The sequence below is a fragment of the Streptomyces fructofermentans genome (genome assembly GCF_014651055.1).
Lineage (GTDB): Bacteria > Actinomycetota > Actinomycetes > Streptomycetales > Streptomycetaceae > Streptomyces > Streptomyces fructofermentans.
Map to the genome: position 1 here is coordinate 56,625 of NZ_BMWD01000022.1, position 106,907 is coordinate 163,531.

Annotated in this window: 84 protein-coding genes and 3 pseudogenes; 48 read left to right on the forward strand and 39 right to left on the reverse strand. The window is 72.3% G+C overall.

Annotated features, from left to right (window positions below; genetic code table 11):
* The first annotated feature begins 140 nt into the window (after positions 1-140).
* On the forward strand, positions 141-1,271 hold the full coding sequence (locus IE265_RS26760; RefSeq protein WP_190038255.1) for a fatty acid desaturase family protein: 1,131 nt from the start codon (positions 141-143) through the stop codon (positions 1,269-1,271).
* Between the two features lie 100 nt (positions 1,272-1,371).
* On the opposite strand, the gene mraY is transcribed toward IE265_RS26760, so the two are convergent.
* From mraY to IE265_RS26795, 7 genes are all read right to left on the reverse strand, one after another.
* Positions 1,372-2,439 carry a phospho-N-acetylmuramoyl-pentapeptide-transferase gene (gene mraY, locus IE265_RS26765; protein ID WP_190038335.1) on the reverse strand — a complete coding sequence of 356 codons (1,068 nt, stop codon included), beginning with the start codon at positions 2,437-2,439 and terminating at the stop codon, positions 1,372-1,374.
* 228 nt (positions 2,440-2,667) lie between these two features.
* Positions 2,668-2,937 (reverse strand): hypothetical protein, encoded by a 270-nt coding sequence (locus tag IE265_RS26770; protein WP_190038256.1) that lies wholly within the window; start codon positions 2,935-2,937, stop codon positions 2,668-2,670.
* Between the two features lie 303 nt (positions 2,938-3,240).
* A complete protein-coding gene (locus IE265_RS26775) occupies positions 3,241-3,903 on the reverse strand; it encodes a GOLPH3/VPS74 family protein (RefSeq protein ID WP_190038257.1) in 663 nt (220 codons plus the stop codon).
* Positions 3,904-4,130: 227 nt separating this feature from the next.
* Entirely contained in the window at positions 4,131-5,405 is a 1,275-nt protein-coding gene (locus tag IE265_RS26780; protein ID WP_190038258.1) for an IS701 family transposase, read from the reverse strand.
* A gap of 52 nt (positions 5,406-5,457) precedes the next feature.
* On the reverse strand, positions 5,458-7,119 hold the full coding sequence (locus IE265_RS26785) for a PASTA domain-containing protein (RefSeq protein WP_190038259.1): 1,662 nt from the start codon (positions 7,117-7,119) through the stop codon (positions 5,458-5,460).
* A 73-nt stretch (positions 7,120-7,192) separates the two neighbouring features.
* A complete protein-coding gene (locus IE265_RS26790; protein WP_190038260.1) occupies positions 7,193-8,353 on the reverse strand; it encodes a HEAT repeat domain-containing protein in 1,161 nt (386 codons plus the stop codon).
* 183 nt (positions 8,354-8,536) lie between these two features.
* Positions 8,537-11,749: an alpha-L-rhamnosidase gene (locus tag IE265_RS26795; protein ID WP_190038261.1), complete on the reverse strand. Its 3,213-nt coding sequence runs from the start codon at positions 11,747-11,749 to the stop codon at positions 8,537-8,539.
* A gap of 480 nt (positions 11,750-12,229) precedes the next feature.
* Between IE265_RS26795 and IE265_RS26800 the strand changes: the two genes are divergently transcribed.
* On the forward strand, positions 12,230-13,024 hold the full coding sequence (locus IE265_RS26800; RefSeq protein WP_190038262.1) for an SDR family NAD(P)-dependent oxidoreductase: 795 nt from the start codon (positions 12,230-12,232) through the stop codon (positions 13,022-13,024).
* A gap of 603 nt (positions 13,025-13,627) precedes the next feature.
* Here IE265_RS26800 and sigJ read toward each other — a convergent pair.
* The 4 genes and pseudogenes from sigJ to IE265_RS26820 all read right to left on the reverse strand — a co-directional run.
* Positions 13,628-14,536 (reverse strand): annotated as a pseudogene (sigJ, locus tag IE265_RS38590) (RNA polymerase sigma factor SigJ); the annotation flags it as partial.
* A 176-nt stretch (positions 14,537-14,712) separates the two neighbouring features.
* Entirely contained in the window at positions 14,713-16,050 is a 1,338-nt protein-coding gene (locus IE265_RS26810; RefSeq protein WP_190038264.1) for an NAD(P)/FAD-dependent oxidoreductase, read from the reverse strand.
* 294 nt (positions 16,051-16,344) lie between these two features.
* Positions 16,345-19,944, reverse strand: a complete 3,600-nt coding sequence (locus IE265_RS26815) for a substrate-binding domain-containing protein (RefSeq protein ID WP_190038265.1) — start codon at positions 19,942-19,944, stop codon at positions 16,345-16,347.
* A 143-nt stretch (positions 19,945-20,087) separates the two neighbouring features.
* Entirely contained in the window at positions 20,088-21,059 is a 972-nt protein-coding gene (locus tag IE265_RS26820; RefSeq protein WP_190038266.1) for a pectate lyase family protein, read from the reverse strand.
* Positions 21,060-21,530: 471 nt separating this feature from the next.
* On the opposite strand from IE265_RS26820, the gene IE265_RS26825 reads away from it, so the two are divergent.
* The 3 genes from IE265_RS26825 (at position 21,531) to IE265_RS26835 (ending at position 23,306) form a co-directional block, all read left to right on the forward strand.
* Positions 21,531-21,887 (forward strand): carboxymuconolactone decarboxylase family protein, encoded by a 357-nt coding sequence (locus IE265_RS26825; protein ID WP_190038267.1) that lies wholly within the window; start codon positions 21,531-21,533, stop codon positions 21,885-21,887.
* Between the two features lie 185 nt (positions 21,888-22,072).
* The gene (locus tag IE265_RS26830) at positions 22,073-22,558 is read left to right on the forward strand and encodes a DUF1269 domain-containing protein (protein WP_190038268.1); all 486 of its coding nucleotides are present in this window, start codon (positions 22,073-22,075) and stop codon (positions 22,556-22,558) included.
* 76 nt (positions 22,559-22,634) lie between these two features.
* Positions 22,635-23,306: a CPBP family intramembrane glutamic endopeptidase gene (locus IE265_RS26835; RefSeq protein WP_190038269.1), complete on the forward strand. Its 672-nt coding sequence runs from the start codon at positions 22,635-22,637 to the stop codon at positions 23,304-23,306.
* A gap of 163 nt (positions 23,307-23,469) precedes the next feature.
* Here the strand turns inward: IE265_RS26835 and IE265_RS26840 are convergent, their stop codons facing one another.
* Entirely contained in the window at positions 23,470-25,395 is a 1,926-nt protein-coding gene (locus IE265_RS26840) for an alpha/beta hydrolase (RefSeq protein ID WP_229916562.1), read from the reverse strand.
* Positions 25,396-25,756: 361 nt separating this feature from the next.
* Between IE265_RS26840 and IE265_RS26845 the strand changes: the two genes are divergently transcribed.
* On the forward strand, positions 25,757-27,097 hold the full coding sequence (locus IE265_RS26845; RefSeq protein ID WP_190038270.1) for a diacylglycerol/lipid kinase family protein: 1,341 nt from the start codon (positions 25,757-25,759) through the stop codon (positions 27,095-27,097).
* A gap of 227 nt (positions 27,098-27,324) precedes the next feature.
* Here IE265_RS26845 and IE265_RS26850 read toward each other — a convergent pair whose 3' ends face one another.
* Positions 27,325-28,836, reverse strand: a complete 1,512-nt coding sequence (locus IE265_RS26850) for a hypothetical protein (protein ID WP_190038337.1) — start codon at positions 28,834-28,836, stop codon at positions 27,325-27,327.
* Positions 28,837-29,141: 305 nt separating this feature from the next.
* On the opposite strand from IE265_RS26850, the pseudogene IE265_RS39365 reads away from it, so the two are divergent.
* Positions 29,142-29,678, forward strand: a pseudogene (locus IE265_RS39365) (ABC transporter permease); the annotation flags it as partial.
* A gap of 140 nt (positions 29,679-29,818) precedes the next feature.
* Here the strand turns inward: IE265_RS39365 and IE265_RS39000 are convergent.
* Positions 29,819-29,944, reverse strand: a complete 126-nt coding sequence (locus IE265_RS39000) for a hypothetical protein (protein WP_268255844.1) — start codon at positions 29,942-29,944, stop codon at positions 29,819-29,821.
* A gap of 47 nt (positions 29,945-29,991) precedes the next feature.
* On the opposite strand from IE265_RS39000, the gene IE265_RS38600 reads away from it, so the two are divergent.
* From IE265_RS38600 to IE265_RS26865, 3 genes are all read left to right on the forward strand, one after another.
* The gene (locus IE265_RS38600) at positions 29,992-30,231 is read left to right on the forward strand and encodes an ABC transporter permease (RefSeq protein ID WP_229916566.1); all 240 of its coding nucleotides are present in this window, start codon (positions 29,992-29,994) and stop codon (positions 30,229-30,231) included.
* Positions 30,232-30,484: 253 nt separating this feature from the next.
* On the forward strand, positions 30,485-30,850 hold the full coding sequence (locus tag IE265_RS26860; RefSeq protein ID WP_190038271.1) for a cupin domain-containing protein: 366 nt from the start codon (positions 30,485-30,487) through the stop codon (positions 30,848-30,850).
* Between the two features lie 125 nt (positions 30,851-30,975).
* A complete protein-coding gene (locus IE265_RS26865; protein WP_190038272.1) occupies positions 30,976-31,362 on the forward strand; it encodes a VOC family protein in 387 nt (128 codons plus the stop codon).
* Between the two features lie 52 nt (positions 31,363-31,414).
* On the opposite strand, the gene IE265_RS26870 is transcribed toward IE265_RS26865, so the two are convergent.
* Together IE265_RS26870 and IE265_RS26875 are read right to left on the reverse strand one after the other, a co-directional pair.
* Positions 31,415-32,017 carry an HAD-IA family hydrolase gene (locus tag IE265_RS26870; RefSeq protein ID WP_190038273.1) on the reverse strand — a complete coding sequence of 201 codons (603 nt, stop codon included), beginning with the start codon at positions 32,015-32,017 and terminating at the stop codon, positions 31,415-31,417.
* 5 nt (positions 32,018-32,022) lie between these two features.
* Positions 32,023-32,781 (reverse strand): DeoR/GlpR family DNA-binding transcription regulator, encoded by a 759-nt coding sequence (locus IE265_RS26875; RefSeq protein WP_190038274.1) that lies wholly within the window; start codon positions 32,779-32,781, stop codon positions 32,023-32,025.
* Between the two features lie 72 nt (positions 32,782-32,853).
* Here IE265_RS26875 and IE265_RS26880 point away from each other — a divergent pair, with 72 nt between their 5' ends.
* The 3 genes from IE265_RS26880 to IE265_RS26890 all read left to right on the forward strand — a co-directional run bounded on the left by IE265_RS26880 (position 32,854) and on the right by IE265_RS26890 (position 35,722).
* On the forward strand, positions 32,854-34,056 hold the full coding sequence (locus IE265_RS26880; RefSeq protein WP_229916567.1) for an MFS transporter: 1,203 nt from the start codon (positions 32,854-32,856) through the stop codon (positions 34,054-34,056).
* A 505-nt stretch (positions 34,057-34,561) separates the two neighbouring features.
* Positions 34,562-34,963: a hypothetical protein gene (locus tag IE265_RS26885; protein WP_190038276.1), complete on the forward strand. Its 402-nt coding sequence runs from the start codon at positions 34,562-34,564 to the stop codon at positions 34,961-34,963.
* A gap of 186 nt (positions 34,964-35,149) precedes the next feature.
* Complete coding sequence (locus IE265_RS26890) at positions 35,150-35,722, forward strand: hypothetical protein (RefSeq protein ID WP_190038277.1); 573 nt, start codon at positions 35,150-35,152, stop codon at positions 35,720-35,722.
* Between the two features lie 186 nt (positions 35,723-35,908).
* On the opposite strand, the gene IE265_RS26895 is transcribed toward IE265_RS26890, so the two are convergent.
* A complete protein-coding gene (locus tag IE265_RS26895) occupies positions 35,909-36,583 on the reverse strand; it encodes a hypothetical protein (RefSeq protein ID WP_229916569.1) in 675 nt (224 codons plus the stop codon).
* Positions 36,584-37,254: 671 nt separating this feature from the next.
* Here IE265_RS26895 and IE265_RS26900 point away from each other — a divergent pair.
* Entirely contained in the window at positions 37,255-37,746 is a 492-nt protein-coding gene (locus IE265_RS26900) for a peptidylprolyl isomerase (protein ID WP_190038279.1), read from the forward strand.
* A gap of 247 nt (positions 37,747-37,993) precedes the next feature.
* On the opposite strand, the gene IE265_RS26905 is transcribed toward IE265_RS26900, so the two are convergent.
* The 3 genes from IE265_RS26905 to IE265_RS26915 form a co-directional block, all read right to left on the reverse strand.
* Complete coding sequence (locus IE265_RS26905; RefSeq protein WP_190038338.1) at positions 37,994-40,738, reverse strand: cation-translocating P-type ATPase; 2,745 nt, start codon at positions 40,736-40,738, stop codon at positions 37,994-37,996.
* Positions 40,739-40,904: 166 nt separating this feature from the next.
* Positions 40,905-41,885, reverse strand: a complete 981-nt coding sequence (locus IE265_RS26910; protein ID WP_190038280.1) for a polyphosphate kinase 2 family protein — start codon at positions 41,883-41,885, stop codon at positions 40,905-40,907.
* Between the two features lie 55 nt (positions 41,886-41,940).
* Positions 41,941-42,540 (reverse strand): three-helix bundle dimerization domain-containing protein, encoded by a 600-nt coding sequence (locus IE265_RS26915; protein ID WP_190038281.1) that lies wholly within the window; start codon positions 42,538-42,540, stop codon positions 41,941-41,943.
* 362 nt (positions 42,541-42,902) lie between these two features.
* Here IE265_RS26915 and IE265_RS26920 point away from each other — a divergent pair, with 362 nt between their 5' ends.
* Positions 42,903-43,802, forward strand: coding sequence for a chitosanase (locus IE265_RS26920; protein ID WP_190038282.1), 900 nt, complete (start codon positions 42,903-42,905; stop codon positions 43,800-43,802).
* Between the two features lie 146 nt (positions 43,803-43,948).
* Here the strand turns inward: IE265_RS26920 and IE265_RS26925 are convergent, their stop codons facing one another.
* The 7 genes from IE265_RS26925 to IE265_RS26955 all read right to left on the reverse strand — a co-directional run bounded on the left by IE265_RS26925 (position 43,949) and on the right by IE265_RS26955 (position 50,952).
* On the reverse strand, positions 43,949-44,263 hold the full coding sequence (locus IE265_RS26925; protein WP_190038283.1) for an SCO5918 family protein: 315 nt from the start codon (positions 44,261-44,263) through the stop codon (positions 43,949-43,951).
* 49 nt (positions 44,264-44,312) lie between these two features.
* The gene (locus IE265_RS26930) at positions 44,313-44,657 is read right to left on the reverse strand and encodes a CBS domain-containing protein (protein WP_373303023.1); all 345 of its coding nucleotides are present in this window, start codon (positions 44,655-44,657) and stop codon (positions 44,313-44,315) included.
* Between the two features lie 127 nt (positions 44,658-44,784).
* Complete coding sequence (locus IE265_RS26935; RefSeq protein WP_190038284.1) at positions 44,785-46,341, reverse strand: DEAD/DEAH box helicase; 1,557 nt, start codon at positions 46,339-46,341, stop codon at positions 44,785-44,787.
* Between the two features lie 367 nt (positions 46,342-46,708).
* Complete coding sequence (locus tag IE265_RS26940) at positions 46,709-46,912, reverse strand: cold-shock protein (RefSeq protein ID WP_018529187.1); 204 nt, start codon at positions 46,910-46,912, stop codon at positions 46,709-46,711.
* Positions 46,913-48,185: 1,273 nt separating this feature from the next.
* Positions 48,186-48,803: a DinB family protein gene (locus IE265_RS26945; protein WP_229916570.1), complete on the reverse strand. Its 618-nt coding sequence runs from the start codon at positions 48,801-48,803 to the stop codon at positions 48,186-48,188.
* Positions 48,804-48,911: 108 nt separating this feature from the next.
* Positions 48,912-49,280, reverse strand: a complete 369-nt coding sequence (locus IE265_RS26950; protein ID WP_190038285.1) for a DUF4259 domain-containing protein — start codon at positions 49,278-49,280, stop codon at positions 48,912-48,914.
* 223 nt (positions 49,281-49,503) lie between these two features.
* Positions 49,504-50,952 (reverse strand): lipase family protein, encoded by a 1,449-nt coding sequence (locus IE265_RS26955; protein ID WP_190038286.1) that lies wholly within the window; start codon positions 50,950-50,952, stop codon positions 49,504-49,506.
* 506 nt (positions 50,953-51,458) lie between these two features.
* Between IE265_RS26955 and IE265_RS26960 the strand changes: the two genes are divergently transcribed.
* From IE265_RS26960 to IE265_RS26970, 3 genes are all read left to right on the forward strand, one after another.
* The gene (locus IE265_RS26960) at positions 51,459-52,106 is read left to right on the forward strand and encodes a TetR/AcrR family transcriptional regulator (protein WP_190038287.1); all 648 of its coding nucleotides are present in this window, start codon (positions 51,459-51,461) and stop codon (positions 52,104-52,106) included.
* A 118-nt stretch (positions 52,107-52,224) separates the two neighbouring features.
* Entirely contained in the window at positions 52,225-53,022 is a 798-nt protein-coding gene (locus tag IE265_RS26965) for a maleylpyruvate isomerase family mycothiol-dependent enzyme (protein WP_190038288.1), read from the forward strand.
* Positions 53,023-53,307: 285 nt separating this feature from the next.
* Positions 53,308-53,949 carry a uridine kinase family protein gene (locus tag IE265_RS26970; protein ID WP_190038289.1) on the forward strand — a complete coding sequence of 214 codons (642 nt, stop codon included), beginning with the start codon at positions 53,308-53,310 and terminating at the stop codon, positions 53,947-53,949.
* 91 nt (positions 53,950-54,040) lie between these two features.
* Here the strand turns inward: IE265_RS26970 and IE265_RS26975 are convergent, their stop codons facing one another.
* Positions 54,041-55,663 carry an MFS transporter gene (locus IE265_RS26975; protein WP_190038290.1) on the reverse strand — a complete coding sequence of 541 codons (1,623 nt, stop codon included), beginning with the start codon at positions 55,661-55,663 and terminating at the stop codon, positions 54,041-54,043.
* Between the two features lie 278 nt (positions 55,664-55,941).
* Between IE265_RS26975 and IE265_RS26980 the strand changes: the two are divergent.
* Positions 55,942-56,952 (forward strand): annotated as a pseudogene (locus tag IE265_RS26980) (endonuclease/exonuclease/phosphatase family protein); the annotation flags it as partial.
* Positions 56,953-57,205: 253 nt separating this feature from the next.
* Entirely contained in the window at positions 57,206-57,670 is a 465-nt protein-coding gene (locus IE265_RS26985) for an SRPBCC family protein (protein WP_190038292.1), read from the forward strand.
* A gap of 232 nt (positions 57,671-57,902) precedes the next feature.
* Here the strand turns inward: IE265_RS26985 and IE265_RS26990 are convergent, their stop codons facing one another.
* On the reverse strand, positions 57,903-59,171 hold the full coding sequence (locus IE265_RS26990) for a hypothetical protein (protein ID WP_190038293.1): 1,269 nt from the start codon (positions 59,169-59,171) through the stop codon (positions 57,903-57,905).
* Positions 59,172-59,475: 304 nt separating this feature from the next.
* Here IE265_RS26990 and IE265_RS26995 point away from each other — a divergent pair, with 304 nt between their 5' ends.
* From IE265_RS26995 to IE265_RS27015, 5 genes are all read left to right on the forward strand, one after another.
* Positions 59,476-60,516 carry a beta-ketoacyl-ACP synthase III gene (locus tag IE265_RS26995; RefSeq protein WP_190038294.1) on the forward strand — a complete coding sequence of 347 codons (1,041 nt, stop codon included), beginning with the start codon at positions 59,476-59,478 and terminating at the stop codon, positions 60,514-60,516.
* Positions 60,517-60,553: 37 nt separating this feature from the next.
* Positions 60,554-60,787 carry an acyl carrier protein gene (locus IE265_RS27000; protein ID WP_190038295.1) on the forward strand — a complete coding sequence of 78 codons (234 nt, stop codon included), beginning with the start codon at positions 60,554-60,556 and terminating at the stop codon, positions 60,785-60,787.
* A complete protein-coding gene (locus IE265_RS27005) occupies positions 60,787-61,797 on the forward strand; it encodes an alpha/beta fold hydrolase (RefSeq protein ID WP_190038296.1) in 1,011 nt (336 codons plus the stop codon). Before IE265_RS27000 ends, IE265_RS27005 begins: the two co-directional genes overlap by 1 nt.
* A gap of 466 nt (positions 61,798-62,263) precedes the next feature.
* Positions 62,264-62,638, forward strand: coding sequence for a hypothetical protein (locus IE265_RS27010; protein ID WP_190038297.1), 375 nt, complete (start codon positions 62,264-62,266; stop codon positions 62,636-62,638).
* Positions 62,639-62,837: 199 nt separating this feature from the next.
* On the forward strand, positions 62,838-63,203 hold the full coding sequence (locus IE265_RS27015) for an ArsR/SmtB family transcription factor (RefSeq protein ID WP_190038298.1): 366 nt from the start codon (positions 62,838-62,840) through the stop codon (positions 63,201-63,203).
* Positions 63,204-63,244: 41 nt separating this feature from the next.
* Here the strand turns inward: IE265_RS27015 and IE265_RS27020 are convergent, their stop codons facing one another.
* The 4 genes from IE265_RS27020 to IE265_RS27035 form a co-directional block, all read right to left on the reverse strand.
* On the reverse strand, positions 63,245-64,081 hold the full coding sequence (locus tag IE265_RS27020) for a carbohydrate ABC transporter permease (RefSeq protein ID WP_190038299.1): 837 nt from the start codon (positions 64,079-64,081) through the stop codon (positions 63,245-63,247).
* Positions 64,078-65,082, reverse strand: a complete 1,005-nt coding sequence (locus IE265_RS27025; protein ID WP_229916571.1) for a carbohydrate ABC transporter permease — start codon at positions 65,080-65,082, stop codon at positions 64,078-64,080. Before IE265_RS27025 ends, IE265_RS27020 begins: the two co-directional genes overlap by 4 nt.
* A 2-nt stretch (positions 65,083-65,084) precedes the next feature.
* Positions 65,085-66,389 (reverse strand): ABC transporter substrate-binding protein, encoded by a 1,305-nt coding sequence (locus IE265_RS27030; protein ID WP_190038300.1) that lies wholly within the window; start codon positions 66,387-66,389, stop codon positions 65,085-65,087.
* Between the two features lie 105 nt (positions 66,390-66,494).
* Positions 66,495-67,718 (reverse strand): aminotransferase class V-fold PLP-dependent enzyme, encoded by a 1,224-nt coding sequence (locus tag IE265_RS27035; protein ID WP_190038301.1) that lies wholly within the window; start codon positions 67,716-67,718, stop codon positions 66,495-66,497.
* 221 nt (positions 67,719-67,939) lie between these two features.
* Between IE265_RS27035 and IE265_RS27040 the strand changes: the two genes are divergently transcribed.
* The gene (locus IE265_RS27040) at positions 67,940-68,656 is read left to right on the forward strand and encodes a FadR/GntR family transcriptional regulator (protein WP_190038302.1); all 717 of its coding nucleotides are present in this window, start codon (positions 67,940-67,942) and stop codon (positions 68,654-68,656) included.
* A 270-nt stretch (positions 68,657-68,926) separates the two neighbouring features.
* The gene (locus IE265_RS27045) at positions 68,927-69,292 is read left to right on the forward strand and encodes a VOC family protein (RefSeq protein WP_190038303.1); all 366 of its coding nucleotides are present in this window, start codon (positions 68,927-68,929) and stop codon (positions 69,290-69,292) included.
* A gap of 100 nt (positions 69,293-69,392) precedes the next feature.
* Here the strand turns inward: IE265_RS27045 and IE265_RS27050 are convergent, their stop codons facing one another.
* Positions 69,393-69,848 carry an ATP-binding protein gene (locus tag IE265_RS27050; protein WP_190038304.1) on the reverse strand — a complete coding sequence of 152 codons (456 nt, stop codon included), beginning with the start codon at positions 69,846-69,848 and terminating at the stop codon, positions 69,393-69,395.
* 251 nt (positions 69,849-70,099) lie between these two features.
* On the opposite strand from IE265_RS27050, the gene IE265_RS27055 reads away from it, so the two are divergent.
* Entirely contained in the window at positions 70,100-70,762 is a 663-nt protein-coding gene (locus IE265_RS27055) for a hypothetical protein (RefSeq protein ID WP_190038305.1), read from the forward strand.
* A gap of 397 nt (positions 70,763-71,159) precedes the next feature.
* Here the strand turns inward: IE265_RS27055 and hemC are convergent, their stop codons facing one another.
* Complete coding sequence (hemC, locus tag IE265_RS27060; protein WP_190038306.1) at positions 71,160-72,095, reverse strand: hydroxymethylbilane synthase; 936 nt, start codon at positions 72,093-72,095, stop codon at positions 71,160-71,162.
* Between the two features lie 397 nt (positions 72,096-72,492).
* On the opposite strand from hemC, the gene IE265_RS27065 reads away from it, so the two are divergent.
* Positions 72,493-73,416 (forward strand): MerR family transcriptional regulator, encoded by a 924-nt coding sequence (locus tag IE265_RS27065; RefSeq protein WP_190038307.1) that lies wholly within the window; start codon positions 72,493-72,495, stop codon positions 73,414-73,416.
* On the opposite strand, the gene IE265_RS27070 is transcribed toward IE265_RS27065, so the two are convergent.
* A complete protein-coding gene (locus IE265_RS27070) occupies positions 73,413-74,825 on the reverse strand; it encodes an FG-GAP-like repeat-containing protein (RefSeq protein ID WP_190038308.1) in 1,413 nt (470 codons plus the stop codon). The genes IE265_RS27065 and IE265_RS27070 overlap by 4 nt on opposite strands.
* Positions 74,826-75,410: 585 nt before the next feature.
* On the opposite strand from IE265_RS27070, the gene IE265_RS27075 reads away from it, so the two are divergent.
* The 7 genes from IE265_RS27075 to IE265_RS27105 all read left to right on the forward strand — a co-directional run bounded on the left by IE265_RS27075 (position 75,411) and on the right by IE265_RS27105 (position 83,758).
* Positions 75,411-75,836: an SRPBCC family protein gene (locus IE265_RS27075; protein ID WP_190038309.1), complete on the forward strand. Its 426-nt coding sequence runs from the start codon at positions 75,411-75,413 to the stop codon at positions 75,834-75,836.
* Between the two features lie 122 nt (positions 75,837-75,958).
* Positions 75,959-76,909 (forward strand): class I SAM-dependent methyltransferase, encoded by a 951-nt coding sequence (locus IE265_RS27080; RefSeq protein ID WP_190038310.1) that lies wholly within the window; start codon positions 75,959-75,961, stop codon positions 76,907-76,909.
* Between the two features lie 119 nt (positions 76,910-77,028).
* On the forward strand, positions 77,029-77,568 hold the full coding sequence (locus IE265_RS27085; protein WP_190038311.1) for an HAD domain-containing protein: 540 nt from the start codon (positions 77,029-77,031) through the stop codon (positions 77,566-77,568).
* Between the two features lie 146 nt (positions 77,569-77,714).
* The gene (locus IE265_RS27090) at positions 77,715-79,214 is read left to right on the forward strand and encodes a HEAT repeat domain-containing protein (protein WP_190038312.1); all 1,500 of its coding nucleotides are present in this window, start codon (positions 77,715-77,717) and stop codon (positions 79,212-79,214) included.
* Positions 79,215-79,475: 261 nt separating this feature from the next.
* Entirely contained in the window at positions 79,476-81,017 is a 1,542-nt protein-coding gene (locus tag IE265_RS38610) for a hypothetical protein (RefSeq protein WP_373303024.1), read from the forward strand.
* 219 nt (positions 81,018-81,236) lie between these two features.
* Entirely contained in the window at positions 81,237-82,499 is a 1,263-nt protein-coding gene (locus tag IE265_RS27100) for an AAA family ATPase (protein ID WP_190038313.1), read from the forward strand.
* A complete protein-coding gene (locus IE265_RS27105; protein ID WP_190038314.1) occupies positions 82,496-83,758 on the forward strand; it encodes a vWA domain-containing protein in 1,263 nt (420 codons plus the stop codon). Before IE265_RS27100 ends, IE265_RS27105 begins: the two co-directional genes overlap by 4 nt.
* 134 nt (positions 83,759-83,892) lie before the next feature.
* On the opposite strand, the gene IE265_RS27110 is transcribed toward IE265_RS27105, so the two are convergent.
* The gene (locus IE265_RS27110; RefSeq protein ID WP_190038315.1) at positions 83,893-84,690 is read right to left on the reverse strand and encodes an 8-oxoguanine DNA glycosylase OGG fold protein; all 798 of its coding nucleotides are present in this window, start codon (positions 84,688-84,690) and stop codon (positions 83,893-83,895) included.
* A 308-nt stretch (positions 84,691-84,998) separates the two neighbouring features.
* On the opposite strand from IE265_RS27110, the gene IE265_RS27115 reads away from it, so the two are divergent.
* The 5 genes from IE265_RS27115 to IE265_RS27135 all read left to right on the forward strand — a co-directional run bounded on the left by IE265_RS27115 (position 84,999) and on the right by IE265_RS27135 (position 97,863).
* The gene (locus IE265_RS27115; protein ID WP_190038316.1) at positions 84,999-85,853 is read left to right on the forward strand and encodes a DUF4132 domain-containing protein; all 855 of its coding nucleotides are present in this window, start codon (positions 84,999-85,001) and stop codon (positions 85,851-85,853) included.
* Complete coding sequence (locus IE265_RS27120) at positions 85,850-90,901, forward strand: hypothetical protein (RefSeq protein WP_190038317.1); 5,052 nt, start codon at positions 85,850-85,852, stop codon at positions 90,899-90,901. The genes IE265_RS27115 and IE265_RS27120 overlap by 4 nt, the downstream gene beginning before the upstream one ends.
* A 142-nt stretch (positions 90,902-91,043) precedes the next feature.
* Complete coding sequence (locus IE265_RS27125) at positions 91,044-92,213, forward strand: ATP-binding protein (protein ID WP_190038318.1); 1,170 nt, start codon at positions 91,044-91,046, stop codon at positions 92,211-92,213.
* Positions 92,214-92,218: 5 nt separating this feature from the next.
* Positions 92,219-95,947 carry a vWA domain-containing protein gene (locus IE265_RS27130; RefSeq protein ID WP_308434819.1) on the forward strand — a complete coding sequence of 1,243 codons (3,729 nt, stop codon included), beginning with the start codon at positions 92,219-92,221 and terminating at the stop codon, positions 95,945-95,947.
* Positions 95,944-97,863 (forward strand): hypothetical protein, encoded by a 1,920-nt coding sequence (locus tag IE265_RS27135; RefSeq protein ID WP_190038319.1) that lies wholly within the window; start codon positions 95,944-95,946, stop codon positions 97,861-97,863. The genes IE265_RS27130 and IE265_RS27135 overlap by 4 nt, the downstream gene beginning before the upstream one ends.
* A 398-nt stretch (positions 97,864-98,261) precedes the next feature.
* Here the strand turns inward: IE265_RS27135 and IE265_RS27140 are convergent, their stop codons facing one another.
* Positions 98,262-99,290 (reverse strand): DUF6745 domain-containing protein, encoded by a 1,029-nt coding sequence (locus IE265_RS27140; protein WP_190038320.1) that lies wholly within the window; start codon positions 99,288-99,290, stop codon positions 98,262-98,264.
* Positions 99,291-99,452: 162 nt separating this feature from the next.
* Entirely contained in the window at positions 99,453-99,779 is a 327-nt protein-coding gene (locus IE265_RS27145; protein WP_190038321.1) for a DUF8820 family protein, read from the reverse strand.
* 387 nt (positions 99,780-100,166) lie between these two features.
* Here IE265_RS27145 and IE265_RS27150 point away from each other — a divergent pair, with 387 nt between their 5' ends.
* From IE265_RS27150 to IE265_RS27180, 7 genes are all read left to right on the forward strand, one after another.
* Positions 100,167-101,135, forward strand: a complete 969-nt coding sequence (locus tag IE265_RS27150; protein ID WP_190038322.1) for an STM4015 family protein — start codon at positions 100,167-100,169, stop codon at positions 101,133-101,135.
* 33 nt (positions 101,136-101,168) lie between these two features.
* Entirely contained in the window at positions 101,169-102,431 is a 1,263-nt protein-coding gene (locus IE265_RS27155; RefSeq protein WP_190038323.1) for an STM4014 family protein, read from the forward strand.
* Between the two features lie 49 nt (positions 102,432-102,480).
* On the forward strand, positions 102,481-103,287 hold the full coding sequence (locus IE265_RS27160; protein ID WP_190038324.1) for an STM4013/SEN3800 family hydrolase: 807 nt from the start codon (positions 102,481-102,483) through the stop codon (positions 103,285-103,287).
* Positions 103,284-104,639, forward strand: coding sequence for an STM4012 family radical SAM protein (locus tag IE265_RS27165; RefSeq protein WP_190038325.1), 1,356 nt, complete (start codon positions 103,284-103,286; stop codon positions 104,637-104,639). The genes IE265_RS27160 and IE265_RS27165 overlap by 4 nt, the downstream gene beginning before the upstream one ends.
* Positions 104,640-104,646: 7 nt before the next feature.
* Positions 104,647-105,549, forward strand: coding sequence for an STM4011 family radical SAM protein (locus IE265_RS27170; RefSeq protein ID WP_190038326.1), 903 nt, complete (start codon positions 104,647-104,649; stop codon positions 105,547-105,549).
* A 203-nt stretch (positions 105,550-105,752) separates the two neighbouring features.
* Positions 105,753-106,226 (forward strand): hypothetical protein, encoded by a 474-nt coding sequence (locus tag IE265_RS27175; RefSeq protein WP_190038327.1) that lies wholly within the window; start codon positions 105,753-105,755, stop codon positions 106,224-106,226.
* A gap of 236 nt (positions 106,227-106,462) precedes the next feature.
* Positions 106,463-106,753 (forward strand): zinc-ribbon domain-containing protein, encoded by a 291-nt coding sequence (locus IE265_RS27180; protein ID WP_190038328.1) that lies wholly within the window; start codon positions 106,463-106,465, stop codon positions 106,751-106,753.
* The last annotated feature ends 154 nt before the right edge of the window (positions 106,754-106,907 follow it).

A 106,907-nucleotide genomic window follows, 5' to 3' on the forward strand; every position in this document is an offset into this window, starting at 1 on the left:
GCCCGCCCCGGGGTGACGGTCCCGGTCAGCGCCCCCTGGGGGGGGTGAAAACCCCCGGTGGGTGGGTGCAGGTAGCACCCACCCGCACCCGGGGCCCAGCAGGCTGTCCCCGGGCTCTGGTGATCACCAGACTCGGCCGTATGACGACATCCACCACCGACACGCTCTCCGAGGCGCGAGCCGCCGCGGTCCTCGAACCCCCGTGCCCCGAGGCAAGTGCGGGTCCGGGCCGCACGCCAGAGGCCGGGGCCGCGCCCGGCGCCGGGGCCGGCAGCGACTTCGCCCGGCTCGCCCGGCAGATCAACGACGCGGGTCTCCTGGACAGGCGTCCGGGCTACTACGCGTTGCGGCTGGGCCTGGTGACCGCGTTGCTGGCGACCGGCTGGGGCGTCTTCCTCGCTCTGGGCGACAGCTGGTGGCAACTGGGTGTCGCCGCGTTCCTCGCCCTGGTCTTCGGCCAGATCGGGCTGATCACGCACGACCTCGCACACCGGCAGGTGTTCGCCCACCGCCGCCCCAGCGAGCTGGCCGGACGGCTCTTCGGAAACCTCGCCATCGGCATGAGTTACGGCTGGTGGACGAACAAGCACACCCGCCACCACGCGAACCCCAACCACGAGGAACTGGATCCCGATGTCTCCCCCGACATCCTGGTCTGGTCCGCCGACCAGGCACGTAGCAGCCGAGGTGTTGCCCGGCTCATCGGCGGCCACCAGGCGTTCCTGTTCTTCCCGCTGCTCACGCTGGAGGGCTTCAACCTCCATGTGTCGAGCCTGCGGGCACTGCGCTCGCCGTCGTTGAAGCGGAAGCCGCTGGAAGCCGCACTGATGTGCGCACACTTCGCGGCGTTCCTGTCCACGCTGTTCCTGGTGCTTCCCCCGGGCAAGGCGGTCGCCTTCCTGCTGGTGAACCAGTGCCTGTTCGGCGTCTACCTGGGCTGCCTGTTCGCGCCCAACCACAAAGGCATGCCGACGTTCACCGGCGGAGACCGGCCCGACTTCCTGCGCCGCCAGGTACTGACCTCGCGCAACGTTCGCGGGGGCCCGGTCACCGACGTACTGCTGGGCGGCCTCAACTACCAGATAGAACACCACCTGTTCCCGAGCATGCCGACCGTGCATCTGCGCCGGGCCCGGGTCCTGGTGCGGGCGTACTGCGCGGAAATCGGGGTTCCGTACCACGAGACGGGTCTCGTCAGGTCCTACCGGGAGGCGCTCGCCCACATGCACCGGGTGGGTGAACCGATCAGGAGGCGGCGCGCGGCGGCCTGAGCACCCTCACGAGGCCGGCGCACAACACCCCACCGCCCACTGGGGCGGTGGTCGCGCGGCTTGCCCGGCCGGGGTGGGACGACCGGCCGGGGCACTCGGCTCAGCCCGTCGCCCAGCCCGCGTAGAACACGCCGAGGCCGACGATGACGCAGACGCCCTGGATGGTCCAGAACCGCACCACGACAAGGACCTCCGACCAGCCCTTCAGTTCGAAGTGGTGCTGCAGGGGAGCCATCCGGAAGACCCGCCTGCCGGTCGTCCTGAACGAGCCGACCTGGATGACGACCGACAGCGTGATCAGGACGAACAGGCCGCCCAGCAGCGCGAGCAGGAGTTCCGTACGGGAGCAGATGGCGAGGCCCGCCAGGGCGCCTCCGAGGGCAAGTGAGCCCGTGTCCCCCATGAAGATCTTGGCCGGTGACGTGTTCCACCAGAGGAAGCCGAAGCAGGCCCCCATCAGGGCGGAGGCGACGACGGCGAGGTCGAGCGGATCGCGGACCTCCATGCACGAGGAGGGGTTCACGAGGTCCGTCGCGCGGCCGCACCAGTTCTGGAACTGCCACAGGCCGATGAAGGTGTATCCGCCGAAGACCATGACCGAGGCACCGGTGGCGAGGCCGTCCAGACCGTCCGTCAGGTTCACTCCGTTCGACATCGCCAGAACCATGAAGAGTGCCCAGACGACGAACAGCACCGGGCCGATGGTCCAGCCGAAGTCGGTGACGAACGACAGCCTCAGCGAGGCCGGGGTCTGGCCGCGTTCGTCCTCGAACTGGACGGCCAGAACCGCGAACAGCACGCCCACGACCAGTTGGCCGGACATCTTCGCCCCGGCCCGCAGACCCAGCGAACGCCGCTTCACGATCTTGATGTAGTCGTCGAGGAATCCGACGACGCCCATGCCCGCCATCAGGAACAGCACCAGCAGGCCCGGGTAGGTCGCGCTCTCGCCTGTGATGACCTTGGCTCCCGCGTACGCGAGCAGCGTGGCCAGGATGAAGGCGATGCCGCCCATCGTGGGTGTACCGCGCTTGCCGAGATGGCCACGCGGGCCGTCGTCCCGGATGAACTGCCCGTACCCCTTGCGGGCCAGCACCTTGATGAGGAGCGGGGTGCCCGCCAGGGTCAGGAACAGGCCTATCGCACCGGCGAAGAGTATCTGGGTTATCGGACTGCCGGCTCCCCCTGCTTCACGGTCGACTCGGGGGCGCGGCACCGGAACCTTCCGCCGCCCCGGCCCCGCTCCACCCTACGCAGTCGCGCGATCTTCGTGCCGCCCGGGGTGGCGGCTCCGCGGGATTCCGGTCTGGACGAGCCGGCGCGGCGCCAACCCAACACCCGTGCGAGCGCGTGGTGTTGCCCGGGTCGACTCTCGGGGCGCGCGTTCGGGACGACGTCAGTCGGAGTCGTGGTTCATTCCTGCGTCGTACTCCGCCCCGGAGTCGGAACCCCTCGCGGCCGGCCCCTCCAGGTTGCGCCAGATGAGGGCGAAGGCCCCGGCTGTCGCCACCAGGCCCAGTGTCCAGACCAGCCCCCAGGAGACCCCGCCGCTGCCGAGGATCAGATCGGCCGACCAGGTGAGATAGCCGGCGACGAGGCCGAGCCATGTCGAGAGAAAGGCTGTTGTCGCCAGCCGTTCGCCGAAGCCGAACGTCGTTTGCCGCATGCCGCAACACCCCTCCCCGACGACACACCCTCCGAAGCAAGCCTGCCCGGCGGAGGACCGCGCGCCAAGACCGCAACCCCGTTGGACGGAAGCGGACTTGGCGGGACTCCAGTCAATCAGCAGGATCGCGTCACAGTCCTGGAGACGCCCTCTGCGCCGGGAGCGGTTCAGCGGGATTCGAGGGATTCACCGGGGCGCAGGTACCGGTAGCCGCTGGATCACGCCGGACGTGGTCCTGGGCCGACAAGACGTACTCGTCCCGAGCGATCCGCACCCGTCTTCGCCGACGTGGGATGGAATGGTCTAACTCACGGCCGTGGCGGCCGTGACCACGGTGACTGCGACCATCGCCGCCTGCATGTCGCGGATGGCAACGTGGACGCTCTCGGCCGCCCATTGCCCGGCGGCCACCTCCGCCATCCGCCCGGCGACCTGCTTGCGCGGGCTGTCGGGAAAGGCCAGGCGGTGCAGCTTGGCGGAGTGGATCAGAGAGATCAGGCCCGCCGTCCGGGTGTCCGGCTCGGCACCGTCCAGTACGACGGCGCGGAGCCGTTCCCGCAACTCAGCCTCGACGGCGCCGTCGGCCTCGGGATAGCGGCGTATGGGGAACACGCCGAGTGCCCTGTGCTTCTCCTCGACGACCACTCCGCGCGTGCACAGGCTCTCCAGAGCCGCACCGACGGCCTTGGCCTGGTCCTTCGTCAGCCACTCCGTCACCCGGCGCTTCTTGCGACCGCCCAGCCACGTCTCGATCAGTGCCGTCCGGCTGTCCAGCAACTGGTCCCCGGTCGGCGTCGTGTCTGTCAGTTCGAGGTACTTGCCCGCGACGGACACCCGCCCGGCCAGCACCAGTTCGAGCAGAATCCCGCCCGACACCGCCCACCCAGCCGCCTGCCGCTGCTTCGCCGACCCGGACTCATCGTCCAGAGACAGCAGCATGATCTCCTCGGCCAGTGTGATCGCCATACCACTACCCCCGTATGCGCCCCGTGATCACTTTCTCATAATCAGACGCCCGGAACCGCAAGGAGGTTCCCTCGCAGATTCCGGCCCCAGCCCGTCCCTCTCACCTCATACCCGGTCCACTGACTGATCCGAAAGAAACGGCCTAGTAGTACTTCGTTAGGTTCGGGTTCTGGTTCTGCTGGTGTTGAGGGGGCGGCCGCAGGTGGTGCAGTTGCCGGTCCAGCACTTCAGCAGGTCTTGGAGTGCGTCGAGGGTCTGGTAGAGGCTCGGACCGGTGCCTGGACTTTTGGGTCGAGCCGGCGGAGGGTGAGGAACGCCTGGGCTGCGGTGACGAGGGTGACGTGGTGGTGCCAGCCCCGCCAGGTGCGACCCTCGAAGTGGTCCAGGCCCAGGCCGTGCTTGAGCTCGCGGTAGTCGTGTTCGACCCTCCAGCGCATCTTCGCCCACCGCACCAGGCTGGCGGCCGGTGTGGTGGCGGGGAGGTTCGATATCCAGTAGCCCGTCGGTGCGTCCTGGCCGTCCGGCCATTCGACCAGCAGGGTCCGGGTGGGCAGGACGCCGTCCCATCGGCTGCGGCCGCCGCCCGCCTCCTGAGCGGCCGCCAGGGACTGCCTGCCTGCGGGCCGCACTGCCAGCACCGCAAACCGTGAGGTCATCGGGCCTTTGCTGCCCTGCCGCCAGGTCACCTCGGTGAACCGCTCCTCACCCGCCTCCGCCGCGAGGGCGGAGAGGGCTCGCGGCGGGGTGCGGTAACGGGGAAGGGTGGGCGGCCCGAGTCCCCCGTAAGCAGGCAGGTGCGGCTCGGCATCCTCCGCATGAGCGACTTCCTTCCCCTGCAGGGCCAGGACATAGGACAGCCCTCGCTCCTCGAGACCGAGCCGGAACAGGGTGCTGACGCCGTAGCCGGCATCGGCGACCACGACCGGGGTCTGCAACTGCCACTGGGCGAGTGTGTCCAGCAGGCCGAGTGCCAGGCGCCACTTCTCCTGGTGCACCACGTCCTCGGGAACCCCTGCCCTGCGGCAGCGGCCCGGCTCGTCCGTCCACTCCCGCGGCAGATACAACTGCCAGTCCAACGGGCACGATGCGGTGTCGGTGGCGGCATGGACACTGACGGCGACCTGGCAGTTCGCCCGTTTGCCGACCGCTCCGCAGTACTGGCGGGCCACCCCGACCGACGCCGTGCCGCACTTGGGGAACGACACGTCGTCGACCACCCACACCTCGGGCCTGACGACCTCGGACAGCCTCTCGGCGATCCGCCGCCTGACCGGCACCGGATCCCACGGCGACTGGCTCACGAACTGCTGCAGGGCCTGCATGTTCCCGTCCGGCAGACGCCCGGCCATCGGCTGGATCGACTTGCGCCGCCCGTCGAGCATCAGCCCTCGCAGATAGCACTCACCCTTCGCCCGCTGATCCCTGCGCGGCACCGAGGCGAAGGCATCCGCCACGAACATCGCCAACGCCGCCCGTAGTCGGTTCACTTCATGTGCATCCACAAGGCCACGATGCTCTTGATCAGCATCAACGAAAAGACCTAACGAAGTACTACTAGTTGGAGTTGTACCCCCATCGGGGTCGGCCGTCCTTGCCCATGAAGCACTTCGCCGGACGGCCGTCGGTGGTCGTCGCGATGCTGCCCACGGGTGAGCAGTGCTGCCCGAACTGCACTCCGGGTTCACCGCCCGTACCGCCGCCCGATCCGCCGCCGGTGCCGCCACCCGTCGAACCGCCACCGGTGGAACCGCCGCCCGACGTGGTGCCGTACGTGGGCTCGGGACGCGGTTCCGGCTTCGGTTTCGGTTTCGGCTTCCGCGTCGGGCTGGGAGTCGGGCTCGGTTCGTCGCAGGGCGCGCCGGAGCCGATCAGCCACAGGTCGACCCGGGTCGCGGTCGAGACAGTGGTGTCCGGTACCGGCGTCTGCCGGCACACCTGCCACTCGGCCGGATTCCGCATCTCCTCGTCCAGGGGCTTCCCGGTGTAGGCGTGGAAGGGGGCAGTGCTGTCGAGCCCCAGTTCGCGCAGGGACCGGGTCGCGTGGTCGAACCGCGCTCCCACCAGGTCGGGCATGACAATCCGGCGCGGGCCGTGCAGCCGGGTCGGGCACTTCTCCAGTGCGGGGACCACGTACAGGGTCAGTTTCGTGCCGGACGGGCGGACGTTCTTCCCGCGGGTGGGGGTCTGGAAGCAGACCTGCCATCCGGGCGCGGTGGCTGCGACCGGCCGCGCGGCGGCGGAGGCGTCGGCCACCGTCACCGACCCCCACGGCTGGAGCCGTGACTCCTTGGCCGCGGCGGTCAGATAGGCGCCGTCGAAGTCCGGTACGGCGACGGTGTGCCCCGCCGCGTCGTCGATCGGCTTCTCCGCGCCGCCGAGCCCCGCGCCGAGGCCGGCACCGAGGAGCCCGGACGCGATGAGGAACGTGAGCACGGGGCGTCTGCGCATCCAGGCCGACCATCGTGTGCGGCCGCGGGGGCGCAGCGGGGAGTCCGGGGCGAGCAGCTCGCCCTCGGCCTCCAGGAACGCGCCCTTGGGGTCGGTCTTCGACCCGTGCAGTTTGTGCGGCTTCCCGTCGACCAGGACCAGCACGGAGTCCAGCAGGCCGTGCGACCCCCGCAGGATGCGCAGGGGCTTGGGCGCGCGGGTCATCTTCGGTGCGACGGCACCGCCCAGCAGGACGAGGCCCTTCTCCGTGAGCGCGGCGTGGCCGAATCCGTCCCGGTAGAGGGAGCGGACCGACTCGTCGGCGTCCAACTCGTCGAGGAGCGCCTGCTTGTGGTCGGCCGGAATGGAGACGCTCTCGCGGTCCGCGACCCCGGCCGTGCGCGCGTCCATGGCCAGTGGGTCGGGCGCCCGTCCGCCGGCCTTGACGAGCAGTTCGCCGGACGGGTCGAAGCGCGACCCCCGAAGGCTCACGCTCCGACCGTCCGCCCATACGTCGACGGCCTGTCGGGCTCCGTGCGCGGGACGGAGGATCGTCAACGGCTTCGGAACCCGCACGGCCGGATCCCCGCCCAGGAGGAGCAGGGCGTGGTCGGTCAGCGCCGCGTACCCCATTCCTTGGTGGTACAGGGCCAGCACTGTCTCCCCGGCGCGGAGGGTGCGCAGGAGTGCCTCGGCGCTGTGGATCGAGAGTGTGACGGTCTCGTGGACGGCCACACGCCGGGTGCGCGCGTCGTCCCGGAGGAGACGCTTCGAGGCTGGTTCGGACATGGCCGGATATTAGCGTCGCCGTACGGGCCGCGAGTAGTCGGTGCGCTGTCCGGGTCCGGCGCTGCGTGGGACGTCACAGCAGACTCCGCAGCTCCTCGCGTTTCTGGGGCAGACCGGCGTCGCGGAGCCATGAGTACTTGTTGCCTATGTTTCCCCAGCAGGCGTCGTTTTCGGCCAGCGCGTGGAGGAGGTCGCGCTGGGCGGGGGTGAGGTCGGAACCCGGTTCGCGGCCGCCGGGGAACGCCTTGGCCAGCAGTGGGCCCCAGTCCTGGTCGACGGTGTAGTCACTGGCGAGGGGGATCAACGCGAGCGCGGCCGGCGCGGCCTCCTCGTAGGACTCCACGCGCTTCAGGAGGATCCGCAGCAGGGTGAAGCGGAACCAGCCGTCGAACTGCGGGAGCGGTTCGGGGAACCAGCGGTCCGCCTCCGCGGGTCGGCTCAGCGCGTCGAGGAGGACGGCGGTCGCCCGGGGGTCGCCCGCGGCACCGTCCGCGAGGGCCGCGCAGACCCGTACGGCAGGGTCGGCGTCCGTGAGGTGGGCGGTGGTGTCCTGGCCCCAGGTGCCCAGGGTCAGGGCCGCGGCGGCCCGCTCCCGGCGCTCGCGGGTGGTGTCGGCCAGGGTGGAATGCAGTCGGCGGGACGCGGCCGGTACGGCCTCGGCGAGTTCCGGCGCCTTGAGCAGGTGGGAGACCGCTCCCAGGGCGGCTTCCCGTACCTCCGGATGATCGTCGTCGAGGAAGGGGACGACGGCCTGGAACAGCGTGGGGCGGACGGCGAGGCACGCCTCGATCGCGTCCGCCTCGTCGTCGTACGCCTCATCGGCGTCAGGGTCAGCGTCGGAGTCGGCGGCGGCGTCGTCGTCGGAGTCCGGATCGCCGTCGTAGGCCGCGGATTCGGCGACCTCGGCGAGGAAGTCGATGAGGGCGGCGCGCAGCGGCCGGGGACGGTCGTCCCAGGGGAAGTAGCTCTCGTGTTCGGCCAGGGTGCGCGGGTGGGGCAGGACGGCCGCCATGAACCGGGCGGCCGGGGCCGTGGCGTCGTACAGCGATCCCTGGTGCAGTACCGACATCTCCAGCATGCCCAGCGCCTCGGCCTGCGTCTCGGGGTCCTCGTCCAGGAGCTGGAGCAGGAACGCGGGGGTGTCCCCGGCGGCGCCGTAGGCGTGTGTCAGCCCCGACCAGTCCGTCTCCTCGATCACCTTGAGAGCATCCGTCGCGACCTCGTGCCCAGCCATCCGACCACCTTGTCCGTCGTCCACCACTGTCTCAGGCACACCATGCCGGACACCACTGACAACGACGTCGGCCACCGGCGCCCGCCGGTACGGCGCTTCCGGCCGCCGGCGCGGCGGAGACGGGTGGTGGGGTGTTCCGCGGCGGTCGCGGAGCACCCCACTCCCGGAACGGACTTGGCCGGTCTAGCCGGCGGTGAAGCGGTGGGTTCCCGAGCCGACCCGGTACACCGCGCAGCCGTCCTCCTCGCGCAGGAGCACGGCCCGGGTGTGGGTGACCGCGTCCGGGTCCTTCGCGGGGATCCACACCTCCGCACTCGTGTTGGGAGGCACGGAGCACGTGAGCGCGAAGCCGCCGGACCGCTGCCGCCACCGTGTGGAGATGGGGCCGTGGACGGAGGCGAACGTCGCGCGGGCGGAGGTGACTCCCCCGCCGGGGCGGGGCCGCACGACGATCTCCCGGTAGCCGGGGCTCCCGGGCGCGATGCCGGCGATGTTGGCGTACATCCACTCGCCGACCGAGCCGTACGCGTAGTGGTTGAAGGAGTTCATGTCCGGGGTCTGGAAGCTTCCGTCGGGCCGTATGGAGTCCCAGCGTTCCCACATCGTGGTGGCGCCCTTGTCGATCTGGTAGCCCCAGCTGGGGAAGGAGCGCTGCTGCAGGAGGCGGTGGGCGACATCGGTGTGCCCGGTGTCGGTGAGGACGGGCAGCAGCCGCGGCGTGCCGAGGAAGCCCGTCGAGAGGTGCCAGTCCTTGGCCTCGATGAGGGCCACGAGCCGGTCGGCGGCCGCCGTTCTGAGGCCCTCGGGCAGCAGGTCCATCGAGAGGGCGAGGACGTACGCCGTCTGCGTGTCGCCCTTCACCCTGCCGTCGCCGCCGACATAGGCCTTCTGGAACGCGGTGCGCACGCGCTCGAAGAGGTCGCGGTGGGGCGCGGGGTCCTTGCCGAGCTCGTCGGCGATCCGGGCCGCGAGGTCCGCGCTGTGCGCGAAGTACGCGGTGGCGACGACGTCCTTCGGTGTCTCGTCGGAGACGTTGAGCCAGTCGCCGTAGCCGCCGGCCGGACGCAGCAGCCCGCTGCTGTTCTTCTCCAAGTACGTGAGCCAGGCCCCGATGGACGTCCAGGCGTCCTCCAGTACCTGCCGGTCGCCGTAGGCCTGGTACAGGGCCCAGGGCACCGTGACTCCCGCGTCGCCCCAGCCGGCGACGCCGTTGCCGACCGTGCCCACCATGGGCGCGACATCGGTGAAGGCTCCCTCCGCGGTCTGTGCGTCGCGCAGGTCCACGAGCCACTTGGACAGGAAGCGTGCCGATTCCATCGTGTATGCGGCGGTGGGTGCGAAGACGTTGATGTCACCCGTCCATCCCAGGCGCTCATCGCGTGCGGGGGTGTCCGTCGGCACCGACAGGAAGTTGCCGCGCTGACCCCAAGTGATGTTGCTGTGCAGCTTGTTGAGCATCGGGACGTCGGTCTCGAAGTCGAGGGTGAAGGGGGCGGAGGTGTGCATGACGCGGCCGGTCAGGGCCTTCGCCGACGGGACGCCGGGGAACCCTGTCACCTCGACGTAGCGGAAGCCGTGGAAGGTGAACCGCGGTTCGTACGTCTCCTCCCCGCGCCCCTTCAGGATGTACGTGTCCGTGGCCGCGGCGGAGCGCAGGTTCGCGGTGTAGAGGGTGCCGTCGGGGTTGAGGACCTCGGCGTGCCGCAGTCGGACGGTCGTCCCGGCGGCTCCGGAGACGCGCAGCCGGACGGTGCCCACCATGTTCTGGCCCAGGTCGAAGACGTGGACACCCGGGGCGGGTTCGGTCACCTTCCTGACGGGGAGTTCCTCGGCCACGCGGACCGGGCCGTCCAGTTGCGCCACGACGTGCGCGGGCGCCGCGTCGTCCGCGGAGGTGACGTCGAGCCAGGTCCGGTCGTCGAAGCCCGGTGACGTCCAGCCGGAGGTCTCGCGGCGCGCGTCGTACGTCTCGCCGCTGAGCAGGTCTGCGACGACGATGGGGCCTGCGGCTGCCCGCCAGCCGGTGCCCGAGGTGACGCGTTCGCTGGTCCCGTCGGCGTACTCGATGTCCAACTGTGCAAGCAGCGCCGGCCGTTCACCGTACTGGTGGGGTCCGAACATACCGACGTTGCCCGCGTACCAGCCGGGCGCCACCAGGGCGCCGACGGCGTTGGCGCCCGGCCGCAGGAGCGCGGTCACGTCGTAGGTCTGGTACTGGACGCGCTCGCGGTAGTCGGTCCAGCCGGGGGCGAGCCGGTCGCGGCCCACGCGGCGGCCGTTGAGGTGCGCCTCGTACAGCCCGAGAGCCGTGGCGTACAGCCGGGCCCGCGCCACCTTCTTGCGCGGCAGCCTGAACTCGTGCCGCAGCTGGTTGGCCGCGAAGGTCGCCGGAACCACCTTCCCCCACGGGCCCGCGCCCCAGGCGGCCGCCTCCTTCGCGGCGGGCCAGCCGCTGTCGTCGAAGTCGTCTCCGCGCCAGCCGTCGCCGGGTTCCTTGTTCGTGGACCGCCACGAGTCGTCGGTGACGGTCCGCCGCTCACCGGACGCCGTGTGGACGGTCAGGACGCCGACGAGTCCGGCGGGCCCCTCGGAGGCGTTCGTGGCCGAGACCGCGAGGACGTTCCTGCCGGGGCGCAGTTGGGCCCGGACGTCGACGACGGCCGGTCGCCGCCAGCCCTCGTGGTCGGTCGCCAGGTCGGTGCGGGCCACTTCGGTGCCGTTCACCGAGACGGTGTAGACGTTGTCCGCGCTGATCGCCAGCTTCGCGGCCGTCACACCGTCCGGGACGTCGACGACGCGGCGGAACCAACGGGTGGCGGCCGGAGCGCTGTTGGCGGGTTCTCCCTCGGGGTACCAGATCCAGGCGCTGCCCTCGAGGGAAGGCGCGTCGGTCAGCACGGGGGGCGCGGAGATCCATCGCGCGGACCACTGCTCGTCCTCCATGAGGCCGGTCTCCCACCACGACGGCTCGCTCCAGGGCGACACACCGCCGTCGGCGTCCCACACCCTCACGGACCAGAAGTACCGGGTGCCCGGGGCGAGTCGGGGTCCGGCGTAGGCGACGAGCACGCTCTCGGCGGACGCGACCCTGCCGCTGTCCCAGATGTCGGGGCGGGCGAGGCCGTCGGCGGTGGACGCGACGCGGACCTGATAGGCGCTCTGCCGGGCGCCCGCTTCGTCCGATGCCATCGGCCAGCTCAGCCGGGGGTGCGGCGTGTCGAGGCCCAGGGGGTGCCGGACGTACTCGACGGTGGGTGCGGTGACGCGCAGGGCGCCCCGTCGGCCGGCCGCCTGTCCCGTCGTCGAGGACGGCACGGCGTGAGCCGGTCCGGCCGTCGCAGCCGCGGCGGCGACCGTGGCCGCCGCTCCCGCGAGGATGTTCCTCCTGCTGATCAATTGCGACCCCTCACAGAGAAGTTGTGAATCGATTCACCTCGGTGAAGGTAGGGGTGTGAGGGGTGAGGGTCAATGAGTGTGCAGCAATATTCGGCAGTTCGCGTGAAATTCGCTGCCGCTTGACGCGAAGGGGAATACCCGCGAGAGATCAAATTGAACGGTTTCAATCAGAGCCGGACAGGCCGGACCCAGCGTCCATCGCCCGGGAGGACCACTGGGCGGCTCTGCACGGCCCTGCGCGGCACGCTCACCGAGCAGGCCGGCGTCCGTCCGGGAAGTCGCGAACCGCTCGGTGGCAGGGGTTGGCTCATTTCTTCCTTGCGGAACCACCCGGACCTGCCGGGGCTCCGGCCGACGGCATCGCCGGATCCGTCACCCGTACTGCCCCACCCGCCGGGTTCCGGACATGATCACGCGCTTCGGGGAGAACTAGTGCCCTAGGCACGAGAGGCCGCCGAACGACGTCAGGAAGGGAACGACATGCGCCTGGACCTCACGGGACGGACCGCGCTGGTGACGGGATCGACCCAGGGCATCGGAGCCGCCATCGCGACCGGACTCGCCCGAGCGGGCGCCCGGGTCGGCGTCAACGGACGTGATCCGGGCAGGGTCGAGCAGTCCGTCGAGAGGCTCAGGGCCGACGCGCCCGAGGGCGAATTCCTGCCGGTCGCCGCCGACGTCGCCTCGGAGGACGGCGCCGCCGAAGCACGGCGCGTCCTGCCGCACGTCGACATCCTCATCAACAACCTCGGCATCTTCGGCGCCGAGCATCCCCTGGCCATCACCGATGACGAATGGCGCCGGTACTTCGAGGTGAACGTGCTGGCAGCGGTGCGCCTCACCCGTATGTACCTGCCCGGGATGACCGAGCGGGGCTGGGGACGCGTCCAGTACATCGCCAGTGACTCCGCCGTCGTGATCCCCGCCGAGATGATCCACTACGGCATGTCGAAGACCGCCCTGCTCGCGGTCGGCCGCGGCTTCGCCAAGCAGGCCGCGGGAACCGGCGTCACCGTGAACTCCGTCATCGCAGGCCCTACCCACACCGCCGGAGTCGAGGACTTCGTCCGCCAACTCGTCGACCGCGACCTGCCGTGGGACCAGGCCCAGCGGGAGTTCATGCGGGTGCACCGCCCGCAGTCGCTGCTCCAGCGCCTGATCGAGCCCGAGGAGATCGCCAACATGGTGGTGTACCTCAGCTCCGACCAGGCGTCCGCCACGACCGGGGGCGCCGTTCGGGTGGACGGCGGCTACATCGACTCGATCCTCCCCTGAGGAAGGGCGGCGCGGGCACGGGATGGACCTCGTGCCCCGTCCATGCCCGCCGCCCAGGTGTCCGGTACCCGGCAGCCGTGCCGGGGCCATACCCGCGCCGGTATGCACGTGCCTGTGTCCGAGGCGGCGTCAGGGAATGTCGCAGGACCAGTCGAAGCACCGCTCCTCCCCGGCCCTCGGTGTGTAGAGCGCGCGCCCGCCGGGTCCGTGGCGGCCGATGTCCGTCGGCAGCGCCACGTCCTCGCCCGGGGGTCCTTCGGGCCACTCGGTCACGTCCAGCAGCAGCCCGTCCAGCGGGCCCCCGACCAGTTCGGCGTACACGTGCCCGGGACGAGGAGCGGCGTTTTCGTGGTCGGCTCCGTACACCCGGCCCCGCATGAATTCCAGCTCATCCATACCGGGCAGCATCCCAGCCGCCACTGACAACGGCCGGTCGGCCGGACCCTCCCCGCCCGGGGACGGCGTGCCGCTCGGCGGCGGAGACTCCCCCGGTCCGTGCGGCAGGCCGGGCTCCGCCGTGCCCGTCGGCCCTTCCTGTTCCTGGTCCCCGGGGCGGCGCACGGACCGGGTCGCGGCCGCCGCGGCCCGCGGGCGGGTGCTCCGCCGCGCAGCGGAGCGGCGCCTGGAACGCTCGTACCCGCGGAGTTTGTCCGGGGCGAAGAGCCAGTAGAGCCCGTCGATCCCGTCGGGTCCCACGGTGGCGCTGACGAACGCGATCGTGGCGCCGTCGTTCGTGATCACCAGTCCGGGCAGGCCGTTGGCCTCGACCTCGTGGTACTCGGCGTCGGGGAAGAGCCTCTTGAAGTGCGCGTTGATCCGAGCGACCCGCTCCGGCCCCGTGACGACCGTCCGTGCGACCCCGCGTACCCCGTTGCCGTCCGCGTAGGCGACGACGCCCGCCGAGAGCACGTTCTCCAGGGCGGCCACGTCACCGGTCCGCGCCGCCGTGATGAAGGCCTCCAGCAGCCGGCGGTGGCACTTGGCGTCCACGGGCTCACGGCGCTCGGCCGACAGGTGCTTGCGCGCCCGGCTGACGATCTGCCGCGTATTGGCGGGGCTGAGCCGCAGCACGTCCGCTATCCGGTCGTACGGGTAGCGGAACGCCTCGCGCAGCACGTAGGCCGCGCGCTCGACCGGATTCAGCCTCTCCAGCAGGAGCAGCACGGCCAGTTCGAGGGCTTCGCCGCGTTCCGCGCCCAGCTGCGGATCGGCCCCGGTGTCCACCGGCTCGGGCAGCCACGGGCCCACGTAGGTCTCCCGGCGCACGCGCGCCGACTGCGCGACGTTGATGGCGAGACGCGTGGTCATCCTCGTCAGGAACGCGCCGGGCTCCCTCACGACGTCCCGGTCGGTGGCCTGCCACCGCAGCCACGCGTCCTGGACGACGTCCTCGGCCTCGGTCACGCTGCCCAGGATGCGGTAGGCGATGCCGAACAGCCGGGACCGCTGCTGCTCGAACGACTCGGCCACGCGGTCCAGGTCGGCACCGGTGGGCGGCTGTGGCGATTCCATGGTGCCGATTCCTCCGCTGGTACGCGTCCGTGCCGCGGCCGGTGCTCCCCCTGGTTGCCGGGGCGGTCCGCTGTCACGGTCCTGTGGACGTGTCGTTCGCGCGTCGGCGCCTGTCCCGGGCGCCGGCTCCCGCCCGGACAGGCCTCCTCGTCCGGGCCTGCCGCGCACGTCCCGGCCTACCGCTTGCCGTGGCCGGGGGCCTCGGGGCTGCCCGCGGCGACGAACGCGGCGCGCGGGTCCTGCACCGAGGCCAGGGAGACGATGTCGCGGCCGAAGAGCGCGGCGGTGAGCCAGACCGCCAGGACACGCACCTTGCGCTCCCAGGTGGGAACGGCGAGGACGTGGTAGCCGCGGTGCATCAGCCAGGCCGGGAACCCCTTCACGACCAGCCGCCGGTACTGGAAGATGCCCCGGCCCATGCCGAGCGTGGCGACCACGCCCAGGCCGTGGTGCACGTAGTCCTCGGCCTTCCCGCCGTGCAGGGTGGCCGCGATGTTCCTGGCCAGCAGCTTGCCCTGACGCACGGCGTGCTGGGCGTTGGGCACCGTGCGCGCTCCGGGCACCGGGGACGCCAGGTCCGGCACGGCCGCGTCGTCGCCCGCGGCCCATGCGTCGGGCACCGGCTCCTCCGGGGTTCCGACTCTCAGGTCCGCGCGTACGGTGAGTAGGCCGCGCTCGTCGACGGGCAGGTCCGTGTGGTTGTGGACGACCGGGTTGGAGGCGTTCCCCGCGGTCCACACGATCAGTCCGGAGTCGTAGGAGAGTCCGTCGGACAGGACGACGTGACCGTCCACCGCCGACACGAGCTGCGTGTTGAGGTGCACCTGGGCGCCGCGTTCCGTCAGCGAGCGCACGACCCACTCGCCGGGGCGGTCCGTGACCTCGGGAAGGATGCGGTCGCGTGCCTCCACCAGGTGGAAGCGCAGTTCCTCGAAGGCGATCTCCGGATAGCGCTTGAGCAGCGCGGTCGCAAGGGAGAGGAGTTCGCCGAACCCCTCGACGCCGGAGAAGCCGCCGCCCACGAAGGTCACCGTGAGCAGGCGCTCCCTCTCGGGTCCCGGCTTGAGCGGCGCGGCCCGGTCGAAGGAGGTCAGCAGGCGGTCCCGGACGGCGACGGCCTCCTCCACGTGCTTCAGGCCGATGGCCTGCTCGGTGAGGCCCGGCACCGGGAAGGTCCGTGTCACCGCGCCGGCGGTGACCACGAGGACGTCGTAGCGCAGTTCGCGCTCGGGTCCGTCGGCCGGCCGGACGGTGGCGGTGCGGTCCGCGTGCCGGATCCGGGTCACGGTTCCCGCGATCACACGGCTGCGCCGCAGATGGCGGCGCTGGGAGACCGCCGCGTGCCGTGCTTCCACCGAGCCCGCCATGACCTCGGGGAGGAAGGGCTGATAGGTCATGTAGGGGCGGGGGTCGACGACCGTGATCCGCGCCTCGTCCGGGCGGAGCCTCTTCTCCAGGCCCCACGCGGTGTAGAAGCCCGCGTACCCGCCCCCGACGACCAGGATCTCGCGCATGTCGACCTCGATTCTTCGATTCCGTAATGAGGACCGGACAGCGTCCTCCCGTGTGACGGAATCGTGGCTCAATGTGCCGCACGCCACACCGGTACGCGGCTGTGGCGTGTCGGCGCCGCCCACCGCGTGCCGGGCCGGCGGCCCGGACGGCCGCCCGCGTCCGCACAATCCCGCAGCATCCCGGCTCTCCGGTCCGGTGGCCCGGCGGCACTCACGGGTCGGAGTGTCCGGTGCTTCCGGGCCGGATCGGCAGGTCGGCCGCGTATCGACGGCGGTCGGCGGCGGGTCGGCCGCTCAGCGGCCGGCCGGGTCCGTGGACGCGTCCCTCGGGACCTCCCCCACGGCGGTCTCCTCGCGGTAGTGGTGCGGGGCGGCACCGGTCACCCGGCGGAACACCCGGCTGAAGTACGCGCGGTCGCGGAAGCCGACGGCACGCGCGACACTCTGCACACTGTCGTCGCTCGACCTCAGGCGTTCGGCCGCGCGCCGGATCCGAAGGCGTGTCAGGTACTCCCACACCGTCAGGCCGTACCGCTGCTGGAAGAGCTTGCCGAGATGGTCCGGGCTGACGCCCGCGGCCTGCGCCACCTGCCAGCGGGAGATCGACCGTCGCCAGTGGTCGTACAGGAAGACCATTGCCTCGTCCAGGACGTCGCGGGTACGCGGCGGCAACCGGGTGTCGTGGCCCGCCAGTTCGCGTACGAGTACGGCGGCCTCGTGGGGCGCGAACACGTCCATGTCCAGCATCAGCAGCGCCGGATGCTGACGGCCGCGCCGCGCGTCGGCGGCCGTCATCCCCTCGTGGTCGGCGATGACGACGGGGCACAGTGCGCGGCCCGTGCCGTCGTGCAGCCGGTCGACCACGTCCAGCGCCTGCAGGTCGGGCAGGGCCCGCTCCAGCACCACGAGCCGCGGTGTCTCCTCCGCGACCAGCGCCAGCAGTGCCGTCGCGTCGGCGCAGGCGCGCGCGGGATGGTCGGGCAGCGCCGCCTCCGCCAGCCGCCGCAGTGACTCCCGCGACTCCCGGGAGCCGCCCGCGACGATCACGGGCTCGGCGAACCCGTCGGGCCTCAGTGCGCGCAGGGCCTGCGGCAGATCGGTTCCGTCGGCGCCGAACAGGACGAACGGCGTGTGGCACAGCGCCGGATGGTCGTGCAGCCGCTGCACCGCGCGCCACTCCTGCGGCCGGTCGGGCAGCGCGTCCCAGACGACGGCGCCCGGAGTACGGCGGACGATCGACGGCATGGGGTCGTACGCGGCGTCGGGCCGCAGCACCTCCAGGCCGTGGCGTGCCGCGTGCTCCCGTACGTCCGCGCCGAGTTCCCCGGGCGTGACGACGAGCAGGGGGGCGTCGCCGGCGTCGGCCAGGTGCGCCTGCCCGTCGGGAGAGGGCAGTGGGAGTTCCAGGACGTACTCGGCCGTGCCGGACGTCTCGGAGACGGTCAGGGCTCCCCCGTGCATCATGGCCAGCCGCCGTGCCGTGGTCACCCCGACGTCCAGGAGCTGCCCGGGCCGGGGGAACGAGACGCGGGCGTCAGGGACGACGACGGTGATCCGTACGCCGCCCGGGCCGAGGGCTGCGGCGACGCGCGGAGAGGTGTCCGCCGCGCGGGCCGCCGCCGCGGTCAGCACGTTGTGGAGGATCTGCCGGTACCTGGTCTCGTCCACCCACACCGAGGGCAGGCGCGCGGGCAGGTCGAGACGCCACCCGGGGCCGGCGGGCAGGCCGCCCGCCGACGTGACGCACGCCCGCGCGAGTGCGGGCAGCGGGTCCACGAGCCTTCTGGTCAGCAGGAGTTCACCCGCCTCGGAGCGCGCGAGGTCGAGGAGGTTCTCCATGAGGTGCAGCACGCGCACGGCGTCACGCCGGACCTCCGCGAGGGCCGCCCCCGGGTCGCCCGCCCGGTGCAGCATGGCCTCCACCGGAGCCCGCAGTTCGTCGGTGACGTGCGTCAGCAGACGGGTCTGGAACCGGCTGGCCTGCTCGGCGGCGTCCCGTGCGCGCCGCACCTCGTCGAAGAGCCCGATGCCCTTCAGCGCGGCGCTGATCTGGTCGCCGAGTTCCCGGTACAGCGCTCCGTCGTGGTACGCGGCCCCGGTCGAGGCCGCCTCGAAGACGGCCACGCCCAGGTGCTCCTCGCCGATGTGCAGGGGTTCGAGTACGAGCGTGAAGCGGTTGCCCCGCGGGAGCAGGGAGTCGGGGAGCAGCAGGGCCGGGGAGAACGCGGGGCTACCGAGCGGTCCCGTCGCGCCCGGTTCGCGTCCCGCCTCCGCGCGGGCGAGCAGGGGGCGGGCCGTGCCCAGGGCGGCCGGGGCGGACGCGTCGCCGTTCCGGTCGTAGAGGACGATCCGGCAGTGCGGAACTCCTGACTGGCCCAGATGGCGTTCCAGTACGTCCGACAGCCCTTCCAGGTCCACCACCGTGGTCAGTGCGGTCCCGAACTCGCGTAATCGGCGCGCTCGTTGCGTCTGCGACCAGCGTTCGTACTCCAGGAGTGCGCGTGACCGCTCCGCCACGACGAGCCGGGCCTGCCCGAACAGCACCTCGCCCGCCCGGCGCCGCGGGTGCGGCAGCGTGTCGACGACCCCGCGGCGCGCGTCCTCCAACGCCTGGTGCCAGCGGTCGACTTCGGCCTGCGTCCCGGCGCCGCTGTGCAGCAGTCGCTCCACGAGGGGGACGAAGCCGCCCGCCCGGAGGCCGTCGTCCGCCGTACCTCCGGAGACGTCGCCCGGCCGGCCGGTGTCGGAACCCGACCCGCCGCCGGGGGGAGCCGGTCCACGTCCGAGAGGGCTCCGTCCGCCGCCGAAAGGGCTTCGTGCGGCGCCGGGTGGGCCGGACTCGCCGTCCAGGCGTGAGAGTTCGGCGTGGAAGGCGGCGGCGAGCAGGGCACCTCCCGACGGCACGAGGCCGTCGACGGCGTCCCATCCCCCGGGCCGGCGTGCGGTGTCCGGAGCCTCGGGCGAGCGACTGTGGGACGTCGGACGGTGGCATCCGCAGGAGCGCCTCGGCACCAGCGTGGCGGGGATGGTGGTGCGGTCCGGCGGCCGTGTGCCGCACAGCCGGGCGACGAGGGTGTCCACGGCCAGCGCGCCGAGTTCCTCGAAGGGCAGCGCCACGGAGGTGAGGGGCGGGTCGCCCAGGCGGGCCTCGGGCGAGTCGTTGAAGCCGACGACCGCGACGTCCTCCGGGACCCGGATACCGCGTTCGGTGAGGTACCGCAGCGCTCCGGCGGCGAGGACGTCGCTGCAGGCGAGCACCACGTCGAAGTCGACACCCGGCGTCAGTCCGCGCGCCTCCAGCAGCACCCGCATCGCCGAGGCGCCCGCGGGTGCGGCGAAGTCGACCGCGGCGCCCACGTGTTCGTGCCGGATGCCGTGGTGGCGCAGCGCGTCGACGCAGGCCCGGTAGCGCTCCTCCGAGACCGGGTTGGCGAGCGGGCCGTGGATGCAGGCCGGCCTCCTGCGGCCGTGCTGGACGACGAGGTGCCCGACGAGTTTGCGCATGCCCGCGTGGGAGTCGATCGACAGCACGTCGGTCTGGTCGCCTAGCGGCTGGTTGAGGCTGATCAGGGGAAGGTGGGCGAGCCTGCGCAGCAGCCGCCGGGCCCTGGGCCCGTTCGCGGGGAGCCCCAGGGTGGAACTCCAGCAGACGACGCCGTCCAGGCGGGCGGGCCCTGCGAGTTCGTACAGCTCGCTGCGGGCCACGTCGCCGTGCCGGAGGTTCCCGCCGGGAAAGCAGATCAGGTTGACGTCGTTGCGCTCGGCCGCGGCGCGGGCACCGGACCACAGTGTGGCCCCGACGCCGAGGTGGATGTTCGCGGTGAGCAGGCCGAGGGTCAGCGGGCGGGCCCGCCCGCGCGGCCCGCCGCCCTCCGTGCACGGAGCCGGGTCCATCGGCGCCCCCTCGCTCGGCCACCCGTGGGGTGCCCCGGGAGCAGCGGTGCCGACGAGGCCCAGGGCATGGTAGGGGAGGCTGTACGGCAGGGCAAGACCGGTGACACGTCGGTCACCGGCCCTGCCCCTGTTCCGGCCGCGGCTCAGATCTTGCCGACGCCCGCGCCGGCGGTCACGGTCGCCTTGACGCCGGACGCCGACTGCGCGGTGTAGCTGTACGGGATCGACGCCACGGACCCACCGGTCTGTCCGGCGCTGGAGTTCACCAGGTGGTTGTTCCTCGCCACGAGCGAGCCCGCGTCGGAGTCGCCCTCACCGAGGTGGTAGGTGTCCTCCGTGTTCTCGAAGTAGTTCCCCTCCACCAGGACGCCCGCGTTCTCGGTGGACGCCACACCGTAGGAGCCGATGTCGCTGAAGTAGTTGTTCAGCACGTGGACCGGGTTGCCGAAGCGGACGCGCGGGTTGCGCTGGTTGGTGCCGTCGAACCAGTTGTGGTCGTAGGTCACCTTCAACTTGCCGCTGTCCTCGCTGGAGTTGCTGTCGGAGTGGCCGAGCAGCATGTTCTTGTCCTGGTCGTGGGTGCGGTTCCAGGACACCGTGATGTTCGTGGACGCGCGCTTGATGTCGACGGCCCCGTCGTTGGCGCCGGAGATGTCGTTGTGGTCGATCCAGACCTTCGTCGAGTACTGGACGTTGATGGCGTCGTCGTTGGACCCGGAGAACGTGAGGTTCTGGATGATCACGTTGTTCACGCTGGCGACGTTGAGTCCGCTGCCGGTGATCCTGCCCGCGGTACCGACGCCGACGATGGTCTTGTTCGAGGCGACCTTCGTCATCGACGTCAGCGCGATGGTGCCGTTGACCCGGACGATCTGGGCCGAGCTGCTCTGCACCGCGGTCTTGAAGGCTGCGGCGTTGGTGACGGTCACCGTGCTGCCGCCGGCGCCGCCGGTCGTACCGGCCCCGAAGCCGATGGGCGCGGCAGCGGCGGCGACGGCCGGCTCCGACTGAGCGGCGGTGGAACCGCTCGCCGTGGTGGCTCCGATGACAGCCAGTGCGACGGCACTCGCCGCCGCGGTTCCGGCCAGGGTGAACCGTGCGCTCGTCCTGCGCATGTGGATCTCCGTCCGTGGGGTTTTGGAGAAGTGACGTACCTGTGCGGGGTGGTGCGCCGGGGCCGCGCGGTCGGCTCGCTGTGAGACTAGGGCGACGGGTGTGGACAATGACGTGCCGCGTGTGGACTATTGCGTCCGCCGCGCGTGCCGCCTTGTGGAGCACGCCCTGGCTGCCCCCGGCCGCCAGACCCGCCCGCTCCGGCGGAACGGCGCGACGCTGCGCCCCTGTGAGCCTGTGACGGCGGAACGGCGGAACCGGGCGGCGAGGGGGGCCGGGACCGAAACGGCGGGAGACGGCCGGGACCGAGCGCCACTCAGCGCCCGTTCGCTCCTCGGCAACAGCCCGCAAAGATCGACGCGCGCCCCTCGGGAGCGGCACCTAATCTCTTAGGGAAGTGCCGACAAGTACCGCATTGCACCGTTTCAGGCGGGTGTCGGCTCGGCTCCGTACGGCAGAGAGGCACACCGGAGATGGCAACCGCGTCCGACACCCCTGTTCTCGACACCATCGCCGCCATGACCGTCGACTCGATCGAGCGGTGCGGCCTGGACGACAGAACGCTGATCCTCACCCGTATCGCCGCGCTCGTGGCGATGGACGCCCCGGCCGTCTCGTACCTGGCCCATGTCGGCCCCGCGATCAAGGCCGAACTCACCGTCGAGCAACTGCAGGACGTGCTGGTGGCGGTCGCCCCGGTCGTGGGCACGGCCCGCGTGATGTCCGCGGCGGGCCACATGGCCGAGGCGTTCGGCATCGCCATCGAGCTGGCCGAGACGGAGGCCGAGGCGATCGCCCGCGCGGAGGCCGAGAGCCGCAGCAAGTCCTGACCCCGCCCGACGCCCCTGGGTTCCCGGACCCGGGTCCGACAAGCGGTCCCGGACCCCACCTGTACGCGGAACCCCTCCGCGCCGTCGAGCAGCCGGCGCGGGCACCCACCACCGACGCACCCGCGGGTGCGTCGCTCCCCCTGCGTGCGAAGCACCGCCCGCGCCCCGAGAACCGGAGGAACACCGTGGCCACCCTCACCGTCTGGAAGTTCGACACCCCCGAGAGCGCGGGGGCGACGGAGGACACCCTGCTCAAGCTCCAGAAGCAGGAGCTGGTGAAGATCATCGACGCGCAGGTCGTCAGCTGGCCCGAAGGCGCCAGGAAGCCGAAGACCAAGGAACTGCGCAACCTGACCGGCGTGGGCGCGCTCTCCGGCGCCTTCTGGGGCATGCTCTTCGGCCTGATCTTCTTCGTGCCGCTGCTCGGCGCCGCGATCGGCGCGGCGGCCGGGGCCCTCGGCGGGAGCCTCGCCGACGTGGGCATCGACGACGAGTTCGTCGAGTCCGTGAAGGCCGAGGTCACCCCCGGCACCTCGGCGCTGTTCCTGCTGACCCAGGACGCCGTCGTGGACCGGGTGAAGGACGCGCTGCCCGCCGGTCACGCCCAGCTGATCCGCTCCAACCTGAGCAGTGAGCAGGAGGCCAAACTGCGCGAGGTGTTCGAGGCCTGACGACATCAGCACCGCAGAGGCCCCGGAGCCGCCCCCGCACGGATGGCGCCCGGGGCCGATCGGCACCTGGACGGCCGTGGGACTCACGGTCGCCGTCCTGGCAGCCACCAACCTGGCCGTCCACCGCTCGGGCGACCTCCCCGGCCTGGTGATCGCCGTCGGTGTCAGCGCGCTGCTGCTCGGCGTGCTGCGCTGGGCGGGCGGCACATGGCAGGACGCGGGCCTGGGGCCCGGCACCTGGGCCCGCGGTGCCCGCTGGGCGCTGACCCTGATCGGCCTGGTCGCCGTCGTCTACCTGGCCGGAGCACTCCTGCCGGCCACCCGCACACTCTTCGAGGACCAGCGGTACGAGGAACTCACCGGCGGCGATCTCCTCCTGCGCGCCTTCGTCCTGGTCCCCGTCGGCACGGTCCTGCTGGAGGAGATCGCGTTCCGCGGCGTGCTCTACGGCCTGGTGCGCCGCGCCCGGGGGGCCGTGTGGGCGACGGCCGTTTCGAGCCTGCTGTTCGGCACCTGGCACGTACTGCCCTCACTGCACCTCTCGACGGCGAAGCCCGCCCTCACCTCGGTGTTCGGGGAGTCCGCGCTCGGTGCCTCACTGGCGGTCCTGGGAGCGGTCCTGTTCACCGGCGCCGCGGGCGTCCTGTTCTGCGAACTGCGCCGCCGAAGCGGCAGTCTGCTGGCCCCGATGGGCCTGCACTGGGCGGTCAACGCGCTCGGCTACCTCTTCGGCCACCTGCTGCGCTGACCGGTGACCGGTAGGTCGGGCTCGACACCCGACGGGCTCCACGATCGTCCGCTGTCGTGACGCAGCGCCCGTCCAGGTGCGCGGCCCGTCGTCCTCCGGCCGCACGGCACGGGCCCGCTCCGCGCGCGGCCCGTCGTCGTCCGGTCCCTCGGCACGGGCACGTTCACCGTCCCGGCCAGATGATGTCCTCCAGCCGGTCCAGGTCCTGGGTCGTGAACCCGGTGGGACGCATCACGGCGTTCCAGCCCTCGACGTAGGCCGCCTTGTACTTGTGTCCGTGCCCGTCCGGTACGCCCGTGGAGAACGGCAGGTCGGCGGTGATCTGCCAGAACGTCACGAAGGGCAGCCACACCATCTCCTCCAGGACGTCGCCGCCGGGCGCCTGTCCGATCCAGTCAGGCTCGGACAGGGCCAGGCTCGGGCTCCACCAGACGATGGGATCGGACGGGTGCATCAGATAGAGCACCCGCGTCCCGTCCCACGGCCGGTCCTTCGGCGGCATGCCCGTGGCCGGGTCGTCGGTGAACCGGACCGTACGCCCCTCCTTGTAGACGGGCTCGATCTCGGGACTCCCCGCCTCACGGTGGTCGCTGAACTCACGGAAGAGGGTGTTGAAGTTGGGCGGCCCGGCGAAGAGGGCGCCGGCGGTGCGGTTGCGCAGGTCGTACTCCCCGCTGAACGCCGCCTCCCCGCCGAACGACCCCAGGCTCTCCCCCGCGACGAACAGCCGCGGGCGCTGGTCCTGGGGCAGTTTGGACCACGTGTCGTACACCGCGTCGAAGAGTTCACGGCCGGCGGCACGCGCCTTGGACTGGTCGACGAGGTAGGACAGCCACGACGGCAGGTACGAGTACTGGATCGCCACGGTGGCCGAGTCCCCGTCGCTCAGGTACTCGAAGGTGTCCACGGCGGCCGGATCGACCCAGCCGCTGCCCGTGGTCGTCGTCACGAGCAGGTTCTCGCGTTCGAACCCGCCCGCCCGCTTCAGGTCGGCGACGGCCCGGGCCGCCCGCGTCTCCGTGTCGTCCGACGTCACCAGCCCCGCGTACGCCCTGATCGGCTCCTGCGCCGGCCGGTGGGTGAACGCGCCGATGTCCCGCTCCGTGGGGCCGCTCCCGATGAAGGCACGCCCCTCCCTGCCGAGCGAGTTCCACGGCACGAGCGAGTCCGGTCCCCCCGAGCGCAGGCTCGTCTCCGGCTGGTGCACACCCTCCGGGGTCTGCGTGTCGCGCACCGAGAACGACTCGTTGGCGGCGGTGACGAGACCGTTCAGCAGCAACCCGGTGAACGCCGACCAGACCAGGCCCGCCACCAGGAGCCAACCGACGGCCGTCGCGGCGCGCTCGCCGATCCAGCGGCCGAGGAGCCGTGCGACCCAGCGGTACACACCGCGGATGCCCCGCCCGGCGAACAGCAGGAGCCAGAAGACAAGTGCGGCTACGAACGGGCAGGCGACGGCGGTGTGGACGTTGAAGTCCGTGACCCCCATCAACTGCCTGATCTCGTGCTGCCAGTACTGCCCCAGCGCGAAGAAGAGCCCGAAGAGCAGGACCGCGCACACGAGCAGCACGTACCAGGAGGTGCGCGCCGCCCGCCGCGGCCCCCGGTCGGCGAAGGCCCGCCAGATGAACGCCAGTACGACTCCGAGCCCGTACCCGATGGCCGCGCTGATCCCGCAGATCAGGCCCTGGAGTACGCCGCCCCGGGGAAGCAGGGACGGGGTGAAGGACAGGCAGGCCAGGATCAGCGCGCCCCAGCAGCCGGGCAGCGTGAGCCGGAAGAACCGCCGCCACCCGGAGACGGGAGGCGCGGGGGACTCGGCGCTCCGTGTGGTTGCCGTGGATGGTGTGGCTCCCGGCGGTGGTGCGGCTGCCGTGGAGGCAGCGGGCGCCGGGGACGCCTCCGACTCGGGTGCCCCGGCGGGTTCGGCGGCTTGGGGAGACTCGGCGCGCTCGGCAGGTGGGGAGGCTTCGCCAGGGCCACCGTGCGACGCGTCCGCGCCCGTGTCGTCGCCGGGCCGGTCACCGCGGCTCCGGTCCTCGCTCGGTGGCGGCCCCTCCGAGGGGGACTCCGCCGGATCAGGCGTCATGGCTTGCCTCCGGGGCCATGGTCCCAGTGCCCGCCGGACCCTGCCATTCGAGCCGCCGCCGAGCGGTCGGCTCCACGGATGCCACGCGGCCTCCGGAGGCCGCGTGGGTGGAAACCGGCGGGTGGACGTACGTGCGGGTTGCCGCACCCCAGGGTTGAGGAGCCGGGTGGACACGCGGCCCGAGGCGCACCCAAGGTTCAGGCGCCGGGCGGACGTGCCCGGTGGACATGCCGTGCGGGGTGAGCGCTCGTAGCCTGAAGCGAAGTCCCCCTCGGCTGTCTGTGCCCATGACGAGTCGGCCCACCCGGTGTACGGCGTCGGGACTTTCGCCGGCCGTGGACCACGCGGTGGGAGGTTGTCCATGGAAAGGCACTGGACCGCGCGTCTGGCCCTGCTGACGGGCACCGCGGCGTTGGCGGTGCTGGTGGTCTTCGCCGGGCTGAACAGCATCCTGCTCGTCGCGGTCGGACTGGCCGGTGTGGTACTCGCCGCGGCCGGGGCCTGGTGGATGCTCACGCACACCGGCTGGAGGAGAGCGCTGGCCATGGCTCTCGTGGTCGCCGCTCCCCTGGCCGTGCTGGTGCTGTACGCGGTCGCCGGGCTGCTGTGGGTCGTCCTGCTCTCCCTCGTCCTGTGGGCACTGGCCGTGTCCGCCGGCAGGGCTGCCCTGGTGGAGGACACCGAGCAGGGCATGCCGGAGCGCTCGGTACGCCCTCCCGAGCGGCCGTTCCTGATCATGAACCCGCGTTCGGGCGGCGGGAAGGTGGAGAAGTTCGGCCTGGTGGAGAAGGCGAGGGCACTGGGCGCCGAGGTGGCCGTGCTGGACCCGGACCATCCGCAGGACGTGGCCGAGCTGGCCCGCCGCGCCGTCCGGGACGGAGCCGATCTGCTCGGCGTGGCGGGCGGCGACGGCACGCAGGCCCTGGTCGCCGGGGTGGCCGCGGAACACGGGCTCCCGTTCGTGGTGATCAGCGCGGGCACCCGCAACCACTTCGCCATGGACCTGGGCCTGGACCGCCAGGACCCCTCGGCGTGCCTGGAGGCCCTGACCGACGGCGTCGAACTGCGTGTCGACCTCGGCCGCATCGACACGGGAGGGCCGGAGCGGGCGGAACCGGGGCGCGTCTTCGTCAACAACGCCTCGTTCGGGGTGTACGCGGCCGTGGTGCGGAGCCCCGCCTATCGCGACGACAAGGCCCGAACGATCCTGGAGATGCTGCCCGATCTGCTGACTCGGCACAGCGGTGCCCGGCTGATCGTCCGCGCGGGTTCGCTGACTCTGGACGATCCCCAGGCCGTCCTGGTGAGCAACAACCCGTACGAGAGGGGCGACTCGGCGGGGCTGGGACGCCGGGAGCGTCTGGACTCCGGCAGGCTGGGCGTGCTGGGCATCGGTGTGGGCAACGCCGCGGAGGCCACGGAGCTGCTGCTGCGCGGCAGTCAGGGGCGCGGGCTGACCACCGCCACCGCCCGTGAGGTCGTCGTCGACGCGGACGCGCCCGTGATCCCGGCGGGTGTCGACGGCGAGTCGCTCATGCTGCACACCCCCGTCCGCTGCCGTCTCGAACCCGGCGCACTGCGGGTGCGCGTGCCGCGCGACCGGCCCGGAGTACCGCACGTGGCCCCGCCGATGGACTGGCGCCGGGTGCGCCGGATGGCCCTGACGATGGGGCGGGTCGCCGCGGGCCGCGACAAGGCGTGACCCGCGCGCCTCCGGGACCTGCCCCTCGCCGATCGATCGCGCGAGCAGGGAACTCCGCTCCGGCGCAACCACTTGGGACGCCTCACGACCCACACCCCACACCGGCTGTACGCATGGGACCGGCCGGACACGGCCGACTCCGTACGCCCCCGCTCGGCCTGGCCGACCCCGGACTCACCGACCCGGACAACTCCCCTCCCGTCCGGACGAGATGACGGTGCGCCGCGCTACCGCAGGTGCGCCGCGGCCGCCATCGCAGCCGGCGGGAGTGACGGGTTGGCCGCGGCCGCCGTCACCACCTGCCAGTCCGTGTCGTCCAGCAGTTCCGCGACGACCGCGGGCGGCAACGACGGACGGCCCGCCGCCGTCCTCCTCGCGCGGGTGTCCGCCATGCAGGCGAGCAGCGCGGAAGCGGGCGCCCGGGGGTGCCGGGCGATCTCCCGCAGGGCTCGCAGGGCCGGCGGCTCGTGACGGGCCAGTTCCTCCAGCAGCTCGGACGAGGCGTCGGGGTTCACCGCGATCCGGGCGATGACCTGCACCCCCCACCTGCGCACCATCTCGCGCAACTGCGCCTGGGACAGGCCCGGGTGAGCAGCGACGAGACTTGCCACCTTGGCGTCCGGGTCGGCCGCCAGCGCGTCGCGGATGCCGTCCGGAAGATGCCGCCTGCGGGCCGCGAGCATGCGTACGGCCGGGTCGGCGGACCGGGCCAGTGTCTCGATCTCCTCCAGGGACGCGGACTCGATCCGCGGCAGCGGGTCGGTGCCGCGGAAGGCGGCCGACCGGGTGAGCAGGTCGAGCGGAATGCGCGGGTTCCGGACGAGTGCGCGCCGCACGTCGGGGTGTTCGTCGGAGGCCAACTCGCGCACCAGGTCCTCGCCGACGGCGGGGTTTCCGGCCAGCTCGGCCCGCAACCGCGGTGTGGAGTCGACGGCGAGCCGCCGGTACACCTCCGGGGGCAGGTCGGAGCGCGTGGCGAGCCGCTCGCGCAGCAGCACGCACGGATGGTCGGCGAAGCCGACGACGGCCCGGACGGGCGTGGCCGGATGGCCGAGTACCGCCAGTCGCAGGGCGTGCACGGTGGACGCGTGCGAGCCGTCGCAGGACGCGTCCGCCGGGAGGTCGCAGTCGGGCCGGGGGCACGACAGATCGTGCACGAACGGCGTCGGCTCGCGGTCGCACACGAGGCAGGCGCTCGCGGGAGGCAGCCCCTCACCGGTGACGAGCGCGGCCAGGACGGCCGGAGGCGTCGCCTCGTTGACGGCCACCGCGCGGCGGACCTCCGCGTGCGGATGCCGCGCGAGCCTCGCGGCCACGTCCGCCGTGGTCCACAGCGCCAGCTCCACGACGACCCGTACGTCGGGGTCCTCGGCCAGTGCGTCCACGACATCGGGCGGCAGGCCGGGACACCCGGCCAGCCTCTCCCGTCGGCCGACGTCCGGATCGGCCGCGAGCGTACGCGCCCAGTCCGGTCTGCCGTTCCCGGTGTCCAGCAGCGCGAGCGCGAGGTCGGGCCGGGTCGCGGGATCGACGTCCGCCGCCGTCAGCAGTCCCGAGCGAACCAGCCGCACGGCGTGCTCCTCGCCGCGGGCGACAAGCGCGAGCGCCTGGGCGCGGCTGAGGTCGGTGCGCTCGGCGAGAACGTCGCCGAGATCCGCGTCCGCCTTCGCGATCAGCACGTCGACCAGTTCGGGCGGGAGCGCCGGGTTGGCGGCGAGCCCGCTCAGGACGTGCTCCACGAGCCCGTCCTCGCCCTCTCTCGGAGCACGGTCGCCGGTCTCGCTCGGGACATGGTTCACGCACGGCATCCTGCCCGGACCGCCGCCGGTCGGCACCCGAATTCCGCCGTCACCGCCCGCCGGGTTCACGGCGCCTCGGGCCCCGCTGTCACCGGTCGGACGACTCCCGGGGTGCTGCCCACCGATTCGGCACCCCGACAGCCGTGACCAGCGGTCCGAAGCCCGCCGACAGGCGCCCCGTCCGCACCGCGCTCACCATGCTGGGAGTGGTGCTCGGCGTCGGTACCGTCGTGGCCGTCCTGGGTATGACGGCAAGCGCCACCGGGCAGATCTCGGAGCGCTTCAACGCGCTGACGGCCACCGAGGTGACGGTCAGTCAGCCGGGTGACGCCCGTCCGGAGGACCTCACGTCCACCGGTTCCCTCTTCCCCCGCGACGCCGACGCCCGCGCGGCCCGCGTCAACGGCGTACGCAGCGCGGGAACGTATTCGGCGCTCTCCGCCGAACGCGTCGGCGACATCACCGGAGTCCCGCTGCCCGGGGCACCCTCGCAGCAACTGCCCGTCATCGCCGCGTCCGCCGGGACGCTGCCCGCCCTGCGCGCCGACGTGCGGGCCGGACGGCTCTACGACGCCGCTCTGGAGGACAGGGCCGAGCCCGTCGCCGTCCTGGGCTCGGGTGCCGCGCGCCGTCTGGGCATCAGCGGGCTCGACGGACAGCCCGTCGTCTTCGTCGGCGGCACACCGCTCACCGTCATCGGCATCGTCGACGACGTCGAGCGGAAGTCCGAGGTGCTCGCCTCCGTCATCGTCCCCTCCGGCACCGCGCTGCACTTGTGGGGGCCTCCGGGCAAGCGGGACGAACCGGCGCGGATGATCGTCGACACCGAACTCGGCGCCGCCGACGACGTGGCCGCCCAACTTCCGCTCGCCCTGCGCCCCGACCGGCCCGACGTCCTCAGGGCGACCGCCCCGCCACGCCCTCACACCCTCAGGAACGACATCGCCACCGATCTGAACAGCCTCTTCCTGCTGCTCGCCGGGGTGAGTCTGGCCATCGGCACCGTCGGGATCGCCAACACCACGCTCATCGCGGTGCTGGAGCGCACCTCGGAGATCGGACTGCGCGGGCGCGCTCGGAGCCAGGCGCCGCCATGTGACGGCGCAGTTCCTCGCGGAGAGCGCGCTGACCGGAACCGTGGGCGGCCTGATCGGCACCGCCGCCGGTGTCACCACCGTCACCGCGGTCGCCCTCGTGCAGCACTGGACGCCCGTCCTGCCCAGCGCGATTCCCCTGCTCGCTCCGCTGATCGGCACGGTCACCGGCCTCGCCGCCGGCGCCTATCCGGCCCTGCGCGCCGCCCGCATCGAGCCCGTGGACGCGTTCAGGCACTGAAGCGCCCCAGGCAGGCCGGTCCCGCCGTTCGCCGGCCTCCCTCGCCGGGCCGGGGTCGCCACCCCCGTCGGCCGCCCGCCCTCGATCACCCGGCCACCGGGTCACCGGGTCACCGGGTCACCGGGTCACCGGGTCACCGGGGCACCCGGCACGTCCTCCGCCGCGTACGGTCGACAGAGTGTCCGGCCCCGGAGGGCGCCGCACGACACCTTGGGCCTGCAACAGCGGGCGCCCACGGACTACCGTCGCTGCCATGAACGACTTCGCGAGTTTCGCCGTACGCGTGCCCGACGCGGACCTCCTTCCCGACCCGCTGCTCCCGGAGCAGATCGTCGAGGGCCGGCCCGAGGTGTCGGGCAGGGTGCTGTGGACCTCCCCCGACGGCACCCAGACCCGGGGGATCTGGCAGATCACGCCGGGCGTCGTCACCGACACCGAGGTCGACGAGTTCTTCGTGGTCGTCAGCGGAAGCGCGACCGTCGAGATCGAGGGCGGCTCCACCCTCCGGTTGGGGCCCGGCGACGCCTGCGTCCTGCGTGAAGGGGACCGAACGACCTGGACCGTCCACGAGACGCTGCGCAAGGCCTACCACAGCACCCAGGCGGCGACCGCGGGCTGACGGCCGCCCTCGACCGCCCTCGACCGCCGGGAGCTGACCGCCCGCCCGGCCGCCCGACCAGGGGCCCGACCGGTTGCTCCGGGGCCCCCGAGCCGCGGCACGGACCGGTCCACGAGAATGGACCCATGCTGAGGATCGGATCCGTCGTACTGGGTGTCTCGGACGTGCCGCGGGCCGCCGCGTTCTGGACACGGGCCCTGCGGTACGTACCGCGTGAGGACGCGGCCGGGCCCGAGAAGGACCCCGACGACTGGATCGTCCTGGTCCCGGAGGACGGACAGGGACCCCAACTCGCCCTCGGTGTCAGCTCCACACCGGCCCAGGAGCACCCCCGGGTGCATCTGGACCTGTACACGGAGGACGCCGAGGAGCAGGCCGCGGAGATCGAACGGCTGGTCTCCCTGGGCGCACGGCACGTCGACTGGGACCTGTACCCGGACGACCCCGACTTCGTCGTCCTGTCCGACCCCGACGGCAACCGCTTCTGCGTCATCGACACCACCCACGGCTGAGGGCCGGACTGCCGGACGCCGTGGGCGAGTCACGCGAACGGAGCCGCAGACGTCATCCGGCGAGTCGCGCCCTCAGCCCCTCCGAGCCGGTGAACAGGTGACCGCGCATGCCGAGGGCCTCGGCGGCGCGGACGTTCTCCGGGCGGTCGTCGACGAAGAGCACGCGGTCGGCGTGTTCCTCGCGCAGGGCCTCCAGACACCACCGGTACGCGTCCGGCTCGGGTTTGGCCCGGCCGATGCGGCAGGAGAAGGCCCGTACGGCGAAGAGCCCGAGCCAGTCGTGGCGGGCCTCGTAGTGGACGGCCAGCTCCTCGGGGATGTTCGAGAGCAGCCCGATCCGCCCGCCCCGCACGGCCAGTTGCTCGACAAGGGCGACCATGGCGTCGTCGGTGCCGCTCCAACTGTCGATGTCTGCCTCGACGAGCCGGGTGACGCGGTGTTCGTCGAAGCGCGTGCCGAGCGCGTCGGCGACGCGGTGCCAGTAGTCCGCCCCGCCCACGTCCCCGCGGTCGTACGGGGGACGCTGCGCCCAGTAGGCGGGCCAGAAGGCAGCCGCCGGCACGCCCGCCGTCCGCACGAGGCGGTCCTTGCCCTCGGGCGACTGGTGGCGCGCGATGACGCCGAAGAGGTCGAAGAGCACGGTGGTGCCGGTCATCGGCGTCACATCTTCCGTACGGTCACGCCCGCGGCCGTCAGCCGGTCGGTCTGGTCCTCGGGAGCGGACCCGTCGGTGACCACGGCATGCAGCGCCGAGACGGGTGCCACGAAGGCCAACGCGGTACGGGTCAGTTTCGCGCCCTCCGCCACGGCGATGACACGGCGGGCGGAGGCCATCGCGGCTCGCTTGGCCGCGGCGTCCTCGAGGTCGTAGGCCGTCAGTCCGTTCGCCGCGTCCAGACCGCAGCACCCGATAACGGCGGTGTCGAAGCGCAACGCCGCAAGCGACGCCTCGGTGAGGGGGCCGGTCAGGGCCTGCTCACCCGGCCGGGGCCGGCCGCCCGGGACGAGCAGGGTCAGGTGCGGGGCACCCACCAGTGCGTTCACCGCGTGCAGGGACAGCGGCATCACGGTGATCCGGCGGTGTTCCAGCGCGCGGGCCACCTCCAGGCAGGTGGTCCCGCTGTCGAGAACGACGGACTCGCCGTCGGAGATCAGCTCCGCCACCTCGGCGGCGATGCGGCGCTTGGCCTCCGACGCCTCCTGCGAGCGCAGGGCGAACGGGGGCTCCTCGCCACGCAGCAGCAGGCTCCTCGCTCCGCCGCGGTAGCGCTCCAGCACGCCCTGCGCCGCCAGGGTCTCCAGGTCGCGGCGGACGGTCATCTCCGAGGCCCCGGTGAGTTCGGCGAGTTCCGCGACGCCGACCCGGCCCGCCTCCCGCACAGCCTCGGTGATCCGTCTCAATCGCTCGGTGCTCGCCATGAACCAATTGAACAACCAAGCTGTGCGAAACACAACCTTTCGCAAATGGATTTTGTTCGATACGTTCGGAACGTGGAAAGACACCTGCGAGCCGGACGGCTGGCCACCTTCGCGTACTTCACCCTCAACGGCTTCCTGCTGGGCATGTGGATCGTCCACATCCCCGACATCGAGCACCGTGTGGGAATCGGCCACGCCACGCTCGGCTGGCTCCTGCTGCTCCTCGGGGCGGGAGCCTTCACGGGAATGCAGGCCGTCGGCCCCCTCACCGACCGCTTCGGCGCCCGCACCGTCGTACCGGCCAGCGCGGCAGTGTGCAGCGCGGCCGTGGTGCTGCCCGGCCTCGCGACGAACGCGTGGACGCTCGGCGCCGCGCTGCTGGCGCTCGGCCTCGCCAACGGCTGCCTGGACGTCAGCATGAACGCCCATGCCGTCCAGGTGGAACGCGCCTACGCGCGCCCCGTCATGTCCGCCTTCCACGCCACGTTCTCGATCGGCGGCGTCCTCGCCGCGCTGATCGGCGCGGGCACCCTGAGCTGGGGCTGGACCCCCGCCGCCACCCTCGGCGCGACAGCGGTCGTCGGCCTCGCGGCCTCCGCCCTGGCCGCACCGGCGCTGCTCCGCCCCGAGCGCGCGGTCGCCGCGGAGACACCCGGCCCTGCGGTGAGGACCCGCCGCCGCACTCCCCGCCACATCTGGCTGCTGGCGGTCCTCGCGTTCATGGTCATGCTCAGCGAAGGCGTCGCGAACGACTGGAGCACGCTGCACCTGAGCCGCGTACTGGACGCGCCCGCCGCGACCGCCGCACTCGCGTACGGGGCCTTCGCCACCGCCATGACCGTGGGCCGTCTGCTGGCCGACCGCCTGTCCGCCCGCTTCGGCCCGGTGGCCATCCTCCGCTACGGGGCCTCCGTCGCCGCGATCGGTCTGGCCGCGGCCGCCCTCTCCCCCTGGATTCCGCTCGCCCTGGTCGGCTGGACGGTGTTCGGAGCGGGGCTGTCCGGCTGTGTCCCCCAGCTCTTCAGCGCGGCGGGCCACACCGACCACGAGGCCGCGGGCGCCAACGTCTCCCGCGTCGCCGGCATCGGCTACATCGGCATGCTCGCCGGGCCCGCCGTCATCGGACCGCTGACCCATGTCATGCCCCTCAACCTCGCCTTCCTGCTCCCCGTGGTGTTCTGCGTGATCGCCGCGGGCGCGGCGGGGATCCTCCGGCCCCGGACCGAGGCCGTCCCTCGCCCGACGGTGGAACCGGCGGCCGAACCGGCGGCCTGACCGGGGGCTCACCGGGAGGCTGACCAAGGGCTCCATAGGCGGCCTGATCTCCGCCGGTCGGGGCCGGTTCCGCCCCGGGCGGGACGAGCGGGATCCGCCGGACAGCCCGCCGTCCGCCCGCTGCCGCCCGCCTGGGCGCCCTCGGCACCAGCCGCTGACGCACGGCAGGGCGGCGGGTCCGGCAGCCGCGTCGCCGGGAACGGAGGTGGTCCGTTCCCGGGCCCGCAGCTCGAGCCCGGGAACGGGAAGGCCGGGGGGCCACGGCCACGGGCGCGAGCGCGATCGCACGCCGTTCGTCGTTCGTCGTACGTCGTACGTCGTACGGAGCGAAGTACGTGGCCGGAGTGCGCGTCCGTCGTGGGCATCCGCCCTGATGGATCGGCGTACGCGGGCGCAGGCCGGCATCGGCGTCTGCTGGCCCATCCGCCCCACGCGCCCACCCGAACGAACGACCTCACGCCCTCGGGCACGGCCGTTGTCAGTGCCACCTGCAACCGTGGTGAACATGACGACCGCTGTGGAAGCCGAGACGAACAACCTGGTCGCGGCGCTGCGGCTGCCGGTGTGGAACACGCTCGCGGCGCGGGCCGACACCATCCGCCGGTCTCTGCCGCCCCGCCCCGATTCGGCCGGTGAGCGGTACGCGTGGCTTCGCGACCTGACTCCCGAGCAGGCCCGCCGCGCCTCGCTCCTGGATCACCTGGAAGCCCTCTGTTCCCACCTCTCCGGCCGCCCGGCCCTCGGCTACGCCCCCGACGACCCGCTGCCCGACGAGGCCCTCCAGGAGGCCGAGGGATTCAATCCGTCCCTCACCCGACTCATCGCCCGCTACCGACAGACTCAGGCCGCCGCCTGCCCCGCTCCCCCGCCGCACGTCTCCGCGGACATCCCGGCGGACGTCTCCTGACGGCGTCCGGGGCCCCGCCCGAGAGGTAAACGCGGTGGTCGGCCGCGCGGTGGGCCGAGGAGCAGGCGCGTGGGCGTCCCGACCGGCTCCGGATCGCCGCCCGCGCGGAAGCCACCCTGCGTACGGTCAACGCGGTCCGTTACCGTACGCGACTTGGGAGAACCAAAGAGGAAGGGCCGCGTCGCGATGACCGAGACACACGTGTCGGTGTGGTGGGAACTGCTGCCGGCCGAGGTACGCAAGGAGATCGACGACCTGGTCCGCAGGGACGCCCGACTCCAGGCGATCCACCTCGCCCTCGAAGCCGGCCGCATCCACGGGCTGGGGGTCCACGAAGCCCAACTCGTCGTCCACGGACGGTACGTGCACCACAGCGGCGGCATCACCCGCGCGCCCGACCGCCCTCTCGACCCGGACTCCTTGGCCGCCCGCGCAGCGGAATGCCCCGGCCGCGTCGTGGCCATCGAGGCCGTCTGGGACGGCGACACGGTGCACGACTGGTTCGTGGACCTGCTCGCCGTCACCGAAGACCCTGCGGGCGACCACCGGTTGGCAACGATCCCCTGGGGCGCGGCAGTACGGTTCCTCGGAGACGACGCTGCCGACGCGCGCCACCCGTCGGCGACGGCCGCGGACAGAGTCGGCCGCGATCTGGCCGCCCGCCTCTCCGTACCGTTCCACTTCGCGAGCCCGGACACCCCGGACGACGGGGCCCCACGACTTCGGAGCTCGTCCTGGCCCTCACCGACGAGATCCTGAACGTTCCGGGGACGGAGCGGATCATCACCGTGAGCCTGGCCGACGCCGGTCGCGGCCGACTCCGGCCGAGGCATGCTACCGACAACTGTCGTCGTACCCCTGCCCACGCGAGCGCAGGTGGTCGACACGGTCCGACAGATCCTCCCCCTCCGAACGCCTCTCCACCGGATGGCTTTCACCCGGTGGTCAGGTCGCGGTGGGAGTGTGGGGCGCTGCCGCGATCTGGGCCATCGTCCGAAGTTTCGTGAAGTAGGAGGCGCAGTACTCCTCGTTGATCCGGGGCACGATCCTGTCGAGGTCTGCGATGCAGCCCCAGAGGCGGGCGATGCCGCTGTCGTCGAGCCCGTCGTTCAGCTCCCTCCGTACGAGGCCGGCGACGTCCGCGTCCAGGAGGACCAGGTCCACGCCGTCGAAGTCCACGCCGCGGAAGCCGTCGGGGAACAGTGCGCTCAGGTGGTCCTCCCACAGCCGGGCGAGTTCGCCCTCGGGCTGTGCGCCGCCCACGCCGAGGGATGTCGTCTCTGCCGCGGAGGGTGGGCGAAGGAGCAGGGAGACGGCGTCGAAGACGGCACGCACCATGGCGACGGCCTGGACCGGGCGGAGAGCGGCACTTGACGCGGTGCCCTGTGTGAGCTTGTCGCGGAGCAGTCGGCTGAGGTCGAGTTCGGCGGCGAGTCCGGCCGTGATGAGCCCTGCTTCGGCGGCACGCTCGATCAGGTCGTGGAGTGGCTCGTTCGTGGCCAGCCGCTCGGCGAGGACGTGCTCCAGGGCGAACAGGGAATGCGTGACGGCGACGGTGGCGAACTCGTACCGGAAGTAGGAGTGCCGGATGAGCTCGCGGGAGGTTTCCATCGCGCTCATGACGTACATCGAAGCCTCGCCCGGCAGAACCAGGCCGGCTACCAGGGCGTGCATGTCCGCAGGGTCGAGAGCGAGGTCGCGGACGCGCGGGTCCCGTACCGGCAGGGGTGGGTCGGTCGGCGGTGGCGGGGTGTTCACCGGTGCAGTCTTGTCGTCGAAAGGCTGTCGGGGCCATCGGATTTGCTCGGGCCGGTTGGTGACCCGCTGCCGCATGTCGCCACCGGCCCGATCCGGCCCGGAACCCGCCCTCGCGCGCTCAGAACCGGGGACACCGGAGTGCAGCTCCTCGTGCTGACGGGACCGAGATCGCACGAGTGCCGGGCTCGGCGCTCAACAGCGTGCGGCCTCCCCCGGGCAGGACGGGCGCCCAGGGAGCCAGGAGGGCGAGGCCTTCCCGGCCGGCCCCACGGCCGGCCGGCGGAGCACGGTCGCCGCGTCACCCCTTCTGTGGTGCCCGGCGCCACCCGGGCGCGACCGCCAAGCCTCGTCACGACCGTTCCACGGTCCGCCCGGCGTCGACCTCGCGATATTTCGCCCCGGTAAGATCATCTATGATATGCGCAGCAGGTCGACCGACACAGGTGCGGCGGTGTGCGCTGCCAGTGCCGGAGCCCTGCACGGATTGCTCCTATGATCGGGTGCAACCATTCGAATTCAGAGGAGCGGAGCAAATGAGCCAGAACGTATTCTTCGAGGTGACCGCGAACGGCAAGCCGCTCGGTCGTATCGAGTTCAAGCTGTACGACGACGTCGTCCCGAAGACCGCGCAGAACTTCCGCGAGCTGGCGACCGGTGAGCACGGTTACGGCTACAAGGGCTCGCCGTTCCACCGCGTCATCCCGGACTTCATGCTCCAGGGCGGCGACTTCACCAACCAGAACGGCACGGGCGGCAAGAGCATCTACGGCGAGAAGTTCGCCGACGAGAACTTCCAGCTCAAGCACACCAAGCCGGGCCTGCTCTCCATGGCCAACGCGGGCCCGAACACCAACGGTTCGCAGTTCTTCATCACGACGATCGTCACCGACTGGCTCGACGGCAAGCACGTCGTCTTCGGCGAGGTCGTCGCGGGCATGGACGTCGTCAAGGCCATCGAGGGCTTCGGCAGCCGCTCCGGCTCCACGGCCGAGAAGATCGTCATCTCGGACTCCGGCACCGTCTGAGCGGCTTCCGGCCCCTCGGAACCCAGCCGGGCGTCCCGCCCGGGGTTCCGATGCCTAGGGCGGTCGCCCGCCGTCTCCGTACGGCATGGTTTCACCGCCCTTGCCGCGCCACGGGATCGGGGCTCCTCGCCGGGTGAGTCCGTGCCGGCTCCACCCGACGACGGCCCCCGTCCCACGGCCGCCCTCTTGGCCCCCCTCTCCACGAGGGGGGCCAACGTGTTTGCATGCGCCTCCCGTTGGGAGCCGCTCAGGCTCCGGTACCGGCCTGTCGCGCCACGCCACCCCTCGACCGCCTCGCCAGGAGCTTGCCCGCCTCCCACAGGACCAGCAGCACGACGGCCGACAACAGGGCCCAGCCGAACTGGCGCAGATCGATCCGGGTCGTGCCCAGGACGCGGCGGAATCCGTCCATCTGGGTCGCCGCCACCGCCAGGACGAACTGTGCCAGCGCCACCCAGTTCATCTGCTTGCTGTCGAAGGTGCGCGTGGTCAGCAGGGAGTCGGTCTCGCTGCGGCACTCGAAGGCCGCCACGATCAGGCAGAGCGCGAAGGCCGTGAACGCCATGGAGTTACCGACACCGTCGCTGCCGAAGTGCGACTCGCCGAGCTTGATCAGCCCGAGCAGGATCAGCGTGATGGCCAGCCCCGCGAGCCCGACCGTCACCATCACGGGCCGTGTGAGCACCGATTCGCCTCGCGGGCGCGGACGGCGCTTCATCAGGCCCGGGCTCTCCTGGTCGAATCCGAGCGCGAAGCCGAATGAGGCGTTGACGACGAAGTGGATCCACAACACCTGTGGCGGGGTGAAGGGTTCACCGGCCGCGATGTTGAACACGGTCGCGCCCAGGAAGGTCAGCACGAAGGTGACCAGCAGGAGGAGCACGAACCGGATGTACTTGGTCAGGTTGTCGTAGAGTTTCCGGCCCTGCTCCACCGCGTACACGATGGTGGCGAAGTTGTCGTCGGACAGGATCATGCGTCCGGCGTTCTTGGCCACGTCCGTGCCGCTTCCCATCGCGATGCCGATGTCGGCGGACTTGATCGCGGGCGCGTCGTTCACGCCGTCGCCCGTCATCGCGACGACATCGCCCTTCTTCTTGAGCGTGGCGGCCAGCAGGACCTTGTGCTCCGGGGCGACCCGTCCCACCACCCCGATGCCGTCGATCCGGGAGAGCTGCTCGTGCTCGGGCAGGGCGGCGAACTCGGCGCCGAGGATCGCCTCGCCGGGAATCCCCAGCTGCCGGGCGATGGCGGCACCGGTCGTCACGTCGTCCCCGGTGACCATCCGTACCCTGATCTGCGCGTCCTGGGCGCTCGCCACGGCGTCCCGCGACTCGTCGCGGGGCGGGTCGACCATCCCGACCAGGCTGACCACGCACAGGTCGGTGACATGGGCGAGCAGGTCGCCGTCCGGGTCGAAGTCGGCGGGGTCCAGGTCGCGCGTCGCCGCTGCCATCACCCGGCGGCCCTCCCCTCCCATGCGCTCGCCGTGCTCCTGCGCCCGCCCGCTCAGTTCGGCGTCCCACGGGACGGTGGACCCGCCGGACAGCGCCGTGGATGCGCGGTCCGTCACGGCCGGCGCCGCGCCCTTCACGAAGCAGCGCACGACCGCCCGGCCCGAGGCGTCGACGGCGGAGTTGAACGTGGCCATCAGTTTGTAGGTGGGGTCGAACGGCAGCGTCGCGAGGCGGGTCAGCCGTTCACGGGTCGCGCCGACGTCCAGCCCGGCCTTGTGCGCCAGCACCAGGAACGCACCCTCCGTGGGGTCGCCGACGACCTTCCCGTCGACCAGGGTGGCGTCATTGGCGACGAGGTACGGCAGGATCGCGTCCTCGATGCCGCCGGAGGAACCCGCGGCATGGTGGATCTGCCCCTCCAGCCCGTAGCCGGTCCCCGAGACGGTGTACCGGTCGGTGGGCGTCACGACCTCGACCGCCGTCATCTGGTTCATGGTCAGCGTGCCGGTCTTGTCGGAGTTGATCGCGGACGTGAACGCCAGGGTCTCCACCGACGGCAGTTCCTTGACGATGGCGTTGCGTCTGGCGAGGTTGAGACTGCCGACGGACAGGATCGCCTGGGTCACCGTCGGCAGGGCCTCGGGGATCGCGGCGATGGCCAGGGAGACCGCGCTGACGAACAGGGCGTCCCACGCCTGGTCCCGGCTGCGCCCCAGCGCGAACATCACGATCATCGTCAGTCCGGCGGCCCCCGTGATCCACAGGGTCAGCCGGTCGAGCTCCCTGGTGAGCGGCGGTTCCTCCTTCTCCGTCGCCGACAGCATGTCCGAGATCTTCCCCAGCTCGGTGTCCTCGCCGGTCGCCGTGACGACGACAAGTCCGCTGCCGTGCGTCACGGGGGTGTGCAGGAACGCCGTGTTCGACTGCTCGCCGGGCCCCAGCGGCACGTCCGGCAGGGTGACGGCGTCCTTCGCCGCGGGAACGCTCTCGCCGGTGAGGGCGGACTCGTCGATCTGCAGCGCGTGTGCCTCGATGATCCGGCCGTCCGCCGGCACCTGGTCACCGGCACTGATGAGGATGACGTCCCCCACGACGAGCTGCTCCGCGGGGATCTGCGACTCGGTCCCGTCGCGCCGTACCCGGGCCGTGGTCGTCAGCATGGACTTGAGCGCGTTCATCGCGCTCTCCGCCTTGCCCTCCTGGCGCAGGCCCACGACGGCGTTCAGCAGGGTCAGCGCCACGAGCAGGATCGCCGTGCTCCACTGCGCGATGAGCAGCGAGACGAGGGCCGCCGCGAGGAGGACGAGCTGCATGTAGCTGCGGTACTGCCCGAGGAACCGCCGCCAGGCCGGAGGCGGCTTCTCCTCCGGGAGCGCGTTAGGTCCGTTCGCGGCCAGCAGTTCGGCGGCGCGCGCGGCGGAATGGCCGGTGCCGGGATCGACGCCCAGTGCCGAGGCGGTGTCCTGCGGTGAGAGCGCGTACCAGGCTTGCGCGGCGGCCGCGGACCCGTCCGCCGGTTTCGACCGGTTCACCATCGCGAGACCTCCGCTCCGCTCCACGCCGTCGTGTCCCCGCCGGGCACGGACCGGCCGCGCCCGGGACCCTCGGTCCCCCTCCCTCGCGCCCGGCTCCGCCCCGCCCGGGGTCCTGCGCGCGTGCTCCCGCCGGGCGGCTCCGCGGGCGCCCGCCGATCCGCCGGACTCACCGTTCTCCGGAGTTTCGACGGCCGCCGCCGCCCGGCCGTGCCCCACCGTCACGGGGCGGGCCGGCGGGCGTCCCCGCAGGGGCCTCGGCCAGCAGCTCGCGCCGGGCGGTCCGCAGCTCCTTGCGTGCCGCCTTGGCGAGCGTCGGGTACTGGGGATCGATCCCGATCAGCGTGTGCGCGAGCACCGCGGCCGTGCAGATCCGGGCGAACCACTTCCGGTCCGCGGGAACGACGTACCAGGGCGCCCAGGCAGTACTCGTGGCCGAGAGCATCTCGGAGAACGCGTGCTGGTAGTCGTCCCAGAACCGGCGTTCGCGGATGTCCGCGGCGGAGAACTTCCAGTTCTTCTCGGGTCGGTCGATCCGCTTCAGGAAGCGGAGGCGCTGCTCCTCCTTGGAGAGGTTCAGGAAGATCTTGACGACCTTGAAGCCGTTGTCGGTCAGCTGGCGCTCCCAGTCGTTGATCTCGCCGTACCGGCGTTCCCAGATGTCCGGGCCCCGCATGTCCTTCGGCAGGCGCTGCCGTTCGAGGAGCTCGGGATGGACGCGCACGACCAGGACCTCCTCGTAGTGCGAGCGGTTGAAGATCGCGATGTCGCCGCGGGCGGGCACGCGCGTGGCGTACCGCCACAGGTACTCGCGGTCCAGCTCCTCGGCGGAGGGCTGCTTGAAGCTGCTCACCTGGACGCCCTGGGGGTTCACGCCGCTCATGACGTGCCGGATCGTCCCGTCCTTCCCACCGGCGTCGAGCGACTGGAGGCACAGCAGCACGCCGTACGTGTCCTGCGCGGCCAGCCGTTGCTGGTACTCGGCGAGCAGGGAGACGCCCTCCTGGAGCAGTCCGGGCCCCTGCTTCTTCTTCAGGCCGGCCTTGTACCGGGGGTCGAAGTCCCTGCCGAGTCTCACCCGCGTCCCCGGCTCGACGCGAAGGGGCTCGATGAGTTCGGCGATGCGCCGCGCCCTGGACGACCCGGTCATGGCCCCACCTCTCCTGTGCCGCCCGCCGGCCCGTGGCCGGGTGCGTTCGCGATGGTCACGGGCCCAGTACGGGGCGGGCGACGCCCCGACCGGGTGTTGCGGGAGCCTCGCGCGCCATCGCCGCGTCCGACCCGGACAGCACGCCCTCCACCGGGCCGGTCGCCGCTCGGGCGTGCGCGGCGGGGTGCTCGGGGGACCCCGGGGACGCGTGCTGCGCGGCGGTCTCGAACGCGGCCGCCCGCGCCGCCTCGGCCTCCTGCTCCCTGTCGAGAGCGGCAAGCAGGGCCCTGGCCCGTCGTTCCACGAGGATCGGCAGGTACGTTCTTATCCTCGCGTCGCGCAGCGGTTCGTAGGCCGTGGCGACCGCCGCGTCCACCAGCGTGGCGTCGACGGAGCCGTGGGCGGCCTTCAGGGCGGCGGCCACGTTCCTCATGGCCGCCTCCTCCTCCCTACGGGCCGCTTCCTCTTCCCTGCGGGACGCCTCCTCCTCGCGCCGCGCGGCTTCCTCCGGGGTCTCCGCCGCGGCCGACGCGGACGTGTCGGGAGCGGTCGCATGCAGGCGCTCCCGTGGTCCGAGTACGTCGCCGGAGCTGTCGGCGGTTCCTCGCGATGGCGGGGGTTCGTCCTTGTCGGACGCCGGCTCATCCGTCCTCATCGCGGCACCTGCCCACTCACTCATGAGACCCCTCGCGGCGGTCTGCGCCCGCACAGGTGATGGCTGTGCCCGACGGCTGAGCCGACCGGGACACCGGCCCTTCACCATTCTGCGGCGCACCGGCCGAATCCGCTTCACGGAGCCGGTCCCACGGGCGGGGGCCGGCGACGGACCGCCCGAGGACCGGCGGGGAGGCACGGGGCACGGCCCTCGTCCGGCGGGCCGCAGCCGCGACCGCCGCTGCCGGTCCCGTACCGGAACTCCCCTTCGAGAAGCGGCACTTCAACGCGGACCCGCGCGATCCCGGTCGGCGGTACCGCCCCCGGCGTGAACGCGTTCACGAGGCACGTACTCTTTTTCGAATGAAGCGTGCCAGCACTCTGTTCCTCGGCGTCGCAGGCGTCGCCGTGGCCGTCTTTTACTTCGCGGGTTCCGGTGAGGACGACCCGTACGCCGCCGACCGGGTACGGGCGGAGTCGTCCGCCCGCGCGGCCGAGACGAAGCGCGAGGAGACGGAACGCCGCGAGCTCGAGGAGCGCATCGCCGCCATGCCGCCCGGGCTCGCCGCGCCCGCCGCCAAGGAGATCGCCTCGCAGCTCGTCGCCAGCGCCGACAACTCGACGCTGGACTGGCGCGGCCAGTACGGCTACATCGAGGACCTGGACGACGGCAACGGCTACACCGCTGGCATCATCGGCTTCTGCTCGGGGACCGAGGACATGCTGGAGCTCGTCGAGCGGTACACCGAGGACCACCCCGGCAATGCCCTGGCCCGCTATCTCCCGGCGCTGCGCGAGGTCGACGGCAGCGACTCCCACGAGGGCCTGGACCCCGGGTTCACCACCGCGTGGGCCGAGGAGGCGAAGAAGGCCGACTTCCGCGAGGCCCAGGAGTCCGAACGGGACCGCGTGTACTTCGACCCTGCGGTCCGCCAGGCCAAGATGGACGGCCTCGGCACGCTCGGCCAGTTCGTGTACTACGACGCCATGGTGCTGCACGGCAACGGCACGGGTGAGCGCGCCTTCCACGGCATCCGCGAGGAGGCCCTGAAGCACGCCGACACCCCGAGCGAGGGCGGGGACGAGAAGAAGTACCTCAACGCGTTCCTCGACGCGCGCCGCACCGCGATGCTGGCGGAACCTGCTCACCAGGACACGACACGGATCGACACCGCCCAGCGTGTCTTCGTACGGGACGGGAACCTCGGCCTGAAGCCGCCGCTCGTGTGGCAGGTCTACGGGGAGTCGTTCCGGATTCCGTAGGGCGGCACGGAACGGCACCGCACAGCACGGCGTGCCGGCCCCTGGCCGGCCCGGCGACCGCGCCCGGACGCACGAAAGGGCCCACCGGCGTGCGGACGGGCCCCGTACGTGATCGGGCCGCGGGCGCGGCCGTCACGTGTTCCGTGTCAGACGTGCGTCGTCGTACCGAGCATCGCCGACGCGTGCTGCAGCGGGCTGAGGTCCTGCGCGGGCGGGGCGGCGGCCTCGGTCACGGTGTGGCAGGTGAAGCCGAGCGCGGTCATGGCGCGGCGGACCTCACCGACCGTGAAGTCGCGCGGGTCCTGACGCGTGACGACCTGGCCCACCTGCTTCAGGGGGAACTGACGGCGGCCGATCGTCACGGCCTCACCCGTGATCGGCTCGGCCTTGACGCCCTTCATCGTGGCCACCACACCGCTCTTGGTGAGGTCGAACGGGAATCGGGCGATGACACAGCGCATGGGACCTCACAGGATCGGGGAGGAGGGGGAGCGGTACGGACGGGTGTGTTCAGCGTACGGCGTGCCGGGTTCCGGCGACGGTGATGACGGAACGGGAGCCGGTCAGCAGGGCCGTGGTGTCCGCCGGGAGATCGCACAGCCGGACCCGGTCGGTGTAGGAGACGTCGCCGCGCGCCCCGGCGAGCAGGGCGTGGGTCACCACGCCGACACGCCGGCCGTCGTCGTCGCAGATGAACAGATGCTCGGTGCGGGCACTCGCCATGACGGACAGCGCGACCTCGACGGTCATGTCGCCCCAGACCTGGGGGACGGTCGCGTCGGGGCCGTCCGCCCGCACCCGGTCCGCGGCGGCGGGGGCGGCCGACGGGCCGGGCTGCGTCTCAACCGGTGTCACAACGTGCCTCCTGCGGAGTTGGGGCGGTGCCCCGGTCAGGGACGGCCCGCTTGGTACGGCGCCGTCGGCGGACGACGACGCCGGGCGGGGCAGCCCGCGCCGGCGGGCGCGGGCTGCCGATGACTGCCTAGGCCGGGGTGTCGAGCGGCGGCTGGCGCCGACCGGCCCGACGGGCCGCCTGCGAGGGGCGGCGACCGCGCCGGCCGCCGCGTGACGCGGCGCCGCGCTCGACGCGCTCCTTCACGGGAGCCGTGATGGTGACGGGGACGCCGGAAGGCGTCTGCGCACCGGTGATGCGGTGCAGTTCGGCCTCGCCGGAACGGACCTGGGTGGTCTGCGGCACGATGCCGGCGGCCACCATCAGACGGGACATCTCCCGGCGCTGGTTCGGCGTGACCAGCGTGACGACGCTGCCGGACTCGCCTGCACGGGCGGTACGCCCACCGCGGTGCAGGTAGTCCTTGGGGTCGGTCGGCGGGTCGACGTTCACGACGAGGTCGAGATTGTCGACGTGGATGCCGCGGGCGGCCACGTTGGTGGCCACCAGCACGGTGACGTGCCCGGTCTTGAACTGCGCGAGGGTCCGGGTCCGCTGCGGCTGCGACTTCCCGCCGTGCAGCGCGGCGGCCCGCACCCCGCTGGTCAGCAGGTCCTGGGTCAGACGGTCCACCGCGTGCTTGGTGTCCAGGAACATGATCACGCGGCCGTCGCGGGCCGCGATCTCGGTCGTGGTCGCGTGCTTGTCGGCACCGTGGACGTGCAGCACGTGGTGCTCCATCGTGGTCACCGCTCCGGCCGAGGGGTCCACGGAGTGGACGACCGGGTCGGTCAGGTAGCGGCGCACGAGGAGGTCGACGTTGCGGTCCAGGGTCGCCGAGAACAGCATCCGCTGTCCTTCGGGACGCACCTGGTCGAGCAACGCGGTGACCTGCGGCATGAAGCCCATGTCGGCCATCTGGTCGGCCTCGTCGAGCACGGTGATGGCCACCTGGTTCAGGCGGCACTCCCCGCGGTCGATGAGGTCCTTGAGCCGGCCCGGGGTCGCGACGACGATTTCCGCCCCCGCACGCAGCGCGCCGGCCTGGCGGCCGATCGACATGCCGCCGACGACCGTCGCCATGCGCACCCGCACGGCTCGGGCGTAAGGGGTGAGCGCGTCGGTCACCTGCTGGGCGAGTTCCCGGGTGGGGACGAGGACCAGCCCGAGGGGCTGGCGGGGCTCGGCGCGCTGCCCGGCGGTACGGGCCAGCAGGGCGAGGCCGAAGGCCAGCGTCTTGCCGGAGCCGGTGCGTCCGCGGCCGAGCGCGTCACGGCCCGCGAGGGTGTTCGGCAGCGTGGCTCCCTGGATCGGGAACGGCACGCTCACCCCCTCCGAGGCCAGCGCTGCGAGCAGCTGCGCGGGCATGTCGAGCGCGGCGAACGTGTCGACGGCGGGCAGCGCCGGGGTGATCGTCTTGGGCAGCGCGAACTCACCCTGCGGTCCGCTGGGCCTGCGCCCGTAGCCACCCTGGCGGCCGGGACCGCCGGAGCGGCTGGGGGCGGCGGAACGGAAGCGGGCGCCTCGACCGGAGGCGTCACCGCCGCGGGTGCGGGAGCCGTCGCCGCTCGTGCTCCAGCCGCGCGAGCCCTCGGAGCCTCCGGTGCGGGTACGGGAGTAGCGGTCGTTACTGCGTGTGCGGTTCATGCGGAACCTTCCTCGATGCGGCACGTATCAAGGAATTCCCGCAGCGGAACAACAGCGCGGCGAATCGCGAGAACGAGCCAAATGAAAAGCAGATGCTTATTCGAATACCACCGGACAACGAACGGCGGATATTCACTCGGATGTGCCGGGCGCTATTGACCGGTGTCCGGAGTCTGGTCGGCGGCTCGTACGGATTCGTCATCCGGAGCCGGTGTGTCAGCGGGGCGGTGCCGTGGGCCCGAGGGGCCTGCGTACGTGACCGTCACCGTCGGAGCGTCAAGGTGTGCGGGGCGGCCGGGCCGCGCCACGCAACGAGCTGGGACCCGCACCCCATGGTGCGGGCCCCAGCTCGGATGATGCGAAGGCGTCAGGCGGGAACGATGTTCTCGGCCGTCGGGCCCTTCTGACCCTGCGCGATGTCGAAGGTCACCTTCTGGCCTTCGAGCAGCTCGCGGAAGCCCTGGGCGGCGATGTTCGAGTAGTGCGCGAAGACGTCAGCGCCTCCACCGTCCTGCTCGATGAAGCCGAAGCCCTTTTCCGCGTTGAACCACTTCACGGTGCCAGATGCCATGTCAATTCTCCTTCGGGGCAGTGCTCGGAGCCCGCACTTTGCTTGCTCCGTGTCGCCACGATGATCGCCCCGCCCGGAAAATTACCGGAAATACACAGGAGTCTCGGGCGGAAAAACCACCGCTCGGACACCTGAAGTTCTGGGAACCACAACTGCAACTGAGATCGACAGTAGCATGGCGCAGCCTTCCGCCGCGTGTGATGAATTCCGCTCGGCCAGCCGGAAGAGATACCGTCATCGCGCCTTCTTCCTTATTCTCATTTCGCCGTCATAGATATTGGCCGCCCCTGACCGGAGCATTGCCGTACGCCGGTACCGCGCCCACCGCACCCCGACCAAGCCCTGCACGAGCCGCTGCCCGGTCGGGCCATGAGGCGCCGCAGCCTTCGCACTCCTCTCGTGCGAGCCGCTCCCCCGGCGCCGCACGAGGGGGACCCATGGGGGTTGCGCGCGTACTGCTGCCGTCGGCGCGGATGCTCGCCCGGGTCCGCATCGGGGCGGGTGGACCGCTGCTCGGGGCCGCACCGCTGCGGTGCCTCGGCCTCGGGCTGTTCCTGGTCCGGCCCCGTCGGCGGCACGCCGTCCGGCCTGGGGCGAGGAGGCCGTCGGGGTCGGCACCGACGGCCTCCGGTGGTCCGACGGCGTCAGGCCCTCGTTCCACCCCGACATCCTTCCGCTGCGCGTCGCACTGCTCACCGACCTCGCCCGGTCCCGCCTGGGGGCCGGCGATCTGCGGCGCGCCCGGGAGACTGCCGATCCGGCCGTGTCCGTGTGCCGCGAACTGGTCCGGCGGCGCCCCGACACCGGTGAGCCCCTGCTCGTCCCGGCCCTGGAGAGCCGTACATCCGTGGACGGGCGCCGGCGTACCTCACCGGAGCCGGCCTCGGGCCCCGCCGGGCCCTCGGACGCCCCTGCGGTGACGGGGGCGCCCGATCGGCGGACGCTCGACGACCTGCGCGAACTGGAGTCGCCGTACACCCGGTTCGCCGAGCACGACCCCGTGGTTCATGAGCCGCACCCAGCGGAAAGCCAGGTCGACGCCGAGAGGTCGGACCGAACCGTGGCCCTGGCCCGGGAGTCCGTGGGACTCACCCGCCTGTTCACCGAGTCCGATCCGACGCGCTGTGCGTCACCGCCTTCGCCCGGGTCCGCGAGCTGGCCCCGGAGGAGGTCGGACGCGCCTGGCGGACGGCGACGACGGAGCCGTTCCCGTCGTTCGTCTACCCCGGGCCCTCGTCCCGACGCCGGCCCGGGGCCGGGTGACGGCGGCGGGTCAGGGCCGGCGCGCCCGGTACAGGTCCCGGATCAGCGCGATCTCGGCGCCGTGGTGCAGCACTTCCTGGTTGACCCACCACACGATGTCGACGAACGGGTCCTCGGCGTCACTCCCGTACGGGTAGGTGGAGTGGCCCACGGTGTCGAGGGCCGCCTCGTCGGCGCTCAGCAGTGCCTTCCGCCACGCGGCGGCGTCCGCCTCGAAGGCGGCCACCGCGGTCGCGGCGTCGCCGCTCACCGGGTGCCCTTCGCGCGTCGCCCGGCGCTCGCCGACGGTGTGGTCGGCCCGGAGGGAGAGCATCTCCCCGAGGTGGCTCAGCCGCCAGGCGATGGTGGTGAAGGGCGGCGGAAACGGGTGGGGATGGCTCGCCGCGTCGCGTCCCCAGTCGCCCGTGCCGGTGAGGAGTGTCGCGCGCGCCCCGGGGCCGTCGGTACGCCGGCGGACGGACCAGCAGTCGGGGACCGGCTCCCAGAGGTACTCGTCGTCGGTCATCGGACCGACGGGGGTCTCCGACCCGTCCCCGCTGTCCATGACCGGTCCCGCCATGCGGCCGGTCAGCCGCTCGCAGGCGAAGTCGTACTGCTCCAGCAACGGCACGAGCCGGGGTGGGATCACTGAGTGCTCCAGGAGTCGGCGGCCCTGCGCTCGGAGCCGAGTGACCGGTCTGCTGGCGGGAGAGCCTGGCACAGCCCGCACCGCGTCCGCATCCGATATTGCCTGCCGTCAGCGCCGTCCGGCCGCTGCGATCAGGCGCTCGAACGTGTCGTCGAGCACAGCGCGGCGTTCCTTCCTGTACTCCGGAGTGGGTTCCAGGGCGTCGATGCCCCGCTCCCACGCGGCCAGATACGTCGTCCGCCACCGCCGGACGGCGTCGGGCGGTGGCAGCGTGACCCCCACCCATCCCTGCGCGTCGAGCGTGAGCAGCAGTTCCAGGTTGCAGGGGACCGCGACTCCCCAGTACTCGTCCGGTTCGAGGCGCACCGGGTCGCCCGACACCGCCTTCTCCACCTCGGTCACCAACCGGTCGACCAGCTCGGCCAGATGGTCCGCCGCCGTGTCGCTGTCGAAGTGTCCGCTGCCCCACGAACCCATGTCCGTTCCCTCCGTGCCGTGCTGCCGATACGTCCGACATCACACCACCGGCCACTGACAACGCGCGGCCGTGGTCCGGAGGGAGGCGCCGGGGCACCGCTCTGCGGGCCGTGGCGTGTGCCGGCCACGACCCGCAGGAGTGCTGGCGTGCCGCCTCCTCGGCGAAGGCGACGAGGGCGACGGGGTGACGCGGGCGACCGGTCACGGCGCCCGACCGGGAGCGTCAGGGTTGCAGGGGCATCGTCCAGCAGTTGGAGGTGGCGGTCCGGCCGGAGAGGCGGTCGGTGATCCAGGAGATGGCGTCGCCCTGGTCGGTGAGGAGCGGCACCAGGTGGTTGGTGAGCAGGCCGTCGCCGAGGTTGGGCAGAACGACGGCCTCGTACGTGATGTTGGCGCCCTTGCGGCACCAGTCGACGGCGAGTTGGCGTGCCTGCGCGTGCGGAACGATGTCGTCCTGGACGCCGGTGGCCAGGCGAACGGGGCTGGCCGGCTTGAGGGTTCCGATCCGCTGGGCGTCGAGCGTCTCCCTGAGCGCCGGTTCGCTCTCCAAGAGGTCGCTGACGGATTCACCCCCGTTGGTCCACGCCGTGCTCTTCTTGAACGCGTATCCGAAGATCGCGTCGCCGACACACATCGTGGACAGGTCGCTGAGGGCCGCTCTGCCCGCCGCGTTGAGGTGGGTGTCGGCGATGTCCCGCAGGTCGGGGTCGGCCTGCAGGAAGCCGTTGAGCGACCAGCCGAGGGCGCCGGCCAGGGCACTGCCGTCGATGCCCTCGACGACGTCCGTCAGGTTGGCGGGCGGTGCGCCGGAGTACGTACCGGAGAGCTGGATGTCCGGGGCGTAGGACGGCTGGAGTTCGGCGGCGGCCGCGCTCGCCCCGCCGCCCTGGCTGTAGCCGAACAGGCCGACCCGTGACGCGGAGGTGATCGACGCCGACGGCAGGGCGCGTGCCGCACGGACGGCGTCGAGCAGCGCGCGGGCGCCGTCGAGGCGGTTGACGTACGTGTGGAGCCGGTCGGTCGCGCCGAGCCCCACGTAGTCGGTGACGACCACGGCGGTGCCCGAGGCCAGCAGGCGGTAGATGGCGATGTCCTCGTAACCGACCGACACCGTCTCGCCGTTGAGGGTGATGGGGTTCTGCAGGGCCATGGAGGCGGCGCACTGGTCGCCCTGCCCCATGGTGCCGGGGGCCAGGGCGACCAGTGGTCGCGGCCCGCCGCCCTTCCAGGCGGCCGTCGGCTCGATGTAGGCGCCGGTGACCGCGACGGGCCGGCCGGTGGAGTCGGTGGACTTGTACATCAGGCGGGTCGCGGTGCCGGGCAGTGGGCCGTCGACGCTGGGCAGGCTGAGGGCCAGCGGCAGCGGGGCCGTGCGGACGAGCGCCCCGTCGGCGGCGGGCAGCGAGGTGGGAGGCGTGTAGAAGGCGGGGATGGTCACGCCTCGGGAGACCACGTCCGCGGAGGCGGTCGCGGGCGTCGCGGAGAGCGCCTGAACGCTCAGACACGCGAGGGCCGCAAGGGCCGTCGCGAGGAGGCGGCCACGGGCTGTGGTGAGGCGACGGCCACGGGCCGATGGCGCGGGCTCGTGCCGGGCGGGCTGCCCGGTTCCTGTCGGGCCGGGGCTCCCGGCGGCTGCGGGGTGGGGTCGGCCGGTGTCGTGGGGTCGTTCCATGCGGCTCACTCCCTGCGTATGAGGAGAGGGGTGGGGGGCGGTGCATGGCGGCATGGCACGGCGTGCCGCCGGCTCGGTTCAGGGGTGCGGGCGGTGCGGGGCGGCAAGAGGCCTCCTGCCGGTTCGGCGCACGGCAAGGCCGTTGCCGCCGTGGGGAGTCGGGGATGCGGCGGGGTGCGCTCCGCCGCCCCGGGGACGGACGGCTCGAAGGGCCGCCCGTGGCCCTCCGCCCGTGCACCCGGTCGCCGGCGGGGCATGGCAGGGCGCCCGCCGGTCACGCGTTCGTCGGCTGCCTGCGGAGCCCGATGCTCGTGGCTGCGGCTCCGCTGCTCTGCCGTGAGTACAGCTCCGACCTGCGAACTCGTCATGCGAGCTGAGGAGTTACCGACCGGTCACATCAGGAGAGTAGAGGCGCGTGTCACTCAGTGACAAGATGTCTGCAAGTGCCATTTCCAGCGGCTCGTTATGCTGTCGGCGATCCGACATACAGGGGCGGTGGAGCAACGGTGCGCGATGCGGCACCCGTAGACCATGCAACGGCGACCGGACCGGGCAGACCGTCACTCGGCGAACGGCGCAGAGCCGCCCTCCGCCTGGACATCGCCCGAGAGGCAGTCCGCCTGTTCACCTCGCAGGGCGTCACCGCCACCACCGGTGACCAGATAGCCCAGGCGGTCGGCATCTCGACGCGCACGCTGTGGCGCCACTTCCCCACGAAGGAGAGCTGCGTACGTCCGCTGCTCACCGCGGGGTTGGACGCGGCCACCGATGAACTCCTGCGGCGCTGGCCGCCGGACAGCGCGCTGCTGGACTTCCTGACGGCCACGTGCCGGCACGGCGGGCTGCCGTCGGCCGATCCCGCGGTGCTGGATCTGATCCGCATGACGCACACGGAGCCCGCCCTGCGCGCCGTCTGGCTCCAGGCGCACGACGACGCGCTGTCGGTCCTCGCCGAACTCCTCGCCCGGCGCTCCGGAAGGAGCCCCGGCGACCTGCGGGTGAGAGTCCACGCGGCAACGGTCAACGGTGCGCTGCGGGCGGCCGCCGAGGACTTCGCACTCCGCTTCTCCGACGACGCGGACGCCTCGGACGACGAACTCGCCGCGTGCGTCCACGCCGCTCTCCGGGCGGCCTCGGAGGGCCTGCCCTACTGACCCCGAACCGGCCCGGGCCGTTCTCCTGGCGTGGCATGAACTCGCGCCCCGGCGGGCCTTCCTCCGCCACGCGTGAAATCGCTGTCCGGCCACCGGAGCACGATGGTAGACATCCGGCGTGGAAAAGAATCTTGAGTTCCCTGACCTGATACGCCTGATCGATGAACGGTCGACCGCCTTCCGCGCCACGGTCGCCGCCGCGCCGAGCCTCGACGCACAGGTGCCGACCTGCCCCGGGTGGACACTGTTCGACCTGGTGAAGCACCTGGGTGGGGGAGACCGCTTCTGGGCCGCGATCGTCGGCGCCGGACCCGCCGACGCTCCCCCGGCGGAGGCGGCCGCCGCGCGTGCCGCTCTGGAGGTGCCGCAGGAGCGTGAGGCCCTGCTGGCCTGGCTGGCCACGTCGACGCAGCTCCTGCTGACCGCCCTGCGCGAGGGAGGACCGGACGCCGACTGCTGGGCGTGGTGGAGTGGTCTGCAGACGCCGCGGACCTCCGGTGGAGTCGCCCGGCACCGGGCCCAGGAGACCGCGGTGCACACCTACGACGCCCAGCTCGCCGCGGGCGCCCCGCAGCCGCTGCCGGCCGAGGTCGCCCTCGACGGTGTCGAGGAGTTCCTGTTCACCTGCGTCGCGGCGGCCAGCGCATGGCCGCACAAGCCCACGACCTTCGACTTCCACGCCGCCGAGGGTCCCTCCTGGCGCCTCACTGTCGACGGCGACGGCGCACGCTCCACCCGCATCCCCGCGCCCGCGGACACGGCCGGCGTGGACTTGGACGCAGCCGGCGCCTCCGTCCATGGCACCGCCAGTGAGTTGGTCCTCTACCTGTACGACCGCATCCCGGCCGACTCCTTGCGCGTCGACGGAGACGCAGGGCTGCTCGACCTGCTCCGCGCGTGGGAGCCGGAGTCGTAGGACGCACCGGTGGCGGGCGGCCGCGGCTCGATCCGGTAGGACAGGGCTCCTCGCCGGGTTCGTGAGTCGCGGCACCGGACTCGAACCCGCGAGGCGGCCTCAGGGCGTCACCGGGTTCCGTGTCGTGGCCGCGCGCAGACCGGCCGAAAGTCGCGGCCCGGGCCGCCGCTGAACCGGGCCGCGCTTCCATGCTTGCCAGGGGCGATCACGTCGCCGTACATTCCCTCCACCCGGCTTGTCCGGCCGCTTCGTCTATCCCCTTTGAGCACATGAGGAGCGCCCGGTATGACGGGTGTAATGGCGGTCGCCGGCGGCACCGCATCCGGCAAGTCCACTCTTGCCCGAGCCCTGTCGCTGCAGTGTCCCGAGAGCATGGCCCTCGTCCATCTGGACGACTACTACGTGCCCGCGCACGACCCCCTGAGGGGTGTGTGGACGGTCAGCGCCGACGGGCACCCCGTCCTCGACTGGAACCATCCGGGGTCCATCGACCAGACAGCGGTGTCCCACGCCATCGACGCGGCGCTGCTGCGCCCCGACGTGCAGCTGGTGGTGGTCGAGGGCCTGTTCGCGCTGTCACTGCCGTCCGTGGTCCGGCGGGCGGCGTGGCGGGTGTACGTCGACACCCCCGACGACATTCGACTGGCCCGCAAGATCCTCCGGAAGATCGAGGTGCAGCGGCAGGACCCCGGGCTGTCCCTGCGCAACTACCTGCAGACCGGCAGGGATCACCACACGGCCCATGTCGCGCCCTCGCGGGCGGCGGCCGATCTGGTCGTGGACGGAACCGCGAGCGAGGCGGAGATGCTGGCGGCCGTCATGCCGCTGATCGGACCGGCCCTCGCACCGCCGCCCGCGGCGCCCTCGCGGGCACGGGGGGTGTGCGGTGTGACCCGTACCCCCGGGGTCCCGGTGTTCGCGTTGTGACGTGCCCCGGGGGCACCGGGCCCTGTGTGGGGCCCGGTGGCCAGGCCGTGGGGGCAGGGCGCGCACGGACACGGTCGGCGACCGGCGGGCCTCAGGCTCCCGGTCCGCTCGGCCTCCCGGTGGCGGCACGGGCGGAGTCCTCGGTGCCGTAGCGCCGCAGGAGTTCCCGCTCGGCGTCCCGGTGCGGGAACATGAGGAAGATCAGCAGCGCGCCCAGGGCGATCGCGACCAGGCCGACGGTGTACGCGCCGTCGTCGCCGTGGAGGAACGACTTGCGTGCTGCCGCGACGATCTGGTCGGCGTAGCGGGGGTGCTGCTGGGCGACCTGCGCGGCGGAGGCGAACGACTTCGTCAGCTCGCTCTGGACCTGGTTCGACACGTCCTTGCTCTCGGGGGAGGCGGCGATCGCCGCGCTGAAGGCCGAGGCGTAGCCGGCGGTGAGGAGCAGGCCCATGACGGACTGCATGACGGCCCCGCCGAGGTCGCGTTGCAGGTCGGCGGTGCCCGACGCCATGCCGACCCGCCGTACGGGCACCGATCCGGTCAGCGAGTGGGATGAGGGCGTGCCCGCGAAACCGGCGCCGACACCGATGAGCACGTAGGCGAAGCCGACCTGCCAGTAGCCGCTGTCCTCGCCCCAGAACAGCAGCATCCACCCGAAGGCGAGGAAGAGGAACGCGTAACCGATCAGCAGGGTCGCGCGGGCTCCGTGTCTCTCGACCAGCTTCGCGGACCGTGGTGCCACGAGCACCATCATCACGACGAGCGGGAGGATGGCGGCGCCGGCTTCGACGGGGCTGTACTCGAGCACGTTCTGCAGGTACTGCTGGCTGACGAACGCCGACCCCATCATGGAGCCCCACACGATGATTCCCGCGCATGCGGCGACCCAGAACGTGCGCCGGGCGGCGATGTGGAGGTCGTACAGCGGGTTCGGCGCCCGGCGCTGACGCCAGAAGAAGGCCGCTCCGGCGGCCAGGGCGATCACGGCGAGGCCGACGACCAGTGACCCCTGGCCGGGCACAGCGGCGAAATTGATCGCCAGCACCAGTCCCGCGACCAGGAAGACGGAGAGGGTGCCGCCCAGGTTGTCCACCGGCTCGGCCGACTCGTTGGCGTGCGCGGGGACGAACAGCGATGCCATGACCAGGGCGACCGCGGCAAGGGGCAGGGTGATCAGGAACACCGACCCCCAGTAGAAGCTTTCGAGCAGGGCGCCCGCGATCACCGGTCCGAGCATGGAGATGCCGCCGCCCAGGGCCGACCACAGCGCGATCGCCTTCGTCCGCGCCGGCCCCGCCCACAGGGCGGTGATCAGCGCCAGGGTGGTCGGGTAGGCCATGCCGGCCGAGAGCCCGCCGAGGATCCGGGCCGCCACGAGGACGGTGTCCGTCGGCGCGTACGCGGCGAGCAGGCAGGCGGGGACGGACAGGGCGACGCCCAGGAGCAGGAGCAGCTTGCGGCCGTGACGGTCGCCGACCGCACCCAGATAGAGCACCGACGCGGCCAGGCCGAGGGAGTACCCCACGGCGATCAGGTTCAGCGCGGTCTGCGAGGAGTCGAAGGCCTTCCCGATGGCGGGCAGTGCCACGTTGGCCACCGACAGGTTCAGGTTGGCCACGGCGGCGACGATGATCAGGGACGCCAGGACGAGCGACGCCCGCGCCGGGGCCTCGCGCGGAACGTCGATGCGAGGCGCGCCGGTTTTCGACATGGAACCTCCGGGGCGAAGTTTGGGCTTCGCGAGAGTCTTGCCTGATCCGCCGTTGCGCACATCGCCCCATTGGGATGACACGCCCACCGTCACCGACGTGGTCCGCGCCCCGCCGTGGCGGCGACCTGGGCGTCGAGTGAGCACGGACGGTCCCCGGTACTCGTGATCCTCATCGCTGCTTCGGTGCTGCAACCCCATCACCCGTCCGGGCGTCGTAGCGGGCACGGCGTGTCCGACACCGCCGAGGCGGCTCCGGTCCGCGCGGCACTCTGAACGGGATGGACCAGGTGAACGGACCTACGGCGGCGACGGCACCGCGGAGGCGGCTGCGCCCCTTGCGGCGGCCCGTGCGGGGTGGGGAGCCGGGCGACCGGTCCGCCTGGACGCGCGGGCGGGTGCTGTCGGGCCTCGCCGCCCTGAGCGCTCTCCTGCTGGTGTTCCACCGCGCCGTCCCGAACACCCCTGGCCGCCTCGGCAGCCTCCTGGAGACGTTCCTCCCCTGGCTCGGACTGGCGGTTCCACTGCTCCTGGTGTCGGCGCTGCTGCGCAGGTCGGCCCTGGCGCTGGTGGCGGTGACGCTCCCGGCGGCCGTCTGGGGAGTCGCGTACGTGGACCCGCTGCTGTCCGAGGACACGGAGGCGTACGACCTGGTCGCGGTCCAGCACAACGTCAGTGACGTGAACCCGGACCCCTTGGCCACCGCGCGCGCCCTCGCGCGGGAGCAGGCGGACCTCATCGCGCTGGAGGAACTGACCCCGGCATCCCTGCCGGTCTACGAGAAGGCTCTGGCACGGGGCTATCCCCACCGGGCGGTCGAGGGAAGCGTCGGCCTGTGGTCGAGGCATCCGCTGTCGGACATCCGTCCGCTGGACATCAGGCCGGAGGGAGTCGGCGAGGGCTGGAAGCGGGGCCTGCGGTCCACGGCGCACACCCCTGTGGGCGAAGTCGCCGTCCTCGTCGCCCACTTGCCCTCGGTACGCGTCGGGTGGCACGGCCTCGGCACCGCCCGGCGGGACGAGAGCGCCGACCTGCTCGGCTCGGCCGTGGCGGGCGAGCAGACCGACCGGCTGATCCTGCTCGGCGACCTCAACAGCACGGTCGCGGACCGGGGCTTGTCCCCGGTCACCTCGCAACTGGCCCACGGACCGGCGGACTTCCCCTTCAGTTGGCCCGCGGGTCTCCCCGTCTCCCGGATCGACCACGTCATGGCCCGGTCGGGAACAGTCGGCGCCGTCCGGACCCTCGCCGCCACGGGCAGCGACCATCTCCCGGTCGCCGCCGGCATCACGTTCGGGCCGCGGCGCCCGCCCACCGGCACGGCACACGGCCAGGACGCGAGGACCGCCGGCCACGACCGGCAGCCCCGGGCCCGGCCCCTCCCTGCACGGCGCTCGGAGGCGCGGCCCCCGCCGAACGCTCCCGCGAGGTGCTCCCGGGCGCCGACCCACGAGGCACCGTGAGCGCGCGGCGACCCGCGGTCCGGCGCGGCCCACCGGGGCGGCCGTCGGGCCGTTGTCCGAGGCTGGTGCTTTGATGGGAATCATGACCAGGAGAAGTGTCGTCGTCGAACGGCGTGTCGCCGCCACCCGGGGAGCGGTGTGGGAGGCCATCACCGACCTCGCCGGCATGCAGGACGTCCTGAGCGGTGTCCTGAAGGTCGAGGTCCTCACGGACGGGGCGTTCGGCGCCGGCACACGCTGGAGGGAGACCCGGCGCATGTTCGGCAAGGACGCCACCGAGGAGATGTGGGTGACCCTGAGCGAGCCGACCGAGCGGTACGTGGTGGAGGCGGAGTCCCACGGCTCCCGCTACCGCTCGGAGTGGGAGCTGCGCGCCGAGGGCCCGGCCACGACGACGATCCGTATGACGTTCTCCGCCGTGCCGACCGGTGGTGCCGCCGGCCTGCTCGCGAAGATCATGGCCCCGCTCGGTGAGAAGGCGGTCGCCAAGGCCATCGCCAAGGACCTCGCCGATGTCGCCGCGGCCGTGGAGAGCCGCGGCGTCTGAGGTCATCCTCCGGCCTCGAAGGCAGCCGCCCGGTGCGGCCGGCTCTCCCGTCGGCCCGTCGCGACCTCCGTCGCGCCGAGCGTCCGGCAGGTCCGACCCGTGCCCGGGCCGGCTGCATTCGGGTCGGCCCGCTCTCGGACCGGCCTGCACGATGAACGACGGTTTCCTCAGGACCGGTTGCCACCTGACGGACCGCTCGCCCCGCGACGCCACCCGGTGGCCGCGGGCCCCGTCACTCCCCCGGCGCCGCCTTCCGCAGGGCGGTGATGCAGGTGGTGATCGCCTCCTGGAGCTCCTCCAGGCGCTGGAGCATGTCGTCCTCGTAGATGGTGTCGAGGTCGTCCACGTCGTCGAAGGTCAGCTCCTCGAAGACCTTGGTCGCCTTCTGCAGGCTGCTGTAGAACTTCGTGCGGCGTTCCTGGAGGCGGAGTTCGGGGTTCGCCTGGATGGTCTGGGCGACGAGGTCCTTCACGGAGTCGTACGCGTCCGACGCCCATTCGCCGGTCTCCTCGCCCTCGTCCAGCTCGTCGATGAGGGAGAGATGACGCTCGGCCTCGGCGCGCAGCTCGGCGGGGGCATCGATCGTCTGCCCGGCCGGGGTCTTGACCTGGCCGTTCTCGACGATCTGCCGGACGTAGCCGATACGGCTGGCCGCCTGCGTCTCGGCGGCGACCGCCTTCTTCAGGTCCTCGGTGCGGGCGATGTCCCGGGCGAGTCCGGTCTGCAGCACCGGGTCCTCCTGGAGCCGGTCGAGGAGTGCCACCCGGGCCGCCTGAGCCGTGGACGGGTCGGCGAGGATCGCGGCCCGGAGCGCGGTGGGGTTCTCGGCGACCTCCAGGGCCTTCGTGGGCCGGATGCCCTCGGCCTCGGCCGCCGCGGCGATCGCCGTGCCGCGCTCGGATCCGGCGCTGGAACGCGAGGTGTAGTACGTGTGCCAGACGTCGGAGTCCGGCAGTTCGACGTCCTGTCCCGGGGCCAGCGCCTCGAAGTAGGGGACCAGACCGTCGTCGGACGCCTTGTCCCACGCCTTGTAATAGCGCATGACACGCTCGGGCGAGCACCCGGCCAGTTCGGCGAAGGCCTTCGCGGACACCTTCGCGGTGTCTCCCGCCGCCTCGCCGCCCGGCCGTACGCTGCGCGCCACCTTCAACGCGAACGCCCAGCCACCCGCCCGTACGTACGCCCCGAAGTCCCGGGCGTCCCGGACCACCTCGCCGGGCACGTCGTCCGGCACGGCCGCCGCGTCCGCGCCGGCCCCCTGCGGCGCCTCCGCGGCATGCGGGTGCGCGTCGTCCCGCGCGGTCCCCAGGGGCGCGTCGGCGGCCGGGCTCTGGCCGGGCAGTTCCACCGCCGGACGTCCGTCGCTCGTGTCCACGGCCGTGACCTCTCCGTCCGACGATCCGGGCTCGACCCAGAACTCCTCGGCTTCTGCGGTCGCCTGTCCGGGCACCGCGTCGGCGGACGGGACGGACGGTTCGGGCTGAGCGGTCACAACGGTCACGGGAAGACTCTCCTGGGAAGGGTCAGGGCTTCAAAGGGCAGCGCGTGCAGCCTATATGAACCGGTTCGGGATGCTTTGCTCCCGACCGATCCGGTCGACCGTGACAGAGGGACCCCTCGGCGCCACGACTGCCGGCACCGGCTCCATGGTCCCTCACGGCACACCCGGCGGACCGGCCGACCGGCGGAGAGTGAGGTGCCGCACGCCGCAGCCGGGCAGGCCCGGGCAGGTCGCCCACGCGCGGTGCCGAAGGGGCAGCCCGCCCGCAGATAACTCTCCGCCTCCACTCAAGTACGCTTAGTGAATGAACGTTTCGAGCGCGGAACTCCCCCAAGTGCGGGGAACGGCCGCCGTGGTGACGGGTGTCGGCGCCCATCTTCCCTCCCGTCGCGTGACCAACGACGAGCTGTGCACCCGGCTGGACAGCAGCGACGAGTGGATCCGCGAGAGAATCGGGATCCAGGAGCGCCGCCGGGCCGACGCGAGCGTGTCCACGGGTGACCTGGCCCTGGAGGCCGCGCGCCGGGCGATGCGGTCGGCGGGCGCGACCGACGTCGACGCACTCGTGCTGGCCACGACCACCCCCGACCACCACTGCCCCGCCACCGCTCCGGCCGTCGCCCACCGACTCGGACTCCGCGACGCGGTCGCCTTCGACGTGACCGCGGGATGCGCGGGGTTCGTCCACGCGTCCGCCGTCGCCGCCGGACTCATCAGCGCGGGCAGCGCCCGCAGGGTACTGGTCGTCGGCGCCGAGACGATGTCGGCCATCATCGACTCCGACGACCGCTCCACGGCCCCCCTGTTCGGCGACGGCGCCGGAGCCATGGTCCTGGAGGCCGGGCCCGAAGGACACGACGGCTGCCTCGGACCCTTCGCGTGGGGCAGCGACGGCTCCCTGGCCGACGCCATCGTCATCCCGGCCGGCGGAGCCCGGCAGCGCGACCGCAGGGACACGGCGCCCGCCGGCGACTTCTTCGTTCACATGCGCGGGAACGAGGTCTTCCGGCACGCCGTGCGCCGTATGAGCCAGGCGGCCCGGGACGCCGTCACAGCGGCGGGATGGACACTCGACGAGGTCGACCGCCTCATCGTCCACCAGGCCAACGGCCGCATCGGCGCCTCCGTCGCCGACGCCCTCGGCATCCCGCCCGAGCGCACACCGTCCAACATCGCCCACGTCGGCAACACCGCGGCGGCCTCCGTTCCGCTGCTCCTCGCCCACGCCGCCGACGACGGCCGGCTGAAACCCGGACACCGCGTGCTCGTTGTCGCCTTCGGCAGCGGTCTCGCCTGGGCGGCCACCACCCTCGTGTGGCCGCCGGGCATCACCGCGGAGCTGTAGAGATCCACCTGCCCAGGAACGTAAGGGAACGAAGCACGTGCTGGAAGAACTCAAAGGCATCCTCACCACGCAGGCGGGACTTCCCGCCGCGCCCATCACCGCCGACGCGTCCCTCGCCGACGCCGGCATCGACTCCATGGCCGTGACCGTGCTGTCCATGCAACTGGAGGACAGGATGGGCCTGTTCCTCACCGAGGACGAACTGTCGTGCGCCCCGACCGTCAGCGCCCTGGCCGACCTCATCGCGAGCCGAGCCGCCGGGACGCCGTGATGCCGACCGCCACTCCCCTCCCCAGGGTCGCCCCCACCGCCGACGTCACCGCACCCCCGGCATGGAACCCGCCCGAATGGAACGCACCCGCCCGGGCCACGGAGGAACTCGTCCCACTGGAATGGCGCGGCCTGCGCTACACCTGCCGTGTCATCACCTCGGACCGGCCTCCGGTCACCGAGCCCCTGCTCCTGCTGGGCGGCGCCCTCCAGGACATGTACGCCTGGCCCCGGCTGGAGCGCAGACTCGGCGCCCACATGCCTCTGGTCCTCGTCGACCTGCCCGGTGTCGGCACGGCCGACGACCTGCCCGCCGAGCAGGGATTCGACGCGCTCGCCGAGGCGGCGCTGCACGTCGTCGACCGGCTCGGCCTGGACCGGATCAATCTCCTCGGCGCCTCCTACGGCGCGCCGATCGCCTACCGGGCCGCCCTGAGCCGCCCCTCGCTCATCAAGCGCCTCGTCCTGGCCGGGGCCACGCACCGGATGAATCCGCGCCTGGTGTCCGACTGCGAGCAGGTGTGGCGGGCCCGCGCCGCGCTGGCGGACGTCACCGACGGAACGCTCTCGGACGCCGGCTCGTACGAGATCGCCGAGCGTGCCGTCGCCACACTGCTGAACACCACCCGGAGGGAGCAGGTGTCGCAGGCGCCCACGGTGGCACGGCTGCTGCACCGCCAGTTCGCCCGCATCACGCCCGCCGAGGCCCGCAGGCACGCCGTCTGCCACCAGCGTCTGCTCGGCCCGGACCCGCTGCCGTCCGAGAGCATCGAGGCCGTACGCGCCCTGGTGTTCACCGGGGAGCACGACGACGTCAGCACGCCCGAGGAGAACCGTGCCGTGGCGGCGGCCATCGCCGGGTCCACGTTCCTCCTCGTACGCGACGCCGACCACATGGTGCATCTCGAACGGGAGGCCGAGTACGCGGATCTGGTGCTGCGCTTCCTGACCGACCGGCCGCTCGACGGCCTGCACTACACGACACCGCCGGAGCGCACCGGGCGCCGCTGACACGCGCACGGGGCCCGCGCTCGTCCCCGCCGACGGTGACGGCCGTACCGCGCCCGGCGGGTCCGCCCGGCGGGTCCGGCCCGGTCGCGGGCCCCTGTCGGTCAGGAGACCGGCCAGGGTCCGCAGCCGGCCCGGGTCCCTCCCCCGGGCCTGGTCCCACCTGCAGGCCGGGTCCCACCCCGAGGCAGGGCGTCCGGAACGGGATTCCCGGGCTCCGGAAGAGGATTCCGCGGCCCGGGGACCGGCGGACCGGGTTCCCGGAGCCGATCCCGGTACGGACAACTCCAACGCCCGACGCATCGATTCCGATCGCCGACTCGTCGCTTGCCGACACCGTCCGATCATCGGGCGTCATTCCCGAAGACACTCCCCCGGCGCCGGCGACCGCGCGCCTACGGTGCGATCACCGCCGCGGCACGGGAGGCATCTCCCGATCCGCCGCAACCGAGTGACAACAGGAGGCGCAATGGCGAGTGTGGAAGTGTCGCTGAAGGAAATGATGACCGCGATCGAGGGCACGCTGGGGGCGGCCATCGTCGACTACACCAGCGGCATGGCCCTGGGCACACTGGGCGGAAGCAAGGAACTGGACCTGACGCTCGCCGCGGCGGGGAACACGGACGTCATCCGCGCCAAGGTGCGCACGATGGACCAACTGGGCCTCAAGAGCCACATCGAGGACATCCTGATCACGCTGGAGAGCCAGTACCACCTGATCCGGCTGGTGAGGGCCCGCAACGGCAACGGCCTCTTCCTCTACCTCGTCCTGGACAAGGACCGCTCGAACCTGGCGATGGCCCGCCACCAGCTCAAGCGCGTCGACGAGCAGCTCGAGGTCTAGCTCGCCGGCGCACGGGGCCGACGTGCGCCCATGATGTGAAGACATCTTCAAGTCACCACATCAGCATGATCCCAAGTCATGGATGCACGCGGCCCCGGGCGAGAAGGATCGGCTTCGACGGGCACGTTCCACGGCGGCGCCCAAGTGGCGCCGCCGCACCCCTGGAGACCATCCCCGACGCGGCAGGGAGCAGGCACTCATGCAAGTCCCCCTCTATCAGGCCAAGGCGGAGTTCTTCCGCATGCTCGGGCACCCCGTCCGCATCAGGGTCCTGGAACTGCTCCAGCACGGGCCGGTCCCCGTCCGCGACCTTCTCGCCGACATCGAGATCGAACCGTCAAGCCTGTCGCAGCAGTTGGCCGTGCTGCGGCGCTCCGGCATCGTCGTCTCGATCCGTGAGGGCTCCACCGTCCGGTACGCGCTGGCCGGAGGTGACGTCGCCGAACTCCTGCGCGCGGCCCGCCGCATCCTCACCGAGCTGCTGGCCGGGCAGAACGAACTCCTGGCCGAACTGCGGGAGACCGACGCACCCCTGCCTCCCGTGTCCACCGGCAGCCGTGGCTGAGCGCCTCCCGAACCGCGGGACCCAGCCCTCGACCCGCGGCCTCAGCCCTTCACCGCACCGGCGGTGAGTCCCTGGACGATGTGACGGCTGGCGAAGGCGAACAGCACCATCGTGGGCAGGATGGTGAGGACCGCCGCCGCGGACATGGAGCCCCAGTCGATGTTGAAGCTGGAGATGAAGCCGTTCAGGGCGGTGGGCACCGTCTTGTTGCTGTCGCTGTTCATCAGCGTCACCGAAAGGAACAGCTCGTTCCAGCAGTTGACGAAGTTGAAGATGAAGGCGGCCACGATCCCCGGGCGCATGACCGGCAGCAGTACGCGGAACAGCGCCCCGAAGCGGGACAGTCCGTCGATCATCGCCGCCTCCTCCAGCGCGTCCGGGATGTTCTCGAAGAAGCCGCGGAGCATCACCGTGCAGAACGGAATGCAGACGGCGACGTACACGAGGACGAGTCCGAGCCGGTTGTCGACGAGGTTCAGGTCGGTCATGAGCAGGTACAGCGGTCCGAGGGCGATGAAGGTCGGGATCATCTGTGTGACCAGGGCGGCCATGAGCAGGGCCGACTTGGTGCGGAACTCGAAGCGGGCCAGCACGTACGCCGAGAGCATCGAGATGACGGTGGCGACCGCGCCCGCCACGGTCGCGACCACCAGGCTGTTGGTGAGGTAGACGCCGAAGTCGGCCTTGCCGAAGAGCCCTTGGTAGTTCTCCAGCGAGAAGTGCTCGGGCCAGTACGCGATGGGGAAGGCGAAGATGTCGCCCGGCGCCTTCAGGGACGTGACGGTGATCCAGTAGAGCGGGAAGACAGTGAAGACCAGCCACAGGCCCAGGAAGGTGAACTTGGTGGCCCGGCCGGCCGTGGACTCCTTGCCGATCACGGCTTCACCTCTCGCTTCTCACGCGTGGCCAGGAGGAAGAAGACCGCGAACACCAGCAGGGTGGCGACGACGATGAGTCCGAGGGCCGAGGCCCTGCCGTAGTCGCCCTGCTGCGTGATCCTGATCATCCACGTGGTCACGATGTGCGTCTCGTTGTTCGGCCCGCCGCCGGTCATCCCGAAGATCAGGTCGGGGAAGTTGAAGATCCAGATCACGCGCAGGAGCACGGTCAGCGCGAGCGTCACCCGGATGTACGGAATGGTGATCCGGAACAGGGTGCGCACCTTGCCCGCGCCGTCGAGCGCCGCCGCCTCGTACAGCTCCTCCGGGATGGACTGCAGCGCGGCGAGGATCATGATGGTGAAGAAGGTGACGCCGTACCAGATGTTGGCGACGACGACGGCGAACATCGCCGTCTGCGGGTCGGCGAGCCAGGCGACCGGCTCGTCGATCAACCCGGCCTTCTGCAGCAGGTCGTTGACGACGCCGAACTCACTGTTGAACATCCAGCGGAACAGGATGCCGATGAGGAATCCGGAGATCGCCCACGGGAAGAAGATCAGCGCCTGGTAGAGGCCGCGGAAGCGGAATCTGCGGCGCAGCCACAGCGCGAGGGCGAATCCGATGACCAGTTGCGGCACGATCGAGCCGAAGACCCAGATCGCGGTGTTGCCGAGCACCTTCCCCCACGCGGGGTCGGCGAACACGTCACGGAAGTTCTTCAGGCCCACCCAGGACGTGTCGGTCAGATCCGTCAGCTTCCAGTTGCGGAAGGCCATCTGGCTGCCGGCGACCATCGGGTAGTACGTGAAGACCGCCACGAAGAGCGCGGCCGGGGCCATGAAGGCGGCGATGAGGAATCCGCGCCGGGCGGTGAACTCCGGTTTGCGCCGCCCTCCTTCGGCCCCGCGGCGGGGCGGGGGGACTCCCTTGCCGGAATCCTCCGCCGACGCCGCCCGGGTCTCCTTCGTCGTGTGCGCCGTGCCTGACGTGGTGGGCATGGCTAGCTCTCCTGCCGGCGCTTCTCGGTCCAGTACGCGTCCCAGCCTTCGAGCAGCTTCTCGGGCGTCGTCCTGCCGAGGACCATCTTCTGGATGTCGGCGTCGGCCTTCTGCTGCCACTCGGCCCACCAGGCGACTCCGCGCGGCTGGCTGACGTTGAGGTAGGTGTCCGGGTTCTCCGTCATGGTGACGTAGCTGGACCAGGGGCCGGTCTTGTAGAAGGGGTCCTGGGTGGCCGACTTGAGGATCGGCACCAGGCTGTTCTTCTTGGTGAACGCGGTCGACGCCTTGTCCTCGGAGAGGAACTCGACGAGCTTCACGGCTTCGGCCTTGTGCTTGCTGCCGTCCGCGACTCCCCAGCCCGCGGTGGCGAGTGGCTGGACGGTCTTGCCGCTGGGCCCGGCCACGAGCGGGGCGGTGTCCCACTGGTCCTTCTTGATCGACTTGGACTCCGAGACGGTGGCGATCACTTCGGGGTCCTGGAGCAGGAAGGCCGTGGAACCGTTGGAGAAGCCCTCGACCATCTCGGGATAGCCCCAGGAGACCGACGACTTGGGCGACGCCTCCTTGAACAGCTTCAGGTAGGTCTTCATCGCGTCGACCGCCTCGGGCGCGGCGAAGATCGTGCTGCCGTCCTTCAGGTTGAAGCCGTCGGCGGGGTCGATCTTGTCGGCGACGTACGCCTCGATGACGGCCGTGGCGTTGCCGTTGGCGTTCACTCCGCCGCGGAAGGCGTACCCGTACTTGCGCTTGGCCGGATCGTGGATCGCGGAGGCCTGCTCCAGGAGTTCGTCCCAGCTGGCCGGGGGTTCACTGAAGCCGGCCTCCTTGATCAGGTCGGTTCGGTAAAAAACGCTCAGGCCGTAGAAGCCGTAGGGGACGAAGTAGGTCTTGCCCTCGGCGTTCTCGGAGGCCTTGACGGCGTTCTCCGTCATCGCCTCCCAGCCCTTCCAGGGCTTGAGGTCCTTCTTCATGTCGTGCAGCCAGCCGTTGTTCGACCACGGGCCGACGGTGGTGTCGCGCACCTCCAGGGTGTCCACGCCACTGCCCGACTGGAGCATCTGCTGGATCTTCTGGTCCGCCTGCTCGGTCGGGGGCGAGATCAGGTTGACCTTGATCTTGGGGTGCTGCTGCTCGAAGTCCGCTATGAGGCTCTTCAGCAGGTCGGTACGGGCGGGGTTCGTCAGGCTCTCGACCATGTTGAGGGTGACCGTTCCGCCGGCTTCTCCACCGCTCATGGCGGAGCAGCCGGTCAGAACCATCGTGGCGGCTGTGCCGAGGGCGAGAGCTGCCGTCGTTCTACTCATCGTGCCGACCTCTTCCTTGGATGCGTACGCGCTGGCTGCGGCTTCGGGGTCAAGGGGGCGCACTGTCGGGGAGTCGCGGGACCGCTCCTCCGACGTACCGGGGTGTCAGCGGGCCGCGCGGGCCCACTCGCCGAGAACGGGGACGCAGTCCTCTGCGAAGTACTCGTAGTCGGCTGCGGTGTTGTAGACGTGAGCGGACAGCCGCATGTAGCCGGCTCCGCCGAAGCTGGTGAAGGCCGCCTCGACACCCAGTTCCCTCGCCGCGCGGTCGCGCAGCGCGTCGGCCTCGATCCGGCCGGCCGCCAGCCCGTCGGGCAGCCGGACCAGCCGCATTCCGGGGACCGGCATGCCCACATCGACGATTCCGGGTACGGCGCCGAGTTCGGCGAACGCCGCTCCGACAAGGCGTTCGGCGTAGCCCGCCAGGTCGTCCATGTACCGACGGGCGGTCTCCCAGCCCCAGGTCCGGTCGACGAAGTCCAGTGCCGTCGAGGCCGCGAGGTAGCCGGTCGCGTCCACCGTGCCCTGCTGGTCGAACCGGTCGGGATAGGGGTCGGCGGCGCCCCACGAGTCGATCAGGGGGTACAGGTCCTCGCGGAGCGGACCTCTGGCGACGAGTGCGGCGGTGCCGCGCGGGGCGCAGCCCCACTTATGCAGGTTGCCGACCCAGAAGTCGCAGCTCAGACCGTCCAGGGGAGCGGCGATGAGGCCGGGGGCGTGCGCGCCGTCGACGAGCAGCGGGACGCCTCGCCGCGCGGCCTCCGCACCGATCCGCTCCACGGGCATCCGGCGTGCGGTCGCCGAGGTGATGTGGTCGACCACGACCAGGTCCGTGGCGTCGTCGATCTCGGCGACGATCGCCTCGTACGCCTCGTCCTCGTCCGCGTCGAGCGGTACGTGGGCGGTGCGGACCTCGCCGCCCCAGCGCCTGGCCAGCCGCTCGGCACCCATGGTCACGGCGCCGTAGCCGTGGTCGGTGACGATGATGGCGCCGCCGCGCCGCCGCTGGAGCGCGGCCAGGACGACACTCACGCCGGCGCTCGCGTTGGGCACCAGGGCGAGGTCGTCCGGAGCTGCGCGGAGGAAGGCGGCGAGATCGACACGGGCGTCGGCGACGCGCTGCGGCAGCGCGGGGAACCAGACCACCGGAGAGCTGTCCATCTCGGCCCGCAGCTCGTTCTGCAGCTCCTGCGCGACCAGGGGGACGGCTCCGAACGAGCCGTGGTTCAGGTGCTTCATGACGGGGTCCAGGGACCACGCCCTCGCGGCGGGCCGGCCGTCGGCCAGCAGCAGGGGGCGCGGCGCGGTGGTGACCTCGGTCTCGCTCACAACACTCCACATCTACCGAACCCGAGTGTGCCGTCAGACATCAGAGGATGACCGGGACACGTATGATGACTCGGCATCCTGGCAGGCGTTTTCGGGGCTCGCAAGGGTCTTGCAGGGAAAGTCATCAGATGACTTCCGGGCGATACGGTCGAGACATCTGATGACTCGCTACAGTGCCCGAGGGTCTCGGCGGTGCCGCCGGCCGTCAGGGGAGGCAATGGATGTCCGCAGTCGACAAGGCGTTCCACGGTCTGCGTCACATGATCGCGACCGGTCGCCTGGGTCCCGGGGAGCGCATCCCGCCCGAGGCCGAACTCGGCGAGGAACTCGGCGTCTCACGGGGACCGCTGCGCGAGGCCGTACGGATGCTCGCGGCCCTGGGCGTGGTCGAGCCCCGGCACGGATCGGGCACCTACGTGTCCCAGCTCCGGCCCGAGGACGTCATCGGAAGCCTCTCCCTGACCCTCGAACTCCTTCCGCTCTCGGGCCTGTTGGAGGTGTACGAGATCCGGCGCGTCCTTGAGGCCCATGTCGCGTCCAAGGCCGCCGCGCGGCGCACCCCCGAGACGGTGAAGACGCTCTTCTCCCTCATCGACGCCATGGAGGCCACCGAGGACCCCACCGAGGCCTCGGAGCTCGACCACCGCTTCCACGCCGAGATCGCGCGGGCCGCGGAGAATCCCACGCTCGCCACTCTGCTCGCGGTCTTCCGCGCCCGCTCCCGCAAGTACCAGGTCTTCACCCTCCCCGAGGGTCCGGAGATGCGGCGCAAGAGCGACGCCGACCACCGGGTGATGGCCACCGCGATCGCCGACCGCGACCCGGGGGCCGCCGCGGGGGCGGCCGAGGCGCACGTCGCTCAGACGGAGCGGTGGCTTCGTGCCTTCATGCCGCCGGTGGAGGAGGACGAGGACACGTCGGGGGACACGGCCGGCTGAGGGCGCGGGGGTGGGGTACGGGGGCGGGGTACGGGGCCGGGCAGGGGGTGCGGGGCTGCCCTTGCCTGCTGGGCCGGGGTGGACCGGTCATGCCGCTCGCTCCGGTCGTGCCGGGCTGTCGTCAGGGCTCCGACCGGTGCGGGACGTATGCGCTGAGGCACGGATAAACCGCTACCTCAGCGGTGGATGTCGCGAGTACGGTGTGGCAGTGGCCGGTGATCGCGTGCGGCAGCGGCTCACGGAGAGGTGCGCGCGGACGCGAAGGAGCGGATGGTGCCAGGTGCCGTACTGCGAGGGGTGACCCTGGACTGCGCCGACCCGCAGGCACTGGCCGGCTTCTACGGTGCACTGACCGGGATGCGCGAGCTGTTCAGTGCGGACGGGTTCGTCGCTCTGACGGACGACTCCGGCCGCGACCTGGGGTTCCAGAGGGTTGACGGATACCGGGCCCCGCAGTGGCCGGGGCAGGACGTGCCACAGCAGTTCCACCTGGATTTCCGCGCCGACGACCTCGATGCGACGGAGGAACTGGCCCTGGAACTCGGCGCGACCAAGCCGGACCATCAGCCCGGCGACGGACGGTGGCGGGTACTCCTGGATCCGGCCGGCCACCCCTTCTGCCTGACGCCTTCCTGACATCACCGGCGGTGGCACCTGTCCCCCGCCGGACGCCGTGGCGCTCGGGCCTGGGCGAGCGGTTCATCAGCTGCCGGCCGCATCGGAGAGGCTCGCAGCGCTAGAGAGGGCTGCGGCCGGCCACGTGGTCGTAGGGGTCGTCCAGCAATGCGATCCGGGCCGTGATGCGCTTGCCCAGAGGCTCCCGCTGCACCTCGAAGCCCTGGCAGACGGCCATGACGATCTCCAGCCCGTGCTGGCCGACCCTCCCCGGGTCGGCCGCGCGCGCCACCGGCAGCACCGGATCGCTGTCCCAGATCTCGACCTCCAGGACGGCACCCGCGACCCTGAGGTCCATGAGGACCGGTCCGGGAGCGTACTTGCGCGCGTTGGTGACCAGTTCACTGACCACGAGCCTGGCGACGTCCATGGCCCGGGCCGAGACCGGCAGTCCGTGTTCGGCCTGGACGCGGGTCAGGAAGGCCTCTGCAAGATGACGGGCTTCGGCGATGCACGCGCCGTCCCCCTCCAGTGCCATCGTGGCCCGCAGTGCGTCCGTCGCCGGTGCGCCAGTCATGTCCTCACCACCGGACCCTGATTCCATCGAAATCGCATTGAGTACCCCGTTCACGCCGTGCATATACCCCCGACTCCGCCGTGCACTCACACCGATCGCGCAGCACGGCTGCGGTGGGGTTTCCCGTCACCGCAGGGTGCCCCGGCGGCACCCTCGACACCCTTCCCGGCACCCCGCGCCCGGGCGCAGACCCCGGTTCGCGAGTGAGTGTGCGACATCAGTCGCCCCGGCCGTTGTCGGTGCCGCGTGCCATGATCACCACGGTCGGCGCGAGGGCGCCGGTGTCAGGGCACTGGGGCGGCGCGATGGACAGATGGCAGGACCTCTCGGCTCAGGTGGACGGGCGTCTGGAGGCGGCGTCGGCGGGAGCGCGCGGCGTCTTCGCCGCGGGCATCGCGGAACGGCTCATGCGGCGCCACGAGACGCTGCCCGAGGACGACCGGGCGGACTTCACTCTGAGTCTGCGCCCGCTCCTCGACTCGGTCTGGGAGGGCGTCCTCGGCGACTCCACGGCGTTCCCTGCGGTCAAGCGGGGCATCGCCGAGTACATGCTGAGCGAGTTCTGCCACAACGACGGCCAGGACGGTCCGGACGACGCCGACGAGTGCGCGGCGGCGGCGACACTGTTCGCGGCCCACGCCTACGTCTTCACGTGCCGCGACTTCGCCGTTTGGGCCGCCCGACGGGGTGTCGAGGCGGTGGATCAGCACCTCGAGTACCTGGCCGACCGGGGTGAGGAGGATCTGCCCGACGAGGAGGACGCGCTCCTCGCCGAGCTGCGCCGGCAGCTCAGGGACCTCGACCTCATAGCCGACCACTCCCGGGAACTGCGCCACGCCGGCCTCGGCCTGCCCATCGACACGTCGATCCGGCTTCGCGTCAAACTGCGTACGCCGCTGTCCGCCACGGAGTGAACAGGCCTGCGCCCGTTCTTCGAGGTCGCCGATGACCGACCACGGCGGTTCGTGAGGTAATGCCCGAAGCTGCGCGGGGTGCGGCTCCCTTGTGCCCCTTGTGCCCCGGCAGCCTCTGTCGTGGTTCTACTCGTCGGTCGTTTGCTGCGAAGGACTGTGCGCCATCCCGGCCCTCGTTGGTGGTGGAGGAGGGTGGGCGCACTCGTACTCGTCCTGCCATGCGGCGATCGTGAAGACCAGTACAACGGCTGCCGAAAGCAACTGGACCGCACCTGCGAACGGACGTGCCGAGCACCAGAAGATGAAGGCGACTACGAGCCCGGGAACGCTCGCCGAACGCGACCAGGCCAGACCATGGGGACGAGCCGAGCCCGGCAGTGGGGACGGCCGCGTCGGGTCAGTGTGCGATGGAGTCGATCAGTTCGCGGGCACCCTGGCGCAGGAGCGCCACGGCCACCGAGGTCCCGAGGGTCGGCGGGTCCAGAGGGCCCGCCCACTCGTGGGCGTTGAGAACGGTCTTGCCGTCGGGGGTGAACACGCAGGCGCGCAGGGAGAGATCGCCGTTCCGCTCGGCCTTCGCGTACCCGGCGATGGGCGAGTTGCAGTGTCCCTGGAGCACGTGGAGGAACATCCGCTCGGCAGTGGCCTCGCGGTGAGTGTCGGGGTGTCCGAGATCGCTGACGGTGTCGATCACCGCGGTGTCGCCCTCGCGGCACTGGAGTGCGAGGATGCCGGCGCCGATCGGCGGCATCATCACGTCCGTCGGCAGGACTTCGGTGATGACGTCGGTACGGTCGATGCGCTCCAGGCCGGACACGGCCAGCAGCAGCGCGTCGGCGGCACCGGCGGCCAGTTTGTCCAGCCGGCGGTTGGCGTTGCCCCGCATCGGTACGCAGTTCAGGTGCGGGTGCGAGGCGGCGAGTTGGGCGCTGCGGCGTACGGAGGAGGTTCCGATCCGGGTGCCGTCGGGGAGTTGGTCGAGCTTCAAGCCCGCGGGGTGGATGAGCGCGTCCCTGATGTCGTCGCGCCGGAGGAAGGCGGCGAAGACGGTCCCGGCGGGCAAGGGCCGGTCGGCGGGGATGTCCTTGACGCAGTGCACGGCCAGGTCCGCCTCGCCGGCCAGCAGCGCGGCGTCGACCTCCTTGGTGAACGCGCCCTTGCCCTCGACCTGGGCGAGGTCCCCCATCCACTTGTCGCCGGTGGTCTTCACCGGCACGACCTCGGTGCGGATGTGCGGGTGCAGTGCGGCCAGTTCGGCGCGCACACGCTCCACCTGGGCCAGCGCCATGGGCGAGTCGCGGGAGACGATGCGGATGAGTTCAGGGGCGGACATGGCGTCCACCATAGACCGTCGGATCGGGGCTCCGAGCCACAACCGGACGGCCCGTATTCACGGGCGCGGCGCGGGTGTTGAGAGATTCGTCCGGATGTACGAAGCGTCGCCCGGGAGAGTGTTCCGGGGGACGCGTCAGCGCGAGAGGGGCACTTCCGGGACCGCGCGGAGGTTCGGCAGCGGGCCTACCCGGTCGGCCGGCCAGGCACTCCGCCTGCTCGTCCGGGCGGGTCCGTCCGGCGAGCGTCAGTTCCAGGGTTCCCGGTAGGGGTTCTCGCCCAGCAGCTTCGCCGCGGCCACGCAGAGGTCTTCGCGGTGCGTGCGGGGTTGCAGCTTCCGTAGCGGCATGTGGTCCCGTGGACTTACGTCCCGACGTCTTGAGGAAAGGTCCCTGCTCATGCACTCGTCCTTCGTGCCACCCCGCCAGGTCAAGATCGGTGACGCGGCGGCCTTCGTCGGCAGCACGCCCCGGGCGATTCGCCATTACCACGAGATCGGCCTGCTCCCCGAGCCCGAGCGGGGCGGCGACGACCGCCGCCGCTACGGGTACGAGGACATGATCCGCTTGCTGTGGATTCGCAGGATGGCCGACGCCGGGATCGCCCTGGACGACATCCGGGACGCCTTTGCGACCGGCACGGCCGCCGCCGGCGCGGACAGCGGAGAAGGTATCGCGGGCATCCTGGAGCGGTTGGAGGAGTCCCTCACCGCGCAGGAGGCGGAGTCGCGGCGGCAACGGACCGCCGTGCAGCGGATGCGCGCCGAAGGCAGCCGGATGGGGCTGCTCTCCGACTTCGTCACCGAACGCCTCAAGAACCTGCCCGAGGGCTCCCTGCGTCAGGCCGACCTGGACAGTCTGCTGGTCACGGAGCGGATCTTCGGCCCGCTCGGCGCGGCCGTCCAGGCCACCCGCTTCGTCGTCCTGGCCACCCATCCCGCTCTGCGGGAGGATTCCGACCGCATCGACGACGCCGAGGAAGCACTCGACGACAGTGTCGCCGTCGATGATCCCCGGGTGGCTCAAGTGGCCGTCGAGCGGCACGCCTTCGAGAACGCCCTGCAGGCCGTCATCGAGGAGTCAGGCCTGGACAAGGACGACGATGCCCTCTTCGACGCCTGGGACACCATGCACCCCGCCACCGCCGATGACGGCGAGGGCGGGGCCGACCCCGGCTCCGGAAGGCAGGAGGGCGGCTCCATCAGCGCGTTCGAAGCCGCCGGCAAGATGCCCTACGACTTCTCCCCAGCCCGCCTGCGCTGCATGGAACTGGCGGAGGAACTGTCCGCCCAGGACCCACCCGCCACCAGGAACACGGCCTAGTCGAGCAGCGACTCCCCGAGTCGTGATCCGCTCGCGAGCCCGAAGTCGGCGGAACTGAGGGACTTGGAGCCGGCACCGGTCGGACCCGACGATGTGCCCGGCAGGGTCCACAGGCCTCCGCTGCGGTCGTTCTCGAAGGAGGCGGTCACCGCCAGGTCGGCCTTGCCGTTGTTGTTGTAGTCGGCGATCCGGACCTGGGCCCCGAACAGGTCGTCGGTCTCGGCGGCGCCCGGAACATCGGCCGTGTCCTGGGACATGCGCACGACTCCGGACTGCGCGACACCGGAGGCGGAGCCGTGGAACACCGTCACGTCGCCGGCGTTCTTCAGGTCCCCGAGCCATTCGCCGTTGGCGCCGACCACCAGTTCGGCCATGCCGTCTCCGGTGATGTCACCGATCGCCACCGAGGATCCCCAGTTGTCGCCGTCCTCGTTGGCGCCGGGCACACCCGTGCTGTCCTGGTGCAGGGTCACCGGCTCGCCGAAGCCCGTCCGGCTGCCGTACCGGACGGTCACGTAACCGGAGCCGTTGCTGGGGTCGTCGACGAAGAAGCTGCCGGGCCAGGTGAGGGAGGTGGCCATGTCGTCGAAGCCGTCTCCGTCGATGTCGCCGAGAGCGACCGCGGTGCCGCCGTCGTCCACACGCTGTATCCGGTTCGGACGGCCCTCCTGGCCCGTGTAGATGTCGGTGCCCGGGCGTCCGGTGCCGGGATCGCCGGTCACGGCCAGGTCGTCCTTGCCGTCCCCGTTCACGTCGCCCACGGCTGCTTCCCAGTTGAGGAGCTGGGCACCCGGGACCGTCAGGGTGTAGGCGGGGATCGTCGCGCTCTCGCGGGTGCCGCCCTTGTACACGACGACCTGGTTCGGCTCGATCACGGCGACGTCCGCGGCGCTGTCACCGGTGAAGTCCCCGACCGCCACGTCCAGACCGTGACTCTGCCACTGGTGCGGGTTGTCCACCGTGGTCGTGGTGCTGCTGGTGAACGGCTTGGCGCCGCCCCAGAGGATGGTGACGCTGCCCTGACCCTCGTAGTCGCCCACGTCCTCGCCGTCGGCGCCGACGACCAGGTCCGCGTATCCGTCCCCGTCCAAGTCGCCGCCGGCCATCGAAATGCCGAAGTGGTCGCCCTCCTCAGGTGTGCCCGGCACCCCGGCGGAGCTCTGGGTGAGCGCGATCTTCTGAGTGGTCAGCCCGGTGGCCGACCCGAGGGACACGACCACGCCACCCGCCGCCGAGGCCCCGTTGGCGGACTGGTAGGGGGCTCCGATCGCGAGGTCCCGGTGTCCGTCACCATTGAAGTCGTCGGCGTACTTGGCGGGGGCCGCGGACGCGGGGGCCGCGGTGAACAGGCCACCGGCCAGGGCGGTCACGGTCGCGGCGGCGAGAACAGTGCGGTAGGGCAGAGGCATTACGGTCTTCTCCTTGGAGCAGTGCCAGACGGTGCCATAGACGACCCAGGTGGCTGAGAGGTTGTACGGGACAGGTGGTTCATCCGTGCAGGCGGACAGGAGCATCCGAGTTCGCCGCCTTTCGACCGCTTGGGTGGCCAAGTCGGCTGGTCAGAAAGGCTGTTGCCCGAAGAGCCGATTGCGCCGGGGCCGAACTCCACAACCTGGTCCAACACGGTTCGGTGCAGATCGGCTGCACCCTTGCCTCGTTCCTCGACGAGAACCCGGGTGGCAGCGGGTCGAAGAGGGCCGCGAACGCGCTGCGCGCCGCACTGGCGGAAGGCAAGTTCGTCGAGTACCACCAGGTCCTCCACGCGAACCAGCCGATCGAAGCCGTCGACGGCTACACCGACGACTTCCTCCTGGAGACGGCGTCCCGCATCGAGGGCCTGCGCGGGGCACGCTTCGACCCTCACGGGGATGCCCCCGGTAGCCCTCGCACCCGCCCTCGCGGCCCCGGCTCTCGTGTGGGCTCGGCGTGCGCGGGTATCCGGGTCCCACTGATTCGTCGCCCGGCGGCGAACCGAAGAGGAGAGAGGTGCCCGCGTGTCCGCATCCCTGGTGGAGACCGTCGACATCCAAGCCCCCGTGTCCGTCACGTGGGCCCTGTGGAGCGATGTGACCAGGTGGCCGTCGTTCCTGAGCCATGTCCGCCTGGTGGAGCCCCTGGACGAGCGCCGTTTCGCCTGGCAGCTCTCCCTGCCGGGGGCGGACAAGAACTTCGTCGCGGAACTGACCGAGGTGATCCCCGGGGAGCGGATCGCCTGGCACACCACGCAGGGCGTCCACCACGCGGGCGTCGTGACGTTCCACCGCCTCGACGACACGTCGAGCCGTGTCACCCTGCAGATCGAGTACGACCCCAAGGGCTTCGTGGAGCGTCTCGGCGCGCTGACCAATCTGGACTCCGCACTCGCCAACTACGACCTGGGTGAGTTCCAGAAGCTTGCCGAGACGGCCGCCGCGTCCTGACGGCGGCCGGTGGGCAGCGGAACGGGCCCGCCCTCCTGGCGCAACCGTCGGGAGGGCGGGGTCCGGGCATCCGCGACCCAGGCCCGATGACAGGGGGCGGGAGCCGACGCCACCATGTACGCATGACGGACGCGGCGATCGTGAACACCCATCAGGCCGAGGCCTGGAACGGCTACGAGGGCACGCACTGGGCCGACCACCAGTCGCGCTACGACAATCTCAACGACGCGGCCAACGAGCCCCTGTTGTCCGCCGCCCGTGTCGGGCCCACGGACGCGGTGCTCGACATCGGCTGCGGCAACGGGCACCTGACCCGCCTCGCCGCCCGCCGCGGAGCCCGGGCCCTCGGCGTCGATCTGTCCGCGCCGATGCTGGAGCGGGCCAGGGCGAGTGCCGAGGAAGAGGGCATCGCGCAGGTCTCGTTCGTACGGGGCGACGCGCAGGTGCACCCCTTCGCCGAGGCGGAATTCGACGTGGCGCTGAGCCGTTTCGGCGTCATGTTCTTCGCCGATCCGGTCGCCGCGTTCGCCAACGTCGGGCGCTCACTGCGGCCGGGGGGACGGCTCGCGTTCATCTGCCCGCAGGCCTTCAGCCGCATGGAGCAGTCGACGGTCTTCGCCGCCGTCGCCGAGCACGTGACGCTGCCCGACCTGTCCAAGGACACCGGGGTCGGACCCGCCTCGTTCGCCGACCCGGAACGCAGTACGGGCGTCCTGCGCGAGGCGGGCTTCGAGAACCCCGTGGCGGAAGCAGTCGAACTCCCCCAACTCTGGGGCGAGGACGCGCAGGACGCCGCCGACTTCCTCTTCGGATGGGGGCCCATGCGGCACTGGCTGCGGGACACCGAACCCGCCGCCGCGGAGCGCGCCCGGCACGCTGCCGCCGAGGCCTTCCGCGGGTTCATGACCCCCTCCGGGGTACGGCTCACGGCCCGGCACTGGCTGGTGACCGCCACGTGGCCGGTCGTCGGCCGGCCGGAGCCCGGCCGGCCTGCCACCGCGGATCCCGCGGGCCTGCCCGCACCTCGCCGACCCTCTCCGCGGCCGCGAGGACACTACTCCTCCCAGGACTGAGGGCCTGCCCTCCTGGCCCTCCTCGCGGGAACCCGCACAACCGCAGAAGTCGACCCGCGACGGGGATACGCTCGCACGACCGACCACCCGATCGACCGCCGACCGAAAGAGGCGCACCAGTGAACCGGCTGCCGCTCCTCTACCTCGACGTGGACGGTCCGCTCAATCCGTTCGCGGCGAAGCCGACGAGGCGGCCCGAGGGCTACACGACGCACCGGATGAAGCCGGAGGGCTGGATCGCCCAGCACCCCTTCACGCCACCCCACCGCGTGAAACCCCTCCGAGTCTGGCTCGACCCCCGACACGGCACCGTCCTGCGGGAGCTGAGCGACCGGTACGAACTCGTGTGGGCCACCACCTGGGGCTCGGAGGCCAACACGTACATAGGCCCGGTCCTCGGCCTGCCGCTGCTGCCGGTCGTGGACTGGCCCACAGGGCGCGAGGTGCTCCCGGACGGAACGTTCTGGAAGACCCGGCACCTCGTCGCGCACGCCGAGGGACGGCCGTTCGCCTGGGTCGACGACGAACTCGGCGAGAGCGACCGCGCATTCGTCGCCGCGCACCACGCGGGCCCGGCACTGCTCCACCACGTCGACGCCAGGGTGGGGCTGCGCGACATCGACTTCGCTGTCCTGGACGCGTTCGCCCGCGCGTTGTGAACCCCACGCCGGACATCGTGCGGACACGGCCTCCATCGCCGTGTCCGGAGTGGACCCTCCGCCGGCAACTGACATTCCGCGCGACCCGGGCGGCTCGGCCGTACAACCTCCGGGCGGCTCGGCAGTCTTCCCTTCCGGGGTGCGCCATGGGACCGACACACCAGATCGCCTTCTTTCTACGGGAGTTGGAGGGAGCGGACACAGGACGGCGTGCGGCTGCGGCCAAGGGGCTGGGCAGGCTCGGTCGGCCGGAGCACGCCTCGGTGCTCGTCCGCGCGTCCGTCGATCCGGCGCCCGAGGTGCGCGCGGCGGCGGCTCTCGGCCTGGGCCGCCTCGGAGTTCCGGAAGCGGGTGAGCGGGTACTGCACGTACTGATGGCCGACGCCGACCCGCGGGTCCGTCGCGAGGCCTCCCTCGCGGCGAACCGGCTGAGATCGGACAGTGACTCGTTCGTACGTGCTTGCGCCCTGCTCCTGCGCGACCCGGACCACCACCTCCGGATCAATGCCCTGGTCGGCCTGGCACGCCTGAGGGTCCCGGGCGACGTTCCGGCGCTGGTGGCTCTCCTCGGGGACCCCGAGGGCGCGGTGTGGGGGCGGGCATGGAGCCTGATCCACGTGCTGCGGGACGATCCGGCCGTGCGTGACGAGGTGATCCGCACCGCCCGGGAGGGCGACGGCGCCGCGCGTGTGCGGGTATTGGAACTGCTGCCCGGCTGGTGCTCGGAACGCCTTGTCGACTCGCTGCTGACTGGGCTGTGCGACCCGTCCGCCGAGGTGCGGATCGCGGTCGCGCGGCGGATGTCCGACATGGAGGCACCGGGGGTCGGCCAGGCCCTAGCCGCACGACTGCACGCCGAACGGGATGCGGCGGTGGCGGCCCGCCTGCTGGGCGTCCTGGGACACCGCGGCGACCGGCGGGTGGTCGATCCTGCCCTGCGATGGCTGCGCGACCCCGTGGCGGGGCCGGATGCCGCACGGGCGCTGGGAGCGGTGGACACCGGGCCTGCGGTGGACCGCCTGCGCGCCGCCGTCACCGACACGACGATGCCGGGCCCGACCCGCGCCGCCGCGGCGGCGGCCGTCGGCCTGTGTGGAAGGTGGGACGCCGTGTGGCTGCTGCTGCCGCTTCTTCGCGACCCCGCCGCCGAGGTACGGGCGGGCGCCGTCGACGGACTGGGCACACTCGTCCACAACGGGCTGCGGCCGTGGGAGCGCCGCCCGGTCGCCCGCGCCCTGGTGGCCCGTCTGACGGGCGACACCGACACGGTGTGGCGCACGGGGCACGCACTGGCCGGACTGGCGGAGGCCCTGCCCGCGTTGCGGCGGCTGTCCGACGATGCCTCGGCCGGGGAGGTCCGGGCCGTCGCGCTGTCGCTGCTCGCCCCGGAGGACCGCGACTCTCCGGGAGACGGTGCCGAGGACGACGTACGCCGTCTCGTGCGGGGTCTCGACGACGGGCACGAACTGGTGCGCTACCACGCGGCGTTGGGTCTGGAGCGGTGGCTGGCGCGGTGCGGGACGCCGATGGCGGACCGTGCCGCGGTGCACGACCGGCTGACGGACTTGGCCCGGGACCCCTCCCCGCGGCTGCGGCAGGCCGCCACCGCAGCGCTCCGGGCCCTGGCCGACTGCCGTTCGGACTGATCCGCGGCACCGCGGGCGGGGCGGGTCCGAAGGGGCGGGCGTGCGGGGCGTGACGTTCGTACGGTCGTGCGCAGGGCTCGCGAAAATTGCCTGACAGGTCGAGGTGAAGGCGCTACTGTCACCCGCGATGACAACTTACTCCGCTGGCAGAATGGGGGACCCGTCCGCGCAAGGTGAGTGCTGATGCTCACTGACATCGCGAACGAGGATTCCCGACTTTCCCTCTAACTGCGCGTGCGACGGTTCGCCGTGCCGCCCTCCATGATCGAGACCGCGACCGTGCGTCGGAGTGCGGGTGACTGGGCCGGGGCATGTGCCGCCGCCGCAGTCGACGTGGATCTCGACCTGCGTTCCGTGGCACGCGCCCGCGGGCAGGACTTCGCAGGCCAAGTCCGTTGCGATCTGCGTCACTTGGCGCCCGATCTGCTGCGCTGGCACATGCCGAGGATCGCTCCGCACGGGCTGCTGCGCCCCGGTCTGACGATTCCCCTGGCCCGGTACGGTGCCAGTGACCGTGCCGGACCTCGTTCCGGAACGGTCCAGTTGGTGGCTCGTACCGCTCCCGCCTGGGCGGACGCCGGTCAGCGGATGAGCCTCGCGCTGTGGGACGGCGCCGCCAAGGACGTCGGCGCCCGCCGTCACCCGCATCCCCGTCCGAGCCGCCGGTTCCGCCTCGACCTGCACCGCCATCTGTGGGACACCCGCACGACCGGCGAACTGCGGGCCCGGTCGGGAGCCGATCGGGAGCCCGGCCAGGTATCTCCCCCGGTGCCGGCCGAAGTGCTGGAGCTGGCGGCCCTGTACGGCCCCTGTGCCGTGGACCGCTGGGGCGCCGAGGCAGCGATCCTGCTCGGCTCCCTGGGGCGGCCCACGGACCACGTCGTCGTGCGGTTGGGCGCGCGACAGCGGCTGCTCCTCAGCCCGGTCGCGGACGAGGGCAGCCCGGAGCCGCCGGGATTCACGGTGGCCGGGGCTCCCACCAGGGGGGTCGCCGCGCTGCCGGTCCTGCCCGACGCGTCGACCTGGACACTGCCCGACCTGGAACTGATCCGCAGCGGCCGGATGGAGGCCGGCCGGCTGCACCCGCTGGTGGCCTCGGCGCTGGCTCCGAGGCACGCCGCGCATCCCCGTCCGAAGCCGGAGTCGAGTTCGGACGGGGAAACGGACGGACGCGGGGACGGGGCCAGGGACAGAGCCGGGGAGCACTACGCGGCAGGAGCCGCGGAGCGCGTACGGACACCGGTGACGGCATTCGCGGCGGACCACGCCGAGGTGTCGGAGCCGACGCGGCGGGGCCGCTCACGCGACTCGGGCCGGGCGTCCGGAGCACTTCCGAACGCCGGGACCGGGCCCCCGCGACGGCCGGGGCATCCGTATGTCGTCGAGTGCCGGGGCGAACAGCACCGGATCGGCATGGTCGACGGTGCCCTGTCCGCGCTGGACCACGGCCCCGACGAGATCCGCAGGGAAGAACTCCTGGCCGAACTGACCGGTACCCCGCTGCCCTGCCTCCAGGCCATCGACACGGCACACCGCCGTCCGGACTGCCTCACGGGAGTCAGGGAGCGCCTCCAACACGGCGATGTCGCCGGGGCGCTGGCCGTCGTGGAGGACCTTCTTGGCCCCGACGCGGTACTGCGCGACGGGGCGTTGCGGGACGAGTTGAAGGCGGCCGCCCGGCGGCGCGTCGCCCACGGCCTGTACCGGACGGACCTCGACGGCCCCGGACCCGGCCGCGTCCTGCCCGGGCCCACCCGTCCGAAGGACCACCGCTCCAGTCCACGCCACGCGTCCTCGCGCTGACCGAGGACGTGTTCCGCGCGTCCGACGCGCCCCGCCCACCTGTGTCCCAACGCCGTCCCGCAGCACGCCGGGGTTCACCGACCCGGGCGACCCCAGCCCGTCCAACGCCTCCGTCCGCGAGGTCGGGGACCGTCCCCGACTCCGCGTCCGCCCAGTCGAACCGGTGACGCGCTCCGCCGCCCCCGACTCGTCTCCTCACGAACCCTCAGGTGATCGAACATGCCCGCAAACAGCCCGTCCACCACGTCCGACATCCTCGCCGGTCCGGCGCCCGCCTCCCAACTCGACATCGCGGGCGCCCTGTTGGACCGCCTGCGCGACACCTCCACGGAGCCGCGAACCGACATCCAACTGGAGGCTCTCACCCTGGCAGTCGCCGCCGACCTGCCCGTCCTCCTGTGGGGCGAGCCGGGCATCGGCAAGACCGCGGCCCTCACCCAGCTGGCCGCTTCCCTGGAACTGCCCCTGACCACGGTCATCGCCAGCGTGCACGAGCCGTCGGACTTCTCCGGCCTGCCCGTCGTCGGCGACGATCCCGCAGTGCAGGGTGTCCCGATGGCCCCGCCGGACTGGGCCGTACGCCTCGTCCGGGCCGGGCGGGGCCTGCTGTTCCTGGACGAGTTGTCCACCGCACCGCCCGCCGTCCAGGCAGCGCTGCTGCGTCTCGTCCTCGAGCGGCGCATCGGCGCCCTTCAACTTCCACCGGGCGTACGCATCGTGGCCGCAGCGAACCCGCGGTCCTCGGCCGCCGACGGCTGGGAGCTGAGCCCGCCCCTGGCCAACCGGTTCGTCCATCTCCAGTGGACGCACGACCACGACGTGGTGGTACGCGGACTCGGCGGGACATGGCCGCGGGCCGCGCTGCCCCGGCTCGACGGGGACAAGCTGCCGGAAGCCGTCGACTTCGCCCGGCGCGCCGTGTGCGAACTTCTGTCCGCCCGCCCCGCACTCGTCCACCGGCTTCCCAGCACCGAGGCCCGTCGCGGCGGCCCCTGGCCGTCCCCGCGGAGCTGGGAGATGACACTGCACCTGATCGCCTTCGCGACCGCGGCCGGCTCCTCCCGGGAGGTGGTGTCCCTGCTCGTCAGAGGAACCGTGGGGGACGGTCCTGGCCTCGAACTGCTGGCGGGCCTGGACCGGATGGACCTGCCGGACCCCGAACTGCTTCTGGTCGAGCCGGAGTCCGCCGCCCTGCCCGAGCGGGGCGACCTGCGCCAGGCCGTGCTCGACGGAGTGGTGGCCGCGGTCCGCAAGCGTCCCGACAAGGCGCGCTGGGACGCCGCGTGGGCGCTGCTGGTGCGCGCGCTGGACACCGGGGCCCCCGACCTGGTGGTCGTCCCGGCGACCATGCTCGCCTCACTGCGCCAGGAGGACTGGGACGTACCGGCGTCGATCGAGCGGCTCGCCGGGGCGGTGTCCGTGTCCCGGCGGGCGGACCGCGCGGCGGCCCGGGCCGCGTTCGCCACCGGGGCGGCCCGATGACCGGCGGGACGTCGAGCACGCTCAACCTCGACAAGCTGTACGCCGCCCGGCTCCAGGCGGCACGCGCCCGCCCCTACCTGGCCACGGCGCTGTTCGCCCTGCACGCCGTGGAGTCGAGGCAGGTGCCCACGATGGCCGTCGACCGGCACTGGCGGTGCTACGTCTCGGCGCGTTTCGTGGACCGCACACCGGTGGAGGAACTGGCCGGTGTGTGGGTCCACGAGGTGTCGCACCTGCTTCGGGACCACCACGGCCGCAGCGACAGGGTGGCCAAGGAGCGTGGTCTGAACGGTCCCGGGGAGCGGCTGCGGATGAACATCGCCGCCGACTGCGAGATCAACGACGACGTGTACGGCGAGGGCCTGGTCCGCCCCGAGGGCGTCGTCGACCCCGCGTCCCTGGGCCTCTCGGAGGGAGAGCTCATGGAGGACTACCTGCGGCAGTTCAGGCTCGGCCCGCTCACTCAGCGGCACACGTGGCTGGACTGCGGCAGCGGGGCCGACGGGCTGCAAAGGGGCTGGGAACTCGGTCCGGACGGGGCACACGGCCTGAGCGCGCAGGAGCGGGACGCCGTGCGCTTCCGGGTGGCCCAGGGCATCAAGGGCCGTCCCGGCAGCGCGGCCAGGACGTGGCAGCGGTGGGCGGAGGAGGCATTCCAACCGCCGCAGCCGTGGCGGGAGTTGCTCGGCTCGGCGGTCCGTGCCGCGACCTCGGGCTCCGGTGCGGGCGCGGATTACAGCTACGGTCGTCCGTCGCGCCGCTCGGCCGGCGTGCCCGGGGTGGTACTCCCCAGTCTGCGGCGCAGGCCGCCCCAGGTCTCCGTGATCATCGACACCTCCGGCTCGGTCAGCGACGCCGAACTGGGCAGCGCGCTCGTCGAGGTGGCCGCGATCTCGCAGGCCGTGGGCGGTCGGCGGGACATGGTCTCCGTGCTGCCGTGCGACGCGGCGGCACCGGCCGTGCACCAGTTGTGCCGCGCCGAGGGCATTCCCCTGATGGGCGGTGGGGGTACGGACCTGCGGACCGGGTTCACCAAGGCCCTGCGGGCCCGTCCGCGTCCCGACGTCATCGTGGTCCTGACGGACGGTCAGACGCCCTGGCCCACCTCGCAGCCCTCCTGCCGGACGGTCATCGGCCTGTTCCCCCGCCCGTTCGAGTCACGGTCGTGGGACGAGGACGACGATCCCGAGTACGTCCCCGCCGCACCGCCCGACTGGGCCCGGGTGGTGGAGATCGGCTCGGCTCCCGGCGGGCGTTGACGCGTGCGCGAGTGGCCCGCGCCGGCGCGGCAACTTGCTCTGCTTGCAGGGTTGTTGCCCGGCCAGGTCAGCAACTGCTGCGTCAGCCCGGCGGGCTGAGATGCGCCGGTACGGGGCACCTGACCGTGGGGCGGTCAGGTGCCGGGGTCCCAGACGCCCTCGAACAGGGCGAGTTCCAGCAGATCGGGACAGGAGCGCGGCCATCCGATGCCTGAAGCGGCAAGTTGGTCCGAGCAGGCGTGGACCCACTCCAGGTACACGCTGTAGCGGTGCGCGGTCCAACCGCTGTCCGACCAGATCCAGGCGGCGACCCCGGGCGCGGAGGACGGCCCGGTCTCCAGTCCCACGCGCGTGGCGTGGGACCTGATGACACGCGCGACCCTCTGGTCCAGGATCAGCGCCCGAGGGGCGGCCGGGGCGTCCCCGGCCAGGTCGAGGAAGTAGAGGAACTTCGTGAAGAACGCCGGTCCCAGGCCCTTCACCGTGCCGCGAAGCAGGCGGTAGGCCTCGACGGCACCCTTCTCCCGGAGGGCCGTGCCCGCGTCGGACAGCACGACGCCGACACCGGGATCCTGGAGTATCTCGGCGAGCCGGTGGGGGCCGTAGCCGGTCCTGCCCTGTCCCCACACGTACGGGGCGACCAGTGCCTCGGACCATTCGGAGCGCTCGACCGCGCTGCGGGTCGAGGCGGCCGCCTCGGCCCGGCTGACACGCGCGGTCGCGGTCTGTGACCTCTCCGCCAGGCCAGCGGGCCACGGGTCGACGCCCGACCAGTGCGCGGGCACGTACTCCACCGCGTGGCCGCCCGCGCCCGCCGCGTACCGGACGCCGGATCCGGCCAGCCAGTCGCCCAGCGCGCGCACCGCGGCCGGTGGCAGCAGTCGCGCCATCAGTTCCTTGTCCAGCGCGTTCGCGGCATCCTGTCGTCCCATTCGCGTCCTTCCCGTTCCAGCGCGTTCGTCGGTGCGGGCGCCCGAATCCGGCCATGGCGGGGCCCACCCGGATTCGGCCCCAAAGGCCGCAAGTCATCTCGGACTTGCCGATCGTGTCAGAACCCTCCTGGCTCCGGGACCGTTCCGCCGGAACCGCCCCGCGGACCGGAGCCCCGCACCATTCTGGGGGCGCGTCCCGATGCCGAGGCGCCCCGCGCGGCCGCCGCGGGGCCATGCGAATCGGGCGTTGTCAGTGGCCTGACCTAGAGTTCCGGTCACTTGATCAGTGAGGTGCGGGGAGGCACAGCATGGGGTGGGTGACGGCCGGCGACTACGAGGTCGGGCTCGACGGCGGAAAGGTGGTGTGCCGCAACGGGGCGGGGCGGCGGCTCAAGTCCGTGCCGTCCAAACTCGCGGACGACCCCGCGGTCATGGGCCTGCGGCAGCTCGCGGAATGGCTGGAACGGCACGACCGCCAGTGCCTCGCCGATGTCGAGAAGTGGATGGTGCGGTCGCTTCCGGTTCCGCTCGCCGTCATCGCCCGGGTCTGGCCGGACCCCGCTTGGCAGAGCGCGCTGCGCGATCTCGTCGTCACGGGTCCCGACGGCGAGGTGGCCGGATTCCTGCGGGACGCCGACCTGGACCGGGGGCTCGGTCTCGTCGACCTCGACGGGGACAGCGTGCGCATCGCTCCCGAACTTGTCAGCCTCCCCCATCCGGTGCTCCTGGACGACCTCGACGAGCTGCGCGAGTTCGCCGTCGAGCTGGGTGTCGAGCAGCGTGCCCAGCAACTCTTCAGAGAGGTGTGGCGGCCTCCGGCCGACCTCGACGCAGGGGCCACCTCGGTGGAGGAGTACGCGGGCGGCTCGTTCAAGGAGCTGCGCTTCCTGCACGGCAGGACCACCCAGCTCGGCTACCGCGTACGCGGCGGCAACGCGGTCTGCCCCGTGCGCGAGGACGCCCGCGGCGTCGAGGCCAGGGTCTGGATCGGCGACTACGACAGCTACGAGGAGACCGAGACCGGGCCACTGACGTGGACCGACCGCGCCGGCAAGGCGCTCAGGCTCGGACAAGTGGGACCCGTCGCCTGGTCGGAGGGCATGCGCATGGCTGCCGCCCTCTTCGCCGGACGTGACATCGAGGACGAGGAGCAGGCGGCATGACGACCTACGCAGACCCCACCACGACCGCGCTGCTCGAAGCCGGTGCCGTCCTGCCCGTGGACACCGCCACCGGTGAGGACGCCGACATCCTCACCGTGCGGACGTACACCCATCCCGCGCTGGAGGACCGGCGCGTCGTCCGTCTCGTGCCTGGCACTCTCGGCGAAGCCGAGGACCTGGCCCTGGAGTTCCTCGACCTGGTGCGCGAGCCGGAGACCCCCGAGGTCGGACGGGTACGCCGCGAGACCCTCGGCTTCCCGGCCTGGGCCCTGGTCAACGACCCGGCCAACGGCCATCACGCGCTGGCCCTGGTCAAGGACGTCGAACGGCTCGCGCGCCAGGCCAAGTCCCGCCCCGGCACCGCGAAGGAGGGCTTCGAGGCACTGGGCGAGCGGCTCGGCCGGGCCGTCCCGCACTTCCTGCCCACCTTCTACGAGCAGGCCGCCCGGGTCTTCCTCCAGCACGAGAACACCACGTACGCCGCCGCCTTCTTCGGCAAGGCGCGCGAGGCCGAGCGGGTGCACGCGCTCTCCGTCGACGAGGAGCGGCAGCGCGCCGTCTTCCTGGAGTTCGCGTTCGCCGGGGCGCTGACGGTCAAGGCGCTCAAGGAGTATGTGAAGGACCTGGCCCAGCGGCTCGACCCGGCCACGGCCTGGGCGCAGTTCCGCCAGTTGTCCGTGGAGCGCTGCGCGGCCGGGATGCCTCCTTACGCGTCGCTTCCGCAGGACGCCCGCGGCCTGGTCAGGGCCGCCGGTCTGGACCGCGTGACGGAGGAGTGCGCCTTCGTCGCCGATCTGCTGGCCTCACCCGCCGCGGTGCGCGCGCCCGCCTCCTTCTGGACCGCCTACCGCGCCACCGTCCCCGTCCTCGTCGAGCGGCAACCGGCCGTGCGGGCCCGGCTCCTGGAGATCATGCCCACCGGTCTGGGGCGCGCCGACACGGACGACGAGTTCTGGCTGACACTGCTCACGGAGAGCGGCGCCGATCGCCTCCTGACCGGCGAGGACGACGACGCGGCGTCGGACGCGATCGCAGCGGACACCGCTCCGGCGGACGGCGTGGACAGGGCCGACTGGCTCAGCCGCTGGGCCGCCCACCGCAAGCACGGCGGCACGGTCAGCGGACGATCCCCTCTCACGCTCGGGCTCGTCGAGCGGATGGCGCCCCGACTGCGCGCCGACGGTCGGCCCGTGGACCTCTTCACGGGGCGCTGGCACGCCGGCGCCGACCTCGACCTGCTCGACCTGTGCGCGGCGTCGGGCGTCCCCCTCGCGATGCCGGCGGCCGACAAGGACGTACACCTCGCGCTCGACCGCTGGCTCCGCGACAAGAAGCCCGGCGCACGGGACCTGACGGCCACCGCCGCCGACCCGCTTCTGCGTCCTCTTCTGCACCGCGCGATCGGTGCGCTGGGCGACGACCGGACACTCCCCGGGATCGTCGATGACCTCGCCGCCCACCCCGTACTGGGCGACGTGCTGCGCGAGTATCTGGACGACGCGGCCGAGGCGCTCACCTCGTCGACGGGCCTGCCCGCCGCCCGCGCGGCGCTGGGACGGCTGCGCCCCTTCCGCACGGTGGCGGCCCAGGTCAGCCCGCAGGCCGTCGCGCGCGTCGCGGCGCACGAGATCGCGCCCCTGCTGGGCCGAACCCTGCGCGCCGGCATCCCCGACGAACTGGGCTGGCCGGCCCTCGACGAGGCGCTGGGCCTCATGGCCACCGAGAAGGGGCACGACCGCGACGACGCCCTGCAGATGACCGAGGCCTGGCCCGCGCTGATCCTCTTCCGCGGGAACCGGGCCGTCGTCGTGGGCCCGGACAAGGTGCTCCTCGACCACGACCTGCGGATCCCCGTCGACCTGGACCGCTGGCAGCGTCCGCACTTCCGCTACACGGACGGGGAACTCCTCGTGATGTGGCGGCACGACAACAAGCAGCACGGCTACTGGTCCGCCCGGCCCTCCGAGGTGTTCGCCCTGGGGGGCGAGCAACTGCCCCACTGGTACGGCAGCGACCTCGGCGAGCCCTCCATCCCCCTGTCGGGCGGCGGCCGGGCCACCGGCGGGCGCGCCCTGCACGCCGGTGACACCGTTCTTCCCGCCGGCCGGCCCGTGATCGGTGACGGCACGACGTGCTGGCGGCAGGGCAGGCAGGGCCGGCAGCAGGTGTGGATGGAGTACGACCCGGTCACCGGCACGCACGGACGCGCGTCCCTGCCCGCGTTCCTGCGGTCGGGCATCCTCGAGGACGCCACTCTGCTCCAGCAGCAGTGCGAGGTCATGCCCCTGCAACCCGGCCTGGAGCACAGCCCGTTCGGCACCGACGGCACGGTCCTCGGCCGATGGGTGCGCACGGAGGGCGCCGGGGCCGAGACCCGGACGACCACCGGCACACCGGACGGACGGACCGTGACCCTGCGGGCCGCCGACAACGGCATGGCGAGGATCCCCCTCGGAGCCCTCCTGCTGCCAGGAGGCGCCGAACCCGTCGCCGCGCTCGTCAACCGACAGGTCGTGCTGTTCGCCCCTGGCGACACCTCGGCCGCAGGTGAACTCGGACGGATCTCCCCCGGCCAGCGGGGCGGGGAGTTCGCCGCCGGTTCCCGGTTCGTACCGCCCCTGGCGTTCTGGCACGCGCTGCGCCCCCGCGACGAGCGGGCGTCCGCCCTGCTGCGCGGACTGACGGACGACCGAACCGCCGACGTCCTGCGGGGCGCCGCCGAGGCCCTGGCCGAGCGCGAGGCGCAGATCGTCCGGGCCGGCGGCGCGGAGAAGGTCACCGCCGACCCCGCCGACGCCAAGGGCAGGACCGTCGTACCGGCCGCCGACCACTTCGTCCGGCGCGCGGTGTCGGCGACGCTCACGGACCTCACCGACGAGCGTCTCCTCATCGGTGTGTCGGCCCTGGTCCACGGGACGCTCCGCCTGTCGGAGTCGATCACCGCATTCGTCCGGCCGCCGGCTCCGCCGACGCGGCCCGAACGGCGGGCGAACGAGGACATGTTCTCCGACTACAGCCCCCTCCACGGCGAGGACCGCAACCTGCGCGCGGTCACCGCGGGTATCGCCGACCTGGGCGGATGGTGGGGAGGCAGCCACCAGTGGAGCACACTGCGCCAGATCCGTTCGGTGAACCACGTCCTGTCCGGGCGGCCCGCCGAGGGCAAGCCCCTGCCCGAGGCCGCCGGGACGAGGACCTGGGGCGACGGCTGGCGGAGCGACGAGCGGACCGTCCCGGGCATGGGCGTGGTGTGGCCGTCGATCCTGGGGGTGCTGCGGCCCCTGGCCTACCGGGCGGCGACGCCCGCCATGACGGACGCCGAGCGGGAGGCGCTGCTCCTGCTGCTGGAAGCGGTCGCCGAAGGTCCGCTGGCCGCACCGGAGGGCGGGCTGCGCCAGATCGTGCTGACCGAACCGCACGAGAACCAGCAGCGTGCCGGTCAGGTGATCCGCCGGGACGGCCGGACCGTGGTCGTCCTGGCGTGCCAGAGCGTCGACAGCGAGCACAAGCGGGTCAACTGGCTCGCACTCGACCACGACCCGTCCGGCGGGTTCGGAGCGGTGGCCCACTTCACCCTGAGCCGGGAGAGAGTGGTGCCCCGGTCGTTCGCCGCCGGCGGCCTGGCCGCTGTCACCGGGCTGGTCCGGGACAAGGGTGCCGCCCCGTGGCGGGCCGAGGCGCCCGCCGCGTTCGCCGCCGCGACCCGCGAGGGTCTGGGTCCCGTCCAGGCCGCGGTGCTGCTCGCCGCACGCCCGCAGAACCCCGTGCCCGACGTACTCGCCACGATCGGGCTGAAGCCGCGGCAACTGGACCTGGGCAACGGCCGCCTGTCGTCGCTCGACGGGACGGACCGGACGGCCCTCATGAGCGCCCTGCTGCCCGAGGACCCGTCCGAGCTGTGGACGACCGGTCCCGACACCGTGGCCGCGGGCCGCGTGTGGGCCGAGCGCCTCGGCTCCGTGGTCCGGCTGCCCGAGGACCTGGCGGCCGACCTCGCCGGGCTCCCCGCGTCGTCCGCCGAAGCGGTGCTGAACCCGGTGCGTACCCCTTGGATCGCCCGCACGACGGTCCAACTGCCGGACAAGGACGGCAACCTCGTGGCGGCCGACCCCTCCGCGCTGCCCGGACGCCACGACCTCGCCGGTGGAGTGGCCTCCCTGGCCTCACTCGCGTACGCCCTGCCGTACGGGCACCCGCTGCGCGCGCTCCTGCCCGAAGGGCTCGAAGCACTGCGGCGCCGCCTCACCGACCCCGGACTGCTGCTGGATCTCGACGTCATGTGGACGGACAAGGGCGGCTCGACCGCGGTCGAACTGCGCAAGGCGTACGGTCTCGGCGCCACCGGCGGTGCCGACGCGCACGGCCTGACCCCGCTCGGGGAGGCGCTCGTGCTGAGGCCCTGGTACGCCGACCAGGAGACGGTGCTCATCCGGCCCGTTGCCGTCACGGGCACCGACGACCCCGTCATCGGTCTGTTGGAGGGCCTGGTGGGTCCGCATCGCGACGGGGGCATCCGAGCACTGCGCTCCCTGCTGGGCGGTGAACTCGCCGGCGCCGTGTCGGCGGGCCTCGCGCCCGAGGGGCCCAGCGGTCACGCCCAGGACCCCACCGTGTCGGTCCCCGCTCTGGTCGCCGAGGTCGCCTCGGCACTCGGGCTCGGGCAGGACGCGGCGGCGCTCTACCTCCAGTTGCTGGCCCTGCCGGATCCCACGGACCGCAACTGCGCGCGCTGGACCGGCTGGAGGCCCGCACGCATGAAGAAGGCCCGCGCCGAACTGGCCGCCACCGACCTGGTCGTGGAGGCCAAGCGGCCACGCGCCGGACGCACCCTGTTCCTGCCCTGCGGCTGGCGCGACCTCAAGTCGCCCGCGCTGCCGGTGGAGATCTGGAAGGAGGGCCTGTACCCGGTGAGCGAGCGCACGCGTGCGGTGCCGCTCCTCCCGGTGCCCGACCTGTTCGCCCGCGCCTGGGACCGTGTCCGGGCCGGCGACGCGCCCGCCTACGAGGAACTCACCACCCGTGCGACCCGCAAGGGCCGCCGCCGATGAGCATCGACCGAGCCGCCCTGCCCAGCACCGCCGCCCGGCGCCCCCTTGCCACTCCGGCCACTCCGGCTTGTGCCGGGGTGGCGCCGGCAGGCACGGACGAATCCATGACGACCACCTCCCGACCCGACCGGACGGACCACCGATGACCACCGCCCTGGCCCCCGACACGGCACGCCAGATCACCCCGCCCGAGGACCGGCACGCCGCCGAACTCGCCTTCCTCGCCGCGTACGACGACGGTCCGCGGCCGCCCGCGTGGCGGCTGACCCCACGCGCCGTCGTGACCTTCGTGATGGGCAGCGACGGCCGGGCGCTGCGGCTGCCCGACGACGCCGACGCGCCCGAGGGAGTGCCCCGGCGCCTCGTCGTCGAGGGCAAGTTCGTCGGCGACCGGGCCCTGGTCGAGCGCTGTGTGATCACCCTCGCCGGAGAGCGCGGACTGCTGCTCGTCGGCGAGCCCGGCACCGCCAAGTCCATGCTGTCCGAACTGCTCTCGGCGGCCGTCTGCGGCACCAGCGAACTCGTCGTCCAGGGCACCGCGGGCACGACCGAGGACCAGCTCAAGTACGGCTGGAACTACGCCCTGCTGCTCGCCCAGGGGCCCAGCCGGCAGGCCCTCGTCCCCTCCCCCGTCCTCACCGCCATGACCCGCGGAGCCGTCGCGCGCGTCGAGGAGGTCACCCGCTGCCTGCCCGAAGTGCAGGACGCCCTGGTGTCGTTGCTCTCCGAGCGGCGCATCGCCGTGCCCGAACTCTCCGGCACCGAGGACGCCCTGGCCCACGCGGCACCCGGCTTCTGCCTCATCGCGACGGCCAACCTGCGCGACAAGGGCGTCTCGGAGATGTCGGCCGCGCTCAAGCGCCGGTTCAACTTCGAGACCGTCGGCCCCATTTCGGACCTGGACGCCGAGACGGCTCTCGTACGCAGTCAGGCACGGGCATCCGTCGAGCGCGCCGGAGCACCGTTCAAGGTCGACGACGCGGTGCTGGAGGCGCTCGTGACCGCGTTCCGCGACCTGCGGGAGGGCCGGTCCGCCGAGGGCTGGGAGGTCGAGCGTCCCTCCACGGTGATGAGCACCGCGGAAGCCGTGTCCGTGACGGGCGCGCTGGGGCTCGCCGCCGCCTACTTCCCGGGCGACCGCGATGTCCTCGGGCTGCTGCCCGGCCATCTCCTCGGTGTGGTCCGCAAGGACGACCCCGCCGACGCGGCCCGGCTGCGCGGCTACTGGGACGGTCCCGTCAGACGCCGCGCCGAACAGGGCTCCGCCACCTGGCGCACCCTGTGGGACCTGCGCACCGTGCTGGAGGACTGACCGCCGTGCCCCTCTCCCCCGACGATGCCGTCGCGGCCCTCACCGGCCCGACGGCGCCCTTCCTCATCGGCGTACGGCACCACTCGCCCTCGCTGGCCGCGGCCGTGCCCGCGCTGCTGGACGAGGCCGAGCCGGACGTGCTGCTCGTCGAACTCCCCGGTGAGATGCAGGAATGGCTGCCCTGGCTCGGCCACGAGGAGACCCGGGCCCCGGTCGCCCTCGCCGCCGCCCCCCGCGACGGGGCCGGCGGCCAAGGCCCGGCCTTCTATCCCTTCGCCGACTTCTCGCCCGAACTCGCCGCCGCGCGCTGGGCGGCGCGGCGCGGTGTGCCGGTCTTCGCATGCGACCTGCCGCTCGCGGACCGCGCCTGGAGCGGCGGACGGCACACCCCCGGCCCGCCGGACCACGGCACAGGGCGCACCCCGGACGCGACGGACGGCGCTGACGACACGGACGCCACGGACGACACGAACGCCAGGAGCAGGCACGACCGGAGCAAGCACGCCGGCGACACCGGCGGGGACACACGCGGCGGGGACTCGCACGACGGCGACGCGCGCGCCGTCGCGGGCCTGGCCGACGCGCTACGGGCCCGGCTCACGGGGCGGGCCGGTGACGACCTGTGGGACCGTCTCGTCGAGGCCGCCGCCCCGGGATCGTCCCCCGAGGCACTGCGGCGCGCGGCCCTGCTGACGGGCTGGGCACTGCGCGAGGAGGCCATCGCCTCGGGAGGCGTGCCCGAACTGGACCTGCGGCGCGAGGAATGCATGCGTGCCCGGCTCGCCTCAGCCACGGCGAACGGCGAACGCGCCGCGATGGTCGTCGGCGCCTTCCACGCCCCGGCGCTCACGTCACCGGACCCGGGGGACCACACCCTGCCGCAGCCCGCGCCCGGGGCCACGGTGGCGCAGGCTCCGGAGTGGACGACCTCGCTCATCCCGTACACGTACGCGCTCCTCGACGAGCGCTCCGGTTACCCGGCGGGCATCCGGGACCCGGAGTGGCAGCATCTCGTGCTGAACGCGGCAGGCGATCCGGCCGCACTGGAGGACGCACTCACCCGCGCCGCCGTCCAGGTGTGCGCCGAGCTGCGTGCCCTCGGTCACCCGTCCGGCCCTGCCGACGCCCGGGAGATCAGCCGCCTCGCGGGAGACCTCTCCCGGCTGCGCGGACTGCCGGCGGCGGGCCGGGGCGAGTTGGTCGAAGCGGTGCAGACTGTCCTCACCCAGGGCGAGCCGTACGGGCGCGGCCGGGCGGTCGCCCGGGCGATGGAACGGGTCCTCGTCGGAACTCGGTCCGGCCGCCCCGCACCCGCGGCCCCGCGCAGCGGGCTCGGACCGGCGGTCGAGGAGGAGTTGGCGGCCCTCGGGCTGCCGGGGCCCGACAGCCGGGGCTCCGACGCCGCGCGGGAGCTGCGGCTGGATCCGCTGCGCTCCGACCTCGACCGCCGCCGTGAACTCCTGCTGCAGCGCCTGAGGGTGTGCGGTGTGCCGTACGCGGAGTCCAAGGAGGTCGTGGGCGCGGGCGGCGCCGAGGCCCTGACCTCGCGTTGGCAGACGCGCTGGACACCGGCCACCGCCGCGATGCTGGGTGCCGCGGGCGTCCGGGGGGTCACCGCCGCCCAGGCCGCCGAGGGACTCCTGCGCGAGCGCCGCCGCACCGAGCTGGACGAGGGCGGACCCACGGCCGCGCAGACCCTGGACGGTCTGCGACAGGCTGCGGAGTGCGGTCTGCCCACGCTCGCCGACGAACGCCTCACCGATGTCCGCGACGTGCTGCCGCACTCCGCCACGCTGCCGGAGCTGCTGGCCGCGCTGGCACTGCTGGACCGGCTCCGGGCGGGTCACATAGCCGGCCTCGAGGTCGACGGTGAACGCGCCACCGCGGCGGCGGACGTCACCGAACTGCTCACCGCGGCAGCCGTACGGCAGGTCGACGGTCTCACAGGCTCCGAGGATCCCGCCGACGCGCACGCCCTGCTCGAACTCGCCCACCGCGCCGACCTCCTGGGCGGCATCCGGCTCACCGACGCCCTCTCCAGGCTGGCCGCTGACGGCTCGCCGCTGATGCGCGGGGCCGCCGGGGCCGTGCGCGTCCTCCTCGGCCAGGAGGAGCCCCACGCCCTCGGCGACCGCGTCGCGTCGTGGGTCGACTCGGCCACCACTCCCGAGACCCGGTCCACACTCACCGACCGGCTCACCGGCCTGCTCACCGCCGCCGGCCCGCTCCTCGAGGCGGCGGCGGCCGCACTGGATCCGCTGCTCGACCGGGTGAGCGCGATGCCCGACCAGCACTTCCTGGAGCGGCTGCCCGCGCTGCGGGGCGGCTTCGACACTCTCAGCCCGGCGGCGCGCGAGAGGCTCCTCGCGATCGTCGAGGAACGCCTCGCCGTCACCCGCCTGACCGACACGGGCGGTATCGACCCCGTCGCGCTCGCCACCTGGACCCGTGCGGACCTCGCGGCCCGCGCGTCCCTGCGGTCCCTCGGGCTGCTGCCCGCGCGCCGCGAGGACGACGGGCGCGCCGGACACACCCCGGCCGCGGGCGGAACGTCCGAGCCCCGGGAGGCTGCGGCTCCCCTGGCGGACGAGCAAGCCGCGGCCCCGCCCTCCGAGGACCAAGTCCTCGCTCCCGCCGACCGCTGGCGGCTCGTGCTCGGCCGTCGTGCGGAGCAACTGCCGCGTTCGGCGTCGGCGTTGGCGACGGCCCTGGACGAGCTGTACGGCAGCGGACGCGGCGAGGGCAGCAGGGGCGACCTCCAGGGACCCGGCGGTCGCGGCTCGGGCGGGCGCGAAGCGCCGTATCCCGGTGTACGCGAGTGGTCCGAGGAACTGGCCGCGCTGTTCGGACCGGGCATCCGCGAGGAGGTGCTGGCGGCAGCCGCCACAGCGGGCCGCAAGGACGTGCTCGCCGAGCTCGATCCCGACCGCGTACGCCCCTCCGTCGACCTGCTGCGCACAGTGCTGCGGCACGCGGGCGGACTGCCCGAGGCACGGCTGGCCGCCCTGCGGCCGCTGGTCCGCCGCCTGGTCGACGCACTGACGCGGGAACTGTCCACGCGCCTGCGCCCCGCGCTGCACGGTACGACCCTCCCGCGGCCCAGCAGACGCCCTGGCGGTGGTCTCGATCTGCCCCGTACCCTGCGCGCCAACCTCGCGACGGCACGCCGCGGCCCCGACGGCACCGTCCAGGTCGTGCCGGAGCACCCCGTCTTCCGTTCGCGCGCCAAACGCGCCGCCGACTGGCGCCTGATCCTGGTCACCGACGTGTCGGGCTCCATGGAGGCCTCCACCGTCTGGGCCGCCCTGACGGCTTCCGTCCTGGCCGGCGTGCCGACCCTGTCCACGCACTTCCTGGCCTTCTCCACAGAGGTCATGGACCTCACCGGGCACGTCGACGACCCGCTGTCGCTGCTCCTGGAGGTCCAGGTGGGCGGCGGCACCCACATCGCCGCGGGCCTGCGCCACGCCCGCGAGCTCGTCACCGTGCCGTCCCGCACGCTCGTCGTCGTCGTGAGCGACTTCGAGGAGGGCTACCCCCTCGGCGGTCTGCTCGCCGAGGTCCGGGCACTGGTCGGGGCGGGCTGTCACGTCCTGGGCTGCGCGAGCCTCGACGACACCGGTCGTCCCCGGTACTCGACGGGTGTCGCCGGCCAACTCGTCGCCGCGGGCATGCCCGTCGCCGCCCTCAGTCCACTCGAACTCGCCCGCTGGGTAGGGGAGAAAGTCTCATGAGCGTCGAACTCCCGCCGGTCGCGCCGTCCGTGACGGCCGCACTCGTCGAGGGGCTCACGCCCCGGCTCCGCAAGCGGCTGGACTCGGGCGTCGCGAAGCTGGCGTCCCGACCGGCCGTCCGGGACGGCGATACGGTCCGTATCGCCGTCGACGACGACACCCAGCTCGAACTGCACGCTCCCGGCGGCGCCGTGACCAGCGCGGACGCCATCCGCTGCGGTTGCCTGCTCGCCCCCGACTGCCTGCACCGCGCGGCCGCCGCCTCAGCTGCACCGATCGCCGACCCGGCCTTGGAACCGGAGTCCGCGACCGCGTCGCGGTCCCTCACGGGGTCGGCAACCGCGACTGACCCGTTGGCCGGGAGGATCGGCGGCGACGGCCCGCCGATCGTCGGCGCGGCGCCCTCCCAGGCCGCACCGGCCACCGCGTCTCCTTCGTCCGCAGGCAGCACCCGGACCGCCGTCAACAGCCGGACCGCAGTCAACACCCGGACTGCCGGGGTCACGCCGACCGCCGATGCCGCGCGGGAACCCGAATCCGCCACATCGGATCAACGTGCCGCCTCGCGCGCGATGTTCGAGGCCGCGGCAGCCGTCCTCGACGCGGGTACGGACGGGGCCGGCGCCGTACTCCAGGCGGAGCTGCTCCGCGCGGCGCACGGGGCGCGGATCTGCGGCCTGCCCGGCATCGCCTCGGCGGCGGTCTCCGTGGTCACCCAGGTGCGTGCCGCCCGTAGCGCGCAACCCGCCTACCGGCTGGGTGATCTGACGTCCGCGCTTCGCGAGGTCCTGGGCACCGCGCACCGCATCCCGGACGCCACCGGCCCCGAGTTGGCCGCACTGCGCGGCACCGCACGGCAGCCGTACACCCCCGACGGGTCCCTGCGGCTGTACGGCCTCTTCTCGGAGCCGATCCTCACGGCGACCGGATACGCGGGGGCTGTCACGTGGACGGCCGACGCCGAGGGCCGTCTCTACACCGTTTCCGACGTGGCCCCTGGAGGTCCGGGACGGGCCGTCGGCGCGGCCGACCGTGCCGTGCGCGTCGGTGACACGGCCCTCACCCACCGCGAGCTGTCGCGGGCGGGGCTGGCCATGTCGGGCGCCACCGTCTCCCCGACGGGCCGGCTGGGAGCGGGCGCGGCCGTACGTGCGGTACGGGCGCCGGGCGCCGCCTGGCGTGAGGCCCCGCTCGACCGGTTGTGGGCCGTACCCGTCGCCGAACAGGTGTCACGTGCGCTGACCGGCGGGGACGGTCTGCTGTTCCTCGAGGTGACGCTCACCGGCACCGTCCGCGAGGCGGCCGGGGACTGCCTCCTCGCCGACTGCGACGGCCTGACGCTCCGGCTCGCGGGCGCTCACGACCACCCCGCGCTGCCCTTCCGCGACAACCTCCGACTCCTGGCGGCAGCCCCGGGCACCCGGCTGCGCGTGGTCGCGCGCCTCGCCCCAGCCCCGCTGCCCCGTGCGCTGCTCCTGGCGACGGACCATCCCCGTGATGACAGTGCCCATCTCGACGTGGGCCTCGACCGCCTCCAGCACGCCGACCTGCCGGGGCCCTTGGTACCGCCCGCCGGTCCGCCACCGGGCGCGGACGAGGCCCCGCTGCACCTCCTGCGCCGCCGTGTCCATCAGGCGGCGTCGGCCGGCCGGCGCGTTCTGGCGTTCCCGGGGGACAGTGCCGCCGACAGCCGGCGACTGGAACGCAGTGGTCTCGGCGGTGCCGGGGAGCTCCTCGACGAACTCCACTCCTCCGCGGCCGAGCGGTCCCGCGATGTCTTCGGCCGTCTCGTTCCCGCCGACGTCGACCGGTTCGCCCGCGCCTGGCTGGCCGCCGCCCACTACACCGAGGAGGTCGACCGGGCCCTGTGCGCAGCCGCTTGGGGCGCGGACCCGGAACTCCCCGGCTCGCACTGAGCGGGCCCGGCTGGTCGGACGGGTACGGCGGGCCCGGCAGGCCCGGTCCGCGGCAGGCGGGGTCGGGGTCGGGGCCGGGGTCGGGGTCGGGGTCGCCAGGACGGCCACGGACGGCGGGCTTGGACGGCTTCGCGGCGGCCGAACGGGGGCGAGGGAGGGGCGAGGGCCGATCCCGTCGAGTCCCTTGCCCGCCCGACAGGCTCACGCCATCCGGGTGCATGCCATGCCGGGCCGGGTTCATGCTGGGTCGGGTTCATGCCGGGTCGGGTTCATGCCGGGTCGGGTTCACACCCGCCCGCTGCATTCCGGGCACGGAGGCCACGAGCCCGCTGCCCGTATCCGGCAGGCGACGTTCGCCCTCCGGGAGGCGGCCGCCCGGAGGCCTCCCGATGGGCGCGTCACGTCTGCCGCAGCGGCTCGTACACCTCGGAGCCGAGGCCGAACGTCCAGGCCACGCCCTCGCGGGCCGTCCGGGTGGTCGGCGGAACCCGCAGCCAGTAGGTGCGGCTCGTGCCGTCGGGTTCCGGTGTCGAGTTGACGACCTCGACCATCACCACGTCCTCGTCACCGACGAGTTGGACACGCCACAGCACTCCTGTCTCGTCGCGGTGGACGGGAACCGCTCCGGACTCGTCCAGGTACCGGTCGTAGCCGTAGTACTCCAGCATCACGCGTCGCAGCTCGGCGTTCTCCTCGCCCCGGATCCGCTCCGGGGTGAGGGCCGTCAGCTCGTCGAGGAAGTCACGCGGAACGGGCATGCCCCGCCAGGCGTACAGCTCGAACCCGTCCGCGTACCCCAGAGCGGGACCGTCGCCCCGGTCGAGACGGCCGGCCTCGTCGCGGTGCAGCGTCAGAGGGCGTTCGCTGATGATCGCCACATTCTCGTACGGCCACCACCAGCCCGCGTTGCGCGCCACCGCCGCCACATCACCGAGCGCGCTGTCATCGCCCGCCTCGAAGGCGCACAGCCAGGCCGCGTCGTGCTGCCCGAGGGCCGCGTCCAGGAGCAGCAGGCGGACCCGTGTCTCCTCCTCCCGATCACCGGCGAGTTCCTCGACGATGCCCGCCCGCACCCGGTCGACCAGTGTGCGGGTCGACTCCCACAGGCCCGCACCCGTGGCACGCCAGTGCCCACTCCACCCCTCAGGGCCCAACGTGTCGTGCATCCGGCCCCGTTCCGCGGCCCAGGGCGCGGCGAGCACGGCCTCGCGCACACCCGCACCCACAGGACCCAGCGGCGAACCGTCCGGGTGCGCCCCGGTCATCAGCATCCGCACGGCCTCCCGGGGCGACCGCGCCCAGACCACGGTGGCCGGCTCGGCGAGGCCCGCCCGCCGGTAAGCGCGTCGCACCCCTTCCTCGGCCGCCGTGCGGTCCCCCGCCCCCGTGGCCGCTGCCGTGGCCCGCCAACTGCTCTGCTCCATCACGCCGTTCCTCTCCCGAGTTCTGCCGATCCTGTTCCGTGGCGCGTCCGACGCGCCCCGGTTCCGGGCACGGCCCGTGTGCCCGCCGCCCGATTCCCACCGCCGATGACCGGCGTCCGTGCTGTGCCCGTACATCCGCCGACGTCCGCGCACGCCCCGCCCCCGTCAGTCGGCGACGATGCGCACCGAACCCGGCACGTACTCCCGCTGCCTGATCACCCGGTACCAGCCCTTCGGCAGCGAGATCGCCGCGTGCTCCTCGTGCACGACACGCGCCCCGTCGGGGACGTGCAGCAGCATCGGGCCGAACACACCCGCCTCGCGTATCAGCCGCCCGGGGCCGACGACGGCGTGGGCGTGCCCGGTGACCTCACCGAGTGCCAGGACGAGTCGGCCGCGGCCGTCGCGCGGCTCCGACATCCCGTCGGCGGCGTGCTCGGGCACCGCGCTCTCCTCCAACGCCACGATCAGAACGTCTCCTTGCCGGTACATGGGACTCCCTCCGGGTTGAGGCACTCGGTGTGCCGTGGAAAAAACCGTAGAGGTCGGCACTGACAATCGGCCCTCGCCGCCCGGGCCCGGGGCTCGGACGCCCCTGGCCATCGAAGTCCACCGCGCCGTCCGGGCCGGCCGACTCCCCGTGTCGCGAGGGCCCACCGACCGGCACTCGCACCGACGCCCCCGCTCGGGGGCACCCGGTACCTCTCGGTCCCGCTCCGGGCGCCGTGCCGCGGCCGACCGCCATCCACAGGGCACCCCTGCGGGCGGCGTTGTCAGTGCGGCTTGGTAGAACTCCACTACCTGGATGCGGTCGGCGCGCGCCAGGCGTCAAACCACGACCGCCGATTCACCGGCCTCAGCACGAAGGAGCGGGCGCGCATGACCATGGGTAGCCACCTCGACGAGTTCCACGGCTTGCCGGCCTTCGCCTTCCCGGGCGTCGGCGACACCTCGGCCGAGGCGTCCTCGCTTCCGTCGCCCGACTCCGTGGCCTGGCGCGTCGCGGTGGACTCGTACGACGCCAAGGAGGAGTGGGAGGAGGCCTTCGCCCGCTTCCTCGAGGCGGTCGACACCACACAGGTGCGCGCCCTGATCGTCGGCACCTGGAGCGAGGTCTACGACACCCCGCCCGACACGGTGATCGAGGCACTGGTGGCCGCCCGTGACCGGCTGCCCGCACTTCGCGGCCTCTTCCTCGGGGACATCGTGATGGAGGAGTGCGAGATCTCCTGGATCGTCCAGGGCAACGTGGCCCCACTGCTCGAAGCCTTCCCCGACCTTGAGGAGTTCGCGGTCCGCGGTGGCAGCCAGCTGGTGTTCCCGGCCGTCCGCCACGACCGGCTGCGCTCGCTGCACGTCGAGTCCGGCGGCCTGCCTGCCTCGGTGGTGCGGGGAATCGCCGGCTGCGACCTGCCGGCCCTGGTCGACCTCGACCTGTGGCTCGGGACGTCCGAGTACGGGGGCGACGCCGAGGTGGCCGACCTCGAACCGTTCTTCGCGGGCACCAGGCTGCCCGCCCTCAAGCGGCTGGCGCTGCGCAACAGCGAGGTCCAGGACGCCGTATGCGCGGCGTTGGCCTCGGCGCCGGTGGTGGCACGCCTGGAGGCGCTGGACGTGTCCATGGGAGTGCTGACCGACGACGGGGCGACGGCGCTGCTGACAGGGCAGCCGCTGACGCACCTCAAGACCCTCGACATGTACCACAACTACCTGAGCGACGCCGTGCGGACGCGTGTGGTGAAGACGCTGGAGCCCGCGGGCGTGGAGGTCGACGTCGACCCGGACGACGCCGAGGCCGACGAGGAGGACGACGGCACGGTGTGGCGTTTCGTGTCGGTGGGCGAGTAGCGCGCGGCGGGAACGGGTCGAGGGGGGAAGGACATGCGCCGAACGGAGCCGACGGGCGCCGCACCCGCCTGGGTGGTCGTGGCCAACGGGGACAACCGCAGAGTGAGTCTGTTCTCCGCGGCGGCGGAGGCGGCCGGGCAGGGCACGCCCAGGGTCGTCGAGTGGGCGGACGTGCTGCGCGAGGGTGGGCACGCGTTCGCGGACCACGAGATCGTCCGGCTCGACTCCCCGGGGGAGAGCGCCGAGGTGGACGCGCTGCTGAGGGGCGTGGCCGATCCCACGCGCGTGGAGGGTTCCGCCCGTTGGTACGCGCGGTTCCTCGACGCTGTGTCCTCGCTGCGCGGCGGTCGGCGGCTGGACGATCCGGCCGACCTGGCCGTGATGTTCGACAAGCGGCTGTGCCACGAACGCCTCGCGCTCTCGGGCGTGCCGGTGCCGCCGTCGCCCACTTCCGGCGCCGTCTCCGCGGTGCGGGACTGGGCGGACGTACGTGCCCTGATGCGGGAGGCGGGGCTCCAGCGGGCCTTCGTCAAACTCGCCCACGGGTCCTCCGCGTCCGGTGTCCTCGCGATCGAGACGACCGCGTCGGGCCGCATCCGCGCGACCACTTCGGTGGAGCGCGCCGAGGACGGCCGACTGCACAACTCCCTCCGGGTGCGCCGCTACACCGAGGAGGGGGAGATCGCCGCGATCGTCGACGCGCTGGCTCCCGACGGGCTGCACATCGAGCGGTGGCTGCCGAAGGCCTCGCTGGGCGCGCGGTCCGCGGATCTACGCGTCGTGGTGGTGGCGGGCCGGGCCACGCACGCAGTGGTCCGTACGAGCCGCTCCCCGCTGACCAACCTGCATCTGGGGGGTACACGCGGCGACCTGGCGGCCGTGCGGGCACTGGCGGGCGACCGATGGGCCGCGGCGATCGAGACGTGCGAGCGTGCCTCTGCCTGTTTCCCCGGCACGCTGTGCGTCGGCGTCGATCTGCTCCCGGCCGTCGGCTGGCGCCGCTTCGCCGTCGGGGAGGTCAACGCCTTCGGCGACCTGCTCCCCCGGCTGACCGGACTGCCCGGCAGCGGAGCCGAGGGCCTGGACACCTACGCCGCGCAGGTTGCGGCAGCCGGGTCCTTCTCCCCCGCCGCCTTCTCCGGACCGGCGGCTCCCACTGCGCCTAACGCACCAGCAAAAGCAACAGCACCGACAGGAGCGAGGGCAGCTACGGGCGCCACAGCGAAGCAGGGCCCGTCCGTATCCGCCGCTCCACCGCACGACCTGCCGAGGACAGCACATGCCACCACCCTCTGAGACCCACCCCACGCGAGGCGGTTCCCCCGTCCCCGCCGAGCGACCGGACATGAACGAGGTGGTCGGCCGGGACGACCTGCTGCTGCTCACCCTGGACACGCTCCGCTACGACGTCGCGGTCGAACTCGCGGCCGCGGGACGCCTGCCCAACCTCACCGCGCACCTGCCCGGCGGCACCTGGGAGAAGCGGCACGCGCCGGGCAGCTTCACCTACGCGTCCCACCAGGCGATGTTCGCCGGATTCCTGCCCACACCGGCGACGCCCGGACCGCACCCCCGGCTCTTCGCCGCGCGGTTCGCGGGCAGCGAGACCACGGCGGACGGCACCTTCGTCTTCGACTCACCGGACCTCGTGTCCGGCCTGGCGGCCCACGGCTACCGCACGGTGTGCGTGGGCGGGGTCGGCTTCTTCAACAAACAGGGCGCCCTGGGAGACGTACTGCCAGGCCTGTTCCAGGAGAGCCACTGGGAGCCGGAGTTCTCGGTGGCGTCCCCGACCTCCTTCGAGGCACAGGTGGCCCGAGCCGAGAAGACGGTGTCCGAACTGCCGGCGGACCAGCGTCTGTTCCTCTTCGTCAACGCCTCCGCACTGCACCAGCCCAACTGGTTCCACCTGCCCGGGGCCACCAAGGACGCAGGCGACAGCCTGAGCACGCACGCCGCCGCGCTGGAGTACGTGGACCGTCATGTCGGGCGGCTGTTCACCGCGATGAGTTCGCGCCGCCGCTGCTTCGCCATCGTCTGCTCCGACCACGGCACCGCCTACGGCGACGACGGCTACACCGGCCACCGCCTCGCCCACGAGTCCGTGTGGACGGTGCCGTACGGCCACTTCTTCCTGGAGCCGCCCGCATGACCGTCCTCTCAGCGGGCGTCCCCGTACACCTGCCGCGCCCCTACCAGAGCTACACCTACGCCTATCCGCACAAGACGGCCTACCGGCCGCTCAGCCCACAGCCCTCTCTCGCGGACCTGTGGGCCGGGGAGTCGCGGCAGTCGCTCTCGTTGTACCTGCACATCCCGTTCTGCGAGATCCGCTGCGGCTTCTGCAACCTGTTCACGCGCATCGGGGCGCCCGAGGGACTGACGGGCCGCTATCTGGACGCCGTGCGCCGCCAGGCCGCGGCCGTACGTGAGGCCCTGGGTGACGCCGAGCCCCCGAGGTTCGCCAACGCCGCCTTCGGCGGGGGCACTCCGACCTATCTGGAGGCCTCCGAGCTGGAGCGCCTGTGCGACATCGCGGAGCGTGAGATGGGCGTGGACCTCCGCGCGGTCCCGCTCTCCGTGGAGGCGTCGCCCTCCACGGCGACCGCCGACCGGCTGGCCGTCCTGGTCGAGCGCGGCACCACCCGGCTGAGCCTGGGCGTACAGAGCTTCGTCGAGGACGAGTCCCGGGCGGCCGTGCGCCCGCAGCGCAGGTCCGAGGTCGAAGCGGCCCTCGCACGCATACGCGAGGCCGCGGTCCCCGTCCTCAACATCGACCTGATCTACGGCATCGACGGCCAGACGGCGGCCAGTTGGCGCCACTCCCTCGACGCCGCTCTCGCCTGGCGCCCCGAGGAGATCTACCTCTACCCGCTCTACATCCGCCCACTCACCGGACTCGGCCGCCACACCGATCAGCGGGCAGCCGACCGGGAGTGGGACGAACAACGGCTGAACCGCTACCGGGAGGGCCGCGACCATCTCCTCTCGAACGGCTACGAGCAGGTGTCGATGCGCATGTTCAGGCGGTCGGACGCGCCCCCTCAGGGGCCCGACGACTACGCCTGCCAGACCGACGGCATGATCGGACTGGGCTGCGGCGCCCGCTCGTACACGTCGAAGCTGCACTACTCGTTCGACTACGCCGTCTCGATGCGGGAGATCCGCGGCATCATCGACGACTACACCGCCACGGAGGACTTCTCCCGCGCGCTGCACGGCAGATGGGTCGACGAGGACGAGGCACGACGCCGGCATCTGCTCCAGTCGCTGCTCCAGGCCGAAGGGCTGGCCGTCGCGGAGTACCGCTCGCGCTTCGGGACCGACCCGCAGGACGACTTCCCCGACGAACTGGCAGCCCTGGCGGGCCGCGGCTGGCTCGAAGGCGAACCGCCCACGTGGCTGAGGCTGTCCGCCGAAGGACTCGCGCACTCGGACGCGATCGGGCCGGAGTTCTTCTCCCCGGCCGTGCGCGCCGCGATGGCCGACTACGAGCTGAAGTGACGAGTCCATGGATCTGACGCTCCTGTACCGCGGGCCCCTCTCCTCGTGCGACTACGACTGCCCCTACTGTCCGTTCGCCAAGCGGCGGGACAGCACGGCGCAACTGCGCGCGGACCGCACGGCCCTCGACCGGTTCACCGGTTGGGTGCGCGAGCAGCGGGAGGACCAGTTGTCGGTCCTCTTCACTCCCTGGGGCGAGGGCCTGGTCCGCTCCTGGTACCGCCGCGCGCTGGTGGACCTCTCGCACCTGCCACAGGTGCGGCGGGTCGCCATCCAGACGAACCTGAGCTGCCGCACCGACTGGCTGGCGGACGCCGACCCGGAGAAGGTCGCGCTGTGGTGCACGTACCACCCCGGACAGACGCCGTACGACCGGTTCCTGGCCAAGACCCATGCCCTGTCGACGCTCGGAGTGCGCTTCAGCGTGGGGGTGGTCGGCGTGCCGGACCACCTGGAGCACGCGCGACGGCTGCGCGCCGAGCTGCCCGAGCACGTCTACCTCTGGGTCAACGCGGCGGAGGAGCACACCTACACGGACGAACAGGCCGCGCTGTGGACGGCGTTGGACCCCTTGTTCCCGTTCAGCCGGCACCCCCACCGCTCGGCGGGCATGCCCTGCCGCACGGGCGAGTCCGTCGTCTCCGTGGACGGCGAGGGCACGGTCCGCCGCTGCCACTTCGTCCGCGCCGAACTGGGCAATCTCTACGACGGCTCCTACCGTCCCGCGCTCGGCCCGAAGCCGTGCCCCCAGCAGGTGTGCGACTGCCACATCGGATACGTGCATCTGGAGACACTGCCGCTGTACGACGTGTTCGCCGGTGGAATCCTGGAGAGAGTCCCGCGTACGCTCCCCGAGCGCCCCGCCCCCGACCGTCCCCTGCTGCCCGTGGTGCCTCTCGCCGCCCGATGACCGTGCCGGTGACGCGAAGGGGGACAGGGACGGGGCAGATTGGGGGGGACGGGTCGAGGTTCGTCCACACGGGCGGCCGTCAAGCCCTGTCCCCCGGCCGCGGATGGCAGATTGTCGCCGTTGACCCGTATGTACTGCGCATGACAGCGTCGATGCGCCCGGGCGGCAGGCCCCGGGGTCGTCCGCAGAGGGGACTGATCGGCATGGGTGGCAGACGGGGCACGTACACGCTGGCGGCGGTCACGGCCGCCTCGCTCCTGTTCGGGGCCGCGGGCACGGCGGCTTCGGCAGCCTCGGGACCCGGCGCGACGGCGACGGTCCCGGGCCCGGCCGCCCTCCCGGGCCCGACGAGCTACTCGCCGGAGGAGGAGGCGCATCTGCGGGAGGTGGCCGCCTCCATCTGGAACGCCGACCTGGCCGCCGGATGGAACATGAACCCGGAGGTCGCGGACGTCCTCTCCACGGCGACCGGGGAGATCCTCCGGTGCTCCGAGGCCTTCGCGCTCGTACCGCGTCCTCCCGGCTTCGTCCCGGGGGTCGGCTACCTGCTCAACTACTGGAAGAACCTCAAGGACTACTTCCTCGCGGTGAAGGACAACCGGTCCTACCGCGCCTGCGTGGTGACGGCCGCGGCGAACTACCGCTCGGCGATCGAGATGGCCTCGATGGGCATCTGACCTGGCGTGCCGGAACTCGGCGCGCGGCCCGCCCGTTCTCTCCGAGGAGGTCCCGAACGGGATCCGGTGCGCGGCCGGCCTGCAAGGGTGGCGGCGCACCGGCGGGTGGCGAGCAGGTCGCGGCCGGGCGCCCCAAGGGGACGGGCGCGTCACACGTGCACGAGACTGTGCCTCGTCGGCGCACATCGCCACCGCTCGCCGACTCCGCGCCGGCAGGCCACACCGAAGGAACCCGCATGATCATTTTTGGCACCAAGGGCTACCTCTACCAGCTCGCGATACTGACGTTCGTGTGCGGCCAGTGCGGCAACCCGGCCGCGCACACGCTCAGGAAGCGCGTCACGAAGTTCACCCTGTTCTTCGTGCCGCTGTTCCCGATCTCGACGAAGTACGTCACCCAGTGCACCTTCTGCGGTGCGGAGCAGAAGGTGACAGGGGAGCAGGCGGAGCAGCTCCAGGCGCAGGCCGCGGGCGGGTACGGCGGCCAGGCGCAGGGGCAGCCGCAGCAGCAGCCGTACCAGTCCTGAGCAGGCGGGAGGGCGCGCGAGCCGAACGATCCCGGCTCGCCCGCCACCGGCCGCGACGTCCATGCGTCGCACGCCACGACCTCCGTGACGGGCCGCTGATGCTCCTATTGCTGTCAAGCGGCTTGGAGCCACTCGCGGTAGGCGTGACTGAGGT

What these genes read in the sequence shown, in the direction of transcription:
- IE265_RS26760 (WP_190038255.1), top strand. Translation starts at nt 141, where the DNA reads ATGACGACATCCACCACCGACACGCTCTCCGAGGCGCGAGCCGCCGCG.
- IE265_RS26770 (WP_190038256.1), bottom strand. Translation starts at nt 2,937, where the DNA reads ATGCGGCAAACGACGTTCGGCTTCGGCGAACGGCTGGCGACAACAGCC.
- IE265_RS26775 (WP_190038257.1), bottom strand. Translation starts at nt 3,903, where the DNA reads ATGGCGATCACACTGGCCGAGGAGATCATGCTGCTGTCTCTGGACGAT.
- IE265_RS26785 (WP_190038259.1), bottom strand. Translation starts at nt 7,119, where the DNA reads ATGTCCGAACCAGCCTCGAAGCGTCTCCTCCGGGACGACGCGCGCACC.
- IE265_RS26790 (WP_190038260.1), bottom strand. Translation starts at nt 8,353, where the DNA reads ATGGCTGGGCACGAGGTCGCGACGGATGCTCTCAAGGTGATCGAGGAG.
- IE265_RS26800 (WP_190038262.1), top strand. Translation starts at nt 12,230, where the DNA reads ATGCGCCTGGACCTCACGGGACGGACCGCGCTGGTGACGGGATCGACC.
- IE265_RS26810 (WP_190038264.1), bottom strand. Translation starts at nt 16,050, where the DNA reads ATGCGCGAGATCCTGGTCGTCGGGGGCGGGTACGCGGGCTTCTACACC.
- IE265_RS26815 (WP_190038265.1), bottom strand. Translation starts at nt 19,944, where the DNA reads ATGGACCCGGCTCCGTGCACGGAGGGCGGCGGGCCGCGCGGGCGGGCC.
- IE265_RS26820 (WP_190038266.1), bottom strand. Translation starts at nt 21,059, where the DNA reads ATGCGCAGGACGAGCGCACGGTTCACCCTGGCCGGAACCGCGGCGGCG.
- IE265_RS26825 (WP_190038267.1), top strand. Translation starts at nt 21,531, where the DNA reads ATGGCAACCGCGTCCGACACCCCTGTTCTCGACACCATCGCCGCCATG.
- IE265_RS26840 (WP_229916562.1), bottom strand. Translation starts at nt 25,395, where the DNA reads ATGACGCCTGATCCGGCGGAGTCCCCCTCGGAGGGGCCGCCACCGAGC.
- IE265_RS26845 (WP_190038270.1), top strand. Translation starts at nt 25,757, where the DNA reads ATGGAAAGGCACTGGACCGCGCGTCTGGCCCTGCTGACGGGCACCGCG.
- IE265_RS26860 (WP_190038271.1), top strand. Translation starts at nt 30,485, where the DNA reads ATGAACGACTTCGCGAGTTTCGCCGTACGCGTGCCCGACGCGGACCTC.
- IE265_RS26865 (WP_190038272.1), top strand. Translation starts at nt 30,976, where the DNA reads ATGCTGAGGATCGGATCCGTCGTACTGGGTGTCTCGGACGTGCCGCGG.
- IE265_RS26870 (WP_190038273.1), bottom strand. Translation starts at nt 32,017, where the DNA reads ATGACCGGCACCACCGTGCTCTTCGACCTCTTCGGCGTCATCGCGCGC.
- IE265_RS26875 (WP_190038274.1), bottom strand. Translation starts at nt 32,781, where the DNA reads ATGGCGAGCACCGAGCGATTGAGACGGATCACCGAGGCTGTGCGGGAG.
- IE265_RS26885 (WP_190038276.1), top strand. Translation starts at nt 34,562, where the DNA reads ATGACGACCGCTGTGGAAGCCGAGACGAACAACCTGGTCGCGGCGCTG.
- IE265_RS26890 (WP_190038277.1), top strand. Translation starts at nt 35,150, where the DNA reads ATGACCGAGACACACGTGTCGGTGTGGTGGGAACTGCTGCCGGCCGAG.
- IE265_RS26895 (WP_229916569.1), bottom strand. Translation starts at nt 36,583, where the DNA reads ATGAGCGCGATGGAAACCTCCCGCGAGCTCATCCGGCACTCCTACTTC.
- IE265_RS26900 (WP_190038279.1), top strand. Translation starts at nt 37,255, where the DNA reads ATGAGCCAGAACGTATTCTTCGAGGTGACCGCGAACGGCAAGCCGCTC.
- IE265_RS26905 (WP_190038338.1), bottom strand. Translation starts at nt 40,738, where the DNA reads ATGGTGAACCGGTCGAAACCGGCGGACGGGTCCGCGGCCGCCGCGCAA.
- IE265_RS26910 (WP_190038280.1), bottom strand. Translation starts at nt 41,885, where the DNA reads ATGACCGGGTCGTCCAGGGCGCGGCGCATCGCCGAACTCATCGAGCCC.
- IE265_RS26915 (WP_190038281.1), bottom strand. Translation starts at nt 42,540, where the DNA reads ATGAGGACGGATGAGCCGGCGTCCGACAAGGACGAACCCCCGCCATCG.
- IE265_RS26920 (WP_190038282.1), top strand. Translation starts at nt 42,903, where the DNA reads ATGAAGCGTGCCAGCACTCTGTTCCTCGGCGTCGCAGGCGTCGCCGTG.
- IE265_RS26925 (WP_190038283.1), bottom strand. Translation starts at nt 44,263, where the DNA reads ATGCGCTGTGTCATCGCCCGATTCCCGTTCGACCTCACCAAGAGCGGT.
- IE265_RS26935 (WP_190038284.1), bottom strand. Translation starts at nt 46,341, where the DNA reads ATGAACCGCACACGCAGTAACGACCGCTACTCCCGTACCCGCACCGGA.
- IE265_RS26940 (WP_018529187.1), bottom strand. Translation starts at nt 46,912, where the DNA reads ATGGCATCTGGCACCGTGAAGTGGTTCAACGCGGAAAAGGGCTTCGGC.
- IE265_RS26950 (WP_190038285.1), bottom strand. Translation starts at nt 49,280, where the DNA reads ATGGGTTCGTGGGGCAGCGGACACTTCGACAGCGACACGGCGGCGGAC.
- IE265_RS26955 (WP_190038286.1), bottom strand. Translation starts at nt 50,952, where the DNA reads ATGGAACGACCCCACGACACCGGCCGACCCCACCCCGCAGCCGCCGGG.
- IE265_RS26970 (WP_190038289.1), top strand. Translation starts at nt 53,308, where the DNA reads ATGACGGGTGTAATGGCGGTCGCCGGCGGCACCGCATCCGGCAAGTCC.
- IE265_RS26975 (WP_190038290.1), bottom strand. Translation starts at nt 55,663, where the DNA reads ATGTCGAAAACCGGCGCGCCTCGCATCGACGTTCCGCGCGAGGCCCCG.
- IE265_RS26985 (WP_190038292.1), top strand. Translation starts at nt 57,206, where the DNA reads ATGACCAGGAGAAGTGTCGTCGTCGAACGGCGTGTCGCCGCCACCCGG.
- IE265_RS26995 (WP_190038294.1), top strand. Translation starts at nt 59,476, where the DNA reads ATGAACGTTTCGAGCGCGGAACTCCCCCAAGTGCGGGGAACGGCCGCC.
- IE265_RS27005 (WP_190038296.1), top strand. Translation starts at nt 60,787, where the DNA reads ATGCCGACCGCCACTCCCCTCCCCAGGGTCGCCCCCACCGCCGACGTC.
- IE265_RS27010 (WP_190038297.1), top strand. Translation starts at nt 62,264, where the DNA reads ATGGCGAGTGTGGAAGTGTCGCTGAAGGAAATGATGACCGCGATCGAG.
- IE265_RS27015 (WP_190038298.1), top strand. Translation starts at nt 62,838, where the DNA reads ATGCAAGTCCCCCTCTATCAGGCCAAGGCGGAGTTCTTCCGCATGCTC.
- IE265_RS27025 (WP_229916571.1), bottom strand. Translation starts at nt 65,082, where the DNA reads ATGCCCACCACGTCAGGCACGGCGCACACGACGAAGGAGACCCGGGCG.
- IE265_RS27030 (WP_190038300.1), bottom strand. Translation starts at nt 66,389, where the DNA reads ATGAGTAGAACGACGGCAGCTCTCGCCCTCGGCACAGCCGCCACGATG.
- IE265_RS27040 (WP_190038302.1), top strand. Translation starts at nt 67,940, where the DNA reads ATGTCCGCAGTCGACAAGGCGTTCCACGGTCTGCGTCACATGATCGCG.
- IE265_RS27045 (WP_190038303.1), top strand. Translation starts at nt 68,927, where the DNA reads ATGGTGCCAGGTGCCGTACTGCGAGGGGTGACCCTGGACTGCGCCGAC.
- IE265_RS27050 (WP_190038304.1), bottom strand. Translation starts at nt 69,848, where the DNA reads ATGACTGGCGCACCGGCGACGGACGCACTGCGGGCCACGATGGCACTG.
- IE265_RS27055 (WP_190038305.1), top strand. Translation starts at nt 70,100, where the DNA reads ATGATCACCACGGTCGGCGCGAGGGCGCCGGTGTCAGGGCACTGGGGC.
- hemC (WP_190038306.1), bottom strand. Translation starts at nt 72,095, where the DNA reads ATGTCCGCCCCTGAACTCATCCGCATCGTCTCCCGCGACTCGCCCATG.
- IE265_RS27065 (WP_190038307.1), top strand. Translation starts at nt 72,493, where the DNA reads ATGCACTCGTCCTTCGTGCCACCCCGCCAGGTCAAGATCGGTGACGCG.
- IE265_RS27070 (WP_190038308.1), bottom strand. Translation starts at nt 74,825, where the DNA reads ATGCCTCTGCCCTACCGCACTGTTCTCGCCGCCGCGACCGTGACCGCC.
- IE265_RS27080 (WP_190038310.1), top strand. Translation starts at nt 75,959, where the DNA reads ATGACGGACGCGGCGATCGTGAACACCCATCAGGCCGAGGCCTGGAAC.
- IE265_RS27090 (WP_190038312.1), top strand. Translation starts at nt 77,715, where the DNA reads ATGGGACCGACACACCAGATCGCCTTCTTTCTACGGGAGTTGGAGGGA.
- IE265_RS38610 (WP_373303024.1), top strand. Translation starts at nt 79,476, where the DNA reads ATGATCGAGACCGCGACCGTGCGTCGGAGTGCGGGTGACTGGGCCGGG.
- IE265_RS27100 (WP_190038313.1), top strand. Translation starts at nt 81,237, where the DNA reads ATGCCCGCAAACAGCCCGTCCACCACGTCCGACATCCTCGCCGGTCCG.
- IE265_RS27105 (WP_190038314.1), top strand. Translation starts at nt 82,496, where the DNA reads ATGACCGGCGGGACGTCGAGCACGCTCAACCTCGACAAGCTGTACGCC.
- IE265_RS27110 (WP_190038315.1), bottom strand. Translation starts at nt 84,690, where the DNA reads ATGGGACGACAGGATGCCGCGAACGCGCTGGACAAGGAACTGATGGCG.
- IE265_RS27115 (WP_190038316.1), top strand. Translation starts at nt 84,999, where the DNA reads ATGGGGTGGGTGACGGCCGGCGACTACGAGGTCGGGCTCGACGGCGGA.
- IE265_RS27120 (WP_190038317.1), top strand. Translation starts at nt 85,850, where the DNA reads ATGACGACCTACGCAGACCCCACCACGACCGCGCTGCTCGAAGCCGGT.
- IE265_RS27125 (WP_190038318.1), top strand. Translation starts at nt 91,044, where the DNA reads ATGACCACCGCCCTGGCCCCCGACACGGCACGCCAGATCACCCCGCCC.
- IE265_RS27135 (WP_190038319.1), top strand. Translation starts at nt 95,944, where the DNA reads ATGAGCGTCGAACTCCCGCCGGTCGCGCCGTCCGTGACGGCCGCACTC.
- IE265_RS27145 (WP_190038321.1), bottom strand. Translation starts at nt 99,779, where the DNA reads ATGTACCGGCAAGGAGACGTTCTGATCGTGGCGTTGGAGGAGAGCGCG.
- IE265_RS27150 (WP_190038322.1), top strand. Translation starts at nt 100,167, where the DNA reads ATGACCATGGGTAGCCACCTCGACGAGTTCCACGGCTTGCCGGCCTTC.
- IE265_RS27155 (WP_190038323.1), top strand. Translation starts at nt 101,169, where the DNA reads ATGCGCCGAACGGAGCCGACGGGCGCCGCACCCGCCTGGGTGGTCGTG.
- IE265_RS27160 (WP_190038324.1), top strand. Translation starts at nt 102,481, where the DNA reads ATGAACGAGGTGGTCGGCCGGGACGACCTGCTGCTGCTCACCCTGGAC.
- IE265_RS27165 (WP_190038325.1), top strand. Translation starts at nt 103,284, where the DNA reads ATGACCGTCCTCTCAGCGGGCGTCCCCGTACACCTGCCGCGCCCCTAC.
- IE265_RS27170 (WP_190038326.1), top strand. Translation starts at nt 104,647, where the DNA reads ATGGATCTGACGCTCCTGTACCGCGGGCCCCTCTCCTCGTGCGACTAC.
- IE265_RS27175 (WP_190038327.1), top strand. Translation starts at nt 105,753, where the DNA reads ATGGGTGGCAGACGGGGCACGTACACGCTGGCGGCGGTCACGGCCGCC.
- IE265_RS27180 (WP_190038328.1), top strand. Translation starts at nt 106,463, where the DNA reads ATGATCATTTTTGGCACCAAGGGCTACCTCTACCAGCTCGCGATACTG.